At 46.9% G+C, this 115,343-nt stretch carries 85 protein-coding genes and 1 pseudogene (1 of these 86 only partly in view); 33 read left to right on the top strand and 53 right to left on the bottom strand.

Features of this window, described 5'->3' with window-relative positions; genetic code table 11:
• Positions 1-675: the 5' end (the start) of a class I adenylate-forming enzyme family protein gene (locus tag GL2_RS15520; RefSeq protein ID WP_143731503.1), read on the bottom strand. The gene continues 795 nt to the left of window position 1, outside the view; 675 of the gene's 1,470 nt are visible here — the first part of the coding sequence; it begins with the start codon at positions 673-675; the stop codon falls past the left edge of the window.
• A gap of 815 nt (positions 676-1,490) precedes the next feature.
• On the opposite strand from GL2_RS15520, the gene GL2_RS15515 reads away from it, so the two are divergent.
• The gene (locus tag GL2_RS15515) at positions 1,491-3,062 is read left to right on the top strand and encodes a DUF1254 domain-containing protein (protein ID WP_232053644.1); all 1,572 of its coding nucleotides are present in this window, start codon (positions 1,491-1,493) and stop codon (positions 3,060-3,062) included.
• Here the strand turns inward: GL2_RS15515 and GL2_RS15510 are convergent.
• Positions 3,056-4,105: an AraC family transcriptional regulator ligand-binding domain-containing protein gene (locus tag GL2_RS15510; RefSeq protein ID WP_172621171.1), complete on the bottom strand. Its 1,050-nt coding sequence runs from the start codon at positions 4,103-4,105 to the stop codon at positions 3,056-3,058. The genes GL2_RS15515 and GL2_RS15510 overlap by 7 nt on opposite strands.
• Before the next feature lie 111 nt (positions 4,106-4,216).
• Between GL2_RS15510 and GL2_RS15505 the strand changes: the two genes are divergently transcribed.
• Positions 4,217-5,743, top strand: a complete 1,527-nt coding sequence (locus GL2_RS15505; RefSeq protein ID WP_143731501.1) for an NAD(P)/FAD-dependent oxidoreductase — start codon at positions 4,217-4,219, stop codon at positions 5,741-5,743.
• Between the two features lie 174 nt (positions 5,744-5,917).
• On the opposite strand, the gene GL2_RS15500 is transcribed toward GL2_RS15505, so the two are convergent.
• The 4 genes from GL2_RS15500 to GL2_RS15485 form a co-directional block, all read right to left on the bottom strand.
• Positions 5,918-6,364 (bottom strand): OsmC family protein, encoded by a 447-nt coding sequence (locus GL2_RS15500; RefSeq protein ID WP_143731500.1) that lies wholly within the window; start codon positions 6,362-6,364, stop codon positions 5,918-5,920.
• On the bottom strand, positions 6,364-8,376 hold the full coding sequence (locus GL2_RS15495; RefSeq protein WP_143731499.1) for an alkyl/aryl-sulfatase: 2,013 nt from the start codon (positions 8,374-8,376) through the stop codon (positions 6,364-6,366). Before GL2_RS15495 ends, GL2_RS15500 begins: the two co-directional genes overlap by 1 nt.
• 237 nt (positions 8,377-8,613) lie before the next feature.
• Entirely contained in the window at positions 8,614-9,768 is a 1,155-nt protein-coding gene (locus GL2_RS15490) for an acyl-CoA dehydrogenase family protein (RefSeq protein WP_143731498.1), read from the bottom strand.
• A gap of 324 nt (positions 9,769-10,092) precedes the next feature.
• Positions 10,093-10,602 carry an Lrp/AsnC ligand binding domain-containing protein gene (locus GL2_RS15485; RefSeq protein ID WP_143731497.1) on the bottom strand — a complete coding sequence of 170 codons (510 nt, stop codon included), beginning with the start codon at positions 10,600-10,602 and terminating at the stop codon, positions 10,093-10,095.
• Between the two features lie 141 nt (positions 10,603-10,743).
• Here GL2_RS15485 and putA point away from each other — a divergent pair, with 141 nt between their 5' ends.
• A complete protein-coding gene (gene putA, locus GL2_RS15480) occupies positions 10,744-13,890 on the top strand; it encodes a bifunctional proline dehydrogenase/L-glutamate gamma-semialdehyde dehydrogenase PutA (RefSeq protein ID WP_143731496.1) in 3,147 nt (1,048 codons plus the stop codon).
• Positions 13,891-14,438: 548 nt separating this feature from the next.
• Positions 14,439-15,323 (top strand): alpha/beta fold hydrolase, encoded by an 885-nt coding sequence (locus tag GL2_RS15475; RefSeq protein ID WP_232053643.1) that lies wholly within the window; start codon positions 14,439-14,441, stop codon positions 15,321-15,323.
• 601 nt (positions 15,324-15,924) lie between these two features.
• Here the strand turns inward: GL2_RS15475 and GL2_RS15470 are convergent.
• Positions 15,925-16,944, bottom strand: coding sequence for an NAD(P)-dependent alcohol dehydrogenase (locus GL2_RS15470; protein WP_143731495.1), 1,020 nt, complete (start codon positions 16,942-16,944; stop codon positions 15,925-15,927).
• A 176-nt stretch (positions 16,945-17,120) separates the two neighbouring features.
• Positions 17,121-17,516 carry a glycine zipper family protein gene (locus GL2_RS15465; protein ID WP_143731494.1) on the bottom strand — a complete coding sequence of 132 codons (396 nt, stop codon included), beginning with the start codon at positions 17,514-17,516 and terminating at the stop codon, positions 17,121-17,123.
• A gap of 499 nt (positions 17,517-18,015) precedes the next feature.
• On the opposite strand from GL2_RS15465, the gene GL2_RS15460 reads away from it, so the two are divergent.
• A complete protein-coding gene (locus GL2_RS15460; protein ID WP_143731493.1) occupies positions 18,016-18,666 on the top strand; it encodes a cytochrome P460 family protein in 651 nt (216 codons plus the stop codon).
• Here the strand turns inward: GL2_RS15460 and GL2_RS15455 are convergent.
• The 9 genes from GL2_RS15455 to GL2_RS15415 all read right to left on the bottom strand — a co-directional run bounded on the left by GL2_RS15455 (position 18,659) and on the right by GL2_RS15415 (position 27,076).
• Positions 18,659-19,588 carry a LysR family transcriptional regulator gene (locus GL2_RS15455; protein WP_143731492.1) on the bottom strand — a complete coding sequence of 310 codons (930 nt, stop codon included), beginning with the start codon at positions 19,586-19,588 and terminating at the stop codon, positions 18,659-18,661. The genes GL2_RS15460 and GL2_RS15455 overlap by 8 nt on opposite strands.
• 123 nt (positions 19,589-19,711) lie before the next feature.
• The gene (locus tag GL2_RS15450; RefSeq protein ID WP_143731491.1) at positions 19,712-20,413 is read right to left on the bottom strand and encodes a hypothetical protein; all 702 of its coding nucleotides are present in this window, start codon (positions 20,411-20,413) and stop codon (positions 19,712-19,714) included.
• A 55-nt stretch (positions 20,414-20,468) separates the two neighbouring features.
• On the bottom strand, positions 20,469-20,975 hold the full coding sequence (locus GL2_RS15445; protein ID WP_143731490.1) for a DUF2878 domain-containing protein: 507 nt from the start codon (positions 20,973-20,975) through the stop codon (positions 20,469-20,471).
• Position 20,976: 1 nt separating this feature from the next.
• Positions 20,977-22,233: a cyclopropane-fatty-acyl-phospholipid synthase family protein gene (locus tag GL2_RS15440; RefSeq protein ID WP_143731489.1), complete on the bottom strand. Its 1,257-nt coding sequence runs from the start codon at positions 22,231-22,233 to the stop codon at positions 20,977-20,979.
• A gap of 35 nt (positions 22,234-22,268) precedes the next feature.
• Entirely contained in the window at positions 22,269-23,804 is a 1,536-nt protein-coding gene (locus tag GL2_RS15435) for a metallophosphoesterase (RefSeq protein ID WP_172621170.1), read from the bottom strand.
• 5 nt (positions 23,805-23,809) lie between these two features.
• Complete coding sequence (locus GL2_RS15430; protein ID WP_143731487.1) at positions 23,810-24,601, bottom strand: DUF1365 domain-containing protein; 792 nt, start codon at positions 24,599-24,601, stop codon at positions 23,810-23,812.
• Positions 24,602-24,614: 13 nt separating this feature from the next.
• Complete coding sequence (locus GL2_RS15425) at positions 24,615-25,865, bottom strand: NAD(P)/FAD-dependent oxidoreductase (protein ID WP_143731486.1); 1,251 nt, start codon at positions 25,863-25,865, stop codon at positions 24,615-24,617.
• Complete coding sequence (locus GL2_RS15420; protein ID WP_143731485.1) at positions 25,865-26,641, bottom strand: SDR family oxidoreductase; 777 nt, start codon at positions 26,639-26,641, stop codon at positions 25,865-25,867. The genes GL2_RS15425 and GL2_RS15420 overlap by 1 nt, the downstream gene beginning before the upstream one ends.
• A gap of 3 nt (positions 26,642-26,644) precedes the next feature.
• Positions 26,645-27,076: a nuclear transport factor 2 family protein gene (locus GL2_RS15415; RefSeq protein ID WP_143731484.1), complete on the bottom strand. Its 432-nt coding sequence runs from the start codon at positions 27,074-27,076 to the stop codon at positions 26,645-26,647.
• Positions 27,077-27,233: 157 nt separating this feature from the next.
• On the opposite strand from GL2_RS15415, the gene GL2_RS15410 reads away from it, so the two are divergent.
• Both GL2_RS15410 and GL2_RS15405 read left to right on the top strand, forming a co-directional pair.
• Entirely contained in the window at positions 27,234-27,851 is a 618-nt protein-coding gene (locus GL2_RS15410; RefSeq protein ID WP_143731483.1) for a sigma-70 family RNA polymerase sigma factor, read from the top strand.
• 7 nt (positions 27,852-27,858) lie between these two features.
• Positions 27,859-28,545: a ChrR family anti-sigma-E factor gene (locus GL2_RS15405; protein WP_143731482.1), complete on the top strand. Its 687-nt coding sequence runs from the start codon at positions 27,859-27,861 to the stop codon at positions 28,543-28,545.
• A gap of 15 nt (positions 28,546-28,560) precedes the next feature.
• Here GL2_RS15405 and GL2_RS15400 read toward each other — a convergent pair whose 3' ends face one another.
• Complete coding sequence (locus tag GL2_RS15400) at positions 28,561-32,076, bottom strand: indolepyruvate ferredoxin oxidoreductase family protein (protein WP_143731481.1); 3,516 nt, start codon at positions 32,074-32,076, stop codon at positions 28,561-28,563.
• 622 nt (positions 32,077-32,698) lie between these two features.
• On the opposite strand from GL2_RS15400, the gene GL2_RS15395 reads away from it, so the two are divergent.
• The 3 genes from GL2_RS15395 to GL2_RS15385 all read left to right on the top strand — a co-directional run bounded on the left by GL2_RS15395 (position 32,699) and on the right by GL2_RS15385 (position 34,750).
• On the top strand, positions 32,699-33,190 hold the full coding sequence (locus GL2_RS15395; RefSeq protein ID WP_020414988.1) for an Lrp/AsnC family transcriptional regulator: 492 nt from the start codon (positions 32,699-32,701) through the stop codon (positions 33,188-33,190).
• Between the two features lie 258 nt (positions 33,191-33,448).
• Positions 33,449-33,883 carry a hypothetical protein gene (locus GL2_RS15390; protein ID WP_143731480.1) on the top strand — a complete coding sequence of 145 codons (435 nt, stop codon included), beginning with the start codon at positions 33,449-33,451 and terminating at the stop codon, positions 33,881-33,883.
• Between the two features lie 51 nt (positions 33,884-33,934).
• Complete coding sequence (locus GL2_RS15385) at positions 33,935-34,750, top strand: alpha/beta fold hydrolase (protein WP_143731479.1); 816 nt, start codon at positions 33,935-33,937, stop codon at positions 34,748-34,750.
• Between the two features lie 86 nt (positions 34,751-34,836).
• Here GL2_RS15385 and GL2_RS15380 read toward each other — a convergent pair whose 3' ends face one another.
• From GL2_RS15380 to tnpA, 7 genes are all read right to left on the bottom strand, one after another.
• Positions 34,837-36,465: a D-arabinono-1,4-lactone oxidase gene (locus GL2_RS15380; protein ID WP_232053642.1), complete on the bottom strand. Its 1,629-nt coding sequence runs from the start codon at positions 36,463-36,465 to the stop codon at positions 34,837-34,839.
• Between the two features lie 75 nt (positions 36,466-36,540).
• Entirely contained in the window at positions 36,541-38,409 is a 1,869-nt protein-coding gene (locus GL2_RS15375) for a carotenoid oxygenase family protein (protein ID WP_143731477.1), read from the bottom strand.
• Between the two features lie 537 nt (positions 38,410-38,946).
• On the bottom strand, positions 38,947-39,411 hold the full coding sequence (locus GL2_RS15370; protein ID WP_143731476.1) for an N-acetyltransferase: 465 nt from the start codon (positions 39,409-39,411) through the stop codon (positions 38,947-38,949).
• Between the two features lie 296 nt (positions 39,412-39,707).
• Positions 39,708-40,481 (bottom strand): hypothetical protein, encoded by a 774-nt coding sequence (locus tag GL2_RS15365; protein ID WP_143731475.1) that lies wholly within the window; start codon positions 40,479-40,481, stop codon positions 39,708-39,710.
• Between the two features lie 907 nt (positions 40,482-41,388).
• Positions 41,389-42,357 (bottom strand): DJ-1/PfpI family protein, encoded by a 969-nt coding sequence (locus GL2_RS15360; protein WP_143731474.1) that lies wholly within the window; start codon positions 42,355-42,357, stop codon positions 41,389-41,391.
• A gap of 321 nt (positions 42,358-42,678) precedes the next feature.
• The gene (locus GL2_RS15355; protein ID WP_143731473.1) at positions 42,679-44,565 is read right to left on the bottom strand and encodes a VCBS domain-containing protein; all 1,887 of its coding nucleotides are present in this window, start codon (positions 44,563-44,565) and stop codon (positions 42,679-42,681) included.
• Between the two features lie 498 nt (positions 44,566-45,063).
• Positions 45,064-45,282, bottom strand: coding sequence for an IS200/IS605 family transposase (gene tnpA / locus GL2_RS22405; protein WP_172621169.1), 219 nt, complete (start codon positions 45,280-45,282; stop codon positions 45,064-45,066).
• Between the two features lie 664 nt (positions 45,283-45,946).
• Here tnpA and GL2_RS15345 point away from each other — a divergent pair.
• The gene (locus GL2_RS15345) at positions 45,947-46,897 is read left to right on the top strand and encodes an alpha/beta hydrolase (RefSeq protein ID WP_143731471.1); all 951 of its coding nucleotides are present in this window, start codon (positions 45,947-45,949) and stop codon (positions 46,895-46,897) included.
• Positions 46,898-46,965: 68 nt separating this feature from the next.
• Here the strand turns inward: GL2_RS15345 and GL2_RS15340 are convergent, their stop codons facing one another.
• Complete coding sequence (locus tag GL2_RS15340; protein WP_143731470.1) at positions 46,966-48,237, bottom strand: S41 family peptidase; 1,272 nt, start codon at positions 48,235-48,237, stop codon at positions 46,966-46,968.
• Positions 48,238-48,978: 741 nt separating this feature from the next.
• Between GL2_RS15340 and GL2_RS15335 the strand changes: the two genes are divergently transcribed.
• Together GL2_RS15335 and GL2_RS15330 are read left to right on the top strand one after the other, a co-directional pair.
• Complete coding sequence (locus GL2_RS15335) at positions 48,979-49,902, top strand: right-handed parallel beta-helix repeat-containing protein (RefSeq protein WP_143731469.1); 924 nt, start codon at positions 48,979-48,981, stop codon at positions 49,900-49,902.
• Positions 49,903-50,054: 152 nt separating this feature from the next.
• On the top strand, positions 50,055-50,819 hold the full coding sequence (locus GL2_RS15330; protein ID WP_143731468.1) for an amidohydrolase: 765 nt from the start codon (positions 50,055-50,057) through the stop codon (positions 50,817-50,819).
• A 472-nt stretch (positions 50,820-51,291) separates the two neighbouring features.
• Here GL2_RS15330 and GL2_RS15325 read toward each other — a convergent pair whose 3' ends face one another.
• Positions 51,292-53,253 (bottom strand): carbohydrate-binding protein, encoded by a 1,962-nt coding sequence (locus GL2_RS15325; RefSeq protein ID WP_143731467.1) that lies wholly within the window; start codon positions 53,251-53,253, stop codon positions 51,292-51,294.
• 1,033 nt (positions 53,254-54,286) lie between these two features.
• A complete protein-coding gene (locus tag GL2_RS15320) occupies positions 54,287-54,577 on the bottom strand; it encodes a hypothetical protein (protein ID WP_143731466.1) in 291 nt (96 codons plus the stop codon).
• A gap of 562 nt (positions 54,578-55,139) precedes the next feature.
• On the opposite strand from GL2_RS15320, the gene GL2_RS15315 reads away from it, so the two are divergent.
• On the top strand, positions 55,140-56,051 hold the full coding sequence (locus GL2_RS15315; RefSeq protein WP_143731465.1) for a hypothetical protein: 912 nt from the start codon (positions 55,140-55,142) through the stop codon (positions 56,049-56,051).
• 208 nt (positions 56,052-56,259) lie between these two features.
• On the opposite strand, the gene GL2_RS15310 is transcribed toward GL2_RS15315, so the two are convergent.
• The 4 genes from GL2_RS15310 to GL2_RS15295 form a co-directional block, all read right to left on the bottom strand.
• Entirely contained in the window at positions 56,260-57,663 is a 1,404-nt protein-coding gene (locus tag GL2_RS15310; RefSeq protein ID WP_143731464.1) for an MFS transporter, read from the bottom strand.
• Positions 57,664-57,824: 161 nt separating this feature from the next.
• A complete protein-coding gene (locus GL2_RS15305; protein ID WP_143731463.1) occupies positions 57,825-59,228 on the bottom strand; it encodes an MFS transporter in 1,404 nt (467 codons plus the stop codon).
• A gap of 266 nt (positions 59,229-59,494) precedes the next feature.
• On the bottom strand, positions 59,495-60,577 hold the full coding sequence (locus tag GL2_RS15300) for a LacI family DNA-binding transcriptional regulator (protein WP_143731462.1): 1,083 nt from the start codon (positions 60,575-60,577) through the stop codon (positions 59,495-59,497).
• 79 nt (positions 60,578-60,656) lie between these two features.
• A complete protein-coding gene (locus GL2_RS15295; RefSeq protein ID WP_143731461.1) occupies positions 60,657-61,919 on the bottom strand; it encodes a sugar MFS transporter in 1,263 nt (420 codons plus the stop codon).
• Positions 61,920-62,351: 432 nt separating this feature from the next.
• Between GL2_RS15295 and GL2_RS15290 the strand changes: the two genes are divergently transcribed.
• Together GL2_RS15290 and pgmB are read left to right on the top strand one after the other, a co-directional pair.
• Positions 62,352-64,703 (top strand): glycoside hydrolase family 65 protein, encoded by a 2,352-nt coding sequence (locus tag GL2_RS15290; RefSeq protein ID WP_143731460.1) that lies wholly within the window; start codon positions 62,352-62,354, stop codon positions 64,701-64,703.
• Complete coding sequence (gene pgmB, locus GL2_RS15285) at positions 64,703-65,374, top strand: beta-phosphoglucomutase (protein WP_143731459.1); 672 nt, start codon at positions 64,703-64,705, stop codon at positions 65,372-65,374. Before GL2_RS15290 ends, pgmB begins: the two co-directional genes overlap by 1 nt.
• A gap of 482 nt (positions 65,375-65,856) precedes the next feature.
• On the opposite strand, the gene GL2_RS15280 is transcribed toward pgmB, so the two are convergent.
• The 5 genes from GL2_RS15280 to GL2_RS15260 all read right to left on the bottom strand — a co-directional run bounded on the left by GL2_RS15280 (position 65,857) and on the right by GL2_RS15260 (position 72,617).
• Positions 65,857-66,315: a cupin domain-containing protein gene (locus tag GL2_RS15280; protein WP_143731458.1), complete on the bottom strand. Its 459-nt coding sequence runs from the start codon at positions 66,313-66,315 to the stop codon at positions 65,857-65,859.
• Positions 66,316-66,432: 117 nt separating this feature from the next.
• Complete coding sequence (locus tag GL2_RS15275) at positions 66,433-67,452, bottom strand: hypothetical protein (protein WP_143731457.1); 1,020 nt, start codon at positions 67,450-67,452, stop codon at positions 66,433-66,435.
• Positions 67,453-68,034: 582 nt separating this feature from the next.
• Complete coding sequence (locus GL2_RS15270) at positions 68,035-68,847, bottom strand: hypothetical protein (RefSeq protein ID WP_143731456.1); 813 nt, start codon at positions 68,845-68,847, stop codon at positions 68,035-68,037.
• Positions 68,848-69,528: 681 nt separating this feature from the next.
• Positions 69,529-70,026: a GNAT family N-acetyltransferase gene (locus tag GL2_RS15265; protein WP_143731455.1), complete on the bottom strand. Its 498-nt coding sequence runs from the start codon at positions 70,024-70,026 to the stop codon at positions 69,529-69,531.
• 299 nt (positions 70,027-70,325) lie between these two features.
• Entirely contained in the window at positions 70,326-72,617 is a 2,292-nt protein-coding gene (locus GL2_RS15260) for a TonB-dependent receptor (protein WP_143731454.1), read from the bottom strand.
• A 414-nt stretch (positions 72,618-73,031) separates the two neighbouring features.
• On the opposite strand from GL2_RS15260, the gene GL2_RS15255 reads away from it, so the two are divergent.
• Entirely contained in the window at positions 73,032-73,388 is a 357-nt protein-coding gene (locus GL2_RS15255) for a hypothetical protein (RefSeq protein ID WP_143731453.1), read from the top strand.
• A gap of 707 nt (positions 73,389-74,095) precedes the next feature.
• Positions 74,096-74,452, top strand: coding sequence for a DUF4870 domain-containing protein (locus GL2_RS15250; RefSeq protein WP_143731452.1), 357 nt, complete (start codon positions 74,096-74,098; stop codon positions 74,450-74,452).
• Between the two features lie 143 nt (positions 74,453-74,595).
• On the opposite strand, the gene GL2_RS15245 is transcribed toward GL2_RS15250, so the two are convergent.
• The 7 genes from GL2_RS15245 to GL2_RS15215 all read right to left on the bottom strand — a co-directional run bounded on the left by GL2_RS15245 (position 74,596) and on the right by GL2_RS15215 (position 83,631).
• Positions 74,596-75,345, bottom strand: coding sequence for a reprolysin-like metallopeptidase (locus GL2_RS15245; RefSeq protein WP_143731451.1), 750 nt, complete (start codon positions 75,343-75,345; stop codon positions 74,596-74,598).
• A gap of 224 nt (positions 75,346-75,569) precedes the next feature.
• Positions 75,570-76,247 carry a hypothetical protein gene (locus GL2_RS15240; RefSeq protein ID WP_143731450.1) on the bottom strand — a complete coding sequence of 226 codons (678 nt, stop codon included), beginning with the start codon at positions 76,245-76,247 and terminating at the stop codon, positions 75,570-75,572.
• A 485-nt stretch (positions 76,248-76,732) separates the two neighbouring features.
• Positions 76,733-77,554 carry a reprolysin-like metallopeptidase gene (locus GL2_RS15235; RefSeq protein WP_143731449.1) on the bottom strand — a complete coding sequence of 274 codons (822 nt, stop codon included), beginning with the start codon at positions 77,552-77,554 and terminating at the stop codon, positions 76,733-76,735.
• Positions 77,555-77,799: 245 nt separating this feature from the next.
• Entirely contained in the window at positions 77,800-78,414 is a 615-nt protein-coding gene (locus GL2_RS15230) for a hypothetical protein (protein ID WP_143731448.1), read from the bottom strand.
• A gap of 389 nt (positions 78,415-78,803) precedes the next feature.
• Positions 78,804-82,751, bottom strand: coding sequence for a cobaltochelatase subunit CobN (cobN, locus tag GL2_RS15225; protein ID WP_232053640.1), 3,948 nt, complete (start codon positions 82,749-82,751; stop codon positions 78,804-78,806).
• Positions 82,752-82,753: 2 nt separating this feature from the next.
• Positions 82,754-83,101 (bottom strand): DUF2149 domain-containing protein, encoded by a 348-nt coding sequence (locus GL2_RS15220; protein WP_143731447.1) that lies wholly within the window; start codon positions 83,099-83,101, stop codon positions 82,754-82,756.
• Positions 83,101-83,631 carry a MotA/TolQ/ExbB proton channel family protein gene (locus GL2_RS15215; protein WP_143731446.1) on the bottom strand — a complete coding sequence of 177 codons (531 nt, stop codon included), beginning with the start codon at positions 83,629-83,631 and terminating at the stop codon, positions 83,101-83,103. The genes GL2_RS15220 and GL2_RS15215 overlap by 1 nt, the downstream gene beginning before the upstream one ends.
• A 235-nt stretch (positions 83,632-83,866) precedes the next feature.
• Between GL2_RS15215 and GL2_RS15210 the strand changes: the two genes are divergently transcribed.
• Complete coding sequence (locus tag GL2_RS15210; RefSeq protein ID WP_143731445.1) at positions 83,867-86,038, top strand: TonB-dependent hemoglobin/transferrin/lactoferrin family receptor; 2,172 nt, start codon at positions 83,867-83,869, stop codon at positions 86,036-86,038.
• 317 nt (positions 86,039-86,355) lie between these two features.
• On the opposite strand, the gene GL2_RS15205 is transcribed toward GL2_RS15210, so the two are convergent.
• Complete coding sequence (locus tag GL2_RS15205) at positions 86,356-87,312, bottom strand: LysR family transcriptional regulator (RefSeq protein ID WP_232053639.1); 957 nt, start codon at positions 87,310-87,312, stop codon at positions 86,356-86,358.
• Positions 87,313-87,401: 89 nt separating this feature from the next.
• Here GL2_RS15205 and GL2_RS15200 point away from each other — a divergent pair, with 89 nt between their 5' ends.
• Together GL2_RS15200 and GL2_RS15195 are read left to right on the top strand one after the other, a co-directional pair.
• Positions 87,402-88,139 (top strand): glycine betaine ABC transporter substrate-binding protein, encoded by a 738-nt coding sequence (locus tag GL2_RS15200; RefSeq protein WP_143731444.1) that lies wholly within the window; start codon positions 87,402-87,404, stop codon positions 88,137-88,139.
• A gap of 35 nt (positions 88,140-88,174) precedes the next feature.
• Positions 88,175-89,281 (top strand): L-dopachrome tautomerase-related protein, encoded by a 1,107-nt coding sequence (locus tag GL2_RS15195; protein ID WP_143731443.1) that lies wholly within the window; start codon positions 88,175-88,177, stop codon positions 89,279-89,281.
• Between the two features lie 116 nt (positions 89,282-89,397).
• Here the strand turns inward: GL2_RS15195 and GL2_RS15190 are convergent, their stop codons facing one another.
• Positions 89,398-89,604, bottom strand: coding sequence for a DUF2905 domain-containing protein (locus GL2_RS15190; protein ID WP_143731442.1), 207 nt, complete (start codon positions 89,602-89,604; stop codon positions 89,398-89,400).
• 187 nt (positions 89,605-89,791) lie between these two features.
• Between GL2_RS15190 and GL2_RS15185 the strand changes: the two genes are divergently transcribed.
• The 4 genes from GL2_RS15185 (at position 89,792) to GL2_RS15170 (ending at position 94,616) form a co-directional block, all read left to right on the top strand.
• Complete coding sequence (locus GL2_RS15185; RefSeq protein ID WP_172621168.1) at positions 89,792-90,952, top strand: PQQ-dependent sugar dehydrogenase; 1,161 nt, start codon at positions 89,792-89,794, stop codon at positions 90,950-90,952.
• 114 nt (positions 90,953-91,066) lie between these two features.
• Positions 91,067-92,719 (top strand): amidohydrolase, encoded by a 1,653-nt coding sequence (locus GL2_RS15180; RefSeq protein ID WP_143731440.1) that lies wholly within the window; start codon positions 91,067-91,069, stop codon positions 92,717-92,719.
• Positions 92,720-93,343: 624 nt separating this feature from the next.
• Positions 93,344-94,036 carry an RraA family protein gene (locus GL2_RS15175; RefSeq protein ID WP_143731439.1) on the top strand — a complete coding sequence of 231 codons (693 nt, stop codon included), beginning with the start codon at positions 93,344-93,346 and terminating at the stop codon, positions 94,034-94,036.
• 115 nt (positions 94,037-94,151) lie between these two features.
• Complete coding sequence (locus tag GL2_RS15170) at positions 94,152-94,616, top strand: N-acetyltransferase (protein WP_143731438.1); 465 nt, start codon at positions 94,152-94,154, stop codon at positions 94,614-94,616.
• A 194-nt stretch (positions 94,617-94,810) separates the two neighbouring features.
• Here the strand turns inward: GL2_RS15170 and GL2_RS15165 are convergent, their stop codons facing one another.
• A complete protein-coding gene (locus tag GL2_RS15165; protein ID WP_143731437.1) occupies positions 94,811-97,027 on the bottom strand; it encodes a M3 family metallopeptidase in 2,217 nt (738 codons plus the stop codon).
• Between the two features lie 903 nt (positions 97,028-97,930).
• Between GL2_RS15165 and GL2_RS15160 the strand changes: the two genes are divergently transcribed.
• On the top strand, positions 97,931-98,893 hold the full coding sequence (locus GL2_RS15160) for a right-handed parallel beta-helix repeat-containing protein (RefSeq protein WP_172621167.1): 963 nt from the start codon (positions 97,931-97,933) through the stop codon (positions 98,891-98,893).
• A gap of 112 nt (positions 98,894-99,005) precedes the next feature.
• Here the strand turns inward: GL2_RS15160 and GL2_RS15155 are convergent, their stop codons facing one another.
• Positions 99,006-99,686 (bottom strand): glutathione S-transferase family protein, encoded by a 681-nt coding sequence (locus GL2_RS15155; RefSeq protein WP_143731435.1) that lies wholly within the window; start codon positions 99,684-99,686, stop codon positions 99,006-99,008.
• Between the two features lie 52 nt (positions 99,687-99,738).
• A complete protein-coding gene (locus tag GL2_RS15150) occupies positions 99,739-100,533 on the bottom strand; it encodes a bifunctional 2-polyprenyl-6-hydroxyphenol methylase/3-demethylubiquinol 3-O-methyltransferase UbiG (protein WP_143731434.1) in 795 nt (264 codons plus the stop codon).
• Between the two features lie 824 nt (positions 100,534-101,357).
• On the opposite strand from GL2_RS15150, the gene GL2_RS15145 reads away from it, so the two are divergent.
• Complete coding sequence (locus tag GL2_RS15145) at positions 101,358-101,600, top strand: hypothetical protein (RefSeq protein ID WP_143731433.1); 243 nt, start codon at positions 101,358-101,360, stop codon at positions 101,598-101,600.
• A gap of 250 nt (positions 101,601-101,850) precedes the next feature.
• On the opposite strand, the gene GL2_RS15140 is transcribed toward GL2_RS15145, so the two are convergent.
• Both GL2_RS15140 and GL2_RS15135 read right to left on the bottom strand, forming a co-directional pair.
• Positions 101,851-102,837 (bottom strand): hypothetical protein, encoded by a 987-nt coding sequence (locus GL2_RS15140; RefSeq protein WP_143731432.1) that lies wholly within the window; start codon positions 102,835-102,837, stop codon positions 101,851-101,853.
• 8 nt (positions 102,838-102,845) lie between these two features.
• The gene (locus GL2_RS15135) at positions 102,846-104,285 is read right to left on the bottom strand and encodes a serine hydrolase (RefSeq protein ID WP_143731431.1); all 1,440 of its coding nucleotides are present in this window, start codon (positions 104,283-104,285) and stop codon (positions 102,846-102,848) included.
• Positions 104,286-104,629: 344 nt separating this feature from the next.
• Here GL2_RS15135 and GL2_RS15130 point away from each other — a divergent pair, with 344 nt between their 5' ends.
• Positions 104,630-105,430, top strand: a complete 801-nt coding sequence (locus tag GL2_RS15130) for an IclR family transcriptional regulator (protein WP_143731430.1) — start codon at positions 104,630-104,632, stop codon at positions 105,428-105,430.
• Between the two features lie 76 nt (positions 105,431-105,506).
• Here GL2_RS15130 and GL2_RS15125 read toward each other — a convergent pair whose 3' ends face one another.
• Together GL2_RS15125 and GL2_RS15120 are read right to left on the bottom strand one after the other, a co-directional pair.
• Positions 105,507-106,634: an acyl-CoA dehydrogenase family protein gene (locus tag GL2_RS15125; RefSeq protein WP_143731429.1), complete on the bottom strand. Its 1,128-nt coding sequence runs from the start codon at positions 106,632-106,634 to the stop codon at positions 105,507-105,509.
• Positions 106,635-106,661: 27 nt separating this feature from the next.
• Complete coding sequence (locus GL2_RS15120; RefSeq protein WP_143731428.1) at positions 106,662-107,861, bottom strand: acyl-CoA dehydrogenase family protein; 1,200 nt, start codon at positions 107,859-107,861, stop codon at positions 106,662-106,664.
• A gap of 457 nt (positions 107,862-108,318) precedes the next feature.
• Here GL2_RS15120 and GL2_RS15115 point away from each other — a divergent pair, with 457 nt between their 5' ends.
• From GL2_RS15115 to GL2_RS15095, 5 genes and pseudogenes are all read left to right on the top strand, one after another.
• Complete coding sequence (locus GL2_RS15115) at positions 108,319-110,196, top strand: acyl-CoA synthetase (protein ID WP_143731427.1); 1,878 nt, start codon at positions 108,319-108,321, stop codon at positions 110,194-110,196.
• Between the two features lie 65 nt (positions 110,197-110,261).
• Positions 110,262-111,463 (top strand): annotated as a pseudogene (locus GL2_RS15110) (3-oxoadipyl-CoA thiolase).
• A gap of 46 nt (positions 111,464-111,509) precedes the next feature.
• Positions 111,510-113,612, top strand: a complete 2,103-nt coding sequence (locus GL2_RS15105) for a 3-hydroxyacyl-CoA dehydrogenase NAD-binding domain-containing protein (protein ID WP_143731426.1) — start codon at positions 111,510-111,512, stop codon at positions 113,610-113,612.
• A 143-nt stretch (positions 113,613-113,755) separates the two neighbouring features.
• Positions 113,756-114,664: a DMT family transporter gene (locus tag GL2_RS15100; RefSeq protein WP_232053638.1), complete on the top strand. Its 909-nt coding sequence runs from the start codon at positions 113,756-113,758 to the stop codon at positions 114,662-114,664.
• Between the two features lie 26 nt (positions 114,665-114,690).
• Positions 114,691-115,137 carry a PaaI family thioesterase gene (locus GL2_RS15095; protein WP_197736465.1) on the top strand — a complete coding sequence of 149 codons (447 nt, stop codon included), beginning with the start codon at positions 114,691-114,693 and terminating at the stop codon, positions 115,135-115,137.
• Positions 115,138-115,343: the final 206 nt, after the last annotated feature.

Raw genomic sequence — 115,343 nt, 5'->3', positions numbered from 1 at the left:
AGGTAATACCGATACCTTATTCTCTGGTACCGCTGTCAGTACTTGAATGGGGTTAAAGGTTTTATCGTACAGTACAGTTGCACAATCTTTGTAAAGCGCAAAAAGTACCTGGTAAAGACCGTAATCAAAGGACAGCGGAGAAAGACAAAGCACCCTGTCTTGCGCAGTCAACCGCAGATACTGAGTAATTGATTCCAGTGAGGTCAGTACATTCTGATGAGTGAGCATGATCCCTTTTGGCCTGCCCGTACTTCCAGAAGTATAAATAATCAGAGCGAGATCAACTCCGGTTACCTTGGAGGCAGAACAAAACTCAAAGCGTTTTTGCTCTGAGCGATAAGTTCCCAAGGAAACAATTCTACCTTTTTCAAAAATGGCTTTTGCATTGCAATCCGAAGCAACAGATTGTACTGCGGCTTCACTTGCATCTCCCTTTACCGGTACTACGGCCAGGCCAAGTCGCCACGCGGCTAACATGGCCGCTATTGTAAAAATATCGCTATGGGCTCTGACTACAATCCTATCCCCACAGGTGAGTTCGGTTTCGAACTCCTGCAGTAGAGTCAGAGCTTTCTCACACTTAGGTGCGGTCAATTTTTCGCCGGTCAGGCTTTCCAAGCTTCCATGCCAAGAATTAGCGACAACCTTATCGAACAGGTCGGCAAGCGAGAACATTCTTAGTCCAATCAATTATTCTAAAATTATTTTAACTATGGCTTCCCCGCTGTTCTCTAAAACAACCTGGGCCACCCACATGGGACGATCATTTTATAAAGTTAGCTCTCCATAATGACAAGTACTATCTTGAAATCCTGTGATGGAGTTTTTATTCAGCTACTTGAAATTAAGAAAAGTCAAAAATTGTTAAAGTTTTTTTGCTTTGACTTTCTATTACAAACAGACAGAACATTCTCTGAGAAAATTATCCCAACCATACAAAATTCTAAAAATAAATTTTCCTGTACAGACTCTAACCAGGAAAAACCCTTTTCAATCTACAAAAAAAATCCATTAGAAAATCGATCCATTCAGACTAACCTGCACCACCATATTAATAGCACCCCCAGTAATACCCACCAAAAAATTGACGCAACCAGACAGAGCAATGACATTTTGTTACAGTGGAAATTTTGATGAGTAATTTAAATTAAATTTTTGCAGCCCGCACATCCTGCCCATAAAACAATCAAATAGAAGCGTCATCCGACCCCCCACTCACCAAGTATGATTATTTTTTTCTATTTTCTACCGCCACATTCAACTCTCCGAAAAATGGCTTTTAGCGCCAACTCGTGGATGATACGCCCCGATTAATATTCCCCCCGCGAAGCGACTAGTATGTAGTGGCGAAATTCTATTTTTCATGCATCCCTTTGTGGCGTTCTACTACCCACAGCAACCGTCGCTGTGCACACGACAGGTTACAAGTGAAGCCTAACTTACCTGTAACTCAACGTGCGTAAGGCAACTTCAAAAAGGAGGTACCGACATTGAACAGCTGGCCGCGGCTGGAGCTTCATCAGACCCACTTGTCTGGCGTGCGCGGATTACTGATAGCACTCTCACTGTTTCTTGTTTGTGGATTACCAGTGGAGAGCACTGGCGCCAATGTGGGACCGGATACCATAGAATCCATCAGAACCCCGGATGAAGTGGAAAGCAGTATCGGTTTATTAAAATTTCGTGATGGTGCGCCATTTCCTGAGACGGCAGAAAAATTATATGACTACCTGGATCATATGCGCGCAGTAGACAGCTTTCTGAAAGGTATCCAAGGAGCCTCAGTGCACGCATTGATGAAAGGTGGGCGAGCGCTGGGCGCCAAGTCTGCCAATGAGGTACTCATTTTTGATCAATTAATGAATTCCGAGTCACTGTTTCTAACCGGGAATACATCCACCATCTACACCTTGGCCTTCCTTGACTTGAAAAGGGATGGGCCCACAATATTGCACGCGCCGCCCGAGGTTATGGGCGCCTTCAATGATGCCTGGTTTCGTTATGTGGAGGACATAGGAAACTCCGGCCCAGACAAGGGTCGCGGTGGAAAATACCTGGTACTGCCTCCGGACTATAAAGGCAACCTCCCCTTTGGTTACTTTCCCGTCTACCCACGCTCTTACCGAGTTTGGGTGTTTATGCGCTCCCCCAGTAACCAGCCACTCGATAAAGCCGTTCAGAGTGTTAAGGACAACCTGAGGATTTACCCCTTATCCAGGAAAAACCATCCGCCGCGCATGGTATTCATTAGCGCCTCGGGTAAAACTTTCAATACCATCCACCCCAACAACTACAAGTTCTATACGCACTTGAATGAAATTATCCAGTACGAATGGATAGGCATGCTCAACCCGGAAACCCGTGGTCTATTCGCCTCTATCGGTATAGCAAAGGGCAAGGCTTTCAGCCCTGATGAACGCATGATTAAGATACTCACCGATGCGGTTGGAATTGGAAATGGTATCGCTCGCTCCATCGTCTGGTATCCTCGTACAGATAAATCCCTTACCGACGTCAAGATATACCCTGGCACCGATAGCGCCTGGGTAATGGCCTTTCCCGGCAAGAACATCTTCTTTAATGGGCCGGACGGCAAGACGATTAACAGCGATGCCCGAGTCAGCTATTTCTATCCCTATACCGGGGTTAGTCCAGCCATGACCGCCATAGAACCGGGCAAGGGCTCTGACTACGCTATCGCTTTTGTGGACGAGAACAAGGAGCCCTTTGATGGCTCCAAGAAATACAAACTCCACCTTCCACCCGATGTCCCAGTCAACGCATTCTGGGCAGTCAACATCTACGACAGCCAGACCCGCTCCCAGCTACAGACCAGCCAGAAGTTCCCCTCTGTCAGCAGTCAGAGCAAAGGTATCAAGAAGAACGCGGATGGCTCCTACGATATTTATTTCGGCCCTGTGCCGCCAAAAGGTTTTGAAAGCAACTGGCTGGAAACTGTTCGTGGTAAAGGCTTTTTCGTCATACTGCGACTATATGGCCCTCTCGGCCCTTGGCTGGAAAAAACCTGGCGTCCCGGAGAGGTGGAACCTACAGATTATTGATTTGTACTAATTACGCACTTGCTGTCAATAGGATTCACACATGTCAGGCGGCGCCGGTGATTGCGCGGAGTATCTGAAAACCAGCGCCTGCAAGAGCGCTGAAAAGTACTCTGTTCGGCGTATCCCAGCAAGCCGGTAATCTGCCCCAAAGCAAGGCTCGCATCCGACAAATATTCTGCGGCCAACTCCCTGCGCACTACGTCCAGGAGGCTATCAAAGCGCAGACTTTCAGCCGCCAGGCGTCTCTGCAAGGTCCTGGGATGCAGGTTCAAATGGGCTGCTACCACTGCCACCTGATATTTTCCGGTGGGTAACAACTGTCGCAATAATTCCCGCACTTGGGTTGCCAGCGAAGCTGCGGAGGAAACAAACTGTTGTTCAAGGTAACTGGTAGCTAGCCGCCTGGTCACCAGGTCGGCAGACGGCAATTGGCTATCCAGCTGTACCGAGGGAAACTCCATAGCACAGTAGCCGGACTGGAATTCAACTGGACAGGCAAAATAGTCTTGATAGTGCCGCACATTGGAGAGCGCACTATGCGGTAGTAATACTCTCTGAGGTGCAGCACCCTCTCCCATCAACATACGCAACATAGCCAGTGCATTTCCAAGGGCCTGTTCGTGGATCTGGGTAAACCGGGTCAAAGCTGGATCTAGCAGATTGAACACCAATCGTTCACAGAGTCCCTCACCCACTGACTTCAAGCACAACTGGGTGGCCGGGCTGTGCAGGGGCATAAATCTCCCCACCGCCTCAACGGCCTCCCGCGGCGAGGTGGAGTTACAGGCAATGACTGCAATCCCTCCCAGCCTATCGACCCCCTGGTTCGAAGCGAGCTGCAGGGCAAAATCTTTACAATGCAAACGCTGAGCGGAAACCTCGAGCAGGCGCGCCACATCAACGTGGGGTACTAAGCGAGTATCAGATAAGACGATATCCTTCGGCAGGTTAAACTCGGAGAAAAAGCTGGCGGGATCGCCACCCAGAGACTCCACCAGCTCACTATATCCTGTCAGCACACTGGCCCGTATAACACTACCCACTGCCCCTCCAAAGCGCACACTGACGCTTTAAGATAATTTTTTGTCGCAATGTAGCAATAAATTAACGACGGTTCTACGCAGGCTATAACCAGCAAACCCCCTGAAAAGGCAATGGTTTTGAAACCGCTTCACTTTGACGTATTGATCATCGGCGCCGGCTTATCCGGTATTGGCGCGGCTTGCCACCTTAGCCGTGAATGCCCCACAAAGCGTTTTGCAATCCTGGACCGCCGCGAGCAAATCGGCGGCACCTGGGATCTATTTCGTTACCCTGGAATACGCTCTGACTCAGACATGTTCAGCTTTGGTTTTGATTTTCGCCCCTGGCCAGGCCTTAAAGTATTAGCCGACGGTCCATCCATCCAAAAATATATTAGTGATACGGCACGGGAATATGCTATCAGTGAGCATATCCACTTTAATGTAGAGCTTTCCCGAGCCAACCGGGACAGCAATAAAAAACTCTGGATCGTAGATGGAATTGATTTAAAAACCGGGGAGCCCCGTCGCTACAGTTGCAATTTTTTGATTTCCTGTACCGGTTACTATGACCATCATCAGGGATACCTGCCAGCAATCCCCGGGGCAGAAAATTTTCAAGGCGACTATATCCATCCTCAGCACTGGCCGAGAAAGTTGGACTACCGGGATAAAACTATTGTGGTGATCGGCAGTGGCGCCACTGCGGTCACCCTGGTGCCGACCTTAGCGAAAGACGCCAGACATGTCACCATGCTTCAGCGCTCTCCCAGTTACATTATATCTGTACCGGCATTTGATAAAATTTCACCTGTACTCCTGAAGCTTCTGCCAGAATCCTGGGTTTTCAAATTTGCCCGATGGCGCAATATCAAATTACAACGCTGGCTTTTCAAGATCTCCAAACGCTGGCCCAACTTTACCCGCAAACTATTCCTGCGCGGCGTTCGCAAAAGCCTGCCAACTGATTTTGATATGCGCCACTTCACTCCAAATTATAACCCCTGGGTACAACGTGTTTGTGCAGTGCCCAATGATGACTTATTTAAGGCCATCAGCTCAGGCAGCGTCTCCATCGAAACAGAAAAAATAGAAACGTTTACAAAAAATGGAATAGCGCTTAAGTCAGGCCGCCAGCTCAATGCAGATATCATCATCACCGCCACTGGCCTGAACTTGAAGGTATTGGGTGATATGGAGCTATCCCTGGATGGCAACCCCATTGCAGTGAACCAAAAATTAACCTACAAGGCCGTTCTAATGGAGGGAGTACCCAACATGTCCTGGGTTTTTGGCTATACGAATGCCCCCTGGACCTTAAAAGCAGATATTGCAGCCCGCTATATCTGCCGCCTATTGAATCACATGGATAAGTACGAATACGATTCCTGTTGCGCTACCGACACAGAGGGCTGCGCAGAAGACTTTTCAGTAATGAGCGAATTGGAATCAGGTTATGTTAAAAGAGGGAACAAGGCCCTGCCCCGTCAAGGTAAAAAATATCCCTGGCGTCTACTGAATAACTATGAGGAAGACACAAAGATATTACTAAGTCACCCTATCGAAGATGGAATTCTAAATTTTACATCTAGAGTTCCCAGGGCACTTCGCTCGAATGAATCGGAAAGGAAACCCCATATAGTGGAAAAAGAGACATAGAATAGCTAACTTAAGGAAAAAGTCGATTTACTCCTATCGGTCCATCATTTTCTTATTAAAATCGTAAAAGTGGAATGAGCAGCTTCCGGACTACCAATGCCTTCCAACATTTCTGATAATGGTCTCTTTTCTGTTACCACCCTTAAGTTCTCTATTCACCTAAGATTTTCCCGTTCATTGGGAACTCAGCCGGGTTCGGATAGCGATCGTGGAGGTCAGCGTCTGGTGAACAGGACAACGATTGGCTATTTTTAACAAGCGCTCACGCTGCTCTCCAGTAAGCTCTCCTTCAAGGGTAATATCTCTCACTATTTCATCCATTTTCCTGGGATTTTTATCACAATCTTTGCAATCCTCTGCGTAAATCTTTTGATGGGAAAGAACAACCCGGATACGCTCCAGTGGAATCCCTTTCATATTTGCATACATACGCACTGTCATATTGGTACATGCCCCCAACCCCATCAATAGATATTCGTAGGGACCTGGCCCACGATTTTGCCCGCCGACATCCTCCGGCTCATCCGCAATTAACCTGTGTGGTCCCGAATGCAATATCTGCGCATACTTCTCAGCACCCGCCTCCTCCACAGTAACTACGGTTGGCAATGGACCGCTCATTAGAAGTCTCCTGATGACATTTTGTCCATAGGTTCCGGGGTGACCAGATTCCACCAAAAATCAAACCGATCCATCAGGGAGAGTAATGTTTTAAGTTGACCAACATCCCCTACGATTTTGATCGAGCCACCCTCCATTTTTTCCTGGATTGTGGCAGTGCCAAGGATAATATCGTTTAAGTCGTTACGGGTGACCGTGACGCTGGAGTGAGGGCTTTCAACTGGAGGACCATAATTTAGTACAGCATTTTCCAGCACCAATGAATACTGCTCTTTGATATCCGGCAAATTTATATTGATCGATATCTGCTTACCTGTCGCCCTGGGCCCATTCAAACGAATTCCCAGGTAATCAAAAATTAGTTCAGTGGGCATATTGCGAATGGTGTCGGCACTGGCGGTCAGCGGTACCGGCAACCGCTCAATGCCATCACGCAACTCTTTAGCACCACTTAAAAAGAAGTTTCTCCAGGTTCCATTTTCCTGCTGGTATCCCATCTGCTCAAGGGCATCAGCCAACAAATCTCTCGCCGCCCGGTTATTTGGCTCTGCGGAAACGAGCCTGTCCAGTACTTCCGCCACCCAACGATATTCACCTGCATCGTAATCTTTCTTTGCTTGTTTAATGATATTTGCAGCCCCTCCCATATACTGCACATACTTCTTACCTGCAGCAGTGGGCGGCATTGGGTAGAGTCGAGCGGGATTGCCATCAAAGAAACCGAGGTAGTAATTCCATACCGCACGAGTATCGTGATTAACACTGCCGTAGTAACCACGGTTAGCCCAGTACTGGGATAGTTCCGGTGGAAGCTCCATCATTTCAGCGGTCTGTACCATGTTGTAGCCGTGGTTGGCCAGGCGCAGAGTTTGATCGTTCAAGTACTTGTATAGATCCCGTTGCTTCTTCAGATGATTAACCACATTCGCTTGTCCCCAGGTGGGCCAATGGTGGGGAGCAAACAGCACTTCAGCTTTATCCCCCCAGCGTTGTATCGTTTCATTGAGGTATCGTGACCAATCCCGAGCATTGCGCACCTTGGCACCGCGCAGGGTATAGAGATTATGCAGTGTGTGAGTAGCATTCTCGGCGGCAGTAATTGCTTTCAGTTCAGGAATATAAAAATGCATTTCTGCCGGGGCCTCCGAACCTGGCGCCATCAAAAATTCAAAAGTAAGGCCATCAATATTTCGCTTTTCGCCAGTTTTATTGATTGTGTCCGTCGGCTCAATCAGGGTGACTGTTCCGGTAGAGGTTTCCAGACCTAGTCCCGCACCCAGCGTGCCCTTCGGGTCTTTTGGGATCAGGTTTCCGTACATAAAGCTGGCGCGGCGCGCCATATGATTGCCGGCGAAGACATTCTCACTCACCGCCTCTATCAGGAAGTCTTTGGGGGCATAAATGTTTACCTTGCCGGATTTAACATCCTCTTCATCCACAACTCCTCGTACTCCACCGTAATGATCCACATGGCTGTGGGTATAGATCACCGCAACCACCGGTTTGTTACCACGATGCTCTCTATACAGGTCCAGTGCAGCCTTGGCAGTTTCCGCTGAAATCAACGGATCCATTACGATAACTCCGCTATCTCCCTCAATAAATGTGATATTGGAGAGGTCGGCACTTCGCACCTGATAGATGCGTGGAATAACCTCATAGAGGCCGCCTTCGGAAATCAACTGAAGCTGCCGCCACAAGCTTGGGTTGGCAGTATCTGGAGCAGGTTTATCACCAGCAAATTGAAAGGCTCCGAGATCCCAGACGGGCTCCCCTTTTTCGTTCTTGATAACGCCATTGGCGGGTAGTGGGGCAATGAACCCACGTTTTACAGCTTCAAAATCCTGCCGATTCTCGAATGGCAGCTCTTTTAGGAGTTCCTGGTTGGATTTTTGGGTAACAACACTTGCGGGGTTTGGCGGATCAGCCAGGGCAACAAGCGAAAACAGCAGCGATAAAACGAGAACTACGCGGCTGAAACTGGCCACAACAATCCCTTGGTTAGCACGCATTACTTTCACCCGATCTTAATGGCTCTCGACAGCCTGCAGGCACTGCACAGTGGTCAAGCGCGCAAAGACACTTTCTGAAATAAAAAGGAGAGAATTCCCAACTAGAGAATAGGAAGGATTTGGCAGGCGGGCTGGGATATCAACGCTGTGGAGAGGATTGACGGCAGACTTGCAATCGTATTCGAGTGGCCAGCCCCTTCGAAAGCGGGTCCAGCCACTGGAATTTATTTCGCTGAATCAGCGCACATCGAGCAGGTGGCGCGCGATAATCAGGCGCTGAATCTCACTGGTACCTTCGTAGATGGTGGTAATCCGCACATCGCGGCTCATACGCTCCAGCGGATATTCGCGGGTGTACCCTACACCACCGTGAATCTGCAACGCCAGGTAGCAGGCTTCATTGGCTTTCTCACTGGCAAATAACTTGCCCATGGAAGCAGCGGGGCCAAAAGCCATGCCTGCATCTTTTTGCCAGGCTGCCTGTAGCAGCATGAGGCGCGCGCCTTCCAGTTCTGTGTACTTATCGGCCAGCTGCCACTGCAGTCCCTGGAATTGAGCCAGCTTCTTACCGAACTGCTCGCGTTCATGCATGTAAGCGCGAGCACAGTCCATCGCCTCCAGTCCGATGCCTAAGGCCAGGGAACCGATACCGATACGCCCACCGGCCAATTCACCGGCGGCAATACGGAAACCGCGGTTTTCCTCTCCCAACATATTGCCGACAGGTATACGACAGTTGTCGAAAGAAACCTCATTAGTGACAGAGGCTTTCTGCCCCATCTTTTCTTCGGCCTTGCCAATGATCAGGCCCGGTGTTCCAGCTTCCACCAGGAAGCAGGAAATACCCTTACCCTTTGCCGCGTCCGGATCAGTTACCGCCCAGACAACAAAGATGCCAGCAAACTCAGCACTACTGATAAACAGCTTGCTGCCGTTTAACACATATTCATCACCTTCTTTTACCGCGCGAGTGCGCATGGCCGCAGCATCGGAGCCGGAGCCCGGTTCAGTGAGGCAGAAAGAGCCCGCTGCATATTCGCCACTACAGATTTTTGGAAGGTATTTTTGCCACTGCTCTTCATTTCCGACGGCCTGGATTACTTCAGCAACCATATTGGTTACGGAGGTAGTGGTCGCGGTGGAAGCACAGCCGCGAGCGAGCTCAGTAATCGCCAGGCTGAAAGCGATGGTACCGGCGCCAGTTCCGCCGTAGTTGGGATCAATATTGATCCCCATAAAACCCAGCTCAGCGAGCTCTTTGAGTTTTTCCAGCATCAGGGGGCGATTGCCGGTTTTGTCGAGTTCCGCAGCTACGGGCTTCAGTTCACTCTCGGCAAACTGTCGCGCTGCTTCCTGGATCATCTGCTGCTCTTCACTCAGTGAAAAATCCATACAGTACCTACTTTATAGTTATCGCGATCAGATTAGGCGGTACTGGGCACCGCCCACAAATTATGTCGAGGATAATAAAATCCCGACCGACAATGATTGCCAATTCGCTCTATTCCACGATGAAATCCGCAATCAATAGCAGAGATAACGGTGTAGAGAAGGCAATTGGGTTTCCGCCCCGGCCTGGGGCATGTGTCGGGTACGACACATATTGAACAGTCACTGTTTTACGGGGCCCGGCGTTTTTATCGGTTGATTTTCTGATCAGAGGCCAGCGGCCCGGCTATACCGGGCCGCTTATCATGCCAGGGGCATCCCCCCGACTTAACGCCGGGTTGACTTGGTCTTGGGCTCTGGATCAGGCACCGCCACAGCGGTATCCGTCTTCACCTCTTCCATCACCACATAAGTGTGGGTTTCTCGTACACCCGGCATAGAAGCCAGCTTTTCTCCGAGAAAACGGCGGTATCCGAGCATATCCTTAATACGAATCTTTACAAGATAGTCAAAACCACCGGCTACCATATGGCACTCCTGCACCTCTTCCAGGCCAGAGACGTGCTGGTTGAAGGCTTCCAGCGCCTCTGTAGCTGTGTTGGTCAGAGTCACCTGGATATATACAACCAGGCCGGCATGAACCTTGAGCGGGTCCAGCAACGCCACATAGTCACGGATAAACCCCTCCCGCTCGAGGCGCTTGACCCGCTCCAAACACGGAGTGGGACTGAGGTTAACCCGGCGTGCCAACTCCACGTTTGGCAGTCGCCCATGGCGTTGCAGGATTCGCAGGATTTGGCGATCGATACGATCAAGATCTTCCAACTGTCGAGACATTACAAAATACCCTACTGGCAATCACGCAATTAGGCGTGATATTTAACCACAACCGGCGCCAAAATGGCGATTAATTCTAAGCACTTTCGCACATAATCCGGTTTTTTATTCTGACCCTAGATATAGAGCTTGGGAGACGATATGTCGACAAACTTCGCCGGAGACCTACAGAGTGCCCGAGAGAGGGCACGCGAGTATTTGCACGCCGACGAAAACCAGTGCGTAAATGAGCTCCTGGCCGCACCGCGCCCCAGTGAAGCCCTGCGCAAGAAAATCCTAAACACCTCTCGCGAGCTGGTGCGCCACTCACGCGAGCAGCGCAGCAAACGAGGCACCCTGGATGCCTTCCTGCAGCAGTTCGGCCTGTCGAACAAAGAAGGCGTCGCCCTGATGTGCCTGGCGGAGTCTCTTCTCCGGGTCCCCGATGCTGATACTGCCGATAAACTGATCGCTGAGAAAGTGCATTCCGGCAACTGGTCCAGCCATCGTGGCCAGTCAGATTCACTGTTTGTGAATGCCTCTACCTGGGGTCTGATGCTCACAGGCAGCGTTGTGGAACTGGACCCGGATATCACCGAGCGCCCCTCCCACTGGATGAAACGCTTGATCAGCCGCATCGGTGAGCCAATGGTGCGCACCTCTATGATGCAGGCGATGAAAATCATGGGCGGTCAGTATGTACTGGGCCGCACCATTGAAGAAGCGCTGAAGCGAGGCCCCAAGGAGAACCTGCCCGGCACCCGCTTCTCCTTCGATATGTTGGGCGAAGGCGCACGTACCATGACGGACGCTGAGCGCTATTTCGATGCCTATATGATGGCTATCGAAACCATCGGCAAAGACAACACCAAACGCGATGTTGTTGAAGCCAACGGTATTTCCATCAAACTGTCCGCCCTGCATCCTCGCTACAGCGTGCTGCAGTATGAACGCGTTATGGGCGAATTATTGCCACAGGTGAAACGCTTGTGCGTGGCTGCGGCTAACTACGACATGGGCCTGAATATCGATGCTGAAGAAGCAGATCGCCTGGATATCTCACTGGATATCTTCGAAGCACTGGCCCGCGATCCAGAATTAAAGGAGTGGCAGGGCCTCGGCTTTGTTCTGCAGGCCTACCAAAAGCGCGCGCCTCACGTAGCAGACTGGCTGATTGCACTAGGCCGCGACACCGGCCGCAAGTTGATGGTGCGTTTGGTAAAGGGGGCATACTGGGACAGCGAGATAAAGCACTCCCAACAAATGGGGCTCCCTGATTACCCTGTATACACCCGCAAGTGCCACACCGACCTGTCTTACCAGGTCTGTGCGAAAAAACTGTTAGATGCTGGCAGTGCTATCTATCCCCAGTTCGCCACCCACAATGCCTACACCGTGGGCGTGATTCTGGAAATGGCTGGCGAGCGTACCGACTTTGAATTCCAACGCCTGCACGGAATGGGTCACCTGCTTTACGCACAGATTGAAGCGGTACATGGCAAGCGAGTGCCCATAAGGGTTTATGCCCCGGTGGGTGCTCACCGCGATTTGCTGCCCTATCTGGTGCGCCGCCTGCTTGAAAATGGAGCCAACAGCTCATTCGTCAACCGCTTTATGGATGAGGAAACTCCCATCGAGTCGTTAGTGCAGGACACCCTGGACCTGAGTGAAGCCTGCAACCCATACCGCCATCCGCAAATTCCTGTACCGGAGAATATTTATATGGGCGCAGAAGCCCTGCCAAGGAAAAACTCACACGGCATTGAATTGTCCGATCCCCACGCCGTTGAACCACTGCAAGAAGAGCTGGCCAAACAGCGCGGCAAGCATTTCCTCGGTGGCCCCATCATCGACGGAGTTATGGGCAAAGCGGAAGAGCCCGTTTACAACCCTGCCTCTGGCGAGGTAATTGGCCATACCGCTAATACTGACAAGCACCTGATTGAGCGAGCCTACGCTTCAGCCACCGAAGCACAAATTGGCTGGGATCGTATGGGCGGGAATGAGCGCGCCGCAATCCTCGATAGAATCGCCGATTTCTACGAAAAGAAAACCAACGAACTGGCAGCAATTATCTGCCTGGAAGCGGGCCGCACACTTAACGACGGCATCAGCGAAGTACGCGAAGCGGTGGATTTCTGCCGCTATTACGCCAACGCAGCACGCCAGCACTTCAGCGACCCCACCGAACTTCCAGGCCCCACCGGTGAGCAAAACCAGCTCTTCCTGGGTGGGCGCGGTGTCTTCGTTGCTATCAGCCCCTGGAATTTCCCCCTGGCTATCTTTACCGGCCAGGTGGTTGCCGCGCTGGCAGCCGGTAACGCGGTACTGGCCAAGCCAGCAGAGCAGACTCCAATTATTGCCGCACACGCTGTGCGCCTGATGCTCGATGCCGGCGTGCCAGCCAAAGTGCTGCACCTGATTACCGGCACCGGCGCTGCCGTAGGAAAACTGCTTATTGAAGATCCACGCCTGGGCGGCGTTGCCTTCACCGGTTCCACTGAAACCGCGCGCCTGATCAACCAACAACTGGCCGCAAAAGAAGGCCCGATCGTTCCATTGATTGCCGAGACAGGCGGACAGAATGTGATGATCGTTGACTCCACTGCCCTGCCCGAGCAGGTAGTGGACGACGTAATTCAGTCCGCCTTCCTGAGCGCCGGCCAGCGCTGTTCCGCCCTGCGCATCCTCTGCGTACAGGATGTGATTGCGGATAATTTACTCAATATGCTCAAAGGCGCTTGTGCAGAACTCACCCTGGGCGATCCCGGCAAGCTGGATACCGATATCGGCCCGGTGATCGACGACAAAGCCCTGAATTTACTTGAAGCGCACCGCGAGCGCATGAGCAAGGAAGGCAAACCTCTATTTGCTTTCGACGAAGGTAAAAAACCAGAAAACGGTACTTTCTTCGGTCCACAGGTTGTAGAGATTGAAGATTTCTCTGTACTCAAGCGCGAAGTCTTCGGTCCCTTCCTGCACGTAGTACGCTTTAAAGCCGAAGAGCTGGAAGACGTAATCCGCCGTATCAATGCCACCGGCTACGGCCTCACCTTCGGCCTGCACTCGCGCATTGAAGGCCGTGCAGATGCGGTATTCAAGCGCGTAAATGTAGGCAACTGCTATGTCAACCGCGACATGGTAGGCGCGGTAGTAGGTGTGAATCCCTTCGGCGGCCAGGGCCTCTCCGGCACCGGCTTCAAAGCCGGAGGCCCTCACTACCTGTTCCGTTTCGCCATTGAAAAAACAAAGACTGTGAATACAGTTGCCACAGGCGGCAATACGCAATTATTTACTTTGGGGCAATAAGTCCCTGCGATAGTTAGAAAGCTGGCCAATGGCCAGCTTTCTAACTCTACAACTAGGTTCAGTTAATCACTTACTCACTCGCATGCGGGTAACCCCAGTGAAAATTACTATCTCAGCATCGATAGTTTCCGCTTTTATAGAAATCCCTTTTAACTTCAGACCGCATACCTCATACACATCTCTATCGATACTTACCCTCGTAGGTATGAATTACTCTATCTCTTCTGTTTTTATTTCAGATTTCCACATTAGTTTCGGCTACTAAGCAATCATATATTCACCCTCAATAGTCTTTTCAGCTGTAGAGATAGGGTCCGAGGAGAAACTTTGTCTACCCCCAAAAGCGAAGACAATTTATTGACTTTCAGAGACTTACAAATATGATCAAAAATTTACACATAGATGCAAGGCAAGACAACAAAAAGCGGCGCCCTATGAAACAACTGTTAATTGACTGTGCATGCAACAAAAATCAAAAGTTAATGTAGAAATGATTAGGGAATATTAGCCCAAAGATATAAAGTTCCAGGTGGAAACGAGGAGAGACTATGAAAATGCAAAATTTTTCAGCAATGATAATTGCAGGCTTAGCCCTGTTTACTAACCATGTGGCTGCAGAAGAAGTCAAAATAGATAAAGATCTGACTATATATTATGAGCAGACAGGTAGTGGAGACACGGCCATTATTTTTATTCCTGGATGGATGATGTCAACAGAGGTTTTCGAACATCAACTCGCCCACTTCAAAGATTCGAAAAAGTATCGAGCACTGACGTATGATCCTCGAGGTCAGGGGAAGTCATCGAAACCTGTAGAGGGCCATACCTACCAGCAGCACGCTCGGGATCTAGCACAATTGATTGAAAAGCTGGGCTTAAAAAAAGTAATTTTGGCAGGTTGGTCATATGGAGTAACGGAGCAACTGGCATACTTGAATCAGTTTGGTAAAGACAAGCTCAAAGCCATGATTATGATCGATACCGGACCAGATATCTCCGGGGCCACAAGGGATGAATGGGTTTGGTATCTCAATGACGACGCTGATGGCTATTCGCGAGGGTTCACAGAAGGCATCATTGAGGACCGCGACAACGTAATTAAGGAATTTGTCCAATGGATGCTTGAGAAGCCCACAGAGGAAAATATTGCCTGGCTAACAAAAATTGCCAGTCAAACATCCAGTAGTGTCGCCTCAATTACAAATGCTACTGGTTTTTATCTCGACTACAGTGATGATCTTATTTCACTGGAAGGAGAAATGCCCTTGTTATACATTGTACGAAGTGAGATGAGGGAAGTGGCAGACAAATGGATAAAAACCAACACCCCATCAGCGACTACAGTATATATGGGTAAACATATGATGTTTTGGGAGAGATCTAAGGAGTTCAATAGCTCTGTTGATAAATTTCTCTCAAGCATTGAAAAATGATGACATCTTTAAAAAATTTCGCACTTAAAAATTGAAATCTTGGGCAGCCCTTTAAAAAAATACTGACAACCCAGAATATCTGGGTTGTTTTTTATAAAATACCAGAAAATTCCTCTCTAGCTTAGCCTAAACCCACCCCACCTTAACTTAAACAAATAACGTTAAAATAATTTAAAGAAAAACACTGGAAGCCTAACAAGAACCCAGGAAACAAAGCTAAAATTCCTTATCCCCACCAACTCATTGTTGGTGACAAGAAAAACTTAGCCTAATACACCAAATGCCCCTACCCACAAACGTTTTTTTATCTTTTGTGCTGACTTAATTGTTGTAAACTTGGCAGCAGGCCTCAATTTGTTGAATAGTACGACTAGAGGAGTTCTGAAGCCCTTTTACTTCATGTGTGAAATCAATTGTAACGCACTCACCAGCCCCCGGTATAAAAGCTACACATTAAACCAACAGGAATCAGTGAGTTACATTGCCGTTTACCTAGCCCACAACATGAAAATTATATTTTTTAGCTTGGAATATCTCGCATTTATCCATAGGGTTACAACAATCTTTATTGGCAAATTAAATTGATTACGGAGCAAGCCCTCTATTCCTCCCCGGACAATACAATCCGGTACTTTGACTTACCTGATTTCAAGTGCTTAAACGCTTCCTCAATCTGGCTCATAGGAAAAATTTCCACCTGTGGCCTTATCTGATGATGAGCAACAAAGTCGAGCATGGTTTCCATAGTAGCAGGGCTGCCTACCGGAGAGGCAGAAATCGAGCGTTGTCCAAATATCATGGGGAAAAGAGTAAACTGGATCGGGTTAACGATTGCACCGACAAAATGCAGACGCCCTTTTGGCTTTAACGCTTGTAGATAGAGATCCCACTCCAGATTTACATTTACTGTCGAGATGATGAAATCAAAGCTCATTGTGGCTGATTTAATCTCTTCAGGATCACGAGAATTCAAGGTTTTATGAGCTCCCAAAGAGAGAGCTTCTTTTCTTTTGTGTTCACTGGAGGTAAAAGCAGTTACTTCACAGCCCCAGGCATTTAAGAACATCAGCGCCAGGTGACCCAGCCCACCAATACCAATTACCGCCACTTTGTCGGTGGGTTTTATATCGAATTGCACCATTGGATTGAAGACCGTAATACCGCCACACAGTAACGGGCCAGCAGAGACAAGATCGATGCCTTCCGGGATCACCACCAGGCTGCACATATCAGCCCGGACCTTATCGGCAAAGCCACCATTGGTCAGGACGGTAAATCGAGCCTGGGCACAGAGGTTATGATTGCCCAGACGGCAGGAGTGGCATGTCTCACAGTAACCTGAATTCCAGCCAAGTCCAACAACCATGCCAGGCTTAAAGTGACCGGCCTGTTTACCTGCAGCTGTAACCCTTCCAATCACTTCATGTCCTGCAACCATCGGGTATTTTGAAACACCCCACTCGTCTTCGATCATACTGAGGTCACTATGACAAACTCCGCAATACAGCACCTCAAGCTCTACTTCTGTTGCACCTAGCTCCCCCAGTTTTATCTGATGCTGCTGGAAAGGGCCGCCAGCTTCCATTACGGCGTAGGCATTGATGGTACTGTTGCTGGACATAACACACTCCCAGTATTGTGAGCGGCCAGGGTAATCGCCTTGTCGCAGGCAATATCGCCAACCTACGGTGCAGCCATAAAAAAAGAGCCGGGAAATTCCCGGCCCAAGCCAAGTCCTATGAGGTTGCTGAATATCAGAGGACCTACGAGAAACCTGGCAAGTTCCTGTGAGGGAATTCAGTTCAGTACACGATAACCGCGACCGCGCAGGCAATTCTTGATAATCTGGTTTGCCTCAGCCCCGGCGCTACCAGCACCAGAGAGCCCACCCACCAGCGCACCGGCACCTGCGCCTGCAGCCGCAGCCCGACTACTATCACCCACTATTGCCCCGAGTGCCCCTCCTACCACCGCACCACCCGCAGCAGCGGCCAAGCCACGGCGTCCCTGATCGCTATAGGTGGAATAGGCAATACCCTTACACTCTGAGAGATCCATCTGATATTGATTCATGTTGACACCCCAGGTGTCGATCACGATTCCTCCAGCACCGGGCACCTGCTCCGGCTGAGCGGCACAGCCGAACAAAAGCGCCATGCCTAATCCAGCGGTTACAGTAATACCAGTTTTCATTGGATACCCCTTACAGCTAGTGCTGAGAGATAGTGGAGCTGACATGTATTTCTACTTTAGGTTTAGCCGCAGGTAGAAGTTCGCGCCAGCCAGAAGAGTTTAAAAGCAAAGAAAAATGTGACCAAGCAGACAGAATATCGAGCATTACATACAATGAGGTGTTTCAGGATCAGCTTGGTTTAAAGAAGATAATTTTTACAAGGAGTTTCCTCACGTAGCACTTTTATCCGCTTTAGTAAAATCTATGCTACCGGCAGGTAGTCAATGCGATGCAAATAAACTTATAAGCCAGACCCTGCCTCTCATGGGTAAACACAGTTCGACCTGTTAGTTTTCTGCTAAATCTACACATGCAGTAAACTACCTTGCCCTGAATCTATAAGCACCACTTATAAATAACTCCTAAATGCTTATTGGGAAGCCATCAAGTTATTTCATATATTCACTCCTAAGCGATTTTTTAAGAAAACCAGCCACTAAAAGCAAAGGAGTATTCAAAATGATTTACAAAATTTGGAAAACTACAATAACTGCAGCAATACTTGCTTGCTCCTCATCAGCCATGGCAAATGAGGATTATAAAAGTTCTCCCTCGTCTTTTGCCAACAGCTATAAGCACATTGTCATCGAACCGGAATGGACAGGTGACAACAAGCTGGTACTGGTGCAACCAAAGGGTTTTCGTCGTTGGGTATTTATTGGATCGCCAATAACCCCCAATGGACTTAATGGCGGTAAAGCCAGCTTTCCCGAATATCACAATGTCTATGTTCAGCCAGAAGCCTTTCAGTACTATCGGGATCATGGCGAATGGCCGGAGGGAACCATTATGCTGAAAGAACTGCAACTTACCGGAGGGAAGGCAACTGAAGCTGATGGCTCACGCTATGAATCCTCAGGACGCGGCTATTTTCCTGGGAAAGTCAACGGTATGGATGTTTCTGTAAAAGACTCAACTCGGTTTCCAGAATCCAGAGGGTGGGGGTATTTCAACTTTGGTCACCATGCTCCCCCTTATGCTGCCAGCACTAAGGTAATGGATATCGCCTCCTGTGCAAGCTGCCACATGGCCAATGCCACAGAAGATATGGTCTTTATGGACCTCTATCGCCCACTGGTAACTCCACTTATACTGCCCAATGCTAATTAACTTTAAGAGCCTGGTTTACAGTCATATTTGATTTTTTGAGCGTTAAAGAACTCCAATCATGAGCGCTCGCAATAGTCATAAATTTTTCCAGGCCAGGGGACAAAACGGTATTGTTTACAGTGGCCAGTCCTACCTTTCTTGATAAGGGGGGATCTGCGATGGGGCGGTAATCAAGCGTCGGCTTTATCAGGGAATGAAAAGGGATCACACTTACCCCGGCGCCCTCGCGGACGAGGCACTGAATCCAATCTTCCCGCTCACTACGAAATACAATATCCAGCTCTAGTTCCTGCTCTTTATTAAATACTTGGCCCTTCTGGCGAAGCTCACAGTGTAAACGCTCGACATAGCGTTGATTAGTAAGATCGGATATAGAGATTGATTCATTGCTCAGGAATTCATGACCTGGAGGGCATGCTACAACCATTGGCTCCTCAAATAACTGAGTATATCGAAGCCTTGGATGTGTTGTGCTCTGCGACAGGCAAAAAACTGCATCGAGATTACCAGTTAGCAAGAGCTCTTCAATTGCGGGAGGCGCAACATCATGGATCACAATGGATATATGCGGGTTGCTTGTTCGAAATTGATTTAACATTTCAGCAAAGGCTTGAGGACCAATAGTGCACATCACCCCAATATTAAGCTCACTAACCTCTCCAGAGGTAATTGCGCGGGCTGTCATATTCACCAAGTGACGGGTACGATCGATTTGTTCAAAACTACTGCGTAAACTACGACCAAGCTCGGTAAGCTCAATATGGCGACCTTCACGAAGAACCAGCTTTCCACCTAGCTCTTCTTCTAGCCTTTTAATACCTTGTGTTAGCGCTGGCTGAGTCACGTTGCACTGTTCAGCAGCAAGGGTAAAATTGAGCGTTTTCACTAACGCAAGAAAATAACTGACTTGTTTGAAATCCATTTGCCAGGTTGCACTCTACAAATAATTGATGTTCACAGCATAATATAAATCCACAACAAATACACCGATCAACATTTAACCTACAATAATTAAATTGATTTTAATTATAGAAAAATTAAATTTTCAATAATACTGATAAAAAATCTTTAAACGTTGACTTTTCGCCTCCGGATCGAGAATGTTGACCACCCCCTCAAACCAAAGCAACCTGCGACTGGACTTATCGTAGGCTAGCTCAAGATCACCCGCAAACAGGCGGAGCAGAGGTTGGGCTACATCTACACGAAAACAGAGTTGGTTATGTAATTTTTCAGTACAGGTTACTTTATGTGCTCGTAATTTTATCGCATTCCCATGTAGTGGGGAGGCGAAGTTAAATTTCAGGGTATCGCCACGAATCAATGCCTTCCAGTGTTTACGTACATACACTTCAAAACCCGCATCCACTACATCAATACTGGCTGTATCACGCCGTGCACTCTTCCAGTTTTCCTGAGCAGATTTACGATAACGCATCAACCATTTTCCCTGCTCCCTAAGTACTTCACGAACTTCACCATGACGAAGATCTATCTGTACCAATTCCGGCATAGTGGTGCCAGCGCGAGGTTCTCCTGTATGATCCAGTAATGTCTTTTTAGCAATTAGCTGTCCCACAGGTGAGTAGTAAAGCACCTGCATTCGACCACCTTCTGAGGGGAGGAAATACTCACAGTATTTTAGACTCTGGCTTTGAGGATCAAATGCCAAGCCCATTGCGGTAGTCTGACCTTGATAACCACAGCCCGCTATTGACATCGCCAGAGCAACCAGCAACTCTAACATATTTAACCTCATAGAAATAATGGTTAACCTATTCATTAATCAGGTTAAAAAATATCTAACGGGATGTGGTATTTAGAGCTCGTGCCAGTCGAAGAAAAGCTGGTAACATCACAGCCCATAGCACTGAGAGCACTAAAATTGATTGCCATAATGGCCGGTGTAGTTCCACTGTGCCGTTTAGGAGAGCGCCTGTATAGTAACTGAAAGGCCCGAAAATCCCACCCAATAAAGTTGCCAGCCATAGGTTACGCTGCAATAACACCAAGCTATAACGCAATGTCATAGCAAAGTTAAGCCACAGGCAAATCAGCCAGATCGGGGGCCAGGAACTGCCACTGAGATTCTGTAATACTCCCAGGTGGAACAACACCGAATCCACCCCCACCCCAAACAAGAAAATACCTGCCAACCACAGTGGCTCGCTGCGCAAATTTGCCACGAAGATCAGGTGGAATCCCAGGCTGGCCAATGTAAATGGCACTACCACCCATGGGCGGGCAATAATTACACAGACCGGCCAAGCAATATCAAACAATATCGCATTAGCGAAAAAACGCCACATATCAAAAACTGCCGAGGAACCGCGGTTTGGCGAAGACAAACTGCGCAGCACTGATCACCCGCTGCATAAATCCACCCTCGCAATAACAAAGGTAGAATTCCCACATACGAATAAACTGCTCATCAAATCCGAGTGCCTTTACTTTAGAGGCATGTATTAAAAATGCATGCCGCCAGTGATCAATAGTACGTGCGTAGTGAGCAGTAATATCCTCAAGGTCGACAATCTGCATATCCGTAGCCGTGGCCACATGGTGGGCAACTATCTGGTTCGATGGCAAGCAACCACCTGGGAATATATAGCGCTGGATAAAATCTACCTCCTTGCGGTACTGCTGGTAGCGCTGGTCCTGAATTGTAATAGCCTGCATCACCATCAATCCATCTTCTTTCAGCAAATGGCTGCAAGTAGAAAAAAACTTCCGGTGATACTCATGCCCTACCGCCTCTACCATCTCAATGGAAACCAGCTTGTCGTAGCTACCTCGCAGATCACGGTAATCCTGTAGCAGAACAGAAACCTTGTCCTGTAGCCCCTCCCTCTCAATCCAGCGACGGACATATTCGTATTGCTTTTCAGAAATTGTGGCTGTCGTAACCCTGCACCCATAGTGTTTTGCCGCAAAAATGGCCATCGCTCCCCAGCCAGCGCCAATTTCGAGCAGGTGGTCACTAGGCTGCAATTGCAACTTTCGACAAATATGTTCCATTTTATGCACCGAGGCATCATAAAGTGGAGTTTGCGCAGAGGAGAATACTGCCGAGGAATAGAGCATGGTTTTATCGAGGAAAAGCTGGAAAAATTCATTACCCAAATCGTAATGTGCAGCAATATTCCTACGTGAACCTTTACGGTTATTTGAATTCAATTGATGTAGACTCCGCAAGGCCATGCGTGGCAAGCGACTCCAGCGACCGTCCATGTCCTCAATCAGGTCCATGTTGTCAACCATCAAGCGAATCACATTTAATAAATTTGGCGATGTCCAAGACCCCTGCATATACGCCTCGCCAGAACCTATAGTGCCGTTCAGTAACACCTGAACGTAGGCACTGCCATCTAGCACTTTGATATGTGCACAGACTTTGGCCTGCTCTGGCGGCTGGCCAAATTGAAAGCTCTCCGCCTCATCCTCTATAACCAAGTGCCCAATCGCAATAACACGCATTTTACTTAGTACTAGTTTTCGTGCGAGCCTTGCAGGCCAGGAATGGTATTTCTCTGTAGCGGTTTGCTGAGTTTTCTGGACAACTTTCATCAGTACCCTATCCTCCATGAAAACCACTGTTATTATTAAAATGGGTAAATATAAGAAACACTGTATATGACCAGACTGCCGCACAAAGCATGAAGCAGCTTTTCTTGCTGATCAACGCACACTAGTGGTACGGGGTTCCCCCCTGCTTCAACACAGGTACGCTCTTTGAGAGTACAGGACACACCGTAAGGATTTCCATCCTTGTCGAATTGGATAAATTCCCAGCCCCTCTGCTGTTGCAGCTCCGCTAGCGAGAAACCAAAGTCGGAAAACGACGTCAACCTTTTTATCGTTCTCTCACCGATCTTAAGGCCTACCTGGTCCTGCTGAAATGCAAGATCGAGCAATGCACCAGCATTTCCTATGATAAGCTGAGGCATTGAGTCGCCATAATCGAATAAAGTAAAATTATGGACATGCCCGGCAATTACCGCCTGCGTCTCAAGGATTTGATCCCCTTGATCGTTGACGATAGCTGCGATCAGTGTCTGACTCGCAGGAGCCGGTTCCCCGGAGTCGGTCCCACGAATGCGGAAAGCCCACACCGGATGGTGGGCAAGAAGCCATGAGCGGTCCTTATCGACAACTTTGGCAAGTTCTTCGAATTGGCCCCGGTAGTGCTCAATCTGACCGGGCACAAGTGGAGGTAGGTCATGGGAAGCACTTGTGTCCATCACCAACAATTGCACGGTGCCAAAATCAAGTGTGTAAGGTTGTTCAAACTCCCTGCACTGACCATCGGCAATGGGCCAGGGAGAAAAGTAGCGGGTCCAGGCGATACCTGCGCGTCCGCATTTCTCATGATTTCCGCGAACGAAAATCCAAGGGCGAGTACGCAGTAACCCTATAGCGGGGTCAAAAAAATCAGCTTCAAACCCACTGTAGCCGTATCCATAAGGCGATCCGGCACATCCCTTGTTCCCTTCAGGGCAAGGACTCTCTCGATAGAGAATATCGCCCGTATGTATAATGGCATCAAATTCTTTGGTCGCAATAGACGACGAAACCGTTGGAAATGGCCATTCATCCAGATCATTGCACGCCTGGATATCAGACGAGCCATCTTTCACTTTAATTCGGCAACCAGTGTCACCCAAAATGGCGAATTTTTTGATGTCTTGATCTTTTACCGTCATATCCAAACCGTATTCGGCAATTGTCACGGCCTGGGTATTTTTCGGCAAATTCAATTCACAAACCCGGTTAGGGAAGTCATCGCCTGAAGGTAAGGCTCGAGTCGAAAGAGGTATCTTGCTTTCCGTCTTGCTCTGAGCCGTGCGCACAAGAGCGATCGGGCAAGCCGCTCGTGAAGTGATGGCCCGGACTTGATAGCCGTCCGGACCAAACTGAACCCACGCAAATTCAACGCTCTGAGAACCGTCACCAGAGCAAGCAACGAGAGCCACAACAAGCCCCGACAAAATAAGAGTGCGAAAGGCTAGTGGTAGGCGAAAAAACTTAGCAGTTAAGGTGATCGGTTTCATCGGGGAGTAAAACAGGCTGAAAACTATCTTTACAATAAAATGACGGCTCTCAATAAGACGTCTTTTTTTTAATTTCAGTTTTTGCATAGCTCTCATGATTTCTCTTCCCCTCCCTGAGGTCCGTGTTTATTACCTGGATGGGCAAAAATAGGAGTGCGTTTAATCCATAGTTTCAGCGCCTGCCAGTAGATCGTCGCAATCACTTTTATAGTCATGAATGGATACTTTTTGAGAATGTTATTGAGCAATGCACCACTCAGTTCGTGACGTTGCAAACTCAGTACTGCATCAAATAAAGGGCGTTCGTCTTTCCCCTCCATATGCCTATCAAAATTCTGCAAGTACGCGGTGAGTCGCCTCCCAGGTGTAATGCTGCGCCAACGATATCCCTGAGAGATTGGCATAAATGGGGAGACATGAAAGGTCTTGGCAAAAGCTGCTTTTTGTACGCGGCTACCGGAACGGCAGTCCAGCACATAGCTATGACGCTCATTCCAGGGGGTATTGTGCACATCCAGTAACAGCCAACATACTTCTTTACCTTTGCTATCAAAACAGTAATAGATACTGATTGGATTCATGTTGTAACCAAAGTAACGCCAGTTGGCCAACATGCGTACTGGGCCCTGCAGACGCTCCCCGGTAACCTCCGCTACCCTGCGGCGCACCGCCTCATCCAGACTCAATTTCGGGTCGCCAAAAAAATCCTCACGGCAAAAACGCGCGGGAGCCCAGGGATGCCTTGACCACCACCGCGATAGCGCACAGAATTTATCTATTTCGTCCAGGTCCAGATACACCATAAACACCTTGTAGCGAAATAGGTTCGGACGCGGCGCAAAGCGTCTATGTTGCACCCAGCCGGTATAGATGGCGCTTTCCACTAAAGGCTCCCTATCACCAATGTACTCCCAGGCTTTCGGCTACTCGCAAAGCGCTATTTACACCATCCTCGTGAAAACCATTGCCCCAATAAGCTCCGCAAAACCATGTATGATTCACTCCACTGATATGGGCCCACTGCTGCTGTGCGCGGGAGCCAGCAACCGAAAATTGCGGATGGGCGTATTCAAAGTGTGCGAGGATTTTTTCAGGATTAATTCGCTCTTCTGCATTGAGGGTAACGCAGTAGGTTTTTTCTGTTCGCAGGCTCTGCAAGATATTCATGTTATAAGTAAGAACCGGTAGTTGGTCCCGCTCAGCACGTAAACGGTAATTCCAACTGGACCAACTGAGCTTGCGGCGTGGCAACAAAGCAGTATCAGTGTGCAGTACCACTTTATTGTAAGCATAGGGAATAGCGCCAAGTACATCTTGTTCCTGCGGTGTGGCATCACCCAGGCACTGCAGAGCCTGGTCCGAGTGACAGGCAAATACCACCCCATCATAGGAATGCCGCTCTCCGGTAGAGGTCAGCAGATCCACACCGCTCGCTGTTCGTCGTACAGAACAGACCTTGGTCGAAAGCCGTATGCCGTCCTTATAGGGGGCTGTCAGTGGCGCAATATAGGAGCGCGATCCCCCTTTGATCACCCGCCACTGCGGCCGTCGCACAATATTGAGCAGTCCATGGTTAAAAAAGAATCGTACAAAAAAACTAACCGAGAATTCCAGCATCTGCGACATACTAGCCGACCAGATGGCCGAGCCCATGGGCACCAGATAGCGGCTGGCAAATTCTTCCGAATAACCATTGGCGGGTAAGTATTCACCCAAAGTCAGACCTTCGTTTAGACGCCCCTCGCGCCAATCACGCAATGCCCCTCGATTAAAGCGCACAATATCCCATAGCATGCGCCAGTGACCGGCATTCAGTAAATTAGATCGCTGGGAAAAAAGTGAATTGAGGTTATTGCCGGCATACTCAAAGCCTTCTCGGTCACAGCGCACACTAAATCCCATTGAGGTAGGTTGAGATTCAATACCAAGTTCATTCAGCAGACGAATAAAATTCGGGTAGGTCCAATCGTTATAAACGATAAAGCCGGTATCAATTGCCAGTTGGCGTCCGTCCTCTTCTATGTCGATGGTGGCAGTATGGCCACCCAGTCGTCCCTGGGCCTCAAAGAGAGTAATTTCATGCTTACGACTTAATAGATAAGCTGCAGTGAGTCCGGCGATACCGCTGCCAATAATGGCAATACGCATCAGTTCTTCCTTAAGGTGCGAATCCTGCTGATTTTGGGTGTGCAAAAACGGAACCAAATAAAACGAAAAAATCCCAGGAATCGCAATGGCCAACTCAGACGCCGGGGAAAATCGATGATAGATTTATTTTTAGCAAGCCCGGTCTCAATAGTTTTCGCTGCTCGCTCCGGACTCACTAAAAAAGGCATTTCAAAATCATTGCGAGCCGTGAGAGGAGTGTCTACAAACCCGGGACGGATACATACAATTTTAAGATTTGTATGGCAGCTATCAGCCCGCACAGACTCCAGAAAATAATCGAGGGCAGCTTTGGAACTACCATAAGCCTCCGCCCGTGGAAAGGGCACCACTGATGATAGGCTACCGAGAGCGGCAAATACCGGTGCGGTACTCACACTTAGTAGCGGCAAGGCACTACGCAGGGTATTTATAACACCAAAAAAGTTAACGTCGAACACCCGACGATACATGGCACTTTCTAGTTGCAGATCATTGTCGTATTCACAGGTGCCTGCGCAGGCAATTACCATGTCCAGGTGACCACTCAATTCATTCAGGCGTGAGGGAACTGCAAGCATGGCGCTGTCGTCAGCAACATCACAGTCAAGGATACGAATTTGCTGGGGAGAGTGTTTTTGTAGTTCGGCCAATGCTTCCAGCCTGCGGCCAGAAGCGATGACAAAGTTGTTGTGGCTGGCAAGGCGCAGGGCCAGGGCGCGACCGATTCCAGAGCTGGCACCTGTTACCCATACAGTCTTATCGCGAATCTCACTCACTGATCAACCCCGCCCCAATCGCGATTTTATTTTCCGAATCAGGGAACCCAGTAGTGGCACCTGCTCATAAACCATAGCACCCATGTCGTAAAAATCTTCGTGATAAAAAACCTTGTCAGAAAAGCGCAGCAGGCTGCATCCACGGAGTCGCAGCGGCCGCCCCCCTTTCAAAGACTGATGTGAATAGTGCATATACCAAGGCAGGCAAGCACTATCATGGGTGATGGATGCCTCCTCAAAGCGAAAACGACACTGGGTAAGACCTCGACTTATTTCTCCAAAGTGAGCTTTTAAAGCGAGCAGCCCTTCTATCCGGTATAAAGGGTCGCGAAAAACCACATTGTCGCTATAGATTGAGGATAAATCCGCCGGGTCCTGCACTAAAAAATCTCGGTAGTAAGATTGAACTTCCTCTACTAGCGTTTGACTGCTCATAATCCTTTCCACAATATCCCGTACTGCTTGTCTTTAAAGTCTACGTGTCACCAGTGGGGATGGATCACCACCAGGAGCCAAAAAAATTCTCAAAAACCACATCCATATACCCTCAACGAGCGTAGTAAGTATCGACAATACAGCCAAGGGCGCTAATATGGCGCAGATACAAAAACTCAACAGCAATGGAATTGCAGTGAGAGCTCCCCAGAATTGTCAAGATGACTGGAGTACATTACTTACCAGGGTCGGCACAAAGCGTGATCGGCAAGCGTTTGAGCGTGTTTTTCAACATTTTGCCCCTCTGATTAAAGGTTTTCATCACAGCCGCAGCACTCAGGCACTTAATACTGAAGCGGCCGATGAACTGGTGCAGGAAGTGATGCTCAAGGTATGGCACAAGGCACCCAGTTTTGACCAGGGCAAAGCCTCAGCCAGTACCTGGATCTACACCATCATGCGCAATTGTCGGATCGACATGCTGCGCCGTAACCAGCGTTACCAACATCGGGATGGCAATATTGACGTGGCCGATATTTGGGATGAAACCCTGGAAAGCCAACCCTTGCTGTTTTTGCAACACAAACGCAATGAGCGGGATATTGCCGACGGCTTGAGCGCATTGCCCGCGGAACAGAGCCACATACTGGAAAAGGCTTATATGGAGGGGAAGTCCCACAGCGAAATTTCACAAGAGTTGCGCCTGCCGTTGGGCACAGTGAAATCCCGTGTGCGCCTGGCAATGAAGAAGCTACAAGCTCGGTTTGTCAGGTGATAGTAGTATGATTCGACACCACCCTGATAAAAACCAGTTGCTGGAGTATGCCGCCGGCACTCTGGCACGCGGCCCCAGCCTGGTCATAGCCGCCCATGTACAAATGTGCGCAGATTGCCGCACCCACTACCACACCCTGAATAGCCTGGGTGGCTCCCTGCTCAACGAAAGTCCCGCACAACCTATCCAGCCCAATGCCTTTGAGCACCTGATGACACGTATCGATCGGATCGTGGAAAAAAATACAGTAAAAGAAATTAAGGACAGAGAACCGGAACCGCTCAATAATCAAGGCCCAGCTTTGACCAACTTACCGAGGGTTCTACAAAAACTGCTAGCAAAGAATCCAGCCCGAAAATGGAGAAAGGTGTCCCGCAGTTTGCAGGTATGCCGAGTCAGGACCGGGCAACGGGACTATGAAGTGGCCTTCCATCACCTACGCAGCGGTGCCAAGCTACCGGAGCACGACCACCGCGGGCAGGAATTCGCCGTAGTCCTGCACGGCAGTTTTTCCGATCACAACGGCATTTACGGGCCGGGAGATTTTGTATTTCGCGAGCCGGGGCAGGTGCACCGCCCCATTGCGACCCAGGATAAGGACTGCCTATGCTTCTCCGCTGTGGGTGCCCCAGTAGCAATCACCGGGATCAGAGGCTTACTACTTAACCCTTTGATCCCCTTCCGCCCAGGTTAATAATTCCCAGCGCAATTATTGGGAAGTTGACACTGTAACCCGGTCACCACTTCTGTCGACAAACACTTCATACAATTCCTGCCAGCGCCCTTGCACCTGGGAAAACTTCTGCTCGCGCACATGGCCGTAACCACGTACCTGCAAAGGGATTTCCAGTAGCTCGCGCGCCTGGGCAATATTGTCCGTGTTGAGCTGGGCCGCAATCCCCTCTACAGCCCGAGCCACCTGGCGAGCCCAGTCGCGCTCCGCACGGCGCTCCCCGGAATAACCAAAGACATCCATAAGTGTGCCGCGCAGCACCTTGCCTTTCGCCAACAAAGGCATCAACTTGCCCATCCAGGGACCAAACTGCATTTTGCGCACCCTGCCACTGGAATCTGGGCGCGCCAGTAAAGGTGGTGCCATATGAAACTTCAAGGAGTAGTCGCCACTGAAGGTCTCGCGCAGCTGGCGCTGGAAATCTTCGCCACTATAAAGACGTGCTACTTCGTATTCATCCTTGTAGGCCATGGCCTTGTAAAGGCTGTTGGCAGCCGTCCGGGTCAACTCGCCGGTAGTACCGCGCAGGGACAGTTCTGCCCGATGAAGAGGCTCTATGCGATGTGTAAACTGGTGAGCGTAAGCAGCGTTCTGGTATTCGCTCAGTTCTGTCGCCAAGCGCGCGATCAGTTGCTCCACACTTTCCTGGGGCTCAATCAATTTTACTGGCTGCGCCGGAACGGCCAGTTTTTCAATCGCCCTTGGATCGACAGCCAACAGGCGTCCCGCACGGAACGCGCGCAGGTTATTTTCCACCGCGACACCATTCAACTCGATGGCACGCTCCAGCGCCGCCTCGCCAATAGGCAATAGTCCTTTCTGGCAGGCAAACCCCATAATCATCAAGTTACTGGCCACCGTATCGCCAAACAGCGCCTGGGCGTATTTATTTGCATCGAAGGCGTAGTACTCGGCACACAGGGATTCGATACTCTGCTCAGTGGCATCCGCTGGAAAAGCCAGCTCATTATCGCGTACAAAAGCCGCTACCGGCACTTCTGCAGTATTCACCAAAGCGCGCATCTTGCCAGTGGCAAATTTCGGCCTCTGACCCGCGGCAGTCACCATATCGCAGCCAAGCAGCAGTTCTGCCGCACCATCGCGGATACGCGCGGTGGTAATAGACTCTGGACTGGCTCCAACTTTTACGTGGGCCACCACCGCGCCATTTTTCTGTGACAACCCGGTGAAATACAAGGTTGTACTGCCTTTATCCTCCAGGTGCGCCGCCATTCCCAAAAGAGCGGCCACGGTAAGCACACCACTGCCACCAATACCGGCAACCAGGATGCTGAGTGGCTGCTCCAATACGGCGGTATGAGCAACTGGTAACTTGGCAATGGCGGAGTCCAGGGATTCGGCCAGGGACTGCACCGGTGGCTTTTTCAGCTCGCCGCCCTCTACAGTTACAAAACTCGGACAAAAGCCATCGGCGCAGCGCATATCCTTATTGCAGCTGGACTGGTTGATCTGGCGTTTACGCCCATAGGGAGTTTCCAGCGGTTCCACAGCTATACAACTGGACTGTACGCTGCAATCCCCACAACCCTCACAGACACGCTGGTTGATCAGCAGCCTTTGGGCGGGATCAACCATCTGCTTTTTCTTACGACGGCGGCGTTTCTCCGCCGCGCACACCTGCTCATAAATAATGGCAGTAACGCCAGGAGTCTCGCGTAAGCGGCGCTGCACCGCATCCAGTTCTGAACGGTCCAGTACCTTAACTTGCGCGGGCAATAAGCTACGGTGATCTCGCCAGTGATTAGGGTTTTCACTCAACAGGACCACCTCACCAACACCTTCGGCAAGCAGCTGGGCCGCAAGACTGGGAGCAGTCACCTCGCCATCGGCGGGCTGGCCACCGGTCATAGCGACCGCGTCATTGAGCAAAATTTTATAAGTGATATTGACCTTACTGGCCACCGCCTGCCGAATAGCGAGCAAGCCGGAGTGGTTGTAAGTACCGTCGCCCATATTCTGGAAGATATGCTCCGCACTGGAAAAACGGTGCAGGCCCACCCAATGCGCGCCCTCTCCTCCCATATGGGAATAGGTGTCAGTACGTAAACCTTTGCCCAGAGCCATGATGTGACAGCCGATACCAGCGCTGCCCAAGCTGCCCTCTGGCAACTTGGTGGAGGTATTATGTGGGCACCCGGCACAGAAAATTGGCTCGCGTGCCAGGAGACCGCAGGCCTTAGCCGGTACATTGCCACCCAATTTCTCGGCCAACGGGAGTAGTTTTTCCGCCAGGTCTGTATCCGCCAACCAACGGGCAATGGCTTTGGCCACCTGATCAGGGCCAAAGCCCCAGATTGCCGGCAACAGGTCATCGCCATTCAGGTCTTTCTTGCCCACTACTTTTGGCCTGCGCCCATCATCCCAGCCATACAGAAGATTTTTCAGCTGGTCTTCCACCAATGGGCGCTTCTCTTCCACAACCAGCAGGCGCTCCATGCCATCGACAAATTCGCCGATACCCTTGGGCTCCAGGGGCCAGGACATGGCCACTTTGAAAATGGAAATGCCTGCTTCGTGCAGATCCTCTTCGCTCAGATTGAGCAACTTCAGGGCTTCCAGCAGGTCGCCGTGGGCTTTGCCCACTGTCACGATGCCGAAACGTTTATGCCGGGCTTCATGGGTGGTTTTATCCAGGCGATTGGCATAAGCGAAAGCCTGGGCCGCCGGCAGGCGCTCCTCCAGCATACGGCGTTCGTATTCCAGGCGCTCAGCTGGCCAGTTCAAATGTGGATCGTAATTTAAACCGTGGGGGGGAATAGGGAAATCCGCAGGAATTGTAAACTGCGGCAGGCCCGGCACTACCAGCGATGCCCCAGCCTCTACCGTCTCAGTAATGGCCTTGAAGCCCACCCACAAACCGGAGAAGCGCGACAGTGCAATACCTGCAAGCCCAAGGGTCAGGTATTCATCAATAGAAGCAGGGAACAACAGCGGCATCATCACCGACTCAAAAATCTGGTCGGTATTGTGAGAGAACATGGAAGACTCTGCAGTGTGGTCATCGCCGCACAGCGCCAGCACACCGCCAAGCTTGGCAGTACCCTGGACATTCGCCTGGCGGAATACATCTGCGGTGCGATCTACACCATGACCCTTGCCATACCAGATAGAAAAGACCCCATCGCGGGTGGCCTGCTTGCGATAGTGGTCAACCAGCTGTGTGCCCCAGATATTGGTAGCCCCGAGGTCCTCATTGATCCCCGGCTCAAAGTGAATATCGTGTCCTGCCAGCAGCTTTTTGTGGCGCCAAAGGGCCTGGTCATAGCCACCAAGGGGGGAGCCACGATAACCGGAAATAAAGCCCGCGGTATTGAGGCCGGCCAGCTCATCCATGCGCTTTTGCATCAGGGGCAGACGCACCAGTGCGTCAATACCAGTCAGAAAGACCCGGCCCGATTCACGAGTAAACGCGGCTTTGAGAGAATACTCTGTATCAAAGCCCAGCTCCTGATCGCCTTCGACCATTGCCATGGGTACCACCTATTTCGTTATTGCTTTTCTCGCTACTGGATTTGCCAGGGACTATTGAAGCGCCAAAATCATCCTGACGCTCAGGGAGCCACCCGAAAGCCAAACCAGAGCTCTTGATTAGCCGCTAAAATTAACATCGGCCGCCTCAGCAGGTCATACCAAAATAGGCCCAGCTAGGGCATAATACGGACACAACTCGCTAAAGATCGCCGGCTGCTGGCAACAAATCACTCAAATTGCTGCATTTTGGGCGATGTAATGAAAAAGGTATGCTCAGTTATGACGCGCCACTAGGGTCATAGCGGCTTACCTTCACCTTGGAAGGGCGGCCGGTAACAGGAAATGTGACGGAACAACTGAGACTGGTCGCACACAGGAAGTGGGCAAGAGCGAGAATTCATAATAGAGAAGATACGGTTTCAAAGTAACATTGCGGCACAGGACCTGTCGCTCCTGGTCGAGAAGGGCCAGAAATATCCAGTATCAGATTACGATTGCTCAAAGAAGCAAACTGTTTACTGGAGGCGAAAACAGACCGGGAGGGTTTCTTTGATCGCCAGGTTAAGTGAAGCAGCCGGAAATCCCGGCGTATGTTCAGAGAGATGAGATACGGAATAAAACCATGGCCTATTTACTGGATGCCATCGACAAGAAGATCCTGGAGATTCTGCAACAGGATGCCACTATCCCCAATATTGAGCTGGCAGAAAAAGTCTGCCTCTCCCCTTCACCCTGTTCACGCCGGGTCAAGAACCTGAATGAACAAGGCTTTATCAAACGCGCCGTGACCTTACTGGAGCCGGAAAAAGTGGGGCTGCCGGTGAGCGTCTTTATCCAGGTTACCCTCAACCACCAGGTCAAAAAAGAATTACAGGACTTCGAATCCGTGATCGGTCAATGGCCGGAAGTCATGGAGTGCTACCTGATGACCGGAGACTTCGACTACCTGCTGCGTGTGGTGGTCCCCAACCTGCAGGCTTATCAGGAATTCCTGGACAAAAAACTTACCGAATTGCCAGGCATTGATCATATTAAGAGCAGTTTCTCCCTCAAACAGGTACGCTACCGTACTGAATTACCACTGGATCAGCTGCTGGAAAAGAAGGGACAGTAAGAGAGAATTGCTCTTCTGTGAGGTTGGCAAGCTCATATCTTACTCCGCTGTAAGCGCCTGAGGAATAACCAGGCGCTTTCCTCAAATAAATCCCTAAGTCGAGTCATTCCCCCGGCAACCACCAATTTATAGCGACCTAAAAAATTTGTTCACCTTCTTGCTGCTTAGGCCCAAGAAGGTATAGGCATATAAAAATTTTAATAGCAGATATACCTACGACTAAAAACTACACCTTATAAAACCCACAGGATAAGACAAGTGCAAACTCTTATTAGATCAACATTATTAATTGCCTCTATCGGAGGCGGTTTTATGGGCAGTGTCTCAGCCCTGAATTATTTCTTAGCTTTCAATAGCTGGACTATAGGTGGGGCTGTTGTGAATGGCCTAGCCTTTACTGTCTTTCTATATACACTCTATGCCGGACTGCAATTTTCTAAATCCACTTCAAACACCAAACAGCTTTCACGCGCTTTTCTATTCCAAGTTCCATGGCTTTCCTCACCAATCTTAATGTATAAAATGGGAACAGGGCTCTCCCTTGCTTTCATGTACTCCTCACACGGAGGGAATTACTTTTTTAGCTTGGGAGCTAATTATTCCATGGCTATTTTCAGTGATAGACCTTGGGGTATTGGGGTAAACTTAGCAGCTGTCGGGTTCCTAGTGCTAATCAAGCTTTACAAAAAATAAGTTGCTTCGAAATAACACCCTCCCAAGACCTGTTGATACTCTATATACGCCATGAAAAACAATTCAGAAACCAATAACAAAACTCAAAACATGGACCAATCCCAGATGAAATCTGGAGACACTTTGGTACTCCTTCACGGGGCCCTTGCAGATGAGAGGATGTGGGAACCATACATCCAGCTGCTCTCCAAAGAATTCAGGGTAATTAGCTTTACTCAGAGATATTTTGGTGTAAATGGACGAGATTTAACTGGTAATTTTGGAATTGATACTCATGCCGAAGATCTTATTTCATATATTAGAGTGAAGACCCATAAGCCCGTGCATCTAGCAGCCTGGTCCTATGGAGCCGATGTAGCCTTAAATGCGGCTATTAAGTCCCCCACCCTGTTTAAAAGCCTATTTCTCTATGAACCAGGATATCCGGGACACCTGGATAGCGAAGAGATGGCTGAGTATATGCAAGATGCCGAGGCCATGTTTGGCAAGGTATTTCAGAGCGTTTCTAATGGGAATCTCGAAGAGGCGGTAGAGTCTTTAATTGATGGGTCCGGCAATAAAGTCGGGTATTTTTCCTCCCAGTCACAAAAATACCGCACCCAACAACTGGAAAACGCCCACACCCTCCCGCTACAATTAAGTCAATCTGAACAGCCCCCCCTGGATAAAACTAATCTTTCGAGAATCCAGCTCCCAACCACTGTTGCCTTTGGCAGAGATACCAGGTCACTCTTTCGAATAGTATCCAAATCCGCAGCAGCCCATATTCCTAACTCCAAGCTAGTTGATGTCTTTTCAGCAAATCATATGCTTCCGCTGGAAAATCCTGAGCAATTTAGTCTGCTCATCAAAGAACATATTTCCTAGAGCAATCTATTTATTTAGACGGTACATATAAATAAAAAGGGGATAGCGCTTAGCACTACCCCCTTCCATAACTCAATAAATAGCGACTATTCCGCCTTACAGATACGTGCGTCAGAGTACCAATTACCCGCCTGACAAGTCGCACCGGATTCACAGTGGGCATCAGTTCTGCAATAGCATTGGCCATCCGCATTACACTCTGGTGTCAGGTAGTTTTCCAGGGGGTCCTGTCCACTCACCCTCTCCCAGAAGGGATTGGTAAAGACGTTATTTGGATCCAGCTCTGCTTTGGCATCCAGGAATTGAGACCACTTAGGGAAACGTGATGGCATATCTTCAAAGATTGCCACTGAATTCTTACCCCAGTGAGGCCTGGCGCCATACTTGCGCAGTGACATCTGCTCAATTTCCAGGTTCACAAAGTAATTCTTGGGTACCGCTTCTCCACGCTGGCGCAAAGTATACTCGATACCCACAAAAGCAGTATCTCGTCCGGCACTCATCCCCAAATAACTATCAGAAGCTTTTCCGAAGCGGAAATAGATACCATTCAACGGGAAGCAAGTGCGCTCGCTATGAGCGATAATCTGGCGCACATCCGCAATCCAGTTCGGCAGCTCTTCAAACGGAATAGCAACTTCCTGCAGGGCGATAGGCAGTTTGTCCCACACGCAGTTATTGGGCTCTTTGCACACAAAGTGTTGCATCAGGTCCGCATGGCCCGTCGGTTTGATAAATTTCTTGAAGCCGGTATCCACATCCCTGAAGTAAGAACCGGAACGAGCGGTATAACGCAAGGAGGCAGCGAAGCACTGCAAGGCTGAGCTATTGGCTTCATGCAAGCTATCGAAGATAAGTCCAAAAAGATATTCTGAGAAATCGGAGACATCCGCCTGGGCATTATAAGCATTGCCTTTACTATCCAGGGGAACCTTGTTGTAAGTGGTTACGGTATAACGACCGAGCCCTGGGAACCAGGCAACATTAGCAGAGTGATTGTCTCGAGCCAGATCAAGAATGACGTTCTCAAGATCTTCATCATCCCGGTGCCCTTTTACCTTGGCCTGAACTTTGTAACCAGGTTCCGCCTCAATGGTAACTTCAACCACTATGCCGAGAACTCCCAGGTTTACTCGGGCAGCATTGAGCATCTCTCCGTTCAATACGCGCAAATTTCCTTTGCCATCGACAATTTTCAGCTCGGTGACATAATCAGAAATCATGTTACTTTTTTGCGTAAAAGTGGAACCGTGTGTACCACTGCCGAGCATACCTCCGATCGTAAAGATCGCCAACTCAGTCACCATTGGAACACTTAATTCATGTTCGCGCAGGTATGCCGTCAAGTCACTGAAGCGCATGCCTGCCTGCACAGTAACCAAACGGGTTTCCTTGTCCAGGCTGACCACCTGATCCATATTTTTTAAAGTTACCTGAACCTCACCATTTCCAGCACAAGCCGCATCAATCTGGCTGTTAAAACGGCGAGTGCCTGCCATTACCTTGCGTCCCTGGGCAGCAGCATCACGTACTATGTCCTGCACCTCTTCAATAGAGGATGGATCATAGATGACACCAGGAAAACAATCCTGTGTACCCTGATAATTCTTCATTACCTCAGGGACATCAATAGGTGGGGGTAGTTGTGCCGCTGAGGCTCCCGCAGCAGTAAATAAACCTGCCACACAAAGTATGTTGGTAACCCAGCGTAACAAACGACATCGCCTGGGAGAAAATTGATGGTACATGCCTTTGCTTCCTTGTGATTGCCTTACAATTGGATCAATGAATTAACCGAAACGGGGCAACAGTTCCCTGTTGATAATGTCCTGCACATTGCTACTGTGATCTGGTGCCTTACTACGCAGGAAATCGCCATAGCCGGAGCGATAGGCTGCAGCCGGGCGCCGTCCAATAGATGGTACCCACAAAGCGTGATTGGTAGTGGCAAATTCCAAGGAGGAGCTGGCGAGAATACAGATCGGCCCGCGACTTATAGCGGCTGCATCAAATATCCAGAATTCCTTACCGTTGGATGCAGAAGTTGTGGGATTTTTTCTGACTACAGCTGCAATTAAATAACCATCATTTTGTGCTGTAGAGCCAGGCCTTGCCATAAACTGTGGCGTGCGCATCACGCAGTCGTCGGGAAACTGGTAAGCATCGGCAATACGCATCTGACTACAATCCATATGCACCAGAGCTGATGGCCTACTCTCCTCCGGCATATCCCAGTAGCCAAAATAACGCTCCGGATAGTTGCGATATGCCCAGGAAACACGCATGGATACAAGATTCGGTCGGAAACCCACTGCCGCCCAATACAGATGCTCAAAAGTTTCAGGAAATTGGAAGTGGCCGCGGTAAGCTGGGTCATTCATATCCCAGAGCAGGTTCTCATCGCGAATTACCTGATAGTCCTCTTTAATTTCTCGCGCAGAACCGGAAGTTACCTGAATCCGGGCGCGGACGAGACCACCAACATCGACCGGAGCAGCCGGATAACCGGACAGCCAAGAGGGAACCAGGCCACCCTCTTGCAAAATCTCGTAGCGGAATAACTGCTCTGACTTATCCATGGCCCCCATATACTGGCCATAAAGAGTTATTTCTCCAGTGCTATCGTCATAATTGCAAACGATGTCAGAAGTATCAAAACCCAGCTCAAGGTAATCGGCAACAATATCTTCCCGACCAGGCACCATGTCTGCCTTGCGCAACACCCAACAGCGTGTGCGGTGTTCTTGTGGCAACACAATACGCGTACCGAGAATACGAGTGGATTCAACTCTGGCCGCGGTCTCAAAAATCACCACATGATTGCGGGTTACTCCGAGAGAGTGAGAGCTGGCTGCAATATAAGCATTATTTCCTTGGCGGTCGCGAATATTCCAACTTTTGAAAGCCCCTTGCTGATCCCAGGAAATCAGGCGAATAAACCCAGAGCGCCCGGAATCTCCCATATTCCCACCGTAATTAATGGTGATACACTCTCCGGATTCCAGATCAAAGAAGGGGTGACCTGTTGTACGGATCTGCGGAAACAACCATTTTTTGGGAGTGAGGTTGTCAAGCAGAGGCGGCAGGCTGGATTCCCACTCACCCACCTCACCAATAGGTGTAATCATCTCCAGGGTGGTTGCATCGAACTCATAAGGCATTCCGCCTTCATAACTCATTGCAAAACGGTTATCCCCCATGTAATTCGGAGCCGTGTTGCAGTAGTTCATAAAGCCCAGGTTTGGACTGGAATAAATGGTTCCACCCAACAGGTTGAATTTATCAAAACCTCCAAGATCCTGTTCCTGCATAATCGCAGAAGCGGTACGAATCATTTTCCGGGTAAAACCAACATTGGAATTACCGCTCCGGCCGCTGAAATCCAACCGCGTCAGGGCTCCTTTTCCATTTGGCGTCAAATGGTTAGGAGCTATCGGAATTCCTTCAGCCATGAATAAATGTCCAGTGACATCATCCGGCAGGCTTCCCTGGACCACCGACAACTGCCCAGATGAATCCTCCAGGCTACCGTACATAATAGATTCCGGAAAATCAGAATCAGTTATCTTACTACGTGCCTGAGCTGTCAAAGGAGACATACCGGCAAGTGGCAATGCAGAGACAGCCCCTGCAGCTTTCAAGAGATCGCGACGTTTCATTACTTTCCCTGAATAAACGGCCGACTGCTTTATCTGACCCAGTGTTTAAAGGACTATTTAAACTAACCAGCAAAAAATCAGAAATCCAGCTGACAGGAAATAAATATATATTTCCCATCACTCTGGCAAAATCTACAAAGGAATTATCCTGCCAATCCCCAATGAGAGGCAGTTAAATATATTAAACTGGAAAAATCAAGGATGGAATTGTGACAAAAACCAGCAAAAGAGAATATTTAAAGTAATTTAAAAGCGAACTATACAGTCACTCAAATAGATATCGAAAACAACTCCATTAAAATCAAAAATAAACAACAGACACTACAAAAATATTATTCCGATAAGTTAAAGCTTAGATATTATTTATAGCCTCCCCCACCAGCCACCTACCCTCACTAAAAATCAGTTTGCAATCAGTCAATTGATATCGATAAGACACTAAACGAAATATCCGCCATTCCAATAGAAACAACCACTACATTAAGCTTACTCAATTACATTATTCAAACCTGCCGAATATTACTGCTTTCTCATACTTCACAAATCAAATTTCAGCCTCTCCCCGATTGAATTATCTACAAAGCCCTCTCTTCGATAAAAATCTATTGTCCTTTGCCAGTGCTCTTTTTCGGGCGTGCTTACTTCCAGGCGTGGCCACCCCTGCTCTCTGGCGAAGCTCACAACCTTACCCAGCAAAGCCTTGCCGATTAATTTTGAACGGAATTCAGGTTCGACATAAAGCTCTTCAATTACACCATAGTGTCCACCAGCATAAATAGCCGCAGACTGGGAAACAGTGATCACCCCGATCGAAGTGCTTTCAACCTGATATAGGAAAGCATGAAAACCATCACCTTCAGAAAGGAGTTTTCTCGATACACTCACTAAACGCTCAAAGTCAATATCCCGCTTATGACCAACAAGTGCCTGTAGCAGTTTCGTCACCAAGTTGGCAACCTCGTCACTATGCTCCGAAGTGGCTTTTGTAATCCGGCCGAACATTAATCCTGTCCCATAACTTTTTATTGCTTTCCTGTCCCATCAAAATATGACTTGAATCACACTTTCTTAGGGTGACCACAAATGTGATCACATTTTTAACATATCAGTAGTTTAGAAAAGAGGCAAGGCCCAATAAATCCTTTACTTACCGCTCAGGCAGAGTAAACACTGATCATATTCAGTGACAAAGAATGTATAGAATAATTGATGTGAAGAATAAATGAGGGAACGAAAGCTGGCAGGAAAAAAATAAAGGCTCCCCAATTATGGAAGCCTTCAAAAATTATTGAATGGTACTAGTCCCAGCGATTGAAAATAACATGCATACCATGATTATCATCGCTCACAAAGACAAAGAAGCCACCATTGGTATCCCCTGAAGCACACACTCTGGTGCCTTTTGAAGTCTCTGAGCACTCCATTTTGAAGGCCTCAATACCATCAGTGTCGTAGCTACACTGCCCGGGCTGTGTTGCCAAATTTTGTACCAGGTCTCGGGTTGTTCGCGCTAAAATATAGCGGTAATCACCAAAGAAGCGATAGCTATACGCATCCAAATAATAGGCCTGGGAATCGCCACCTGATTCTAACAACTCTGAGTAGCAAAGTTCTGGCTTTGCTATCCACAGTATATCCGCATCCCTGGATGCATGGATTTCAGGCCAGGTTTGTTGATCGTGTTTAGAGAGAATTATATTGGTTGAATCGACATAATCCTTCGATATCACATAGTCACCCTCATCACCCTCAATGCGACATATCGGCGCGCCACCCACAAAACTGTCACACTGGATTTCATCAAGGGTAACCTGAGTGGTTGTATCCATACATCCAGGTGCATATCTCTCAGCCCATTCCCTTACAGCAGTAACTGCATACTCTCTTTTGTCTTCAATTTCATAAAAAAAATCAGAAAAGATACGATACACTTCACGATCATTTGTGTTACTTGGAGATGCAACTTGGGAGCATTGGCTAAAATCAGGAACCTGAAAGATTGTCTTTGCCTGGGCAGAAATTCCAGCCATAACAGCCAGAATTGCTACAGACAATACAGATATGGTTTTCATTCAAAATCCTCCATGAAATCACTATATTTTAAGTCGGCGCGGATTCTAGCAAAGAGGCACATACGAGTGAAACATTTTGTAATATACTGACAGGGTGTGTCTCTTAACCTAAGGATTCTCTGAAAATAAGACTTTAACCTTACATCACGCCCCATAAAGCTAAAAACGGCTAATTTTTATCCGAAATTCAAGTTTCTACACGCGATTCTCTTCATTTCGTTACTTGAAACCCGCATCTCGCGGATGCCAGATGCGCTGCCCCTAGGTCAGTAGGTATTTTTTCCCAATTAACAAATTGGAAAACCAGCCAGCAGGTACAAGCGCAGGTGTTTTTCTTTAAACCTCGATAACGTACTTTTTCATACCTGGAAATGTTTTTTATATATCGGAATAGGTGCTCCAATTTTACTCTAATCTGCGTTTTTACCTTTTCAACCCATCGTAATTCAGTATCTTCCGAAGAAAACCTTAAGCGACTTCGCTTTTCTGTAATGTGCCACTTCGCCTATTTAGATTTTACCTTCACGCTTTTCAGTACCTGTGTAGCCAGAACCTTCCCAAATTCGCTGCTCTTCACTATGCAGTAACCTACCTGTCGCAGTAATATCATGTTAGTTAGTGGCTGTTGTGTCGAAGCTATGGATGAGCTCGAGGACGTAATCTGTACAGATTTGCATCTTCCACAGCCGGATCACTAATATTATAAAAAGCTGCATACAATGTATGCGCAGCATAACACTCAATGGATACGATTGCCGGCCACGCTTACCTCGTGGATAACAGGGCACTATTTGAGCTTCGAGCTGTCGCCATGGAATACTGTCAAATTGACTCGAAATTACTTAGAGGTTCCCCAAGTACATCCTTGTACCAAAAAATCAATAAGCTGTGCCTACTAGATGAGTAACTATCTATTGCTCAATTTAGCCACGAACCTATTTGCCAGGGAATAAACTGAGGAGGGATTCGCTCCGGTGATCAACTCCCTATCTTCAATGATTTGTGACATCGAAGGTACACGGAAGCTACTAACATTAAGGCCAGCTTCTTTAGCTTTCTCTGCAACATAATATTCTAGGCGACTACCTTTTAGATAAAGGAAATTTTCAAGGATTAATTCTTCTGATTTGTTACCCAGAGTGATGTTATATCCTTTGTAAATAAAGTTGTTTTTTTGCTCTTCGGTCAGGGAAGTGAATGGATCATAAGTACCTTCCATTGCCGTCAACAGCACAATCGGAGCATGACAAATAATAGCGGTCGGCTTTTTGGCTTCATGAAAGTAAGTTAGGATATCCCCTAGTTCTTTACTAAATAGCAAATCGGTTTTTGGAGCATGGCCTCCCGGAATATAAATTCCATTATATTTCTCTAAGTATTTTGATTCTGCAAGTGACTCGAGTGAGAGCACGGGCTTTTCAGTGATTTGCTGTTGTTCCATTTCATATTCAACATCATCTAGAAAAGCAGATACTTCGTCATTGGCATAGCGATTAGTGAACTTGAGCCTACCAAAATACTTCATGGCTGTAGCGATATCTTTAGAGCGTTCCTCCTGGGCTTTGGCCTTAGGGTGTAAACTGTATTGGGGCCAGTTCGATACTACTGACGCTTTATAGAAATACATTTGCAGACCATAACCGTCAATTACAGGAGTTTTTCCTCCTGGTGTGGCAATATCAACTTCATATCCATTATCTTCCAATTGTCTCAGGGTTTCAGATAATTCGCTGACAAAATATCCAGATTCGACAACACCACCATTTTTCAAAACCAAGTGGTCAGCTGCAGAAACGACAACAAGTACTTTTCCGTTGCTGGCATATACATTAAAGCTAAGGAAGATTACCATGAATAAATATAAAGTTTTTTTCAAAATAAAACCATTTGTTATTGCTAATAAAGTGAAGGATATTAATTACTGTAAGGTACTTTTAAAGGGATCTGTTCGCTAAGCATTCTTTTCTATTCACTAAATGCTTATATGCATCCACTCTATCATATACATATAAAGAAGGTGTTGCCTGATAAATTTAAACCGGATGAGATCGGATTTTACCAGAACTCATCCAATTTATTTATTTAAGGGGATTTTGGATCTCACCCAAAACCATGATCTTCCGTTCTCTTATAGTGGGCTACCCGCACCTCCTATCGTACTTGGTCTGATACTTCTCCAGATCATCTTTGCACAAATCTAATCCCTAACTAGCGTAACATCCAGGGAAGCAGGTTCTTTGCTTTCTTTACCAGCATGATCAACTGCGATTATTTTATAGCGGTAGCTTTTGCCTTGTTCTATTTTGGAATCTTGATATGACAGCTCTCGAGTCTTCACGATCAACTCATCATCACGAAACAATTTGTAATGAAGCACACCGCCATTTTTGATAGTTTCATTCCAAGACAAATGCAGTTGCTTGTCGATAATTCTATACTTAAAGCCGCTAACCTTAGCGGGTTGCGGATGAACCTCGTCCCTGGGGGCATGGGCGCAGGGCACAATATCTCTACCTAAACCGTCAGTACACTGATCAACGCTTTTATTTGTTTTTCCTGAAGCATTCCAACTTTTGGAGATTCCTCCAGAGCACATATTATCAGCACAAAAAGGGAAGTCATAATTGAGGCAGGTTCTGCAGTTCTCGAATCCAAAATTATCTACAAAAGGCATCTCGGACTTATTAACTGCGGGATAATAATTGCAAACTGTGACATGTGCACCATCGTTATAGGCTGGATTATCAACGCCAATGATACTATCGCACTCAGCTACTGCACATCCGACATAGCGAGTTTCTCCATAGCATACTTGAGCCCAGTGCCCACAAGTCTCATCGTGACATTGACCGTCCTCCCAATTATACGCATAACTTTCATCGTACCAGGCCTGAACAGCTCCAGCCCATTGCTCGCTACCATACTGAGATGCTGGAGGGTTCGTAAAATGAATCGCTACATTTTCGCCAATTTCCACATAACCAGCAGGAAGTACAAAAGAAACTTCATCCTTCACTTTATCAAAAGACTTCCTAATACCCGTAGATTCACCTAAATGGCCATAATAACAGGCCGACGCCCTCTCTTTTGCCATCTTAGCCAAAGCATCATCCCAAAAAAGGGTTTGCATGTTTCCGGCACTTTGTGGACCTCGTCCTTCCCCAGATTGCCCACTGGCACACCGCTGCCGAAAATGATTGTGTCTGTCGAGCATTATCCGCTTTTGTTTCAGAGACAGCTCAAAAGAGCCAGCCCCATTTGTATCTGCGTTTACTACCGAAAATGTAACGGATAGTTGAGCGCCATTTGTTAACTGAAAACTGACAGTATCAGTTACAGACTCACCTTCTTTTAGGTTATTCGCATTGCCATTGAGGATATACTCCCAATCTCCATTACTGACGATCTTAAAATCACCGTAACTGCCAGCTATATTGTTCTGAGAAAAACTCGGCGTATTACCATCTACATCTTGTAAGGTCAAAGTGCCATTAGCACTTTCCCTACTTTCTACAACTAAAGTAGCCAGAGGGGATTCGGGTTCAAAAGTATAGGCATCGTCCGCACCTGTTACTTCGATAACAATCACTGCAGCGTAATCATCTCCGGTTCCCACAGCAACTGTAAATTCATCAGTGGCAAGCTCATTAGCGCTGAGTGGATCAGACAAATTACTATCCAAATTATAGTTCCATCTGCCATCCGAGAAAACTTGCAAGCGACCGTATTTACCCCACTCATGAATTTCTTCAAAGGTGCTATTTTGGTCCGCAGTATCAACTAGTAGGCCAGAAGTAGATATTACATTATCCTCGCTAACACTACCTTCCCCACCACTAATCCTCCCAGGAGCGTTCGGATCAGGATCAGGATCGGGATCGGGATTAGTACCAGTACCAGCACCAGCACCAGCACCAGCACCAGCACCAGCACCAGCACCAGCACCAGTACCAGTACCAGTACCAGTATTAGTCGTCCCAGGATTATTGTTCTTGTCATCTCCGGAACCGCCTCCGCCGCCTCCACAGGCAGTTAGGAAAACGGATAAACAAACTGCCAGTAGCAGCTTAGACGGATCATTCATATTAGTCTCTGCGAATTCAATTTCATTTTTTCACTTTGAGAAATTATACGGCTTTATCTTTCTCATTTTGTGAACTCAATTAAATATTATTGTTTCCATATTGATTACCTATAGTTTCCAATTGGCGAACAATCAATTTCCCGTTATTATTTTGTCTAGTGTCTATTAATTTTTTATTGGCACGAAAACATTGGGGACACACCATTTACTTACCACAAGTGCTCCGGTAACATGCGATCGCTGCTATGAAGGTATTTATCTGAGAACATGGAGAGCAGAGCTTTCTAAAATCAACAGCCACCCGTATAGCGGATGGTATGTGAAAGCCCCCAGAGGGGCTAGTTTACAACCCCGCCAGTTGCATCTGCTCTTGGCGGCGCTCTTCAACTACTTTATTCTTGATGTACTCTCGAATCATCTGCTCATCAAGCCCCACTGTTCTCACGCGGTAGCCCCGAGCCCAAGAGTGTCTTCCTGTAAATTTCTCTGTACTTGCTTCTATTTCCGAAATATCTGGATCCCAGATTTCCCTTTCAGAAACCCAACCGTATTGGAAACACTGAACTTCGGAGGAATCATTAACAATATATGGATGTGATCCTTCATTGCCCACCCCTCGACTAACATAATGCCCTTTTGACGACATAAGTTTCGGAATATTTCTCCAATCTCCCACCTCAATGCCCCAAGTAATGCTTTCTTTCGATGCCTGGGCACAAATACCGCGTGGTGCCAGTAATAATGTTTCACGTGAGCTTGGTACTACCAATCTTGCATATGGCCTCCTCGTAGAACTTGCCGGTTCATGAAGGCCATATTTTTACCCTGCACGCCTAAACGGTAGAGCCCTGTCGAGTCTCACCGCCAAAGGCGGTGGTTTACCTATGTGTTAATTAATGTGGGGGAATTTAAGGGCGTTCGTCAATTTTGTTTTGGTCAAGCTTAACCGGATACTTTCTTAAGTACATTTCTCCAAATTCGATGGGAGTTAGGCCTCCAGTTTTATAAGTATTCTGTGTGAGTTGTAATAAGCAATATAGGTTCTCACATCTATTATAGGCCCGCCCTTAACTATAAATGTTGAATCTTAAGTATCTATCCTTGTTTGAAATGTCTATATAGATATCTCATTTTATAATTATGCAGCACTGAAATGGATTTTCGTCACAGGAGATTAAACTTGATTTTATTAGATGAAGAGGCCTGAAGATTAATAGTGAGGCTTTGCCAGAAACTGCCATTCTCTCAGTACCACATCAGTCGATAATGATCGACCTGAAGACCTATAATTTTCTTATTTTACTACCCCTAACATCAACTATATCTCCCGCCTGATAGTGTTTACCTATACTTCTTCAGGTTCAAAATAAGGATAAAACCTATGGCCTTTACAGTTGACCCTGAATTCATCCAGGCGGTTGGGAAGTTTAGTGCACTAATAAGCTCAGTTGAGCCTATTCCCCCTGGGGATGCCCTCACAAGGCGAAAAGTAGGGGAGAGAGTTCTGAGGGCTGTCTTCGATACACATTCAATGCCCAATGATATCTTAATGGAAAATATTTTTATAAGGACTTCCGATGAGTCCAGTCTACTGTTGCGCTGGTACCACAAGAAAGACAGTAACCCAGGCTCAGCAATAGTTTATATCCATGGTGGTGGCCTGATTTTCAACAATGTAGAAATATACGACAAGCCAGTTTCCAAATTTGTTTCTGATAGTGGGGTGCCATTTCTCTCTGTTGACTACCGCAAAGCACCAGAACACCCCTACCCGACACCTGTGAAGGACTGCTACGCAGCACTTATCTGGTTAGTAGAGCACGCAGAATCAATGGGAATTGACCCCGCTAGAATAGCGATCATGGGCGACAGTGCAGGTGGTGGGTTAGCTGCGGCTATAGCTATCAAGTGCAGAGATAATGGTGGTCCTGCATTGGCCAAGCAAATTCTTAACTACCCAATGCTGGACGATCGAACCACCTCGTCAAACCCCATTCTGGAACCATTTGTAATCTGGTCACCTGACGACAACCTCACAGCTTGGCAAGCCTACCTGGGCTCAGCCGCTGGCACCAAGAGTGTGAGTCCTTACGCCGCAGCAGCTCACTTAAAAGATGCCAGTGGGCTTCCTCCAGCCTATATCGATGTTGGGGAGCTGGATATTTTTCGTGACGAGGATATCCGGTATGCGCAACTATTGGCTGACGCAGGTGTTAGTACAGAGCTACATGTGCATCCGGGTGTAATTCACTCATGGGAGCTTTTTGCCCCAGAAATCGCCGTATCCCAGCGGGCGCATAGGGATAGGATACGGGCGATTCAATCAATATAACCGCCAGTCTTCCCACCTAGCAGGTCGGAGATTTCACTCAAGGGGGGGGGAAGCCTTTTACACAATGGCTACATCCGCTTTCTAATATCATCCAAGACCCAGCTAAGGGGCTTATCTATTCCCTTTTGGTAGCTTTGCCAGTCCTGCTCAATCAGAACGTCCGGTTGTACGCCCTCGGTAAAAGCATCCTGAAATCTATAGTTACGTTTGGAATAGGTAATAGTCCAGCCTGAATTAGGCAGGGAAAACTGGTCCATATCCTGATAACCCACTGGATTTCCACCCGTAGGTTCACCAATCAATTTAGCATTGAGTAACTGGCGATATTGAGCTGCATTACTCATCGCCGCAGAGTAGGTTTTGTTGCTTATCAGAGTGTAAACACCATGATCCCAGTCAAGGCTATCGACAAGCACTAATCTCCAGGCCATCCCCAATCCAACAAAAAAATCACCACCACCATTATCCCGTAAATCTATAATCAAATTCTTTATTTTCTTTTTCTTCAGAAAATCCTCTATATCCTCAGAGAAATCTTCCATATCAGAAAAGCTTGGATACCTTCTAAAGTAAATATAGGCTGACTGTATTTCTTCATCAGCAGACATCCATAGATTCTTAGATTCAACTATTTGCTTTTCACCAAAAGGTACTTGACTTGGAAAGAGACGATGGGTTAGCTGTTGATGATATTTACTCATTGATACGGGCGTTACAGTAACAGTTTCATTATCACCTGCGTCACTGGTAAAAGTATAATTTGCCCGCTCTACACTGTCGGTAATGCCCGCACCTGCAAGAATTTTAGCCACCGTTATCTGAAAGGCCAGCCTGACTTCTAATGAATGTTCATTCTCGACACCCTGAACTAATGGGGCAAGCTGCTTTACCACTTCCTTTACCGGAGTACCATTTACAGCGGTGAGCCGATAGCCCAATAAGTGCCGATAGGTCTCACTAACGCTCACCAAGCGGAGCTCCCCAACAACCGTCAAAAATCGAAATGGATAGAATTCGATATCCTGCTCCCAGAAAGCCACCATCGTATGTCCATCACCAATCAAACGGCTGATACGCATCAACTCAACCAGAAGCTGATTCTCTGAGAGATCCCCCAAGTTAGATTTTAGCTGTGTCAACTCTGCATTTAGCCGCTCTGCCGAAATAGTATGATAGAGATTAATATGTCTTTTTTGCAGCTCCCTCTGAAAGTAATTAATATCCTCCACCCAATTATCTATTTCCGTGGCAGGTGAAGCACTAACAATCCCAGGCGCCCAAAATGAAGCTAAAAACAGTAGTAAAAACCTTAGCAAACCCATATTGTTTCCTTTGCACACTTAAAATGAGTCCGACTCCATAAAATACAAAATTTCAACTTTTATATCTTCCAGAAGGGAAACAATATAACCTAGTCGAAGACGAAAATAAAACCGAAAGGGTTCAAACTGGCATTTATAAGATAAAATGAAGTGGTAGCTGGATAGAAAGATACTTACGCGGTAAAAATTATCTTTCGACCAAGATAAATAACAGTCGATACTTCAACAACAGTTGTTTATCTATCCGTACCAATACCATCTCTGGGTACTATTTCAAGCGACATAGATCTAACAACATGAAACCCCATAGTGCCGATTTTTTTCGGTTGAATTCAGGATCACCCAAAGCATAATATGGAGGCAAGTCAATAGTTGCTTAACAGCATCAAGAAACAAACAAAAACTAAAGCACGATACACCATCACATCTTATAAAAATCAATGTCGGTTATTTAAATATCGCAGACTTACCATTAGGCAAAAATATTTTTATGGGGTATTTTTCCGCCATAGATTATAAACGTTCTCACTTTCAACTGTGACGCCACCGCTATCATATTAATGACAACCTGAAGTTTATAGCACTAATCAATAATCCCACCTGAAAAAAATATTCCTTAGCCACTAATTATAAGGGAATATATAGAACTAAAAATATATCGAATAGATATTTAGTAGAAAATAGAAGCATAGCTATGATGTCAATCAAACTTGGGCTTCGTATATTTTTTACATCTACACTTTTTAGAGGGATATCAAGGTGAATTTCAACCATTCAACATTAATCAATACTTGCACAACAGCAACTATTCTATCTGCTGTATTTTCCATATCGCCATTTGCCTTAGCCGTTGAATGTGGCGATATTATAACTTCTACTACTGTGCTTTCTGAGCCACTTACCTGTGTATTGACACAAGATTCCCCATACGCTCTAACTGTTTCTGGTCCAAACGGAAACTTAAAAATGATTGCAGACGGAGAAATTATATGTGACACCGCCAGCCAACATGGTATCGCAGGTATATTGGTCAATGGATTTTCAGGGCTTGTTGCAGGGGGAACAATCACTAACTGCCCAGACGGTTTGAATTTAGAGGGTGATGGGTTTCATATAATAGAAGATATTAAAATATTAAGCTCGCCAAGGGAAGGTATCGTTATTGATAGCGACAGCAATACTATTGTCAGAAATCATATCATTGACACCGGCAATGACGACGGAATTGATATAAGAGGAGATAATAACAAGATACTACAAAATTATATAGAGTCAGCCGGTGATCAGGGAATAACAATAAATGGTAAGTTCACCTTAGTCGACCTCAACTATATTGTAGGAAGCTTTGATGGCGACAGCGGAATACAAATCAATGCTGACTATACAACCGTATCCCAAAATTTTGTCACCAACAACTGGAGCAATGGGATTCAAATATCAGAAGGCTCATCAAACAATATTGTTATTCAAAATTTTACCACAAAAAATGGAACCAGCGGCCTGTCAGACCGCGCTGGGATTAATATATCCGGATTCAACAACACCAACAACCAAATAACAGGAAACACCTCACTTGACAACAATGCCTTCGATTTACAGGATCTCTCTGATTTAAATTGCACAGGTAAGAATACATGGACTGGAAATATATTTAAAACATCAAATCCAGGCTGCCTAAAGTAGCAACTTAAAGAGGAACCTTAACTTCATCCGCCCCTATTTACTTAAATAGGGGCCACACCCTCAAGTAGATTAAAAAATCTCCATAACGCACACATAAAAAGATAAGCTAAAATTGGAAAGTTCAATTAATCTTCGAATGACGAACTACGAATATGAAATCAGATAGAGTCACACTTTTCGATAGTCATTTACATATTATCACACCAGGATTTCCTCTCTATTCAAACCAGGGATTTACTCCTGAGCCCTTCACTACCACTGACTACCTCAACAGACTCAAAAATTATGATCTAATTGGTGGTGCTGTTGTTTCCGGATCATTCCAGAAACAGGATCAAACCTATCTTTTAGATGCCTTGGCACGCTTGGGGAAAGGCTATGTTGGAGTAACCCAAATACTATCCAACACAGACGACAACACCATTATTCAGCTAAATAAGGCAGGGGTTCGTGCAGTGCGTTTCAACTTACGGCGTGGTGGTTCAGAAGATATTTCCAAAGTCACCTCCTTTGCCCAAAGGATTTACGAGATTGCCGGTTGGCATGTTGAACTATATATAGATTCACAGCAAATAGTCCCCCTAATCCCCACCTTATTAGCTTTACCCAAGGTCTCTATCGATCACCTGGGCTTAAGTAAGTCTGGTTTAAAGTGGTTATTACAACTTGCCGAACAAGGCGTAAAAGTAAAAGCAACGGGCTTCGGACGACTCGATTTTGAACCGGCTTCCGCTATCCTTGATTTATACAAAGCCAATCCTGAATGCCTGATGTTCGGATCTGACCTCCCCTCAACAAGGGCTCCAAGGCCTTTCAGGTATGAAGATATTAAATTGATTCAGGATGCATTGGGGGAGCCTGCATCCAGTAAGGTGTTCTGGAAGAATGCTAAAGCATTCTATTTGGGTCAGGAATAGCTAATTTAAAAACTTAAGTTAGCTTTTTTATTCACTCAAAAAATGCAACCCATGGAAAATTGACGTCTTAACTTACAAGCTGCCTTCACACATTAACACTCATACAGTACAGAACCACTTAAAGAGGGAACCAAACAGAAAATTAAGACCTTGACCTCAGGCCCCGACCCCAAGACATACATCAAGAAATTAAATACATATCAATCCATTAAGCAAGAAAATTCAAAAAAATATAACCATGCTTTATGGCAACTCATAAGATTAAGAACCTTAAAGGTTGATCACACTTCAACCACCCCTACTTCCAAATAAGAATTTCCACAAAAAATTATTCTGTGCAATATTTTTTTCATGCAGGATCAGAGAGAAATCTCTATTAAAAAAAGAGACAGTTGACAAATGTCCAGGGGACCGTTTGCCGCCACTATTAATCAACTAGCAGCGGCTCTGTGAAGAATTATCTATCTCCTTATTAATTTACGGGGATGAAAGTCCAAATCGCACCGTCTTGATCAGGAGTGATAGGACCAGATGTGATTTCACCATCATCAATCGTTATATAGTGATTTGAATTCCAGCGATTTCTGATCCGATACAACCATGAACTATCCCCAACACTCTCTAAGGCCCACTGAGCACTCTGCCAGCCAGAAGATATTTCCCCCGTTTCTAAAGTTCCATATTCAACATGCAAATACTCATCATTTCCGTTGGGTGACCAGCGATTCTTTATTCGATAAAATCCATTATCTTCAGATTGCTCAAACACCCACTGGGCACTCCACCAGCCTGATAAAATTGGGCCTAACCCTAGGTGTCCCTGCTCAATATGCACAAATGATGCTGGATCCATTTGGCTTTGGATTCTGAAGTGTCCCTCTGTTATGTCTCCTACCTTATCAATTTGAATCCAGTTAAGATTGAAATTGCCTTCTCGTATGGCTAGGGCAATATTTTGTTGCCCTGCTGGCAGGTCGACAATATGGTTAATTGTTGTCCAGTTTTGCCAGCCACCAGTATTGGGGACGTCAATAGTTCCGTAAATTGGAATCCCCCCTTGGTTTTCAAATTGGATTAAACCTCCACCTACCTCGCTCGCAACGCGATAAGAAACAATATAGCTAGCAGTGGCGGGCAAATTAACTGAATAGGATAACCACTCATCTTTGGCAGTCCATCCCACGTTATAGCCACCACCAGTATCACTTGTTTGCTCTATATCAACCCCATCGTTGCGATATTCTCCACCAGTATTTCCCGGTGTAGCATCACTGTACTCAATGTAATCTTCAGCCTGAAGTAGGATAGGCGTCGTATTATCATCGCCTGGGAAGGGAACTTTATGAATGCGTCGGCCTGAATGTTTCGCCGCGTTCTCACGCCAAACACGCGCCATATCCTGAGAATGTGTCGTCCCCAATGCTCCTTCAACAGGATGTATGACAAGTGGGCTAGAGTAATAAGCCATATTGTTACCACACTGAGTAGTCCCCAAACCCTGGCGTGGACTAAAGCCATAGTGGTAGCCAGAGTCATCAGCCTCTTTGCAGTGAATACCACCTATATTGTGGCCGACTTCATGTCGGTAGGCACCGGGCCAACGGACACCTATAACATGTGTGTCTCCACCCACACCTGCCCAACCAGCAGCGCTACCAGGAGCACCGTTCCATCTTTGAATAAAACCGATAAGATCTGGGGCAAGTCTTTCAATGTCATCTTTAAACCATTCTTTCCCATCCCTTAAAACGGAAGTTACTACTCCTGGATTTTGGCCGCCGACGCTGACTCCAACAAGCCGAAGATACACAGAAATAATATTACTATTTAACAATGCTGTATTTACAGACTCGATATACATTTCCGCTTCGGTTTGAATATTACCGACATCGTCCGCAGCTTCTTGTGAAAAAGCTATTAATACATCAATAACATAACGACCAGAATTATCTTTTTCACCTACATTAATCAAGTCTGCAATATGACCTGACTCAACCAGAGATGCTTTATTGGGTGGTACATCTTGCTCCGAAGCAAAGTAGATTGAGTCCAAGACATCTGGAGTTTCTATTTTTTCCCACACTGTATAGTTATCGGTGCGAGGATTGATCCGGTAGTGTCCATCACTAGTTTCGATGAACCCGCTTATTTCCTGTTTAATATGATCCAATGTTACGATCACTGAGGCATTTATAAATAATGGCATTCCTGGATCATCGATAGTTGCCTTTACAGTTTCTATACCATTCCTTACTTTGCGAGATTCCACAGTGTAGTAGAGGTCTCTGCCGGTATTTAGCAAAATACTACCCTGATCATTATTCCTGAATTTTACATACTCCTGATTCAGGTTATAAACCTGGGAAATGGATGTCGCACTGTATATTAGACAGAACGACAAGATGATTAAATTTAAAAATTTATTTAAAAACATGATCTAGCCCTCCATTAACGGCCTTGAATATTTAACGGTTTTTTTGCTTCAGTCCTGTTGCTTGGTGGTGATTGTGATCTGCAGCGTTTGATGCTTTTTTGCTGCAGGTGTAGACCCTGATAAATTATTTCTGAATTTTAATTATAAAAACTCGACTTTGACCGAGCTTGAATTTTTTAAAATGGCTGGACATCCATTTGGTTTTGCATATTTCAATATTCAGCTGCAGGTGATTTATATGACTTTAGGCTTGCAATAAATCCCACCTACACCTGAATGAAAAATATATTTATGATGAATTTGACTTGTTAATAAAGCCCAAAGGGGTCAACCTGAGGCAAGAGTACCAAATATTGATTTGCAAACTACCCCCAGATTAGACTAATGGGACTTTTTTAAAGATAAGATGGAAGTTTGACGTTTTGCGCTTCTTAATTCTTGGGCGGATTGATCTCTTAATAGAGTTGTAATTTCTCGAGCCGAGAAGAAGCCTAAATATTGCAGTTTTGTTATTAACCAACCTATTGCCTGCATTCAACTCTTAAGTGCATTACTCTTCAGACTACTACCACATCTGTATTTCTCAATATTTTTCCAGAGGTTTTATAGTCCGACGTTTTTCTTGGAGGATTATTTAAACACTCAACATCCAGTTCGACATCTGTTTTACGGGCAAGCTTTAAGTCAGTATTTTTCGGAATGTATTGGCGCAGCAGACCATTACTATTCTCATTCAGGCCCCTCTCTCAGGATGCATGTGGATGCGCAGATTAGTCTTCTACATCCAAACCCTTATTAACCCTCCCATGGTGAGAAAATTCTTTGCCATTATTAGCGGTAATTATGTTCACTAAATGTCTATAGGGCTCAAGTAGTACAATGGTAACCTGAGCGATCAACCTACTGAGAGAGTGTGATTTTGCTCTTACGATCTACATTGGTGACCAGAGCACCACTATGACCTTTACCTATAACGATATCAGTTTCCCATTCTCCGATTCGAAATTTATCATCAGCAATTTGCGGTTGCTGCTCAATGCTGATGGCGTTCTTGATGTGCCCCCAGTTGATTCCCCATTAGCTCGCTTTTTATGGGGTCTATCCCTGCTTCGTAAGTTCTCGTACAGAAGCCACCACACTGATTATCCTCCCAGACATACAGGTAGATAATTTCACGGCGGATTGACAGTGTTTCTTCCCGTTCTAGCCAGCTGGAAATTTGCTCTGGGCTCCATTGCCGCTTCAGTTTGCTATCTATCAGTGCAATGTGCTTGGATAGCACCTTTGTTGGCGTTCTCGCCTGTCGATGTCGATCTTCAGTCATCCGTTGGGCTTGCTTATAGCGGTAGTTATTGCCCCCTCAATTGAGAGCCAAATTGCTGATGATTGCCCTCTGATTCCAGTGATTGTTCCTGAGTGACCAAATCTGGCATCGTTGCTCTTCGGTCAATTTTCGCTAGCTTTCTGTCATCACTTAATCTATTGGCGGAGAAGAAGCGGAAGCTACTATCTCCAGCTGGCCGTCCCTTTTACGCTATTAACTAATGCACTGCAGATTTGAATGCAGGAATGCAAACACACTAAGCAAGAAAAAATACTATAAAAGAACAAACGTAACTATTATGACAAAACAAAAAATCAATAATTTTAAACTCAATTAAATGTTATTTTTCTGTTTTCTTCGCAATAGGCGCAAATGCCTTATGTTTTATTGCGGGATAAATTTTCATGTGTAAGATTAATGAAAAAATTCACACTTAAATATTATAAATAGGAGAGGTTAAAAAAACAGACGCAATCAATTTATAGACTCGTGAGATACCTTACCTACTGGCAAAATCTACACATATAAAATACTTAAAATTTACGGTTAGAATTACAATTTTATGAATATTAAATACCTGTGGGGAAAAACTCTTTTCCCCATACTACTCTCCTTCCATTTTACTACTACAGCAGTAGCCCAGTCCGTTTTTGAAACTGTAGTTCCAGCACCAGCTCATCTAGGTGTGAATGTCAACACTGAAGATGTTCCGTTTTGGAAAACATTGGATAATGACCATCAAGATGACTGGGATGAACGTGTTCTGCACTACCCTGCAGATTGGCGAATTGCTAAAGGGAATGATGGCCGTTGGATCACCTTCCCCCATGGGTGGAAACACCGCGAGGGCTCTGATGGTCGAATAGTTGCATACCCCAGTAGTTTTTACACACAGGAAGGAGATGATGGAAGGGTAATTGCCTATCCCTATAGTAAATGGAGGTACTTTGAAGGGGGAGATGGACGCGGTGTGGCAATCCCAAGGGACTGGGATGTTGATGAAAACGGTAACAGTCTGTGGGGCAAAAATATCAAAGCAGGAAGTGACAACCGCAAGATTGTGGTACCTCCAGGCTGGGAATCCGATCAGGGAGGTGACTCTAGGTTGATTGCATACCCAGCTGGCTGGTTGACAGACCACGCTTTCGATAAAAGGCTGATAGCCATTCCACCTCTCTCACCATGGAAAACTACTTGGGGGAGGGATGGGAGAATGATTACCTACCATGAAGGTATAACATCAAGAGTTGTTGAAGGGAATGACGATAGAAAAGTCGCAATCACCAATAACTGGTACTATCGATCAGGCCCCGACGGAAGAATCAAACAAAGACCCAAAAGTACAATTAAAACACCTTTAACTTTTGATAATCCTGCACAAATTGCACTGATGAAGAAGCTAAAGGAAGATGTCGAATTATCTGATGAAGAGTACCATGATTATCTGCTTTACATCTATCTGAATAAAGATTAGCTTTTATTGATAATATAATCATCTTGATGAGCCACCCGTATCGCGGGTGGTATCGTACTGACCACCAAATTATTGGTTAATGATTTTGCTGGACCTATGAAACCTTATTAATTTATTTTAATATACCCATATTAATAAATATTTCCGCTTCAGTATCACTGATAAAAAATTTATATCATTAGAATATTCCAAAAGTGTTGTACTATTTTTAAAGTATACCCTCTTCCTCTATTTCTACCTCAAGGGTTTTACCACTCACAAATAAAATACAAACAACCAACCCCGCCAGAGCCAGGTAAGCGTTCACTGTAAAGGCCCTATCTATGCCAGTTGGCAGATCTGGCGCCATAGCAACAATAGTAGTATTCATACCCAGCCCCAGAGCACCGCCAGCAATCTGGAACATATACAAAATGGCGCCGGCCAAGCTAGAACGGGATGACTCAACAACAGTGATGGCTGCTGTAGTGATTGTTGAATAGAAGAGTCCGATTCCGGTGCCAAGAATTATCAGGCCTGGAACGAGATCAGTAAAAGGCGTATTTTTTTGCAGGTGTGACAACATAAACATACCGACACACATACAAATGGTGCCGGCGGATACAATCACCTTGGCGCCCAATCGCTCATATAAGCTTCCAGACACATAAGATACCAAACCAAATACAACCATCATAGGCAGGAGTCCCATTCCCGCTTCCATTGCAGAGTAGCCAAGAACCTTGGTTAAGAACTGCGGGACGTACAGTAATGCAGAAAAGAAGACCACGGAGAGTAATAGTGTGGCAATACCCGCGGCAAAGAACTTTTGATTACTGGATACATCTTGGGGTATCAGAGCATCCTTTCCCGCGCGGCGTTCAACAATAATAAACAGCCCTAGAAACACAAAAAATATTGCCATCAGACAGATAATGACAGGGCTCTTAAATCCAAAATCTACCACTAGATCCAAAGCGATTAATAATCCAAACAGAGATATCGATAATGTGGTTACCCCAGCATAGTCAATCCTATCTTCGGTACCTTCGGGGCCATCATCGGCAACTACCTTCCAGCAAACAAAACAAGTCAATATTGCAATCGGAATATTAATAAAGAAAATCCAACGCCAGCTTAGCAGATCTGTCAAGGTGCCCCCTAACATGGGGCCAATCGCATTGGATACGCCGGCCACTGCCATTATTAAACCACCCGCAAGGCCTGAGCGGTCTTTGGGCATAAGACCATAAATCATTCCCAGGATCGCCGGCCACATTAGTGCTCCGCCAATACCCATCAGTGCTCGAGAAATCAACAGCATCCACATATCAACTGCAATCCCACCTAGCAAGGAAAAAAATACAAATATTGCCGTGCCAATAAAAAATATTTTTCGTCGCCCAAACATATCGGCTAGGCGCCCCCCAGAGACAATTAGGACTCCAAAAACAAGTGTATAGCCATTGATTACCCACTGAGTCGTAGTGATATCTGAATTGAATTCCTTCTCCATAGCGGGGATAGCTACAGAAAAAGCAGTGAAATCATTTCCTATAAGAAAAACTGAAAGGCTAAGGGCGGTCAGCCCAAGAAATTGGATTTTTGTCAGAGGAGTCCTAGTTTCCGCCATCTTATTTCCGATTTACTTGAATTATTTTGTGGTGTTTCCAGGAACGGTTGAGCCAACAAATCAATTACCTTACAAGTTTCCCATATGTATTCCCATCCATACCCCAAGAAACATGTTCATTCAAGTAACTGATCTCCTGTATTGCACAAGGATCAGGGAATCTACAGTATATCCTCTTCTTCAATCGTCACTTGTGCAGACTTACCACTGACAAACAGGATACTTACAGCCAGTCCAGCTAGCGCAAGATAGGCATTTACTGTGAAAGCCCGATCTATTCCGGTCGAAATATCCGGAGCCATGGCAACAATTGTGGTATTCATACCAAGCCCCAGCGCTCCTCCGGCAATTTGGAACATATAGAGAATCGCGCCGGCCAAACTGGCCCGGGAGGGGTCCACAACGGTAATGGCCGCAGTCGTTATGGTTGAATAGAAAAGTCCTACTCCAGTACCCAGAACAATCAGCCCAGGTATTATCTGGCTAAATGTAGTCTCTTTATTCAGATGAGACAGCATAAACATACCGACGCAAAGAAATACAGTACCAACGGAAACTATTAATTTCGCACCTAGCTTTTCATACAGACTACCGGAAATATAGGAAACTATACCCTGGGTAATCATCATAGGCAGCAACCCCATTCCGGAAACCATTGCCGAATACCCATGCACCTTGGATAAGAACTGGGGTATATAAAGCAGTGCGGAAAAAAAGATGGCCGAAAGCAACAACGTTGTGATGCCTGCGGCAAAGAACTTTCGATTTCCGGCTACATCAGGTGGTATCAGGGCAAATTTCCCAACTCGTCTCTCGGCTATAATAAAAATCCCCATAAAAAACAGGAATAACGACACTAAGGAGATAATCAAGGGGTTTTTAAAGCCAAGATCAACAACAAAGTCCAGGGCTACAAGCAACCCGAAGAGAGAGATAGATAGTGTTGTAACCCCCACATAATCAATTTTTTCCTCAACTTTTTCCGCACTATCATCGGCAACTACCTTCCAGATCATGAAACAGACCAAGATGGCAATTGGAATATTGATAAAAAATATCCAGCGCCAGCTGAGTAGGTCCGTCAGGGTTCCACCCAACATTGGACCAATGGAGTTGGATACTCCACATACTGCCATAATGAGTCCACCTGCCAGACCGGATCGATCCTCAGGCATCAAGCCATAGATCATCCCAAGTATCGCAGGCCACATCAGCGCCCCACCAATTCCCATCAGCGCACGACATATCAGTAACATCCACATATCGAGCGCAAGCCCGCCCAACAGGGAGAAACAAACAAATATTATTGAGCCAAGAAAGAAAATTCGGCGACGCCCAAACATATCGGCCAAGCGCCCACCAGTGATAATCAAAACACCAAATACCAGTGTGTAACCGTTCATCACCCACTGTGCAGTGGTGATATCAGAGTGAAAGTCCCTCTCCATTGCTGGAATTGCCACAGCAAAAGCGGTGATATCATTCGCGATTAAAAATACCGCAAAACTGAGGGCTGTCAGCCCTAATATCTGCGTTTTAGTGAGAGGAGTTGGTGCTTCCGCCATGTACCCCAGTCCAAGCGCCAGGCAAAAAAGAGCGCAATAAAATTGTCCTGTCAGTTTGGCTCATGGGCTCCAACAATCACACGATACAGGGTAGCTAGACATGCCAAAAAGCCCTTTTCCCACATCAGGGATCCAGGTTACTCATTAGCAAGATATGATCAAAAGGCGTGGGCGTATAAAGGCTCAGAAAAGATCGCAGAGATTTGATTTAATCACTTCAGGTGGAACAACGGCAAAAACGAGCCCAGATGGGCTCTACTGTTACGTCATTCTCTTTTCTGCCGTGAACCCTGGAAGAATTCCTGAACCGGCTGATACTCTGGGTTGGCCCCACAGGACGCCCGCACTACCAGCTCTGTGGGCAGCACTTCCGGTTCAGCAGTTTTATCCCCCACAAGCTGCATCATTTTCTCTACCATCAACTCTCCCGCACGATGGATATTCTGGCGTACCGTGGTCAGGGGCGGCGTATAGAAAGGCGCAATAGGAATATCATCAAAACCGACAACGGCTACATCCTCTGGTACTTTATGACCGAGCGCCTGTAAAGCCTTGATCGCACCCATGGCGATACTGTCACTGGCCGCAAACACACCATCAAATATCAGTCCCTCGCGACCAATCAGATCAGTGATCGCCTGGTAACCACTCTCGCTGGAAAAAGATACCTCAATCTGCCGCTCATTCTCACTTAGCCCGGCTTCTGCCAGAGCCGAACTATAACCTTCGTAGCGCCCATAGATTTCCGGGTGCGCAGTATCGCCCAGGAAGATAATTTTACTGCGCCCCAAGCTCAGTAAATGTTCGGTTGCCTGGCGCCCACCTAGTTGATTATCGCTACTCACAATGCAGTAATCCGAGCCCGGCTTGGTCGTACCCCCCCAAACCACCAACGGGTCTCCCTGCTTCTGAAGCTCGCGCAGTGGGCTGTCATCTACACCCTGTCCAATCACGATAACGCCATCAGCTCGTCGTGACCCCATCAGGTAAGAGTGCCAGTCATCACTGCTGGCAATGCTATTGGAGAACAGCAAGTCGTACTTGTACTGGGCCAGTCGATCGGCGATGGCGCCGATCATGTCCAGCATAAAGGGATCTGAAAATGTCTGGCCACCAGCGCAACCGGTATTGATAACAACAGAAATGGTATGGCTACGCTTCAAGCGCAGATTGCGCGCGCTTTCATTGACCTTGTAATTCATACTGCGCGCGATTTGCTGGATTCGCTCGCGAGTCTTTTCGTTGATCAGCGGATTATTGTTCAGCGCGCGGGAAACTGTGGATTCTGAAACTCCCGCCAAGCGTGCAATATCAGACATGGATACGGGAGAGGAGGAATCCTTAGGCATGACGTACTTCACCTTGTTCACGGGAAATACGCCATCTTAGGGGGGTGGTAAATATTTGTAAAATCAGGACAAAATTCGATCAACTAGCCAGGCTAGAGGACACTTCCGGCTCTTCAGGTACTTCCCGCTCCACTGTGCGCCGGAAGAAGTACAGGCTTACAAGTATCACCGAAATAGGAACCAGTGACAGATAGAAAGCTACCTGGCCATTAAAAACCTCAAATACAGTTCCGGTGATCAGTGAGCCAGTGGTACCACCCAGGGCGGAGAAGATCACCAGCAGCCCTGTCATTGCCGAGTGCTGGTGCTTGGGCAGTGAGCTCAACATCACCGAGTTGATCGCCGGGTATACCGGAGCCATAAACAGGCCAATCAGAGGCAAGATGAAAGCCGCTATCGGTGCATTGAGCCAATTGATATCCGGGTTAGCCTGTATATTACTCGACAGCGGCAAGGTCAACACCACCAGCACCGCCATGGCTATCAGACAGACATTCAGAACCGGATACCAGTGTAGACGCCGCATGATTGCTCCCGCGCTGAGTCGCCCAATCGCGAGTCCCGCGGCGAAGATACTAGCCGCCTGCACACTCATCGCTGCTGGCAGCTTAAGGATTTCATTATTGAACGTGGGTAACCAGCTGCCAATGCCCTGCTCGATCAATACATAGATAAACACGGAAATCACATAGACATAAACCAGTGGCTTGGCCATCAGCTTTATCATCGCCATGAACTCCTGCCGAGGGCTTGCCCCCTCAATACGAGTTCCGGCCTCATTCATTTCAGTGCTCCACAGCAAGATAAAAGCAATGATGCAGATACCAGACAATACCCAATAAACACTTAGCCACGCAGTAGAACTCGGATTAGCCGAGTCTATAAACGCGCTGAATAACCAATACCCTCCCAGTACACCCACCATGAAAACCCCTTCGAGGGTATTTAGCAGGCTTGCATGCTCTTTGCGGTCTCGGGCAAGCAATCCAACTGTGGAATACACAGCAACTTTAACCAGAGCAAAGGCAACCCCAACAGAGAGAAAGAGGAGTTTGGCCGTCCAGAAACCAGGTAAAAGAGGCATGGCGATACAGGCCACGGAAACAATGGCAAGTCCCGTCAACATGGCCTTTTTAAACCCCAGACGTGGTAACTGTGAGGCCACCAGGAACGAGACAATGCCTATAGGGATATCTTTAAATCCCTCAAGCACACTGGCAGCGGACTTACTCACACCGTAGGTGTTGATCACCTGCAGAATTACAGTCCCCACGCTGTTTAGCAGGATGGCGAATACAAAGTAGATGGCGAATAGGGAAAGCAGTATGCGCTGATTATTCATAACAAATTCTTCATCGGTCTATGGCTCAGGCGCTACGCCGTACCAGCCTGTTATTGTACATTTTTCAATCGATTATTGTGAGGCTAATGAAATCTGAGTCATCATTGCCTGAGAGCTCAGTATGGCCCAGAGCCCAAAGACAATGCAAACGATTGCACTAGGTGGGTAATATTTAACGGAACTGCCGCGTGGCTTTCAGTCATAAAGTCGCTCAGAGAAAATTATCCATAAATCATTTTTTCTATATAAATCAACTATTTAATTATTGATATACATTGAGATTTCAGTGATCACAGGTATCTTTGGGCTTATTCAGAACTGAATTGCAATCGATTGCAATACTGTATCAATTGAAGATAGACTGAAACCCGCCTGCCCAAGGTATGCAACAGCTTGGGGTGGAACCTAAATATCCGATTCTGTGTATGTGGTATGAAGCAAGAACAACAAGTCAAACATGAGATTCGCCCGTGGAGCCTGGTGGAAAAAAGCTTCCAACCAGGGGAGTACTGTCTCAACGCCACCCTCTTCTCCCTCGGTAATGGCTATATCGGTCTGCGGGGCGCCTTCGAAGAAGGCTACGATCCCGAGCCATTCTCCGATGGCTGCTACCTTAACGGCGTCTATGCCAGCGAACCCATCAGCTACGGCGAATCTGCCTACGGTTATGCCCGCAATAACCAGCGCATGCTGACGGTACCAGACGGCAAGTCGATTCACATATGGATTGATGGTGAGCGCTTCAGCATTGCGGAGGGTGAGCTGATTAATTATGAACGCCACCTGGATATGTCTGCCGGTATCACCCAACGCAAACTGACCTGGCGTTCTCCACATGGCAAGACCATTGAACTGATAGTGCAACGAATCGTTTCACTGAGTGAAAAGCACTTATTTGTCCTCAAGCTGGAAATTACCCCCCTGGATTTTGATGGCGAAGTACGCCTGCAATCCTGCCTGGATGGCGACCTGGCCCAGGCCGATCGTAGCGACGACCCTCGCTTGGCGTCCCCTATTGATCAGGGAGACATAGAGTGGCTGGAAAATACTGCCGATGGCGACTACCTGGCCCTGCCGTTATCAGTTAAAAGCAGTAGCTTCTACGTCAGCAGTGCAGCACTGCACCACTGTGAAAGTAACGTCGAATACAGTTCGGCCAACCTCCACAGTGAGGATTGTGTTTCAACGGAATACCGCTTTGACGCACGCCGTAATACCCCCATTCGCCTCACCAAATATGTAGCCTATTTCGCCGAGCAAAATGCGGCCCCTATTGAGGCGTCACAACTGCGCAGCTACTTGCAGCGCTGCGCAAGCAGAAGTTATACGGAACATGCGGAATCCCAACGTGTTGAAATGCAAAAGTTTTGGGAGGAGTCTGATATTCAGGTTGATGGTAACGATGCCCTGCAACAGGGTATTCGCTTTAACCTGTTTCACCTATTTCAGTCCTTGGGGCGGGATGGGCGCACCAATATCGCTGCCAAAGGTCTCTCGGGAGACGGCTACGATGGCCACTATTTCTGGGATACAGAAATCTACGTGTTGCCATTTTTCCTCTACACCCAACCGCAGCTGGCAAGAGGACTTTTGGAATACCGCCACTCAATCCTGGATGCTGCTCGCAGCCGTGCGCGGGAATTAGCCATTCACAAAGGTGCCCTCTTCCCCTGGCGCACCATCGGTGGCGAAGAGTGTTCAGCCTATTACCCTGCCGGAACCGCCCAATATCATATCAACGCGGATATCGCCTATGCAGTACGCCACTATAGCCGGGTAACCGGTGATACCGAATTCCTGCGAGACAAAGGTGCGGAAGTCGTCATTGAAGGTGCACGTATGTGGATGGAAATAGGCCACTTCAATCCACGACGCAACAATCAATTCTGCATCAATGAGGTCACCGGACCAGACGAATATACCGCATTGGTAGATAACAACTTCTACACCAACTTGATGGCCCGAGCACACCTCGAATATGCAGCAGAGGTCTTCCAGTGGCTACAGTCCTTCGACCCCGAAGCATGTCGAATCTTGTCCAAACGTATTCAGCTGGCTCCAGAAGAACCTGCAAGTTGGGCGCGAGCAGCCGAAACGATGTACCTTCCCTACGATCAATCCTTGGGAATTCATCCGCAGGACGACGGCTTTCTGGATAAACCCGTATGGGGTTTTGCCGAAACACCCGAAGAAAAATACCCGTTATTACTACACTACCACCCGCTGGTTATTTACCGACATCAAGTATGTAAACAAGCGGATGTTGTACTGGGATTACTTTTACAAAGTTCTGAATTCTCGGCAGCACAAAAACGCCGCGACTTTGATTTTTACGAACCACTCACTACGCACGATTCAACCCTGTCCGCTTGTATTCACAGCATTATCGCCAGTGAAGTCGGCTACCCGGACAAAGCACTTCGATATTTCCAGCAGGTAGCACGTATGGACCTGGACAACCATCACAACAACACCCAGCACGGTATTCATACCGCCTGCATGGGCGGAACCTGGATGTGTATGGTTCAAGGCTTTGCTGGTATGCGTCTGCATGGTAACGAACTGAACTTCAACCCCTACGTACCCGAGGGTATGGATGGCTATCGTTTCCGTCTGCAATTCCGCGGACGCACCCTTGCCCTGGATATCGACCGTTCCAAGGCGAGCTACACCCTAGTAAGCGGAGAACCAATTTCCCTGCATCATGGCGAACACGTCGTATTGCTAAGCACACCAGGCCAGGGGCAAACATTCCAAATGGCACTGATGGAGGAGGTATCTTGATGATCTATCGTGCAGCAATTTTTGATCTGGATGGCGTAATAGCAGATACAGCCCGGTTACACCTACAGGCCTGGCGACAACTCGCTGAAGCTCTACAACGTCCCTGGGCTGATGACACTGAAGAAAAACTCAAAGGTCTGGAAAGAATGGCTTCCCTGAATGTCATTCTCGGCGATGAGAATTCCAATTTCAGCGAGGAAGGAAAGTTCGCTCTCGCCGCACGTAAAAATAGTCGTTACCAGGAATTGATTCGCAGTCTATCCCCAAAGGATCTGTTGCCGGGCGCCGGCGAGCTACTCGCTTGGTTGCACGAGAGAAAAATCCCTATTGCCCTGGCCTCTGCGAGTAAAAACGCGCCAGCTGTTTTGCAAGCCTTGGGGATAGCCCACTACTTCTCAAGTATTGCAGACCCAGAGCAGTCAGCCCCTAAACCTTCACCAGATATTTTCCTTGCGGCTGCACAGGACCTACAAGTTGAACCTGAACTCTGTGTTGCCTTTGAAGACGCCACAGCGGGGGTTACAGCAATCAAAGCAGCCAATGGTATGACCGCTGTTGGCGTAGGCAATGAAGATTCACTGAGAGAAGCCGATTATATTGTCTGCAGCTTGGAAGAATTCGAGCCTAGAGATTTCTTTTTGTCTGCAATTAGGGCAGCTACAATAAATTAAATCAATGGAATTAATGGTGGGGTAAAAGCTGAATAGCGGGTAGACCGCCTCTTTATTCAGCTTTTCTTCATCTTTAGCTCCACATAAGGAATCTAAGAACCAAGGATGATTAAATAACTTTCTGCAGAAAAAACTCTCGCCATAGCTTAATTTATAATCTAACGAGCACTAAGATTTCGTCCAAATATGAGCCCAAAGAGAAAATGAGATGTAAGCAGAAGTGCCACTAACCAAAGGACCGAATAAAGACCTACCCAAAGCGCGTATATCGAAAAAAGATGAAAGAAAATCAAAAAACACCAAAAGGCATATCCTAGCCACCCTAGAAGCCTGCCATGCTCTTTTGCAAAATTAGCTATTCCCATTCCCCAAGCAAGAAAAACCCAAATCAACGACCAGCCATAAGCTAATGTAAGAAGTATATTAACTAACATATCATAAATACTCACCCATTCCCCCTGCTATGCAAGCTCAAAAATACATCAGGATTCAGTAAACTTTAATAACCTGGAGTCTATAGAATGAAGCTTACTGATTAAACTCGGCTGCGAATGAATAAGTTCAAAATCTGCAAAATCAAAACCCGGGCCAACTGAACAACCTACCAACACCGATTCGCCAATAGGTTCCGCTGCTTGCCAAACGCCAGCGGGAACAACGTGGCAGAAGGTATTCCTTTGGGCGGAAACCTCAACTCTGCTGACAATATCTTCTAGTTCATTCCAGGTATAGAGGTATAATCCAGCCCCCTGATACAGGCTCCAAACCTCATCCGACTGCACCTTATGAAAACGACTAACTTCTCCCCCATATAACGAAAAGTAGATATGGGTGAGAGCGGATCGACTTTGTCCTTGTTCAGTTTTGACTATGGCATTTGATCTGAAGACCTCTAGAAATCTCCCACCTTCAGGGTGCTCTTTGAGATTAACAGGTTGCATTAACACTCCCTTATTAGCAAAAATTAAGTAGATCACCCAACATGCAAAATTACAGAGCAAAAAACTTACAAAATTTACAAAATTTACAAATCCACAAAGACTAAGCGTACAGTTTGTTTAACCTTTTTCCGATAGTTCTTTTGCAATATTTTCTATAGCTTGCTCCATAGAAACCAAACCATCCAAATATGGCATCCAATACCTATCAAGAATAACTTTATAGTCCCAATGACCAACGTATAAGCCATTTGCTTTTGCGTAAGCGACAAACTTAGGCTCTTCCTTTGATATCGCCCTCTTAACAACTTCACCCACCGTGTAAAAATGAATAGGGTGCCATATTTTTTTATGCTGCTCCAAGCTATATTTATCAAACTCACTACCAATCAACTTCTGAAGTCTACTTTTTCTGCTAACGCTATTTACATGTGACAACTCATGGAAAAACATCTCCAAAGCAAACCAGCCACTGTACTCTGGATAAGAGCTATTGATAATAGTTTGAAAGCTTCGCCCTGAAGTCGTTGCACCTTGGCGCAAACCTGGCTTATAGGTAATATTTACTGTATGAACACCATCCACCAGATTTACTGAAAACAGTTGCTCAAGCTCTTGTGAAATTTCTCCGCCATACTTATCCAGTTTTACCTGCAGCCCGCGAAGCCATTCAAGGTTTTTAGCCGAATGCGTTTCCCATAAGTTCCGCTTATAGATAGGAGCAACATTTACTACATGCCGATACAAACTATCTTTTGAAATCTCGATATCAATATTCTGTCTATTCAACAACACCCCGGTTAACTCAGCCACTTCAGAATCAGATCTAACGATATGGATATTTCTCTCAGCACCTAATTCACGATACTCTTCAATAGCCTTTTCAAAATACGAAAGATCTTCGGAGCTAATGCTTTCGCTATCCCTAAACTCCTTCAAAGCATTTTCATCTCTCGCCATTTCATACAAAAATAGGTGCAAATTCAATAAGGGATCACTTCTAAATACAACCTTCCCCCAACTACCAACCTCAGCCTCAGCCTCAGCCTCAGCCTCAGCCTCAGCCTGCTTAACATCATCTGCAGCAACTGATAGGATGGTAAAGTAGAGAGCTAATGCCAGCAATAGGGTTTTAATCATTGCGAAAACACCAAACCTCTTTATTTGATTATGACTTTACAAGCGGTATGACAAAGAACTTCACAGAAAGTTTTATAGAATCAGGTTTTACTCAGCCACACCTCATGCACCACTCATTTCATTAAAAGCCAGTATTGAGCCCACAATCAAGCTGCCACATATACCACGACTAAAGGCAAGCATGCTTAGACGTATTACCAATCAATCAAGATTTGCTATAGTGCCCACACACTACTCCCCCACTAAAAGCCTATATTCGATTTTTATCGAGTTGCTTGCCGATGAAAACTATCGGTAGACATAGTAATGAAACCAATCGTGTGTAGCAAAAAGAAAGGTTTTATTGCCGGCTTTCAAAGTAACACTACTGCACCTCAAACATAAGTAGCACGATCTTTATGTACGAAATTTACAAAACGACCAATATTGTACACAGCATCTACCATCATACAACTTATTAAAATCAATAGGATCTTTCATTAATTAATATTTCAAAGGGAACACACCCCGAAATAAGGCTACCTCACCTTTCATTTAAACCATGTGGCATATCTTGCTGTACAGCCAGAGAAATCAATTAATTCAGGTTTTAGCAGCTTTACTTACATCATTAAGTGCTCGCCAGAAATCTCTTTCATAGGATTGTATAAGCCTTACGCGAGTTTCAATATCCGACTCACGCACACCAGAAGCTAAACCTTCAGAAATTATATCTATGGCTTGCCCTCTAAAACCAGAAGGTAACTTACTGAAAGTTAATAGGAATTCTATCTGACTATCCGACATTCCCTTATGCTTTTTAAGCGCCTGTGCCATATGGCCAATACTTTGGCCAAAGCTTTGAAAATTGATCAGTAACGCTGCAGCAATTTCAGATGATGAAGCATAGTTTGCCAGCCATGTCGTATAAGCCGGGTATGCCTGCGCCCCCGCTAGTGGTTGATACAGGTCAATTTGACTGGGCGTAATATTTAGCGCCTGAATAAAAGCTGGCAACTGCTCACCGGCTTTCACCTCACCGGTGACTAGGCGAGTAAAGAACTGCCGAGTACTTTTTCTAGGTGAACCTCCGAATCGATGCAAGGATAGAGCATTATTGCGAAGATCAGATGGAATGATCAAGTTTTGCTCGAGCGCAAATGCCTGAAGTACTGATATTGGCAATATATTTTTCTGAAGCTTCTGAACAATAGTGGGAACCTCACTGCTGAGGTACTCTTGTTCAAGCCGCTGAATTAAAGCTCTCGCTTTCTGTTTATTTTCCTCTCCTGTTGCAGCCACCGCTTGGGCCGCAACCATAAATACAAAAGCTGCGACGATACCTATTCTGTGAAAACATTTCGAAGTCACTTTAATCAACTCCAGATTCAAAAACAATAAGCATAGCAGCGCCATCAGGAATGGGTATCATGAAGCTAAAGACTAGCAGAAGAAAAGAGCCAATTCACAGAGAGCTGAATAGTGCAAATGATATGTTTTACCCCCTACCCCCTTTAAATGTTGATCTATGCGCAGAACATATAATTGACCTATATCCGCTTAATACCGAACAGCCAGATCGACAGTTTCTTTACAATTGACATAAATATAACGACTTGAACATACGCCAATCACCCAGATCATTTACAGCAACACCACCAACAAAATTACTTGTTTCATTTGCTGATTTTACTCCATATATTTCTTTACCTTTCCCAACAGATTGAGTTTTTGAGAATAGCTTAGGAGCCTAGAACCAAGGGGGTAATCGAAGGTGTTTTCAACTTGCCAAGGAACCGTTTAAAAACAGAGCTGCCCTCAGGCCAGCCTTCTGGCTTCGTCAGGTAACTTTTTAACAACCTCCTGGCAACCCACCAATATTGGACGTGACAAGGTAAATCAAAAAAAAGAGTCCTTGCCGTAGCCGATACAAAAAAAAGGAACGTAGAAAATTATGAAAACTGCCCCAAACTCCATCAACAAATGCTTTTCGTAAAGCATTCCATATAATGCACTAATAGAACCATGCTTCGAATAAATTTCTTCCAATTACCAAAAGGAGAAATATTGCACCTATCCCCTAAAGCCCATAAAGATCTAACCGTTAAACTGATGCCCTATATTCCTCTTCTCACCATTCACTGCAATACAGTAAGTGGAAAAGCATCGCCCCAACAACTCAGTCTTATGGACCTTGGTGGCTATTTTATTTAGCGCATTATATTCCGGCCTACTATCGAGCAAGTGAAAGAGTATTTCTTTATGCCCCAGATCTTTGGCCCAGCTCATCAACACCTTAAATATAGCCGGTCCATTGCCCCAAAATTTCTTAGATATAACGATCGCCAGCTCATGACCATTATCATCAGGCTGAATTCCGCACCACCCTGCTAATGTGTCATCTATATAGACTGCTCGAACACGGCAGCCAGGGAGAGAGTCTACTGTAATCTTTTCTTCCATCCATGTTTCAAGGCTAGCGGCATCAAAATATGCATGTTTTACCAGATGTGTCCTGAGTTCATCTTGATTAAGAACCGCCAATAAACCCTCTGAGTCAACCTTATTGAAACTCATATATGTAACTTTATTCATAAGTAAACCGCTCTAACACCAAGTTTTTAAGTATTGGCTCAATGGTTTGGGCACTATTACTTATTTGACTATTTTGGAATATTTAACTTTAGCAGACTCTAAAGTTTCAAAGCTACTTTTGGACAACTTCCTCACCCCCCTGATACCCTCATAAATTAATTGGGATTCCAAACTTAATAGAGGGTATTTTGCTATGTGTCCGCTCTCATTATACGAAGGGGGATGGAAAAGGATATAAAAAAGCCGCACGGTGGAGACCGTACGGCAAAGCTCAGAATACCTTTGGGAGAGGTATGGGATTAAAAATCGTATGCCACACTAAGTTTGATGTTGCGCGGCAGGATATGGCGGACATTAGAAGCAAGGGGATCGCGCGGATCACCTTCGGTAATGCCATCTTCATCTGTCAGATTGTCTACTGCCAGCTGTACGGTAATATCATTGATGTAGGCCGCGGCTCCCAGATCTACCTTGGTATAACCAGGCAAAGTCACTGAGTTTTCGCTGTCATTGAAGCGATCACCTACACGACTGACCCCACCGAATACCGCCATATCAATGTTGTTAATCGTGAAATCATAGTTCTGGCTCAGTCGAACCTGATATTCAGGCTGGCGCATGACTTGATTGCCTTCGAACTCACCTCTGGTGATCTCAGGCTTTTGCAGGGTGGCATTCAAACCCAGGGTGAAGGCACCCCAGTGGGCTTTACCGTCCAGCTCAAGACCCAAGGCCTCAGTTTCCAAACGAGTACAGGTAGTGCTGCCAATGATACAGTCCGGCATACCCTGGGTTTCGTTATAGAAAAGTGTGGCAAACAAGGAGTAGTCCTGATCCTGTAGTTTATAACCCAGTTCATACTGATCGATATCAATAATCAGGTCGGAGCCTGCCAGATAGCTGTCACCAAACTCACGATAGTTGTCAAAATCTGCAAACTTAAAGCCGGAGTTAATACGGAAGAAAGTCCCCATATTTTCCGCAAAAGCCCAGTCCACCGCCGCAGTGTAGGCGAATCCATCTTCATCAGCTTTATAGGTGGTGAAAACTCCATTGCGCTCACCGTGATCAACCGAGTAATTGGTTTCACGGTTAGCAGAGCGCACACCCAGGTCAAAAGTGAAATCACCCAGGTAAAATTCGCTGGCCAGGTAAAAAGCGTTCTCGCTGGCATCACCTACAGCATCCACATCGTACTTCCAATCGCAGCTATAAACTTCGACGTCAGTATTACAAGCGAGCTCTCCGCTCAGCTCAGAATCATCTGCAGTACCGCCAATCAATTCACCATCATGGTCGAGCACATAGTATTTTTGATTGCCGATGGACCACCATTCGTTTACCTCCCAGCTGGAAGTGTAATAGCCAGCAGTAACTTTTACACTGTCCCATTCTTTGGACAAACTGATGTCATTCGTGGTTGCTTCGATGTCCTTGCGCACCACCCAAGCACCGAACTGCTGTACCTGGGTATCGCTGCTGAGCCCCGCACCGGATATCGTAGTGACTGCTTGATCTGTCAGGGAGTCAAGGGAAACCGGGGCGCCATTAGGAACGAAGCCCAAGGTGTCGGCATTACCACTGGTCAGGCCAAAGCGCTCAGTAAGGCTCCAACCATTACCCAGATCCAGCTCCAGATAGGCGCCAGCTACGCTACCATCCCAGCCGCGCCCTTCCCCCATATCAAAGGTTTCCCAGCTTGTTTCAGTGCCGCCATTGCCATCCGCCTGGGATACGGGTACTGAAACCTTGCGGTTACTGGGACCCACCTGAGTGTAATCAGTCGACAAAAAGGCCGCATTAGGCAGGTACCAAGTTCCGGTATCCTTGGTATCGCGTACATAAAAACCGGCTTTGCCGTTATCTAATTCCTTGGTCAGGTGCAGGGTAAACTGGTGCCCCTCTTCTGCATCAAAACCGGCATCGCGGATACCCGGGGATGAGCTGACATAACCGCCCATCATGTAGTACACATCTTCGCTGAGCTTACCGGTCAGCAGGGCGTCCGCACGCTGCAGGTCATAGTCAGAGGCAGTATATTTAAAGCGGCCCTCGGTCTCCTCGGTACCCTCTTTGAGGATAAAGTTCGTGGTCAGGCCAGGCTGACCGTTGGAATATACCGGGTTTGGGCCTCCGCGCAGGCCTTCCACGCGCTGGATAGTCTCATCCACACGGAACAGAGAGGAGTTTTCCATAAAGGAAAGTGTCGGTGCCGGATATAACGGCAAGCCATTCATGGATACTGTTACGAAGGGGGCATCACTGCCACCGGGAAAGCCACGGACATCAATATTCGCACCAGATACACCACCGGAACTCTCGACCCAGAGGCCAGGGATAGATTTCAGCAAATCAGCAGTACTTGACGGGGAAGCTTTACCTATCTCATCGTCGCTTAAGGTGGTGATTGAGAAGCTGGCATCCAGCTTGCGCATACCGGTACCACCTGGGGTACCCGTAGTAATCACCTCTTCAATCAGCATATCCTCATCATTACTTGGAGAAACAGCTTCTTGAGCAACCGCGATACCACAGAAGCCCAGTGATACTGCCGCCAGGGAGACTGCCCGCGCCAGAGGTTTCTTATTCATCAACACTTCCCTCTCATCGTCGTTCTTATCTGATTTATTGGTATTGGCGGTGAACGACCCATAATTGCAATCGATTGCATTAATGAGTTAAACCTGTCCTGTGAGACGACACCGTTAGCGTGACTATAATCCGCTATTGCAATCGTTTGCAAGCCGCTTTTGGGGCCAAATCACGGGTTTTAGTCACATTATCTAGCTAATAGTGATCCAGCAGAACTTTCGCCTTCAACTAGAAAACACCGTCAGATTACCCGAATCAACTGACAAAACATGGCATTCCCAAATAATCACTTTGAAAGAGATCACAGGCATCTCTAGAGTTCTTAATAAGCACTCTGTAATCAGATTGATACGGCCCAGAATTAAACACAAGCCTGGTTAGACCGTTGATACCATCTCAAAAGAGGAACTCATATGGCCAGTAACCACTGCCATCAGGCACACAACCATGCCCATAAGCATGGCCCCCATTGCGGCCATGCAGCCATTCAGCACGGTGATCATGTGTGTTATCTGCACGACGGCCACCTACACCACCCACACCAGGGTCACTACGATGAGCATGTACTGGAAATAAGTGATAAAAACCCTGACGCCTGCAACCCTATCCAGTCCGACACTCATACGGCCCATGTGCATGGAGAGAGTTGTGGGCATGAACGTATCCCCCATGGAGACCACTTTGATTACCTGGTAGATGGCCGACTACACCATGTTCATGGGGATCACTGTGATGATCACGGGCCCGTGAACGTGGTACACGGCCACTAGGGACCTCTTACTCCCAGAATGAGAAATAAAAGGCCATGATTGCGGAAAAAAATACCCCAGATTAAATTTTCAGTGAGGCCAGTTCTTTACAGGAGCTGGCCCAGCCCCATAGATCCTGACTATAACAGTTCAAGGCTCTCGACCTGATGGATGATATAAGCCATTACTAACTGTCAATTTGACCCAAGAATATAGACCGGTGTCAATAGTTGCGAGTATATCTGAAATAATAAATAGCCCTGGAAATCAACCTGGATTTTGGAAGTTTCCCTACCTTTTATCTTCCAGTAAAAAAATCAATGCGGCTGGACACTTTCATATAGAAATTATGTGTATCGCTGTACACTCTGGCATCCACTGTAATATCTATGCCTTGCGAGCTGTTATTACAGGCCTGAATACTCTGGGTGTTGATCAAATCGTAAACATGGGAGATCTTCTGTATGGGCCCATAGCCCCACAAGGAACCTTCGAGTGCCACACACATATCCCAAGATCTATAACCACCAGTACGGTCAGATGGCAGTTAACCTAGACAGCGTAGGGCTTCCGGTTCATTTAGATAACATACCCAAGCCGCACTGGATGGAGACATTTTCGCTTTCTGCAAGCTTTGCAATACTAGAACGCCCTCTTGACGACTGGCAGGGCCCGACAACCTGCGGTTCACATTGACCTACAACAAATACCTACGGGAACTAAAATAAATGAATAGCAACAAGCCTTGGGGATTGGAACTTAACACTTTTCTAATGCTACTACATCTAAGCCAGCTGGCCTGGATTATTATTCCCGGTGCTGGGTTTGTACTGCCAATAATTATGTGGGCCACAACAAGGGATCACTCCACAGATATTGACAGACATGGAAAGATGATTTTCAACTGGATGCTCAGTTTACTTATTTACTCTGTGGTGAGTGCTATTTTAATAGTTGTTGGCATCGGAATTTTAGCATTGCTCGTACTTGCACTGATCAACATCATTTTTATTATTATTGGCGCAATAAAGGCCAGTGAGGGTGCCCTCTGGCGCTACCCAATCAGCATTCCTTTTTTCAAATAAAATCCTTACAGACTGACCCTAGAAAAAGGAAAGCCAGGAGAATATCTCCTGGCCACCTATTAGCCTGTGAGACTAGGCGTATATAAAATGCCAGCTTCAAGCGAGCACTTACATACAAGGGTCAAGCAAGATAAATCAACCAATTAGTAGTAACCAGCAATATCATCTACGATTGGGCCAATAGCACGATATGCATTGGAGATATCAACACCATTTCGTCTCTCACCACAAGGCAGGCCATCACACGCTACCCAATCCGGGTCTGAGAAAATATCAAACTGGGTTGTAGTACCGAAGACATGGGGGTAAGCCATGATAGTAGTGAACCTGTTTTGTACACCGTGGCCATAACCGTAGGAATACACACCCGGATTACCTTGCTGGCTAGTAGAGTGGCTCAGGCCCATATTATGGCCAAGCTCATGGACAAAGGTATTGTAGCCACAGTCAACAGCTGTAATGCTATAGGCTTCATCACGGGTAGAGGCATACATAGTGCCATTACTACCCTGACCAACCCAGGCGATACCACAAGTTATATAATTACCATTAGTTTCAGCCATACCCAGCAAAATTACCATATCGGCATTTTTTGAAGCGCGCCAGTTCTTATAGCTGCTGCTTGCAGTGATAGTATCGATATCACTATTTGTAGGACGACGATCTGTAGAAGTACTTGCTGTACCAACCAAGTTTAACTGGATATCAACAAGGTTATTTTTAAAGGAGTTATTTGCATAAGCAATATACTGATCAATTTTTGCAGAAATATCGCCAGTATAAGCTGCCGCTTGATCTGTATATACAATGCCAACGTCAACAGTTTCAGCATTTACAAAACCAGAAATTGTTGCAGCCGCAATGGCAGCAGTCAAACTTTTTTTGAGACTCATTATGGTCTTCCTTTTTTATATAATTAATGCACACACTTATTCCACAGCTTGAGAGACGTAATCAACTGGCAATAAGGCATGCTTTTCACCCTAACCCGAAAAGAAATTATCCTTTTTTCCTTACCCTTTGAGAAAATAGACTCTTGGTATATACGGGCCACATTCAGACACATCCTTTGTCCACCTAAAGACTTGAAACCAGGCGTTTCTCATCAATAGATTCTTTACAGATCATCTTCAACCAGAAGGTCTCCACCCTCCAGTACTTTGCCCCGAGATGATGGATCTCTACGCAGATCCCCTTTTTCCACGTGGCCCTGAATCAGTGCACCATTGGGGGCAATCCAAGCATAATCACCTTGTGCTTCCATGGTGTAAGACCCCGATGGTAAGTTCAGCTGGGCATAAACCACATCATTTCCAAGCGTGATTGTTGCACCGAATAAACGAGCGTGACCCGGAAAATTCAGCTCCAGACTTTTGTTTCCACTGGCATGCTGCTGAATATTGCCCACTTGCGCATCGTACTCTCCTTCGACACCGGGAAGAGCCAGATCAACATATTCTCCGATCTCCAAATTCCTCAACATATCAACATTCAGTTCAAGGTAGGTTTCGCCCTTGAGATCTTTAGGTAAGCGGCCATTTTCATGAAGGACCTCCCTTGCCAATTCCGACTCTTCCCACAAAATTTTTTCGGCTTCTTCAATAATCTCATCCTCGACAGAAGGCTCATCCTGCATTACCTCGTCCGGGGTAATTTCAACCGGAGCTCTGTCGACGACTATTTTTGACTCTGGAATTTTGGCGACCTGACTTTCGGACTTAGACTGCCCTTTAGCCCAAAAATAATAACCGACACCCAGCAAGACAACCAAAACAGGAAACACTAACTTCTTCACTGCCCACCCCCAAAACTTATTTATTAAAACAATGCCCCAGAAACCCACTACCCCAGTGGCAAATTATTCTTAGAAGACTTTGACCTGGAAAAGCTCGTCTCCCGACATAAAACCATCGACCAGATTCAGACGAACAATAGTACCAAGCCCTCAAAATATTTTTGAAACACAACGCACAGATAAAGAAAAAATGAAAAAAATAAAAACCAAACCAAATGTAAAAAAATAAAAACCTCACCGCAACCAACAAATATACGTCCGTGGAAATAATGAGAAGTTCATTCACCCAACACCAACAAATAGTTATAAAGTTATAACCAAAAGAAAAATAAGATAAAGGCATTCACCAAAAGATAAAAAAATATCTGAAAAATAAAAAAGAAGGGAATGTGTAAAAAGGCAAAAAAAAGGGAGGGCAAAGCCCTCCCAAAACAATGGAGTTAACGATCAATAACTATTCAATAGAACAAGAGAGCAAAAGTAGATTAATAATAGCCAGCTACATCATCAATAATTGGCTCCAATGCTCTGTGAGCATCAGCTCGATTTCTCTGGCCACACGGTAACCCGTTGCAGATTTTGTCTGGATCTGAAAATGTATCCAGTCTTTCAGCGCTCCCAAATGCCGATGGATACGCCATAATAGTGGAGAAGCTGTTATTTACACCGTAGCCAAGCCCCCAGCGGTAAACATAACCACTGGTATCACCTTGTTGGCGAGAATGAGTCAGCCCCATGTTGTGGCCCAGCTCATGAATAAATGTAAGATCAGTCCCCCCACAATCAACTGCGGTCAGACTATAGGCCAAGCGCTTGGCGCTGGGGTCCATAAAACCGCTACTACCTATTCCGCCCCAGGCTACTCCACAGCGAGTACCAAGAAAACGTCCATCTTCCCAAACTGGCTCCCCTTTGCCTAGCAGAGCAACCATATCGGCTTCAAAAAGTTGACGCTGCACCCCAATTGGGCCGGGAGCAACTTGCGTAATTTCATCGTAGGTAGGCGTACTATCCTGGGCAAAGTAATCAGCTAAGCCAGAAAATTCATTGAGGTTGTCTCCATTAATGAGGAGATCTTCCTTCGAATACTCTCTAGAATCCACCAATTCCAGCTGAATATCCAGGCCATTATTTTCGTAGATACGGTTAGAGGTACTGATCAGATTATCGACCATTACGGAAATATCCCCAGTATACTGAGCCGCAGGATCGGTATACCAAACCGCAATTTTTATCGTCTCCGCACTTACCGCCCCAGAGATGGTTAGAGCCGTTATTGCGGCAGCCAAACTATTTCTTAGCTTCATAGCAGTTCCTTTTATTATTAAATTATTTACCCCAATCTTTGCAATTCAATCAATGAAACCGGTTACATCTCTAGCCAAACTGATTAGATCACAAAATTTACTTGCCTTAACTGGAAAATAGATTAATCCCTACTCACTTCTCCACCTGTAAAAGCAATCGCTTCTGGCAGGAACAGGTACTTCAAGCAGCATTCCCTTTACTGCTAGTTAGGCCAGAAAGCCCTGCCCCAACATTAGATAAATTCTTACTTTAGTTTTACTTCTTCCTCCAAGTGACTCCTAGTTAAGTCTCTTTTGGAAGCTACCCAGGCATAATTTCCCTGCGCCTCTAAGGAGTAAGACCCCGAAGGCAATGTTAAATTTCCATACACTGAGTTTTTACCAATCGTGAAGTTCACAAAATACACACTGCCATAACCAGGCAAATTCATTTGCACACTTTTATTACCGCTGGCATGCTCCTGAACTTTATCCACCTGGGCATCATAGCTTCCCTTCACTCCTGGCATTTCTATATCGACATAATCCCCAATAGATAAATCCTTAAGAGACTCCACATCGATCTCAAGGTAGGTTTCTCCATTTAAATCCAGCGGCAAACGCCCGGATTCATGCAAGACCTGCCTGGCTGTATCTGACTCAGCCCACATCACCTTATCTTCGAGATCACCCTCGCCTTCAACCTCAGAGGAAACTTTTACGATTTCTTCTGAGAATTTAGTTTCAGTTGGAACGATTTTCTTGGCGGTGGGAGGATCTGATTTTTCAGCGATGGGTTGTGGGCTATCCGTTTGGCTTTTAGCCCAGAAGAAATACCCTCCCGCACAAAGGAGAGCAATCAGTGGAATTATTTTTCTCATTAGCATCTCACTGTAAAACTTTTATGTTGAATCCAGGAAAAACCACTTTGTGCTGATCATTAAGTAATCCGCATCTTTAGGTAGGCTTAACCCTTCTTAACATCTGCTACTTAACTGAGACGCTCAATGCTAATTTCCACGCAATAAAATTTACAGATTTTTTTCACAAAATTTTCATATGCCTTTGGTAGCACACAGTCTGATACTGATTTTGTGAACTCACACACAGGAAATATCGGCAGGATTAAAGGAAATGTATGCAACTTCAGTTTTTAGAAGCCTTCAACGAAAAAGCCAGCAACACATAGATATGCTGCTGGCTTTTGTCGATTAAGCAAAAAATTTTGAAAAGCTACATAAATCGTATCCAGGTTTTTTTGTCTGCTCCACTAGGCATGGGTGACCCGCTGTTGTCCAGCGACAAAAAAGCGTTCAAAGAATACACTGACAAATCCGATCATTAGAATTGTCAATAATAATAACCACAGATACTCCCGGGGTTTTTCCTTGGCACTCGTCTTTTCTACCTGCTCCAGTTTCTGTCCACTGACTTCCTGGGGCGCAGCGGCTATGGGGTTATTATTTATAGTCTGCGCGGTCATTAATGGTGCCAAACCAAAACCAAGCGCTTGCTCGCTTACATAATCAGTGAATTTCTCATTATCGGTTGCTACATCATATTGATTGGCGAGCTCAGTATAAGTCTCAACCATCTTCTTCAAGGTTTCCGCGTCAGCAGGCCAGTAGCCCTTACGTACCGCCTCCAGCATACGCTCCAGCATTTGTGCCAGGGCCTCGGCATTGTGCTCCTCGAAGAACTCGCGCATATCCATCTGGTATTTGTCATCCACATAGACCTCAAACATCTCCTGCCACTGATCATCGCGGATGGTTTCCGGGGTCATCACTTCCCAGCCCCACATATTATTTACACGATCCAGGATCGCCGTAGCGCCGGCATAGCCAGACTCCTGCATTGCCTCAATCCAGCGCGGGTGGAAGTAACGGCTGCGCATTTCCTGATTGACAAATTCTCCCAGAGTCTGGGTTTTTACATTGTCCTTGCGACGCAGGTTGGAGACATACATCTCCGGGGTTTTGCCATCCAGATTACGTACGGCAAGCCCCATGCCACCAAAATACTGGAAGGGATCATCATTGGTCATCATCGCGTAAAGATTGGTAGAGCGGGAGAAAATCACCCCATCGGTGCCAGACAATACCTTGCCATACAATGCAACATTACGCTGGTCCTCACTCCAGCGGGATTCATCCTTGCCATAGGCAAAACCCATACGACGCATATACAGGTCTGCCAGCTTATCGTCGGTTTCCCAACTATCGGAAGCCAGGCTGGCACCATTCAGGCCAGTGCCATAATTACCGCTCTCGTTGGAGAAAATTCGCACTGAGGAAAGATAGCGGGCATCCTCCTCGGAGCTACCCTCCTCCAGCATCTGCTGTTGCAGGGCCTGGCTGTGACGATAGACAAAATTATTCTCTTCCTTCATCTGCGCCACCTGGTCGATTGCCTCAGCCAACCACAACATAACATTGGGGAAGGCGTCACGGTAAAGGCCTGTAGCGGAGATCACCACATCGATCCGGGGGCGCTTCAGCTCTGAGTGGGGAATTACCTCAGTTCCGGTAACATTGCCCTGCTGATTCCACTTTGGCTTAAGACCCAGTGCATGCAGTATCTGGGCTTCCAATGCGCCCTGATGGCGCATGGTCTCCAGGGACCAAAGTGAAAATGCCAGTTTATCCGGGAAACGGCCATGCTTTTTGTGATAGTCGGCGATGGTTTGTTCCATTAACTGCACACCAGCCTCATAGGCTTCCTTGGAAGGAACCTTGGCCGGGTTGAATCCAATCAGGTTTCGCCCTGTAGGCACAGCCTGGGGGTTGCGAATGGGATCACCCCCATAGCTCACCGGAATATAATTGCCGTCGAGCGCAGACATCAGGTTTTGCAACTCAGCGATACTGGCGAAGTTATCCGCATACTCCCGGCCTTGTTGCAGATGATTTTGCAATTCATCGGAAAGTTCGGGAAGCTTGCCGCCGGCCAGGAAGGTATCCAGTAACTGGTAACCGGGCTGGGCTTCCAGAGCTGCTACGTTGCGCTCATCAAGTACCTGCTCCTGCGGCAGGCTCAAACCTTGCTCCACTTCATACTGTCCAGCAGCTGACATGAAACCTTCACCGAGCATTTGCAACATCGTGCTGATAAGGTGTTCAGACTTGGGCAGCTGACCAAACTGGTGGATACCTAGTGGCTGGCTCATTTCTGCCAACTGGCTGAGATGATCCTGCAGGCGGCTGAGCTGGCTGTCGAAGTCAGTCTGCAAAGTTTCAGCACTGATTTCGAGATCTTTGAGCATATTCAGCTTGCCTGCCTGGGCGATGATACGCTCCTGGGTATTCAGACGAGTCTGCCCTTCTTCCAAAATCAGGTAGTTGCCAATCAACTCGGAAAGCTCTGCCACTTCTGCATAGAGGCCAGCCTTGGCGAAGCCCGGCGTCAGGTGGCTGATCATAGTCGCACGACCACGGCGCTTGGCCTGCATAGCCTCACCTACATTGTCGATAATGTAGGGGTAGAACACCGGGATATTGCCCAAGGCCAGATTGGGCGCATCGTAAACAGTTAGTCCGCGCTCTTTGCCGGTTAACCACTCCTGCGAACCGTGGGTACCCAAGTGAATATAGGCATCAGCCCCAAAAGTCTCACGCGCGTAGAGATAAACCGCCAGGTAAGCATGATTCACTGGGGTTTTCATATCGTGATAGAGAGACGAATGATCCTTGGCATTATCTGCACGTACACCCTGGGGCAGTACAATCAGGTTACCCAAGCTCATACGCGGGATCACAAATGCCCGCTCACCATTGTGGTCTGTAAGCATCGCGTTATCTTCCGGCTTACCCCAGCGCTCCACAATGGGATCACGTACTGAAGCAGGCAGGGTATTAAACCAATCAACATAGGTAGAAAGTGGCATCCAGTCTGCCAGCCCTTTGTCAATCAATGTGGCGCTATCTTCGCGGCGATAATAGGGGCGTAATAATTGACCGGCCCAATCAATCAGGGTCTTGGAATCCTGCTGGTCTATTTTATATCCACGCTCAGCCATGGCTGCGGCAATAGATTCGATAGATGAAGGTACATCGAGGAAAGCTGCACCAATATTCTTTTCCCCAGGGGGGTAGTTCCAAATAAAAGTGGCTACTTTTTTCTGGGTATTAGGCTTATAGCCCAATGTGGCATGACTCCAGGCGCGTTCTACCAGAGCATCCAGTTGATCTTGCATAACCACTTTGTTGCCACCTTCACTGGCTGCGATAATGACCGGGTCAATACTGCCGGTATCTTCAGGCATCACCAGGAAGAAAGGGGTTAATGACGGAGAGACTCCACTGTTATCTGCAAAGTAATCCGCCTCGCTACCTTCTGTGTAGTTCAGCGCATGAATAACCGGAACTCCCAGCTTCTCGAATTCAGCACGGCGCTTACTCACATAATGCAGGGAACGGTAATTGATCATCAGGTCGATACGAGTTTGCCCCTCCCCATCCTGTAACAAGTCTGGATAGGAAAGCGGCAGATCTTCACCCTCAAAGAAAAACGCAAAGGCTTTCGCCCCTTTTCCTTCCAGCCCACGCAAAAGAGCATCGACTACCTGCTGCTGCTCATAGTCCACTACTGAACGATGAATGGCCAAGGCAATTACCGGCTGCTTGACGGATATCCCCAGCCATTGAAAAAAGCTCTCTTCATCATCAGTCACCAGTTGCGGCAGGCTTGGATGATAGAAACCCACCTTGGGCACAATAATGGGGCCGGCGACGGAAAGTGCAGAGAGGTCAAAAACTTCGGCAGAGAGAAACTGCATCAAGTGCCGGTAGTTATTGCGGCCGGCATTATTGAAGTACTCGGCAATAGCTTTGTGCTGCTTGGGGGTCAATCCCTGATTCATGGATTCATTATCAACATCCCCCAAGGAAATCACCGGCACTTTGGAATACTGAGCCAGGAATGGCTGATATTTACCAAACATAAACTGGGACAGCGCCGGGTTAATACCATCCAGCATCACCAAGCTTGAGGAAGACCAGGCCTGTGCTATTTGCTCTTCACTCTTACCATTGCTGTTAAAAATTTCCAAAGTAAACGGCTGGTCAGCAGCCAGATCAGATAGCAATTCCCCCTTTGCCTTAGCGGTGTGACTGGACATCATCAGCAACACTTTTGGCGTGTCGCTAGCCTGCACTGCCATAGTAGTCAGGGCTACCAGAACAACGCCTGCCAAACGCAGGCAATATTTCTTCAACATGGCTATTTACCCCCTGTGGCCTTATCTTTTGAGTCCTCTTCTTTTCCTTCCGGTACATATACCAGGCTGCCATCCGCCATTTGGTAGGCCACTCCTGCACGAGTGCCCTCGCCCGAGCCGATCTCTCCATTGGACTTGTACTGCTTAATTTCCTCACCGTCTTTTACGATCACTTCCATATTGGGCTCGCCAGGATTCTTGATTACCGTAACTTTTTCATTGGAAAAGACATTTAGCGGGTTTTGCGCGATAGCGATCAGGAGTGCAGCGATAATCACCAGGAAGACGTCGATCAGGTTCACCGCACTTAAAATCGGATTGAGTTCTTCATCTTCATCCAGGAAGCGCATCAGGTAGCCTCCTTCAATTTACGAATGTTAATCAGCTCTGCTGCAAACCAGCGCTTCTTCACCGAGGCAGGCCAGAAAGTCAGGGTGGAAATCACCAGGCCCCAGATCACTGCTGCAAAGGCAATGATCAGATTTTCGCTGATACCCTGGATGTTACCGTCGGCCAGTGCGCGCAGTGCCGGACCCATAGGAATCATGGTGGCGATCAAGCCAAGCATGGGGGCGATACGGGTAACCATGCGCAGCATCTCTAATTTTTTTAAGGCAAATACTTCCAGCTCGTCATCACATGCCAAAGGATGTTGCACGTAATAATTGTGCACCTGATAGCCCGGTAAACCCTCTATCCGACCTTGCTTCAGAGCCAGGCGGTAGGAAGCTCCATTGCGGCGACGCAACATCCATAGGGAGATAAAACGCCCCACCGCGTACAGCGAGTAGATAAACAGGACCAGAATCGCCAGTAAAACCGGGACCATAAACAAATCGGCCACATCCGCCATCAGGTTTTCAACTATCGAAATATTCATTGCAAGCCTCCTCAGCCCGGCTCTATCGCTCTACATCAGTGGCCGCGGAAAGTAGCGGAACTCTCACATAACGTCAAATTTAATCTAATTGATATTGATTCGCATTTACCTTTACATTAGGAAAATCATCCCTATAATCCCCTCCCAGCCAGCTACTGAGGTGAGTACCCACACCCCTCCCCTCTTGGCCAATTGAACAGAGCAGAAATACTGAAAACATCTCAAGGACAACACCATGAAACTTCGCCCCCTTGCAGCGGCCTTATTGGGCTTGGCCTCCGCCTCCAACCTGCACGCCGAGACTACAAACTCTGTAGCCAGCAGTGATCTGGAACTGATTGTTGTCACTGGCCGCGCGGAAAAGCCGTTGAAGGATGTCGCAGGAAGCGTTTCTGTTGTCACCAATGACGAGATTGAGCAACTTCAGCTGAACGATATGAACCAGCTGTTTCAATATGAGCCGGGAGTAGAAGTAACTGGTGCTACAGGTAGCGCGCAAAATATCCTGGTGCGAGGCATGGGTGGCGACCGTGTACTGATCATCAAAGATGGTATGCGGGTTAACGAAGGCTACGGGGCGAATGGACAGAATGACATCGTGGGCCGAGGCTTTATCGAGGTGGATACCCTAAAGCAGGTGGAAGTTGCCAAGGGTGCAGCCTCCTCCCTGTATGGCTCCGATGCCCTCGCAGGTATCGTGGTTTTTACCACTAAGGATGCAAGCGACTACCTGGAGGATGGGGAGCAATTCGGTGGCGCTATCAAAACCGGATATACCGACATTACCAACCAATCACACATCTCCCCTGTCCTCGCCTTCCGTACTGGCAATTTTGAACAGCTGTTGCATACAACTTTCCGCGATGGCGAGGAGCAACAAAATTTCGATGAGAGCCAGGATCCCTTCGAAATCGAATCTAAGAGCCTGCTGTACAAAGCCAAATACAATCTTGGCGGTGAAGACTTTATCAGCTTCAGCCTCGACCACTGGAACCAGGAAAGCACCGGCGACAGTGCCGATGGCTTACTCTACTACTTCCGCGGATTAGCCGATCTCGGCTACAACATCGTTAAAGAACAATCTGTCTCCGATAAAGAGGTCCGCGCTTACCAACTGCGTTACCACAGTGAAACCCCTAACGCAGTCTATGACCAGTTGAATATCAGCCTGTATAAAAACGAATCTGAGCAGGAAGATGAACAGTACGGACAACTGGACATTAATGCCCCCATGTTCGGGGTTATTGAAATCCGGGATATGTGGGAGACCAGCCTGTACAGCCAGGACACCATTGGCCTGCTGTCCAATGCCAGCAAAACCCTGAACGAGACCCACACCCTGGGGTATGGCCTGGACCTGGAAAAAACTGAAAGCCTCCGCACTGTACATCAATACCGTGAAGTGGAAGACAGCTCCACTTTGAACGAGGCAACAGAGAAGTTCCCGGAAAATGAAGTCTCCCGTGCAGGCCTGTTCCTGAACGACGAAATGGTATTTGCTAATGGCCAACTGACCATCACTCCCGGCGTACGCTACGATTGGTATGAAATGGACCCCAATGGCGCAGAGAAATCTGACGGTACCCCCTTTGCCACTATTGAAGAGAGTAATTTCTCCTTTAATTTGGGAGCCCTGTATAGAATCAACCCGCAACTGTCGGCCTTTGCCCAATACGGCCAAGGTTTCAAGGTGCCGGCCTACGACCTGGCCTATATCGAGCACTACCTGCAACCAACTTCAACTTACGCCTATGAAGTATTGCCAGCTGATGATCTATCCCCGGAAACCAGCGACACCTTTGAGCTGGGCCTGCGTGGACACCTGGGCCCTATTGCCTTCAGCACCGCGGCCTTCTACACCGAGTACGATGATTTCCTGGAAACCGCACTAATAAACAGCGAAATCATTAACAATGACGACGGCAGCTTCTCCCATGTATTCGAGCAATACCAATACCAAAACATCGACTCTGTGACGATCAAGGGAGTTGAGTTGAGTGCTAACTGGTATCTGACACCAGTATTCGAGCTGTTTGCCAATGCCAGTTATCAACGCGGTGAAAATGATACCACCGGTAAATACCTCACCACTATCAGCCCTCTTTCCGGCGTGGTGGGGGCCAGCTATACAGGCGCCAAACTTTCCAGCCAGGTACTGGTGCGCTGGGCGGACCGTATGGATCGTGTTAATGAGGGAGAAACCAAAACTGCAGGTTATGGCACAGTGGACTGGACCCTTGGCTACCAAGTTATGGAGCAGATGTCTCTGAACCTGGCTGTAAACAACCTGCTCAACAAGGAATATGTGCCCTACCTGAATGTGGCTGGGTGGGATGAAGGCAATGATCTCAGCGTAAATTCCGCACCAGGGCGCAGTTTCTCTGCATCCCTTAAGTACGAATTCTAGTTATTAACCTGGCGAATTAGTGGATCGCTGGGTTGATCTGGCGCAGGGAAGCGTCACCGCTGGTCACGGCCAGCACAAGCCCCTGAAATACAAGTCACTCTGCGCTTTGCGCAATTTCGGGGGCTGTAATCAACTGGGTCACGGATGACCTTTTTTTGATTACTGGAGAAGTCTTTCTCCTACTCTCCTATAAATCCCTTGCGGCCGCACCCCCATGCGGCCTTTTTTTATTCGCGCCTGAAAAACTCAGCCCTCCAGTAAAAAGATCTCCCTAACAAAAATACTCTTTGAAAACTCCCAGTATTTTTATTCAGTAGCTAAGAATTATTTATTTCAACAGAATGAAAGCGCGTTGCCAGCTTGTCTGCAAATTCACGCACACGCCGAGGCTGGGCGCGGCTCGGCGGAAAGAGCATTTGTAACGGTATTGCCGGGGGCCTGTACTCGCTTAATAAACTAACCAGTCGCCCTGCTTGAATATCCGGGCCGACATCCAGCTCAGATTTCAAAATGATACCAAACCCCTTCAGACACCACTGCCGTGCCAACTCACCATCATTGGTAACCCGGTCTCCCCGCACAGTCACCATTTTAGAAGCTGCCCTTTCTTGCCCGTTTATTTCCCCTTGGAAGCGCCAACTGTTATCCAGGTTTTCTCCAAAGCGCATTACCAGGCAATTATGGGTTTTCAAATCCTCTGGCTTATTCGGGGTGCCATGTTTTTCCAGGTAGGACGGCGAGGCGCAAACAATACGCTGCTTCTTACTCAGGGTTCTGACCCGCAGAGAGCTGTCGGTGATGGCACCAAACCTCAAGGCGATATCGATACCCTGTCCAACAACATCTACGAAACCATCGGACAATAGCAGTTCTATCGAGATCGCTGGGTGGTCCAATAGGAAACGGTCAATCTCCGGCGCAACAATCGCCCGCCCAAGATCACAGGGTGCACTGATACGTATTGTTCCCGACAGGGTCTGCGCCCCAAAACGGATACGGGACTCGAGGTCCTCGACTTCGCCAAGAATCAACTTGGCCCCCTCAACCAGTGCCCGCCCCTCGTCGGTAAGACTGATCGCCCTTGTGGTTCGGTTTAAAAGGACCACTCCAAAATGCGCTTCAAGAGCTGCAAGCCGCTCAGATACTGTACTGGAAGAGAGGCCACAGTCACGCGAAGCAGCAACAAGGCTACCTTTTTCAACAATCTGCAGAAATATGATGAGGTTATTTAAAAGCATTATACGGTTAAATCGGACATTCAATTCTATTAACACTAGTTTATCCGGTAAAACTAAAAGGCCACAATAGCCGTATCAACAGCTATTACTACCCAGTCAGCAACTTATTAGCAGGGAGGTCGGATATGGATAACAGCATTCGTATTGGTCACATCGCATTGTCTTTTCACGAAGCGAGCGCACTGGAAGTCACCAAAATTCTTCAACTGTACGGCCATAAGGTGAGCTTCATGTCAGCACCTCATGAGGAAGCTTTTGGCTTGCTAAAAAAGGGCGAGATCGACTTATTAGTCTCAGCTTGGCTGCCTTCCAGCCACGAGGTCTATTTAAATCCTTTGCTTGACCAAGTAGAAAAGGTATCTGTGCTCTATGAGCCCTACTGCATCTGGGGGGTTCCTGACTATGTGCCTGAGGAATCGGTCTCATCTATCGAAGACCTTTTACGCGAACCGGCATTGGACCGTATGGAGCGCCTGGTTCAGGGGATCAACCCCGGAGCAGGCATCAGCCGCTTTTCCGCACAGATGATTCAAGCCTACGGACTCGACAAAGCGGGCTACGAGTTCCGCCCGGGAACAGAAGAAGACTGCTTTGATCGATTTGAGACTGCCGTATCAGAGGGTCGCTGGGTAGTGATTCCCCTATGGCATCCACAGTTTCTACATAACCGCTACACCATCCGCGCTCTCAAAGAACCCAAAGGTCTGCTGGGCACACAAGATGAAGCAACGCTTATCGTGCGCAAAGAGGCTAAGCAAAAAATTGGTGATGCAGCCATGAAAGCTCTATCACAGCTCTACATTGGCAATGACAAATTAAGCGCTTTAGAAGACGACCTTCGCAAACAAGTAAAAAACCCATAAAACCATTCCCAAATTTCAATGTAGGAAAACGTAATATGAAATCCCTAAATACATTAATTGCTGCATTTGCCCTAATGGGCACAGTCAGCTTTACAGCCAGTACAGTCTTTGCAGCTGAAGCAGAGACCCTAGAAACCGTAACAGAATTTACTGACTCTCGTGCAGCAGGTGTCACAGTCACTCCGAATGGTCGCATCCTGGTAAGCATGCACCCTCTGGATGCACCAAAGCTGAAGGTAATGGAAGTAATGGCTAACGGAACCAAACAGCCATTTCCCACCCTCGATTGGGCCGACGGCCCTGAAAAAGGTAAGGCCGGCTTTGCTTCAGTTATTGGCATTCACTCTGACAGTAAAGGCATAGTTTGGATTTTGGATATGGGCAGTGAAACCTCCCCAACCCAAATAGTAGCCTGGGACACTGTAAAGAATAAATTGCACAAACAACTCGAAATTTCCAAATCTGCACTGCTCGAAAACTCATTCCCTCAGGATTTCGCCCTGGATGAAAAGCGCCAGAAAATTTATATCGCTGATATGTCTTTCGGTAACTTCAACGGAGCAACCAAACCGGCCATTATTGTAGTCGATCTTAAAACCGGATATTCCCGACGCATACTGGAAAGCACCGATACCTTTATGCCGCCGAATCAGGACCTGGTGATTGGAGGGGTATTACTGTCGGCAAAAACGGGGGAAAACTCTAGTAAAAGCCTGCATTTTGGTTTGAACCCCATTGCATTGGATGAAAAGGGGGAATGGCTATATTTTGGCACCTTGAGTGGTAATACGATATACCGATTACCAGCATCGTTACTGGCTGACGAAAAGATATCCAGCGAAAAACTCGCCTCGCGAATTGAGGCGTTTGGGCCAAAGAATCCAAGTGATGGCATAGTGATGGCACCAGGGAACGGCGTTCTCGTTACTGATCTGAAAAATAATGCAATCGGCTTGACTACAAAGAACAATTACCAAATTCTGGTGCAGGACAAACAGCTCTCATGGCCCGATAGCCTGGCGGTTAGTAATGGCTGGGTCTACATCACCCAGGATCAACTTCACCAGCATCCCGCCTTCAGCTCTGGGCTTGGAAACGCCAAACCTCCCTATAGGCTAATGCGATTCCAATATAAACTATAAAGTTTATCTCCTCCGCCAGACTATTGGTTTGGCGGGGGCTTCGCTCCACTGGTTCTCCACCCGACTGTTTATAGTTCTATCAATAATAAAACTAGGAAACCTCTTAATTTGGAAAGCTAACGTCGAAAGAAATTTACCAGCAAACTCAATACCAAACTGATAATAATCATGGACACGATAGGCAAGTAAAACCGGGTACGCCCTGACTCCATACGGATATCACCTGGCAGCCGACCAAACCAGTTAAACAACCAGGGCGCAAAATGCAGTAACACTCCGCAAACAACCAAGATCAGCCCTGCGACAATCATCCAGCGGGCCATATTTCCCGCCTCCTAAAATTTTTCCATACAAGAAAGCCTAAACCAATGTATAGACCTTCATAGAGATAGCCCGAGAATCTTACACCTATAGATCTGCCTTCACTATCGCGTGTCTAAGTACTGATATACTCCAAGTACCCCCACGAGCAGGTCCCCCACCAGCAGCAGAATTTCCTTAGGAGGCAAAGTGAGAAGGATCTCTATCGCGACAGTAGCTGTGTTCGTTTGCGTAATAACCGCAACAAAGAGTTTCGCTGATACACGTATATCCCGCGGTGCAATTCCTGTCATTGATAACGTAAAACTGAGCCAGGTAGCTGGCCCTATCGAATACCCCTGGGGTATAGCACTGCTACCGGACAGCACTTTAGTAATTACTCAGCGCAATGGAAAAATACGCACAGTTAAAAATGGCACCCTTTCCGACCCTGTGGAATTTCCTGTCCAAGTCTACTTTGAGGGCCAGGGCGGCCTACTGGATGTTGCGGCCAGCCCCAATTTTGCAAAAGACAACCTACTCTTTTTCAGTTATTCCATTGGCAACACACAAGACAATCGGCTGGCCATCGGCCGGGGCAAGTGGCAAAACGGCACCCTTCAAGGCTTTGAACAGATATTCAAGGCCGCCCAGGGTAAAACAAATGATCGACATTTTGGTTCACGGTTTGCCTTCCTGCCCGATGGCACTCTATTGGCGACTATCGGCGATGGGGGAAATCCACCGCAGGACTACCTGGATATTTTCGCGCGGGAACAGGGACAAAATCTGCATACCCACTTTGGCTCGATAATCCGTATCAAGCCAGATGGCTCAGTACCCGACGACAATCCTTTTAATAAGATGGAAGGCGCCCAGCCGGAAATCTGGAGCTTTGGCCACCGCAACTCCCAGGGGCTTGCTATCGACCCAGAGAGTAAGGTGGTGTGGTCAAATGAACACGGTCCGGCCGCAGGAGATGAGCTGAATCGATTGGAAAAGGGAGGCAACTTTGGCTGGCCCAGGGTTACCTTTGGCAGGGATTACCGCGATGGTTCTAATATCTCCTTCAAAATTGCTGATCCCGAATTTATCTCTCCCATTCTCGCCTGGATAGATACCCATGCCCCCGGTGGCCTCACCGTATACACCGGTAAGGCCTTTCCCCAATGGCGGGGGCGCCTGCTTTCAGCCGGGCTGGTAACCCAGGACTTACGGGTAATTGATCCCGAAGGCGACGCGCTAACCGGTGAACAGCGCATCGTCGTAGGTGAAAGAGTCCGCGATTCCGAGATCGGCGCTGATGGCACCCTCTACGTTCTCACTGATGGACCCCAGGGTAAGCTGCTGCGTATCGATCCTGACCAGTAAGCACAGCTGGCATCCGTAATATGGGAGGCAGCCATTGCCTCTCGAGACCTTCTTTTCATCAGGTGTAAAGCCGCCATAGAATAGCTGACAATTAAAACAAAAAGGCTATCAACCATGGGACTTTCCCGCATCCTGGCTGCAACGCTCCTCGCCGCCTCCTCTGTCAGTGCCCAAGCTGTCACGGTGATCCATAATTTTTCAGGTTATCAAACCACCGATAAAGCACTGATTCAGTTCAACGCCATGGCCTTCGACCAGGGAAAGGTACTGGTAACAGGCAGCAATTCCGAACTGGAAAAGCAGTATCCAGATGCAAACATGATTGATGCCAGGGGCAAGACACTGCTGCCCGGTTTGATTGATGCCCACGGACATATGCTGGGCTTGGGCCAACTCAACACCATGCTGGACCTGCGCGACCAACCCCTGGAAGACGCCCTGAAATCCATCAAGCACCACGCCAAAAACCTGGAGCCCGGTGAATGGTTGCTAGGCAGGGGCTGGAATCAGGTGACCTGGCCTGGCAAGCAATTCCCCACCAGCGCCCAATTGGATGCCCTTGAGATTGATCATCCAATCTGGCTGCGGCGCGTAGATGGCCATGCCGGCTGGGCCAACTCCAAAGCGCTGCAGCTCGCCGGTATAGATAAGACCACACAATCCCCGGAAGGCGGTGAAATTCTGCGAGATACCAAGGGCAAACCTACTGGTATTCTGATTGACAATGCTATGGGTCTGTTACAAAAGACCATTCCAGCTCCCACCCTCGCCCAGGAGAAAAAGTCCCTGCAAAATGCCTTTGCCAAGGCGCTCTCGCTCGGACTCACCAGTGTGCATGATGCCGGTATTAACGAGAAAACCTTGCAGGCCTACCGGGAGCTGGCCAAAGAAGGGGCCATCCCCTTGCGGGTTTACCCAATGCTCTCAGTGGACAGTCACAACTACACAAAGTTACTGAAATCCGGGCATATTGGCAGCCCCGAAGAGCGACTATACATGCGCAGCATTAAATTATCCGCCGATGGCGCCCTCGGCAGTCGTGGTGCTGCGTTAATTGAACCCTACCATGACCGCCCCGCTGAAAAGGGACTCCTGCTCTACCCAGAAGACAAAATGCTATCGCTGCTTAAACTGGCCACCGACAATGATTTTCAGGTGAACGTGCATGCGATTGGCGATAGAGCCAACCATACCGTACTCAATCACCTGGAGATCTTGAACAAAGAGAAAAGCCAGAAACAACATCGGCACCGTATAGAGCATGCGCAGGTGATTGAAGTAAAGGATATTCCACGCTTTACACAACTAAACCTGATCGCCTCCATGCAACCCACCCATGCCACCAGCGACAAAAATATGGCCGGTGACCGCCTGGGAGAGAAACGCCTGATTGGTGCCTATGCCTGGCAAACTCTGCTGGACCAAGGCACACCTATTGCCGCAGGCTCCGACTTCCCGGTAGAGCCAGCCAACCCCATGTTTGGCCTCCACGCCGCCGTCACCCGCCGCGATCGCCAGGGCAACCCCAGAAAAGGCTGGCGTATCGAAGAGGTGATGACTCCAGAACAGGCACTACGTGCATTCACCCTGGATGCCGCTTATGCCAGCCATCAGGAGAAAGTGATGGGAAACCTGGAACCCGGAAAGTTCGCTGATTTTATTTTACTGGATAGGGATATTTTTGAGATAGATCCCCAGGAGGTGTGGCAGGTACAGGTTTTGGAAACCTGGGTAGAGGGAGAGAGAGTTTACCTAAATGCTTTTTGATAGACTTGCCTATCTTCCTTTTGTCGCGGTGCTTTTTTAAAGCGCTACACACAAAACGGTCAACTGCAGGCTCCAGAAAGCATCGAAGCAAATAAGTAATGTCCACCGTAGACTTGAAGGCAGTAGATTAAGAAGCAGCTCTAGCAAATGAACCTAGCTTTTGCTAGAGCTGCAATTCACAAGCAGCCTTCAGTGTCCAAATTTGTTCAGCATGAATAAACTGCTGATTTACTAACGCCTACCACCTCCTATCTTAAACTCCGGAGGCAGACTTTGCTCGGACTCGGAGCCCGAAAGATAAATTTGGTGTTTCGATAAACTTCAGGGACATAGGCTACAAATCTGATTATAAGAATGGCTGAGAGAAACAAACAATCAGAATATAATGGGAAAACTATACCCAGCTTTTTTACAAAGCATCAAAAATCAACTAATTTTCTGAACTCCTCTCCAGAGAAAGATATCGTTTTAGTGACATCTCCCAAAATGATATAGAGAAGCTATTTTCAAACCATAGATTATGGAATATTTATGGATTATGTTCATTACAACCTGAGCAACTTGACACATTTGGATCAATGTACTTAGATTTTGCTTTGCACAATCAATAGAGCCGTTTCGCTGATGATTGAAGATAGCCCGACTCTAACATTACAACGAAACTTTGCCCGCCCAGATAAAGTCGATATGAGCGCGTTATATAATACACCGACAGAATTTATTGTCGACTGCATGGATGGGCGCGGATCTCTGCATCATGCAATCAAACCACTACTGCCGATGGAGTCATCCATTGTTGGGATAGCCGTCACCTGCGAATGTGGCCCAGCAGACAACCTCGGTGTACTCGGAGCGCTGGATATAGCTCAGCCAGGTGACATAGTAGTAGCCTCAACAGATTCATTTATGCACACAGCAGTGATTGGTGACCTGGTGTTGGGCATGATGAAGAACAAAGGTGTAGCAGGCTTTGTCACCGACGGGCTTGTTCGAGACTTAGAAGGGATCAAACGCCTTTCATTACCTGTATTTTGCAAAGGAATAACTCCAAACTCTCCCGCCAGAAGTGGCCCTGCAACGGCTGGCCTCCCTGTAAACCTTGATTCAATGCATATCTCTTCTGGAGATATTATTGTTGCAGATCAAACTGGCGTCGTTGTAGTACCCTTAGGGCAGTTGAATACTGTAAAAAATAAAATTGATCGCGTGAAAAGTTCTGAAGCAACTTTACAGCAAGCTGTCGAATCAGGCTTAATACTCCCACCCTTCTATAAAGAAATAGTCGATACTGGAAAAGTCATCGAACTTACCCCATAAATCTACTATACAAACTCAGGCTTAGATGCCGCCCACCAAGATAGAGACCATCGCCCATCAAACTGGACACAATATTACGCAACCCAGCTCACGGTGGCATACAGTTTAAAATTTTATGATGTATGTTCAAATACCAGAAACTGATGTTCCATTTTCCCTTCTTCTTGAAGCCGACCCATCTGAAAAGCATATAAATTCGTATTTGCCTGGATCTCGGTGCTTTGCAGCAATTGATTTTGGCCACATTAAAGGGATTTGTGTAGCCAAAGAAATCAACACTTCCACAGCAGAAATTTTTAATATCTCTGTTTCCCCCAAACTACAAAAACAAGGTATAGGTTCCAAACTTCTTAAATTTTCACTATTAGAACTCGCCTCCAAGGGCATTCAGCATGTCGAACTCGGCACAGGGACTTTTGGCTATCAATTAGAGTTCTATCAACGCCAGGGTTTCAGGGTCGAATCTATCGTTAAGGATCACTTTTTAGATAATTATGATAAACCTATTATGGAAAATGGCATACAACATAAAGATATGTTGAGACTTTATATCAATCTTGATCACACTGTTAACAAATAGTCCCCCCAAACCACACCTCTTATAATTGTACACAAATGCTGCTTTATAGCGCTTCAGCTTTATTAAGAGTGGGGCTTAATGATTTTACTCAAACTAGTAACTCTTAAAAGCTACCGCACTGGGTGTGGACAATAAAAAAAGCCGCATCAAAAGATGCGGCTTTTTAATAAATCAATTATTGAATCAACAATAATTTAGTTCTTGGAAACAACGGAGCCATCTTTCTTCTCCGGTACAGGGAAGCCACGATCGCGCATCAGCGCTTCGATATTGGCATCACGGCCGCGGAAAGCACGGTAGGCATCAGCAGGGTCTACAGCGTTGCGCGGAGCAAATAGGTGTTCAACCAGTTTAGCTGCCACACCCTTATCGTAGAAACCACCTTTGGACTCAGCGAAAGCCTCAGAGGCATCGGAGGTCAGTACGTCGGCCCACATGTAACCGTAGTAGCTGGCTGCATAACCTTCACCAGAGAAGATATGACCAAAGTGCGGAGTGCGGTGACGCATTACCAACTCTTTTGGCATCCCCAGTTTGTCCAGAGTTTCGCGCTCAAACTTATCCGGGTCGATACCCTCTGGATCTGCGGTGTGGAACTTCATATCAATCAGTGCGGAAGCCAGGTACTCGGTGGTGGCAAAGCCAGAATTGAACTTGGCCGCCTTCTTGATCTTGGCAACCAACTCAGCTGGAATCGGCTCACCAGTTTTGTAGTGCACCAGGTAGTTATCGATTACCGCATCGGTAGACAACCAACGTTCCAGCAACTGCGACTGGAACTCGGTGTAGTCGCGCACACCGCTGTTCAGGGTTGGATAGGTCACATTAGATGCGAGGAAGTGCAACGCATGGCCGAACTCGTGGAAGAAGGTCGATGCATCGTCCCAGCTCACCAGTACAGGTTCGCCCGGCGCACCTTTGATAAAGTTGGAGTTGTTGGAAGAAAGTACATTCTTCTTACCATCAAAGGTGGAATGGTCGCGGTACATAGTGGCCCAAGCACCAGAGCGCTTACCCGCACGGGCAAATGGGTCCAGGTACCAGAGGCCAATATGATCGCCACTGGTCTTGTCAGTCACTTCCCAAACTTTTACGTCTTCGTGGAAGACCGGTACTGAGCCCTCTTTCACTGGAGTGAACTCGAAATTAAACAGTTCACCAGCCACATAGAACATGGCCTCACGCAGGTTGTCCAGCTGTAAATACTGCTTAACTTCATCGGAGTTCAGGTCGTACTTGGCCTTGCGAACTTTTTCCGCATAATAACGGTAGTCCCAGGGCTCAATGGTGATATTGGCTTTCTCGGCATCCGCCACAGCCTGCATATCAGCCACTTCTTCTTTTACGCGGGCAACCGCCGCTGGCCACACTGCCTCCATCAACTCCATAGCGCGCTCTGGGGTTTTGGCCATACGGTCCTGCAAGCGCCATTGAGCGTAGTTATCGAAGCCTTGCAAGCCTACGCGCTCATCACGCAGCTTCAGGATTTCAGCGATGATGGCGTTGTTATCGTGCTCATCGCCATTGTCCCCACGGCTGTAGTAGTTGGTCCATACTTGCTTACGCAGCTCGCGATCATCGGAGTAAGTCAGGAATGGGTCCATAGAGGAACGGGAATTGGTTATTGCGTACTTACCTTTCTCGCCCTTCTCTTCTGCCATCGCAGCTGCTGCTGCGACAAAGGAATCCGGCAGGCCTGCCAGCTGGCCCTTGGTCAGGAAGATATCGTAGCCTTCCTCATCCGCAAGTACGTTGTTCGAGAACTTGGTGTAAAGCTCCGCGAGGCGCTTATTGATCTCCGCATAGCGCTCCTTGGCCTCACCTTGTACGGTGGCACCATTGGTCGAGAACTGCGTGTAGATCAGCTCAACAACGCGCTTTTGTTCGGCATCCAGGCCTACAGAATCACGCTGTTCATAGATGGACTTAATGCGCTTGAATAGTGCTGCATTCTGGTAAATTTGGGACTCGTAATCAGCCCATAGAGGGGCCAGTTCCTGTTGGACTTTGCGGAACTCTGGAGAGGACATATTAGCGGCCCAGATCCCATAGTATGCAGTTGCGCGACCCAGCTCGGCTCCACTGCGCTCCATCGGCACAATAGTATTGGCAAAAGTCGGCTTAGCAGGATCGGCAGCGATCGCATCAAGCTCGGCCAGATTTTTCTCGATACCCTTCTCAATCGCAGGCTTGAGATCCTTCAGGTCCATCTTGTCAAACGCAGGCACACCATCGTAGGGGCCAGTCCACTCTGCCAGGAGCATGTTACTGGCGTGCTCTGGAGTTACAGCCATGGACTCTTCAGCTTTCACAGTGTCTTTAGCTACCTCAGCCTGCTTTGCCTTTTCACCACAACCGCCCGCAACCGCAAGGGTAGCAGCCACGGATAGTGCGATCATTGTCTGACGCATTGGAATCTCCTCTAAGATAGAGCTTTGTAATAGTTTTAAGGGCGAGAGTTTAACCCCAGTTGCCCCACCCAGGCCAACTTTACCGCCCTGGATGCTTGGGGCTGCGTCAAACAGAGCGATTTACGCGACAACCTCCCCCCCTGACTGACCGACGCCTCCGTCTATATCAACATGAAAACTACAATGTTGATAACGACTTTTTAAGTGTTATCTTTGTAGATTCCGGTTGGTGAGTAACTTCTTAGTCACATATCAGGGTTTTCGAGCTGTCGAGTTCTATCTTTACAGCGATATACAAAGCAAAACCAGTGCAAACTCCCTCTAGGGGATAAGCCCATCAAGGTCTTTCCTCAAACAATTCGAAGACCTTTTCTTAGCAAGGATCTTCTGAATAATTCCGTGGCACCCCTGCAAATTCCATCCGGCGGTCCTTGAAGACCGCATCTACTACGTTACGGCACTTGCGAATGGCTAAGGTCAGTCGAGGTGAGCTACGCCTAACACCTGCAGTCTTCAAGCCCCGTAGAGACATTTCGGAATTCTTCAGAGATTCCTTAACTTCTCATTTAAGAATGAGACCATCCGCAATCAGCAGAGCCCTCCGTGCCTTGTGCCGGAGTAATCCTGGTGAACATAGAGTTGACCCAGGATTCAAAAAGTTCTGAAGAACAACCAGTCACTTAGGACAAAAAGATTTGATACGCCAGGAAAATCGATAACTTAGATGCGTGATGAAATTAAAAGCCGCCTAATACACTTCAAAATAATCTTTAAATTTATTTAAAACCAAAACCCAAATACTCCACAATAATTTGGTAAGGGCGGAATCTGAGCAACGAAGGCGCCCAAATAATTACCGCGAGACTAAAGGCACAAGCCATACCAGTAGACAAGGAAATGTTTATGAAAGCCGTACATAAACTGTCGTTATTTCTTTCCTTATTGGCGCTATCCCTCTCCACTTCCACCTTCGCTGTAAGCTGCGGAGACGTGATTGATTCACCGACAAACTTAGATCAGGACCTGGTCTGTGTTCTGGATGAACAAAATAAAGTAGCCCTTACCGTAGTGGGCCCATCGGGAAGACTAAATCTAGGAGGGTATGCAATAACTTGTGTAACTGATCAAGCTTTTGATCGATTCGGTATCCTGGTAGAGGGTGCGGGTGCAGCAATCTCCGGCGGAATGATTAGCAATTGCCCAGATAGCATTACTGTTTCAGGAACTGGTGTTCACAGGGTAACTGATACAGAAATCGTTAACTTTACAGGAAATGGAATCATTGCAACCTCTGACAGCAATAAAAATTATATTACCAGGGTCACTGCGACAGGTGCAGGGCCAGATAGTAATGATGGTATTAGAATTGACGGAAATTATAGTACGGTAGCAAATTGCTTTATCTTCAATGCCGGTGACAGGGGTATTGTTATTAATGGAAACCATGTCAATATTTACGATAATTATGTGACTGGCAGTATTAATGAGGGCATAGAGATTGATGGGGACTTTGTGACAACCAAACTCAATGCTATTGAAAATAACGGTAAAGGTATAGGCGTTTCCGGTAACAACAATTCAGTTATAGAAAATACTGTGATCAACAATGGCAGTGGATTATCGTTCAACAATGCAGATAACGGCCTTATTGCAAAAAATGAAATACTAGACAATGGGTCTTACGGAATACAAATAGTATCTATTGAGGCAACCAACAACAAATTTATTGGCAACAGGGTTTTAGGGCATACAAAATTTAACCTTTACGATCCACTTACCACTAAAGATTGCAACCTTTCAAATAGATCTCCAAATATCTGGGCAAATAACGAATCCTCCTCCTCAAGCCCTGGGTGCCTTGACTAATCATTGAGTTCATTTAAGTTTGTTAATAATTCAACCTTCTAAATATAAGATATTGCCCACATGTGCGACTCAAACTCCTGGTCACACATGAGAGTTTAGAGATATAAGATATTCAGCTACGCAAATCCTCTATTATGACCCCTTGGTTGCTAACCTCTTTTTCATGTTGTGCCTCCCTCCAAGGCTCTTGTAGCGCATCAGATATCCACTTCCTCATAGAGGGTAATTTGAGTAGCCGGTCAATATACTCTTTGGCCACATCACTAAATGGCAGGCCATAATTTTGAGCCCGAATAGCAATTGGAGCAAAAAAAGCATCCACTGCAGTAAATTCAACTCCGGTAAGAAACGGTCCTCCAAAGCGATCTAGCCCTTCCTGCCAAAGCTCATCAATTCGATCGATATCCCTCTTTAACGATGGAGGAGTCTCTGTTAACTCTACGATTAATCCGCAATTCATCGAGCAGATATTCCTAAGGGCAAAGAAACCAGAGTGCATTTCTGCAGAAGCACTCCGCGCCCAGGCTCTCGGTTGTCTATCGATGGGCCAAACCTGCGGAAAATCTTCTGCAACATACTCCACTATGGCAAGGGAATCACAAACGGTTATATCGCCATCAATCAAACAGGGCACCAATCCAGTAGGGGAAAAACTATGGAATTTATCCCAACTTCCCCCCTCTTCAAAAGTCGTCAACTGCTCATTAAAGGGAATTTCCAGATGGTGCATTAACAACCAGGGCCGCAGTGACCATGATGAGTAGTTTTTATTTGCTATAAACAACTGATACATTCGCTTTCCTTAGTAATTAACAGTAAGGCTTCAATAGCCACGTCTTTGTAATTTATAATTGCTTCTGCCAGCTGGCCAGCATTGCCATAGGTGGCACAAACTCAGATTTCTCTAAATCTCCACACCAATTCCCAATATTCTTACCCAGCTCTATGAAGTTTTTCAATGATAGATTACAAGTAATTGCTGCCATCAGCACGTCGGCCAATGTATGGTGAAAATTATAATTTTCTTTTGCCTGATACTTCTTACCACTAAAATAATCCAACCCTTGGTCATCCCGCTGTGGCTCTCGATTAAAGTATGACATCGCAATTTGTGAAGGGTTACCTTCTTCATACATATTCAAAACAGGATGAATCTCCTCCATCAAAAGATAGCCGCCTGGCTTTAGCAGCGAAGCACAAATACTCATAAATCGCTTTAGGTCCGGCATCCAGTTGAGTACGCCAATGGTAATAACTGCAAAGTCAAATTGACCAACATGCTTTTCTGGTAACTCGTAGATGTTAGAACATACAATCTCCATATCTGGATATCCCGCGGCTTTTGCCAGAAGCTTGGCTTGATCGACAAAGGCTTGAGATCCATCAATACCGACGCAACGGCCAGCTCCTTTCTTTTTTATGGATATCAGATCTTTTGCATTGTTGCAGCAAATTTGTACCACTGATTTTCCACAAATATCATAACCACTTACTAATGTATCGAAATCCTTCTCCAAAGCATTAAATTTAGAGTCTGAGACTTGCTCAAGCAGCTGCTTAGTGACTTCCCAATGAATGGAGCCGGCCTCATCCCAAGAAGCCAGTGATTTGTCTACAAAGAATCTAGTTTCTTCTTTCATTTTATCTAGTGAAAACCAGTTTTTAGATGGGTTAAAAATATACTAAGAATTTAAGCGGTAGCCAATACCATCCCCCCCTACTCTTTCCGTTACACCAAATTAAATTTATAAAGCACCTAATACAACCTTCCCTATTTGATAATACACCAACCTGTTGTACTAACCATCTTAAGAAGGGTCAGCAAGCCCTACACTAAAATTGACGACCACCTCATTAAGTAACAAAATTTTAATAAGCGCATCCTCGCTATAGTATCCTGCTATCTCAAATATCGATCTGGCTGGTACTATTGAGGAGAAAATAATCTAGCCAATATTCTTGCCTCCAGTGACATCCTAATCTCTACTTTTTAGGGAATATTACTGTCCCATGTGGATTGGCATATTCTACTCAAGCCTGCCTTTTGACCCGTAGTATCAACCGCCATAGCGGTCTGTAGTGGAGCAAGGGATGCTGATGAAAGTCACCTCTTGTTTTGCACTCTCAATATTCTGGAAATACTAGTTGCACCGAGTATTAGTACACAACGGAGAGGAAATAGTGAAGAATCCTGATGACACTCTGGCAAGCACCGTAAAAGGGTTTAACTTCGATTCGATAAGCTGTTCAAAGCACCAGTAGATGAATACTTTAATGGCGGAGGCGAACCCAACCCTGAACTGGTTGACAGTATCTGCTCCATCGCTGAACCAAAATGCAACGGTGCCCAGGCCTGGGGTATCGCTGAGACATCTTTTTTAAACTGGGCACAGGAGCATATGTCCCTTGTACCGCACATCTCCAATGTCGTGTTGGTGACTGGCGTGTCCCAATGGCCTATCGCATGGGTACCTGTACGCTTGAAGTAACGGAAATAACCTCGACTTACGACTCTCTGCTCCAAGATATATTGGGATTCCGCTCCGGTGGAGTTAAGGAGGGAATCGATGGCGAAGGCGGCGGCAACAGCATCATCACGATAGCATGGCAGGCCAACTATACCGCTTCTTTTCACCAGATCGTAGAGCTATTCCAGCCACCTTTGATGGCGTTGGCAATTTCGGGAACTTTGGTTTCCGCACAATGATCAATCACCCCAAGTTTATGTGGCTCGGCACTGCAAACCCATTTAACTTGGACCCAAGGGGTGGCTGGGAGTTATATAGATTTGCTCCTATAGCTCCCGGAAAGCCCAAGTGGGTCAATGATAACGAGTTGAATCAATAAGGAAATATCTTCTTATTATTTCTACTTTCTAGAAGCTTCTTACCTGAAATAGGTGAGAAGCTTTTTTATGCTTACCTTTTAATATTTATGCCAAAATTTTCTATCTGGATTCAGCCACTGTTTTTATCGATCATCCTGTTAAGCTCTTCAAATAGAATACCTTCTACTTGTTTGGCATTCATTTTTGCAAGCTCAATTTCTGAATACTTTCCCCCCAAGCTTTTAGCCAGTAAATAACCAAGATAATAACCACGCCTGGAAGGCAAGCCTGTCTCGTCTGATGAAAAGGAAGTAAGGGCACTATTAACATCTGGCTCGGTAGAATAGAATTTATCCTTTAAATCCTTTAACGCAAATGCTAGCTGACGCTCCACATCAGGAACCATATCTTCAGGTATATTCAACATCAGCTCATCATAACTGGGGTTAGAATTCAGCTTATAAGCAACATAAGTAGCAAGACCTTCACTCCAAATATCACACCAAAGGGGTTCACATTGTTCAAAATAATTTTCGTGATAGACATGAAATAACTCATGATGAAAAAAAGGTGAGTCATTCTCCCATGAATGGTACTTAGCCATTAGATCCACCCCAAACATTAGGTGACTTTTCCCATCCACCTTGCGTACAGTGCCATTAAATTCATTAAAAGAATGTAGTATGTATATAGGTACATCCACCTCCATATCAAAGAAGACACGCCTAAAGTATTGTAAATTCTCATTTAATTTCTGGCCAAGCAATCTTTCTCGAGAACGATACTCTTCCTCAATACCAGGAAAATCTTTAACTGCAAAAGATATCCTATTTAGAAGAGAATGCTCATCACTTTCATTCACCCCTTCCTTATCTCTGTAAAAGGCTGGGAATTTTTCCACCAGTGATTTAGCAATAAAAGACACCCTCCTATCTTCCTTCATGGCTTCAGATGACTTATACAATTCATAGAAGTCATCTGCTAAATTAACCACCTGATATTCAGCTATACCACTCTTATTTTCACCCTCACCGGAAAACCCAGCCACCCCAAGAGAAAAAACAAGAAACAACAACGATACAAAAATTCTAGTTATTATCACAATAATAGTTACCACTTAGAGATTTATCTTTTTAAAAACTCAACAGAGCCATTCCTACATTTTATGTCCCCACCTTCTAGAGTAAGAAAAGCAATCTCTCTTTGAAATACCCCAAAATGTGCCATATACTTTTTACCATCTTTCAATAAAGGTCCGTTAATAACTCCCCAATCTACCATTACTTTACCATTGTCAATGTAGAATTTTTGTTTTGGCCAACCGCTACTATTGATAAAAGTGCCAAGCAAGTTATCTGGAAAATCATCGGAGCTAACAATCAAGGCAGAATCTGGAGCTTCCGACAGTTCAACTAGCACAGACTTCTTCAGCCGATTCATCTCCTGCTCAAACAATATACCCCTATTTTTCTTATTTAATATTGAGTTATAAGCATAATTAGCTATCACATGGGGCAAGATATAAGCCACATCCTGATTAGTAAATGCAATTACACCAATCTCTCTTTCTGGCATAAAGGATACATGAATACTATATCCACCATAGTTTCCAAACCTTGTCAAAAGCGTCTCTTGATTATACTCTGCCAGATCCCACCCCAAAGTGTATCCAGATCGCTCATAGGTGAAATAGGTTTTAGATTGGTCTACCTGCTTTTCATGAAGCTTATCAAAGATATCGACTTTTGATAAGTTTGACCTGTCTTTATTTATGTTTGCTTGAAGCCATATCGCCAAATCATTGACTGTCGAAACAAGCCCTCCTGATGGATGCATCGTTAGATCTGACTTGAAATGCCCAGAATTAAAGGTATTGCCATCACTAGATGTGATGATAGATGGGAGAATTGTCCTCACCTTGGATACGTTGCTCGTAGTCGCATTCATATCCAGCGGGTCGGCAATATACTCCTCTATTAGATCTCCCCAAGTTTTTCCAGTGACGTTCTCTGCAATCATCGAGGCGACTATCGGGCCTGTATTTGAATATCTAAAATTGTAATCTGGCGCAACAAGTAGATTCTCACTTAATGAATCAATCAGTTCCTCCCTACCAGAATGACCTAAAAACGCTGACTTAAAGGTATGTTGGACACTTGTAAATCCAGCCGTATGGGTAAGTAAATCCCTAATACTGATTTTATTGGTATCAACTTTCCCCTCAAGCCCCAACTGGAGCTTGTAAGATGATATGGGCTTATCCAAATCCAACTTTCCCGAGCTATGCAGGATAGCCATCAAAGTACTGGTAAAAGACTTTGTGTGACTTGCGATTAAGATAGGCGTACTCTCTGTTACTTTAGGAACGTCTTTTGAATAGGCATAAAAGAAATCGAGCCCGTTCTTATCAACTACTGCAACGAAATGTGAACCAATTAAGCGGTTGCTACTAGACATCTCCGCCAGCGCTGACTTTATTTCTTTTTCCGTATTATTAGCTATAGCATAACAATTACTGCCGATCATCAAAGACATTATGATAATAGTGAGAAATCTTAATGCCATTTCTAATACCCTTATTATTATATAAGATCAAAATTGAAAAAATTGACTAGCACGTATTTAAACACTGATTTTATCTTTGGGACAAGCAGAAGCAATACAATATACGATAAATTGACCGTATATATAGGCATTCCGAAAAAACACTTTAAACTGCATTGATTCCAAATTATACACTTACTCAGGACTTACCACTGAACGCCCAAGTACAACCACGATTTACATTACCTATCATTATTACCCGCCTCCCTTCACAGACCTAAATTTCCCTTCAAAGCTAAGTATCTAGCTTCAAGTCCAGGAGTAAAATTTGTATACTTGCCTCTATAAAAGCAGGATTTATGACCATGGCTCCGCTGAGTGACCTCCCAAGGAAGAAAAGTGCAGAACCGGACCGCAAGTTTATTGAAGCCCTCGCCCGTGGACTGGATGTACTGCGGGCATTTCAGCCCGGTGATGGCTTTCTGGGTAACCTTGAAATCGCTCAACGCACTGGCTTGCCTCGCTCTAGTATTTCACGGCTAACCTACACTCTCACTAAATTAGGTTATTTGACCTACTCGGATCGACTGGAAAAATACCAATTAGGGAGCGGCGTACTAGCACTTGGCTATGCTTTTGTCTCCAATCTGGCTATTCGCCAAGTTGCCAAACCCCTAATGCAGGACCTTGCAAACTCCACAGGAACGGCTGTAGGACTGTCTGACCGTGATCGACTCGATATGATATTTGTCGAGTTTTGTGCAGCTGCTAATGTTACGACTTTTCGCTACGAAATAGGTAACCGTGTTTCTCTAGCTACTAGTGGTTCTGGGCGGGCTTTCCTGGCAGCTTTACCTCAAGAGGAGCGTGAGTACTTTTATGGCCATCTGGAGAAAAGGTATAGCGAACGCTGGTCCAAAATCAAGGCTGGAGTTGAAGAAGCGGTAGCAAGCTATAAGCAGCGCGGGTTTTGTTGTTCTTTTGGCGACTGGAACCGCGATGTTAATGGTATTGCTGTCCCCCTACAATTAAGCCAGGGGCGCATTTATACATTTAATGCTGGCGGACCTGCCTACCGCCTGAGCCCAGAATTCCTGGAAGAAGAAGTCGCCCCCTTATTGAAAAATATGGTCGGCAATATTGAGGCTATGCTGATTCGCTACTAGATAACTTGATCCCAGGTTGGTAGCTCAACGCAACCAACCTGGAGGGCAATGCATCACCTCATCGCTGCCTGCCTCGCTAGTGCCCGGCAAATCGGCGGGTATGATAATCTGTACTACCAAACAAATACTGGATTGTAGTTAAGCGTTTAAAATAATGGCTCACATCTAGCTCTTCTGTAACCCCTATACCGCCGTGTAATTGAATTGCTTCCTGGCCTATTAACCGAGCAGCTTTACCGATGCGACTTTTTGCTGCAGAAATTGCCTTAGGGGCAACACCATTATTCATATCCAACTGTAACGCTGCCATTAATAGAATAGAACGGGCCTGCTCATATTCGGTAAACATATCCACCATCCGGTGTTGTAAGGCCTGGAACTTTCCAATAGCAGATCCAAACTGCTCCCGGGTCTTAGTGTATTCCACGGTCTTTTTATATATTTTCTCCATGGCCCCTACTGCTTCGGCACACAGCGCCAGTGTAGCCCGGTCAATTGCCTTTTCCATTACTGGCAAAGCGGCCCCCTCCTCTCCGACCCGGTTTGCTACAGGAACCATCACGTTATTAAACTTTACCTCAGCCGCACGGTGCCCATCCACAGTGGCATACCCCTGGCGGTGGACACCCTCAGTGTTGGCATCTATCAATAATAAAGTTACGCCTTCACAATCATGTTGGCCGCCGCTAGTACGTACTGCCACCAATAGTTTATCTGCAGCTGAACCGTTCAAAACAACGGCTTTGTGGCCATTCACAACGTAACAATCTCCGTCCCTTACAGCTTTGGTAGCAATATCAGACAGATTGAAGCGGCTCTGAGGCTCAGTAAATGCAAATGCCAGCTGCAACTGGCCCTCCATAAACAGACTTAGCAACTCTCTCTTCTGTGCCTCACTCGCACCGCTTGCTATTAGTCCACCACTTAAAACTGCACTGGCCAGGAAGGGTTCCACCACCAGGCCACGACCAAACTCTTCCATCACCACCATCAGATCAACAGCAGAGCCACCCAGACCACCATCTTCTGCACTAAATGGAACCATTAGCCAGCCCAGCTCGGCAAATAACTTCCAATTATCCTGACTAAATCCAGCATCACTGTCTATTAACTTACTGCGACGATCAAAATCATAATCCTGTTGAATAAATTTGCTCACACTGCTTTGCAGCATCTGCTGCTCTTCGCTATAGGAAAAATCCATCGTTCCAATCCTCATTAAACGTCGCGTTTACAGGCCAAGTACCCACTTGCTGATAATATTTTTCTGAATTTCGTTACTGCCACCATATATCGAGGATTTACGGTTATTTAAGTAACGGGGCACACTGCTGGTAATAACGCCAGGACCTACATGCTCGCCATCAAATCCGCCTTTAAATTGCTCTCGGACAAATGGCATTCCGTAGTAACCCGCAGTTTCCATATAAAGCTCATCAATAAGCTGGGCGATTTCAGTTCCTTTAATTTTTAAAATGGATGATTCTGGTCCCGGTGCATTACCGGTACTCACTGCCGCAAGTGCTCTTAGCTCGGTAAACTCCAGAGCTAAAAGATCTATTTCAACCTCTGCCAGCTTTTGCGCAAAGGCCGGATTTTCCAGTAGGTTGGCATCACCATCACAAGTATCACCTGCCAGTTTTTTTAAAGTCTGTAAACGTTTTTTGGAGGTGGCAACCCGGGCAATCCCCGTGCGCTCATGGGTCAACAGTACCTTGGCATAGGTCCAGCCGTGACCCTCTTCTCCTATACGATTGGCTACTGGTACCCGCACATTATCGAAATGCACTTCATTAACTTCATGATGGCCACCCAAAGTCATAATGGGCGATACAGTAATTCCTGGGTGGTTCATTTCAATTAACAGGAAAGTGATTGCGGCCTGATTCTTGACTTCGGGGCCCCCAGTACGAACCAGGCAAAAGATCCAATCAGCCCAGTGTCCCAGAGTAGTCCAGGTTTTGGTGCCATTAACGATATATTCATCGCCGTCTCGCACCGCCGTAGTTTTTAACGACGCCAAATCAGAGCCCGCATTTGGCTCTGAATATCCTTGGCACCACCAAACATTACTTGCCAAAATATCAGGCAAAAACCGTTGCCTTTGCTCTTCACTACCATAAGTGAAGATAACTGGTGCAACCATTTTAAAGCCGAAAGGAATTACATCTGGCGCGCCGAAATTGGCACATTCATTGGCCCAGATATATTTTTGCGTTGGCGTCCAACCGGTACCCCCATATTCTACTGGCCAGTTAGTCGCAGCCCAGCCCTGCTCGTACAGGATCTTTTGCCAGCGTTCATAGTCCTCTTTTCCCAGGGGAATTTCATCCAGGCTCCTCTCGCTGATATCCGCCGGAAGCTTCTCTTGCAGGAATTGCTTAACTTCCTGCTGAAAAGCTAATTCTTCAGGGGAAAAATCTATATTCATTCGCTTGCTCCTGTTTTTATGGGTGCAATTGGCAGATATTTTTCAGCTAACTTCCTTCACCAACTTGCACAATCAACATGTACTAAATTCGGAAGTTCCCTTATACAAGCGGAATAAATTCACTTTCGATCTGGCTCAGCGAGCCCCACTCTTTGTCTTGAGTAAGACTATCTAAAAATAATTTCAGGCTGATATTTATATCTGAGTATCGCTATTCTGACTTTTTCCGACTCACGGAAGTAAGTCCTCGGTTAATGAGCCAACTCTATTGGCGCAATTTTCTACTTAATGGCGTATTTACATAGCTGGTGTATATATTTACCCGCCACTTTCCATCTATAAGCTTCTGAATAACCACTCGACGCACAAAACATTACCATTGAATTCCGCAGAGTGGAATGCTCTTTTCACTTTTGATATTGTCGTCAACATAATAACCATAGTGAGAGAAGCCCCCATGCCTATCACGTCCACTTCCACTGGCAGTCCCATGCTGCAATCTCTTGCAGAAATCCAGGAATATGAAAAAGTTCCTTTGTTACAACGATATCCTTGGGAAAACACCTACGATTTAATTCGGCAGGCTGCTCGTCTTTACCAACAAGATGCAGCTATCGAATTTCTTCCCACCGCTGTACCAGATGAAGAAAGTGTGACCGTGAGCTACTCACAGCTATCCGAGAGAGTTCACCAAACCGCTAATCTACTCCACTCTCTCGGCGTTAAATCGAAAGATACAGTTTCACTACTATTACCCAACCTTCCAGAAACTCACTTCGCACTCTGGGGTGGACAGGCAGCGGGGATCGCCAGCCCTATCAATCCACTGCTTGAACCCGAGCATATTATCGAGATCATGAATGCCACCAAGGCCAAGGTATTAGTCAGCCTTGGGCAGGACCTCAGTGAGGAGATATGGGAAAAGGTTGCGCAGGTCATTGAGCGGGTACCAACCTTGAAGGCACTGCTGCTAATCAGTAAAAAACCGATTAGTACCATATCCATGCCTTCCGACATTAAAGTAGAGAATTTTGTATTGGCAATTGCCCAACAGCCAAACGACCATTTAATTAGTGGGCGAACTATCCAAGGTGATGAAATTGCCAGTTACTTCCACACCGGGGGGACAACCGGGCGACCTAAAATTGCGCGCCTGACCCACAGTAATATTGCATTTGTTGCTCAGCTAAGTGTGGACACAACTTCCAGTAAAGGACGCTTTGCTACCCTCAGCGGCCTGCCTCTATTCCACATTTTTGGTGCTGTAGTCGCCGGCATTGGCACTCTGCTTGCCGGCCGCACAATTGTCATAATGACTCCCTCAGGTTTTCGTTCCCCCAATGTGCTCCCCAACTGGTGGCATCACGTCGCCCGCTTCCGGGTACAGGGCTTTGGCGCCGTACCCACTATTCTCGGCGTCTTGCTGCAAATTCCTGTGGGCGACAATGACATCAGCTGCCTGACAGATATTGGTTGCGGGGCCTCGCCTTTACCCGCCGGACTCAAGGCCACATTTGAGGAAAAATTCAATGTAACTATAAGCAACGGCTACGGCATGACAGAATCCAGCTGTCTGCTGGCTCGTCCCCCAACAGATATGCAAGCACCCGAGGGCAGCGTTGGCCGCCGCCTCCCCTATATGGAAATGAAAATTGCCGAAGTGGACGGAAACCGGCTAGTGGGAACCTGTGACACTGGTGAGGTCGGTATTGTACTCGCACGGGGGCCGCATATTTTTTCCGGCTACCTCTCTGAAGAGGACAATGCAAAAGCCTGGGTTGACCACACCTGGTTCAATACTGGTGATATGGGATATGTCGATGGTGATGGTTATCTTTATCTGACCGGACGCGCCAAGGACTTGATTATTCGTGGCGGCCATAATATCGACCCTGCCCTCATAGAGGAACCGTTAGCTCGTCATCCTGCTGTTGCTATGGCTGTTGCAGTGGGCCAACCCGATGCCTATGCCGGGGAGGTTCCGGTAGCTTATGTCACTCTATTTCCATCAGATCATCCGCCTACTGAAGAGCAGCTTATCGACTACTGTCGCACCCAAATTTCTGAGCGTGCAGCCATTCCCAAACGTGTGGAAATTATTGATGAGGTTCCCCTGACTGCTGTGGCCAAAGTATTTAAACCGGCCCTACGCAATCGTGCTACCGAATATGTAATTGGAAAGGCACTACAGGAAAAAAGCATTGCAGCGGAGTTTTCTGCACATTTTGACGCTTCCCGCGGGCAAATTGCGAAAGTTCAGCTGAAGCAAGATTCAAGTAAAACCGCAGCGAGGGAAGCCTTGGAGGATTTACCCGTAGCACTGGAGTTTGACTAAATGAAGACGTTATCCGCAAATCTACTGCTACTCGTAAAGAAGATCCCGTGACTGGAAAACTGATTATGCCACATGCCTATATTTATGACGGCGGCCGCAGTGCATTTGGTCGCCATGGAGGTAGCCTTTCTGGTATCAGGCCCGACAACCTACTCGCGCATGTTATTAGAAACCTGATTAAAAGGACTAATTTCGATCCCAAACAATTTGAGGATGTGATTGTCGGTAATACCAATCAATCCGGGGAGGACAGCCGCAACATTGCCCGTTTTGCCGGCTTGCTCGCAGGGCTGCCTATCACCACTGGTGGCATTACAGTAAATCGCCTGTGTGGTTCAGGCCTGTCTGCCATAGCCGATGCTGGCCGCTGTATCCAGTCTTCGGAAGGCGACTTGTTTATTGCCGGCGGTGTTGAGTCAATGAGCCGTGCTCCGCTGGTTCTCTCCAAAGCGAATAGCGCCTTCGATCGCACCCAGGAATTGGCAGATACCACCCTCGGTCCCCGCTTTACCAATCCCGACATTGTTGCCGAATTTGGCAGCCACACCATGCCACAGACAGCCGATAACATCGCTGCGGACTTGAATATTCAGCGAGAAGAGTGCGACCTTTTTGCGAAAGCATCACAAGCCAAGTATGAAGCCGCTCGGGCTGATGGTTTCTTCATCGATGAGATTATTCCTATCGAAGTGCCGCAAGCTCGAAAACAACCATCGCGACTTATCGATACCGATGAGCACCCCCGCCCCGGTACAAGTCTTGAACGACTGCAAACACTGCCCACGCTGTTTGAAGGTGGCGTGGTTACTGCCGGCAATGCCTCAGGTATCAATGACGGTGCGGCGGCAATGATAATTGGCAGCCTGGAAGCCGGCCAGGCCGCAGACCTCAAACCTCGCGCACGAATTCTTGCCAGCGCTATCGCAGGCGTAGAACCAAGAGTTATGGGACTGGGTCCTGTTCCGGCAACCCGCAAGGCATTATCACGGGCAAACCTCAGTTTGGCAGATATGGATGTTATGGAGTTTAACGAGGCTTTCGCGGTGCAGGCCATGGGCTGCCTGAAAATGCTGGAGATTGATTACGAGGACGCACGGGTTAACCCCAATGGTGGCGCCATCGCCGTTGGCCACCCCTAGGTGCCAGTGGAACACGTATTTTGCTAACAGCCTTACGCCAATTGGAGCGAACCGGTGGCCGCTATGCACTGGTTACCATGTGTATCGGCATTGGTCAGGGAATCGCCGTGGTTATAGAGCGTATTTGAAAGCCATTGGAACTATCAAATAGCCATTTAAGATCTGGAGATAACAATGTCCACCGTAAATTATGAACTCATTGGTGATATCGGAGTTATTCGACTAAACAATCCACCTGTCAACGCTCTATCACATGGTCTGCGTGAGGGAATCTGGGGAGCCATCAAGAGTGCTCAAGAAGATGCATCCGAAGCACTGATTTTACTTTGTGAAGGCCGCACCTTTATCGCTGGTGCGGACATAACGGAATTTGGCAAACCACCGCAAGCACCTATGCTCTCGGAAGTTATTACAGAAATTGAAAACTCACACAAACCGGTGATTGCCGCCATTCACGGCACAGCCCTTGGCGGCGGTTTTGAAGTGGCGTTGGCCTGCCACTATCGCTGCGCCCTGAAATCAGCCAAAGTCGGCTTGCCTGAAGTCAAACTGGGCTTACTACCTGGAGCCGGAGGCACGCAACGTACTCCGCGGCTGGCAGGCGTTTCTGCAGCACTGGAACTGATCACCTCAGGTAATCCCATTTCGGCCGCAAAAGCCGAAAGTATGAAGCTTATAGACCGGGTGATCAGCGATGACTTACTTAAAGGCGCCCTCGCCTTTGCTCGTGAACTGATCAATCGCAAGGCCCCCGTACGTCGGGTCAGGGATATCCATATAGATCCCGCCAGTATTCCAGAGGGACTGTTTGATGAGTTTCGCCAGCGTCTGAACAAAAGAGCCCGCGGCCAGCTTGCACCACAACATATTGTCACTTGTATAGAAGCTGCAACTCAACTGCCCTTCGATAAAGGGCTGGCGAAAGAGCTGGATTTGTTTATCGAATGCCTACTCTCAGACCAGTCAGCCGCCCTAAGGCATATGTTCTTCGCTGAGCGCAGTGCAACAAAAATTAAAGGACTAGCTAAAGATACCCCCACCAGAGAAATCAACAGTGTCGGCATTATCGGTGGCGGCACCATGGGGGGAGGTATTGCCATGAATTTCGCAAATGCAAATATTCCAGTCAAACTGGTAGAGATCAATCAGGCTGCCATCGACCGTAGCCTGGCTGTAATCGATAAGAATTACAGCATTAGCATGAAAAAGGGAAAACTCTCAGAAGCCCAGAAAACACGCAGCCTCTCTTTGATCACAGGCACCGCAGACTATGCAGAGCTGGCAGACGTAGATCTGGTTATTGAGGCTGTATTCGAGAGTATGGAGCTCAAGCAGGATGTTTTTGCCAGGTTGGATCAAATCTGCAAACCTGGCGCCATTCTAGCAACGAACACGTCTTACCAGGATATCGACCAGATTGCTGCCGTCACCAATAGGCCTGAAGATATTATCGGACTACATTTTTTCAGCCCAGCGAATGTGATGAAACTTCTTGAAGTAGTTCGCGGTTCAAAAAGTACCGATACTGTCATTGCCACCGCGATGCAACTGGCAAAAACCATCAAAAAAGTTCCTGTACTAGCGGGTAACTGCTATGGATTCATCGGAAACCGTATGCTTCGCCCCTATGCTAGAGAGGCTCAGCTGTGCCTGTTAGAGGGAGCAACTCCCGAGCAAATCGATACAGTAATGCAGTCTTGGGGAATGGCTATGGGCCCTATAGCCGTAGGGGATCTGGCAGGTCTAGACATTGGCTACAAAGCGCGCCAGGGTTTGAGTAAAGCTGAAAAAGGTGATTCCAAAACCTATTGCATTGCCGATGCCCTGGTTGAGATGGGCCGCTTGGGCCAAAAGACTGGAGCCGGTTACTACCGCTATGACTCAGAAACCCGTGCCCGCAGTAACGATCCAGAAGTACTCGCAGTGATAAAAGCACAGGCGGAAGCTCACGGAGTAGAACGTCGAGAAATCCCTGATGAAGAAATTCTCAATCGACTAATTTTCGCCTTAATTAATGAAGGAGCCAGAATCCTGGAGGATGGTATAGCCCAGCGCCCCAGTGACATAGACGTTGTCTACGCATACGGATACGGTTTCCCTCCCCATCGTGGTGGCCCAATGTACTACGCCGATCGAATAGGCCTGAAAAAAGTCTACGATACCATTTGCACATTCCGTGATCTGCACGGAGAAGCCTACTGGGCTCCCTCCCCTCTGCTAGCCCGGCTGGCACAGGAGGGCAGAACATTCGCAAATTGGGTTGACGACCAAAGCTAAAATTCCGCGCCATAGGGGGAACTGGTAGAGCTACCGATCCCCCTCTTTTCTTGTTGTAACCTAGATCAATAACCTGCAATACGATGACAAGACCTGGTATTTTAATAGAATCACAACCACCAACAAACCAATCATATCCCAACGTGCTACCAGGGCCAGAAGGCCACACCAGAGCCAGCGTCAAAAAGAACAACTGGAAAGGCATTGGTTTTGCACTTGCCACTGCGCTGGTAGCTAGTACTGCTGCGGCAGCAACTAAATGGATATCAGCTGCGGTACCCGTGCCATTGATTGTCCTCAGTCAATACAGTATCTGCCTACTATTGCTGGCTCCGTGGCTGGTGCGACAATCACCGCGACAACTCACAACCCAACATTGGAAAACCCATCTGATACGCGGCTTTGCCGGCTGGCTCTGTTTCTTCGCCTATTTTTCTGCGCTCAGCCGTATTTCCCTGATGGAGGCCGGATTATTGCGCAATGCAGCCCCCATTTTTGTTCCCCTTGTAGGTTGGCTCTGGGCTCGTGCACAGATACCAGTAACACACTGGCTGCCAATTGTGCTCGGACTACTGGGCATCACCCTGATTCTACAGCCAGAAATCAACGGTATTAGTAGTGGTCACGCCTTTGGCCTGATCTCGGGAATAACTTTGGCTGCGTCTATGGTGGGCACACGAATTTTGTCCCGCACTGACAGGCCGAGCTTAATTTTACTTTACTACATCCTAATTTCCTTTGCTTGTAGCCTGCCCCTGGGGATCTACTATTGGCAACCGATCCCAGCATGGACCCTGCCCTACCTGGCTTTTAATGGCGTTTCCGTATTGCTGGCTATATGGCTCTATACAAAAGCTTATAGCTATGCCAAACCCAGCGTAGTCTCACCAATCAGCTATTTTGGGGTGGTGATTGCAGGTATTCTCGGATGGCTAATTTGGCAGCATCTACCCAATATAACTGCAATGATCGGCACACTTATTGTCATCGGTGCAGGCCTACTCACGGTGTACTTCTCCACCCGGCAAGCGACTAACGTGCGTCCATCCTAAATTAATTTATTACAAGGCAATAGTTGATGAACTGGCACAATAAAAAACAACCACCTTTCAATGATCATTTGGGAATCAAGATTGAAGAATGGCAGGAAGGTCGTGTAGTGATCAGCGCTACCGTTCAGCCGGAACATTTAAATAGTCATAGAGTGCCCCACGGTGGTTTCATTACAACATTAATAGATGTCGCAGGTTCCTACAGCGGGCTCTACTGCCCATATCCCAACCGCAGAAGGAGATCGCTCACTCTATCCCTTACTACAAATTTTACTGGCCGAGCCAAAACTAATCAGTTAATTGCCATAGGGAAGTTAACAAATTCCGGGCATAAAATTTTTTATTCCACCATTGAAGTCTATGATAGCCAAGAGACTTTAATTGCAACCGGCCAAATGACCATGCGATATCGCAGCGGTAGTGAGATAATGGAAGGTGAAATCATAGAGGGCGACGCTGTAGAAAGCATTTAGCCATTTCAATCAAAAAGTATGGCATTGTGCAAATTCACCTTCAATGAAAGGCTTGACCTATCACTTGGATTCTGCCCAGAAATAAAAAAGGCGGCTCTGAAAACCCTTGTATTTTTTATGGTTAGCCCGGCTGCTTAAGCTATCTACTCAATGAACACAACCTGCCCAGACCACTGAAACCAAACAAAAAAACGCACAGTAAAACC

It is taken from the genome of Microbulbifer sp. GL-2 (assembly GCF_007183175.1).
In the GTDB taxonomy this organism is placed as follows: Bacteria; Pseudomonadota; Gammaproteobacteria; order Pseudomonadales; family Cellvibrionaceae; genus Microbulbifer.
Note: the sequence above shows the minus strand (reverse complement) of the source record. Positions and strands in the feature narration are given on the sequence as shown.

Excerpts from the sequence above, each read along its gene's own strand:
- GL2_RS15505 (WP_143731501.1), top strand. The coding sequence starts at position 4,217 with ATGGTTTTGAAACCGCTTCACTTTGACGTATTGATCATCGGCGCCGGC.
- GL2_RS15500 (WP_143731500.1), bottom strand. The coding sequence starts at position 6,364 with ATGAGCGGTCCATTGCCAACCGTAGTTACTGTGGAGGAGGCGGGTGCT.
- GL2_RS15495 (WP_143731499.1), bottom strand. The coding sequence starts at position 8,376 with ATGCGTGCTAACCAAGGGATTGTTGTGGCCAGTTTCAGCCGCGTAGTT.
- GL2_RS15490 (WP_143731498.1), bottom strand. The coding sequence starts at position 9,768 with ATGGATTTTTCACTGAGTGAAGAGCAGCAGATGATCCAGGAAGCAGCG.
- GL2_RS15485 (WP_143731497.1), bottom strand. The coding sequence starts at position 10,602 with ATGTCTCGACAGTTGGAAGATCTTGATCGTATCGATCGCCAAATCCTG.
- putA (WP_143731496.1), top strand. The coding sequence starts at position 10,744 with ATGTCGACAAACTTCGCCGGAGACCTACAGAGTGCCCGAGAGAGGGCA.
- GL2_RS15475 (WP_232053643.1), top strand. The coding sequence starts at position 14,439 with ATGAAAATGCAAAATTTTTCAGCAATGATAATTGCAGGCTTAGCCCTG.
- GL2_RS15470 (WP_143731495.1), bottom strand. The coding sequence starts at position 16,944 with ATGTCCAGCAACAGTACCATCAATGCCTACGCCGTAATGGAAGCTGGC.
- GL2_RS15465 (WP_143731494.1), bottom strand. The coding sequence starts at position 17,516 with ATGAAAACTGGTATTACTGTAACCGCTGGATTAGGCATGGCGCTTTTG.
- GL2_RS15460 (WP_143731493.1), top strand. The coding sequence starts at position 18,016 with ATGATTTACAAAATTTGGAAAACTACAATAACTGCAGCAATACTTGCT.
- GL2_RS15455 (WP_143731492.1), bottom strand. The coding sequence starts at position 19,588 with ATGGATTTCAAACAAGTCAGTTATTTTCTTGCGTTAGTGAAAACGCTC.
- GL2_RS15450 (WP_143731491.1), bottom strand. The coding sequence starts at position 20,413 with ATGTTAGAGTTGCTGGTTGCTCTGGCGATGTCAATAGCGGGCTGTGGT.
- GL2_RS15445 (WP_143731490.1), bottom strand. The coding sequence starts at position 20,975 with ATGTGGCGTTTTTTCGCTAATGCGATATTGTTTGATATTGCTTGGCCG.
- GL2_RS15440 (WP_143731489.1), bottom strand. The coding sequence starts at position 22,233 with ATGAAAGTTGTCCAGAAAACTCAGCAAACCGCTACAGAGAAATACCAT.
- GL2_RS15435 (WP_172621170.1), bottom strand. The coding sequence starts at position 23,804 with ATGCAAAAACTGAAATTAAAAAAAAGACGTCTTATTGAGAGCCGTCAT.
- GL2_RS15425 (WP_143731486.1), bottom strand. The coding sequence starts at position 25,865 with ATGCGTATTGCCATTATTGGCAGCGGTATCGCCGGACTCACTGCAGCT.
- GL2_RS15415 (WP_143731484.1), bottom strand. The coding sequence starts at position 27,076 with ATGAGCAGTCAAACGCTAGTAGAGGAAGTTCAATCTTACTACCGAGAT.
- GL2_RS15410 (WP_143731483.1), top strand. The coding sequence starts at position 27,234 with ATGGCGCAGATACAAAAACTCAACAGCAATGGAATTGCAGTGAGAGCT.
- GL2_RS15405 (WP_143731482.1), top strand. The coding sequence starts at position 27,859 with ATGATTCGACACCACCCTGATAAAAACCAGTTGCTGGAGTATGCCGCC.
- GL2_RS15400 (WP_143731481.1), bottom strand. The coding sequence starts at position 32,076 with ATGGCAATGGTCGAAGGCGATCAGGAGCTGGGCTTTGATACAGAGTAT.
- GL2_RS15395 (WP_020414988.1), top strand. The coding sequence starts at position 32,699 with ATGGCCTATTTACTGGATGCCATCGACAAGAAGATCCTGGAGATTCTG.
- GL2_RS15385 (WP_143731479.1), top strand. The coding sequence starts at position 33,935 with ATGAAAAACAATTCAGAAACCAATAACAAAACTCAAAACATGGACCAA.
- GL2_RS15375 (WP_143731477.1), bottom strand. The coding sequence starts at position 38,409 with ATGAAACGTCGCGATCTCTTGAAAGCTGCAGGGGCTGTCTCTGCATTG.
- GL2_RS15370 (WP_143731476.1), bottom strand. The coding sequence starts at position 39,411 with ATGTTCGGCCGGATTACAAAAGCCACTTCGGAGCATAGTGACGAGGTT.
- GL2_RS15365 (WP_143731475.1), bottom strand. The coding sequence starts at position 40,481 with ATGAAAACCATATCTGTATTGTCTGTAGCAATTCTGGCTGTTATGGCT.
- GL2_RS15355 (WP_143731473.1), bottom strand. The coding sequence starts at position 44,565 with ATGAATGATCCGTCTAAGCTGCTACTGGCAGTTTGTTTATCCGTTTTC.
- GL2_RS15345 (WP_143731471.1), top strand. The coding sequence starts at position 45,947 with ATGGCCTTTACAGTTGACCCTGAATTCATCCAGGCGGTTGGGAAGTTT.
- GL2_RS15330 (WP_143731468.1), top strand. The coding sequence starts at position 50,055 with ATGAAATCAGATAGAGTCACACTTTTCGATAGTCATTTACATATTATC.
- GL2_RS15325 (WP_143731467.1), bottom strand. The coding sequence starts at position 53,253 with ATGTTTTTAAATAAATTTTTAAATTTAATCATCTTGTCGTTCTGTCTA.
- GL2_RS15320 (WP_143731466.1), bottom strand. The coding sequence starts at position 54,577 with ATGACTGAAGATCGACATCGACAGGCGAGAACGCCAACAAAGGTGCTA.
- GL2_RS15315 (WP_143731465.1), top strand. The coding sequence starts at position 55,140 with ATGAATATTAAATACCTGTGGGGAAAAACTCTTTTCCCCATACTACTC.
- GL2_RS15310 (WP_143731464.1), bottom strand. The coding sequence starts at position 57,663 with ATGGCGGAAACTAGGACTCCTCTGACAAAAATCCAATTTCTTGGGCTG.
- GL2_RS15305 (WP_143731463.1), bottom strand. The coding sequence starts at position 59,228 with ATGGCGGAAGCACCAACTCCTCTCACTAAAACGCAGATATTAGGGCTG.
- GL2_RS15300 (WP_143731462.1), bottom strand. The coding sequence starts at position 60,577 with ATGCCTAAGGATTCCTCCTCTCCCGTATCCATGTCTGATATTGCACGC.
- GL2_RS15295 (WP_143731461.1), bottom strand. The coding sequence starts at position 61,919 with ATGAATAATCAGCGCATACTGCTTTCCCTATTCGCCATCTACTTTGTA.
- GL2_RS15290 (WP_143731460.1), top strand. The coding sequence starts at position 62,352 with ATGAAGCAAGAACAACAAGTCAAACATGAGATTCGCCCGTGGAGCCTG.
- pgmB (WP_143731459.1), top strand. The coding sequence starts at position 64,703 with ATGATCTATCGTGCAGCAATTTTTGATCTGGATGGCGTAATAGCAGAT.
- GL2_RS15280 (WP_143731458.1), bottom strand. The coding sequence starts at position 66,315 with ATGCAACCTGTTAATCTCAAAGAGCACCCTGAAGGTGGGAGATTTCTA.
- GL2_RS15275 (WP_143731457.1), bottom strand. The coding sequence starts at position 67,452 with ATGATTAAAACCCTATTGCTGGCATTAGCTCTCTACTTTACCATCCTA.
- GL2_RS15270 (WP_143731456.1), bottom strand. The coding sequence starts at position 68,847 with ATGGCGCTGCTATGCTTATTGTTTTTGAATCTGGAGTTGATTAAAGTG.
- GL2_RS15265 (WP_143731455.1), bottom strand. The coding sequence starts at position 70,026 with ATGAATAAAGTTACATATATGAGTTTCAATAAGGTTGACTCAGAGGGT.
- GL2_RS15260 (WP_143731454.1), bottom strand. The coding sequence starts at position 72,617 with ATGAATAAGAAACCTCTGGCGCGGGCAGTCTCCCTGGCGGCAGTATCA.
- GL2_RS15255 (WP_143731453.1), top strand. The coding sequence starts at position 73,032 with ATGGCCAGTAACCACTGCCATCAGGCACACAACCATGCCCATAAGCAT.
- GL2_RS15250 (WP_143731452.1), top strand. The coding sequence starts at position 74,096 with ATGAATAGCAACAAGCCTTGGGGATTGGAACTTAACACTTTTCTAATG.
- GL2_RS15245 (WP_143731451.1), bottom strand. The coding sequence starts at position 75,345 with ATGAGTCTCAAAAAAAGTTTGACTGCTGCCATTGCGGCTGCAACAATT.
- GL2_RS15235 (WP_143731449.1), bottom strand. The coding sequence starts at position 77,554 with ATGAAGCTAAGAAATAGTTTGGCTGCCGCAATAACGGCTCTAACCATC.
- GL2_RS15230 (WP_143731448.1), bottom strand. The coding sequence starts at position 78,414 with ATGAGAAAAATAATTCCACTGATTGCTCTCCTTTGTGCGGGAGGGTAT.
- cobN (WP_232053640.1), bottom strand. The coding sequence starts at position 82,751 with ATGTTGAAGAAATATTGCCTGCGTTTGGCAGGCGTTGTTCTGGTAGCC.
- GL2_RS15220 (WP_143731447.1), bottom strand. The coding sequence starts at position 83,101 with ATGCGCTTCCTGGATGAAGATGAAGAACTCAATCCGATTTTAAGTGCG.
- GL2_RS15215 (WP_143731446.1), bottom strand. The coding sequence starts at position 83,631 with ATGAATATTTCGATAGTTGAAAACCTGATGGCGGATGTGGCCGATTTG.
- GL2_RS15210 (WP_143731445.1), top strand. The coding sequence starts at position 83,867 with ATGAAACTTCGCCCCCTTGCAGCGGCCTTATTGGGCTTGGCCTCCGCC.
- GL2_RS15200 (WP_143731444.1), top strand. The coding sequence starts at position 87,402 with ATGGATAACAGCATTCGTATTGGTCACATCGCATTGTCTTTTCACGAA.
- GL2_RS15195 (WP_143731443.1), top strand. The coding sequence starts at position 88,175 with ATGAAATCCCTAAATACATTAATTGCTGCATTTGCCCTAATGGGCACA.
- GL2_RS15190 (WP_143731442.1), bottom strand. The coding sequence starts at position 89,604 with ATGGCCCGCTGGATGATTGTCGCAGGGCTGATCTTGGTTGTTTGCGGA.
- GL2_RS15180 (WP_143731440.1), top strand. The coding sequence starts at position 91,067 with ATGGGACTTTCCCGCATCCTGGCTGCAACGCTCCTCGCCGCCTCCTCT.
- GL2_RS15175 (WP_143731439.1), top strand. The coding sequence starts at position 93,344 with ATGATTGAAGATAGCCCGACTCTAACATTACAACGAAACTTTGCCCGC.
- GL2_RS15170 (WP_143731438.1), top strand. The coding sequence starts at position 94,152 with ATGATGTATGTTCAAATACCAGAAACTGATGTTCCATTTTCCCTTCTT.
- GL2_RS15165 (WP_143731437.1), bottom strand. The coding sequence starts at position 97,027 with ATGCGTCAGACAATGATCGCACTATCCGTGGCTGCTACCCTTGCGGTT.
- GL2_RS15160 (WP_172621167.1), top strand. The coding sequence starts at position 97,931 with ATGAAAGCCGTACATAAACTGTCGTTATTTCTTTCCTTATTGGCGCTA.
- GL2_RS15155 (WP_143731435.1), bottom strand. The coding sequence starts at position 99,686 with ATGTATCAGTTGTTTATAGCAAATAAAAACTACTCATCATGGTCACTG.
- GL2_RS15150 (WP_143731434.1), bottom strand. The coding sequence starts at position 100,533 with ATGAAAGAAGAAACTAGATTCTTTGTAGACAAATCACTGGCTTCTTGG.
- GL2_RS15145 (WP_143731433.1), top strand. The coding sequence starts at position 101,358 with ATGGGTACCTGTACGCTTGAAGTAACGGAAATAACCTCGACTTACGAC.
- GL2_RS15135 (WP_143731431.1), bottom strand. The coding sequence starts at position 104,285 with ATGGCATTAAGATTTCTCACTATTATCATAATGTCTTTGATGATCGGC.
- GL2_RS15130 (WP_143731430.1), top strand. The coding sequence starts at position 104,630 with ATGGCTCCGCTGAGTGACCTCCCAAGGAAGAAAAGTGCAGAACCGGAC.
- GL2_RS15125 (WP_143731429.1), bottom strand. The coding sequence starts at position 106,634 with ATGGATTTTTCCTATAGCGAAGAGCAGCAGATGCTGCAAAGCAGTGTG.
- GL2_RS15120 (WP_143731428.1), bottom strand. The coding sequence starts at position 107,861 with ATGAATATAGATTTTTCCCCTGAAGAATTAGCTTTTCAGCAGGAAGTT.
- GL2_RS15115 (WP_143731427.1), top strand. The coding sequence starts at position 108,319 with ATGCCTATCACGTCCACTTCCACTGGCAGTCCCATGCTGCAATCTCTT.
- GL2_RS15105 (WP_143731426.1), top strand. The coding sequence starts at position 111,510 with ATGTCCACCGTAAATTATGAACTCATTGGTGATATCGGAGTTATTCGA.
- GL2_RS15095 (WP_197736465.1), top strand. The coding sequence starts at position 114,691 with ATGAACTGGCACAATAAAAAACAACCACCTTTCAATGATCATTTGGGA.